Here is a 114476-nt window from a genome sequence, read left to right on the forward strand (position 1 = left end):
CCACCATTCATTCATCGCATGCGTCGCTTGTGCGCTCATACCTCCGATGTATGCTGCATAACCGTCACCAGCTTGTTGTGTATAATGATCATCACGATCTCCCATGAAAATAACTGGTTTTTCTTTATCTACGCTACGCGCAGCTTGGACAACGTTATATACGTTTGTCGCAACCGATGTACGACGAGCTAAAATCCCATCAATGACACCTTCTAAAAATCCGAAATTTTCATAAGGACCATGAATTGTTAACACTGTTTCAAATGGACTAATTTTATCGCCATCTTTTAAAGAGTTAATTTCAAGTTCCTCAGGATTTTTAGCGAATGTTTGTAGCAATGCAATTACTTCATCCGTTCCGCAAAGAACTGCATTTTCCTTTTGGAAAAATTGCATCGTTACAACACTTTTCGGGCGAAATTCTTCGATGATTTCTCTAGTCTTTAAAAAGTAAACGGCAGAGAACCAACCTTCTCCAACACGTTCGTCAAATTTAAATGTTTTATTTGTTAGTCTATTTATTTCACCTTTTAATTTTAATTCAATTTCTTTCATGTCGCTTTACTCCCTACTTTACTATCCAACATTTTCTCTTAGTATACAGCAAAACCGTTTACTATACATTTGTTTCCTGCATAGCGGCAAATTCATCCTCAGAAATAAGGACATCTCTCGGTTTCGTTCCTCTACCTTCAGAAATAATTCCTTGCGATTCCATCTCTTCAATGAGACGTGCCGCGCGATTATAACCGATGCGGAATTTTCGCTGTACAGAAGATGTGGACGCTCCCCCTTGTTCTACAACAAATTGACATGCATCAAGGAACAATTCGTCTTCCGACTCAGCTTGTTCTGTTTTCGCTAATAAATCCTCTTGCTTAAATAAGTAATTCGGCTTCATTTGCTTTTTCACATGATCAACTGTTTTTTCAATCTCATCATCCGATACGTATACACCTTGTACACGAACTGGTTTAGATGTACCGTTCCCTAAGAATAACATATCACCACGGCCAAGTAATTTCTCCGCGCCCCCAATATCAATAATCGTACGCGAATCAACTTGAGATGATACAGTAAACGCAATACGCGTTGGAATGTTTGACTTAATTAAACCTGTAATAACATCTACAGATGGACGCTGCGTCGCTACTAATAAATGAATACCACAAGCACGTGCTTTTTGCGCAATACGACAAATCGCTTCCTCAACATCACCAGGTGCTACCATCATTAAATCGGCTAACTCGTCAATGACAATAACGATATAAGGTAATGTCTCTCCTGGAATTTCTCGCTCACTTACAATCGTATTGTAGCGAGTTAAATCACGAGCACCTGCGTGTGCAAACAATTCATAACGGCGTTCCATTTCCTCAACTGCCCATTTTAATGCAGCTGTCGCTGCTTTTACATCCGTAATAACAGGTGCTACAAGATGCGGAACAGAATTGTATGGTGCAAGCTCAACCATCTTCGGATCAATTAACATTAACTTCACTTCATGTGGTTTCGCTTTATATAAAATACTCGTTAAAATGGCGTTAATACACACACTTTTACCTGAACCCGTTGCACCCGCAATAAGTCCGTGCGGCATTTTTCGAATATCCGTTACAATTGGGTCCCCTGAAATATCAAGTCCAAGCGCAACAGTAAGCGGTGATTCACTCTTTGTGAATACAGGACTTCTTAAAATTTCGCGAAGAAATACTGGCTTGCTTTCTTTATTTGGAACTTCAATTCCAATTGCACTCTTCCCTGGAATCGGCGCTTCAATACGAATATCTTTCGCAGCTAAACTTAACTTAATATCATCACTTAAGTTTGTAATTTTATTTACTTTCACACCTGGGTCTGGCTGTACTTCAAAACGAGTTACCGCTGGCCCTTGCGATACATTAATAACATGTGCGCCAACGTGAAAATTATTAAACGTTGTATCTAATAATTCTTTCTGCTCCTCTAACCATTCTGTATTATCTAACGCTGATTGCTGTGGAATCGACAACAGCGCTAATGGTGGAACAGTATATGTCGGTGGTGTATGCAATACATTTCGCATATCGTTCTCTCTTTGATTTACAACATATGCTTTCTCTTGTACTTCCGTACTTGAAATTGGCTTTTGTACTTGCTCTACCACTACTTGCTGCATTGGTTGCTCTTCCACTTGTGGTTCTGCTACTACTTGCTGCACTGGGCGTTCTTCCACTTGTGGTTCTGCTACTTGCTGCACTGGGCGCTCTTCCACTTGTGGTTCTACTACCACCTGCTGCACTGGGCGCTCTTCCACTTGTGGTTCTACTACCACCTGCTGCACTGGACGTTCTTCCACTTGTGGTTCTACTACCACCTGCTGCATTGGGTTTTCTTCCACTTGTGGTTCTGCTACTACTTGCTGCACTGGGCGTTCTTCCACTTGTGGTTCTGCTACCTCTTGTTGTACTGGCTTATTCTCTACTCGTACATTAGCAGAAGGCTGCATTGCATTTGCTCTAGCTGCATGTCTTTCCATTAATCGTGTTCTATCTTGTTTCAACATAACAACATTAAATGGTACATGGCGCTTTTTCTCACGTTTTGGTTCTTCTTTTTGTACAACTGGTTGCTCTTCTGCGATTGGTGTTTCTTCTACAACTCGTTGCTCTTCTACGACTGGCGCTTCTTCTACAACTCGTTGCTCTTCTGCGACCTGTGCTTCTTCTACAACTCGTCTATTTTCCTCTGTTTCTGCAATTAAAACATTCGCAAAGCTTTGAACATCTTTCTTCGTTTGTTCATCAGCCTCAGCAACATGTATGAATTCACTCTTTTGTTCAATTGCTTCATCTTCTTGCTGAATTTCCTCAAGTGCTACAAATGTCTCTACTACAGGCGCTTTTGTTTCTGCAATCACTTCTGTTTCTTCTGCTTCCGCAATTACTTCCACTTCTTCTAGCTCTTTCGCTTCCGCAATTACTTCCACTTCTTCTGACTCTTTCGCTTCCGCAATTACTTCCACTTCTTCTGACTCTTTCGCTTCCGCAATTACTTCCACTTCTTCTGACTCTTCTGTTTCTGCAATTACTTCCACTTCTTCTGACTCTTTCGCTTCCGCAATTACTTCCACTTCTTCTGACTCTTTCGCTTCCGCAATTACTTCCACTTCTTCTGACTCTTCTGTTTCTACAATCACTTCTACTTCTTCTGGCTCTTTCGTTTCTGCAATTACTTCCACTTCTTCTGACTCTTTCGCTTCCGCAATTACTTCCACTTCTTCTGACCCTTCTGCTTCCACTTCTTCTGACCCTTCTGCTTCCACTTCTTCAGGTGCCTCTGTTTCCATAACTACTTCTTCAAGCTCTTCCGTTTCTGCAATTACTTCTACTTTTGACACTTCTTCTGGTATTTCCACAATGATTGTTTCTTCAAGTTTTTCTTCTGCTTTGACAATCACTGATTCTTCTGGAGCTTGCTTTTCTACTTCAATAGTAGGTTGTTTTATTTCTGTGTTACGTTTAATTTCTTCTGATAATATTGTATCCTCGTGCTCTACTTTAGAAGCTACTAATTCTTCTTGTAGATTGTTTTCGTTTAACACCACTACATCTTTTTCTAGCTTAGCACTTTCCATCTGCTCAGCTACTGTTTTATGAAGTAATTCATCCGCTGAAACTTCCTGCGGTGTACTCATTTCTTGAATCACTTCTTTTTCTTCTACTAAAGGCACTTGGCGTTCAATTTCATAACCGTTTTTCTCTAGCCATTGATCAACTACTGACTTTTCTTCCTTTTTATTCTCTTCATATTGTTGCTCTCCTTGCTGGTTAGCAGCTCTATGACTAGAAGAAGTTGGTGCTTGTCCTTCTGAGAAATCAGATAATTTATATCCTTTTTTCTCTAACCATGCATCAACGACTGATTTACCCTCTACAGATATTTCAAGGTCTTCTCTTTCCTTTACTTCCTCCTGCTTTTCTTCCTTTTTCTCTACTGAAGGACGATTATATCCATAAATTGGCGAAATCATTTCTGTTGGACGAAATGGTCTACGGTTACTCTCTTGCGAAGGTGCAGATGCCTTTTTAACGACAGACTCCCGCACCGGTTCATATTGCACTTCCGGCTCTTCATATGTAGAAACTACCTTTTCCACATACGGTCGTCTGCTTCTTTCCACCTTTATTCCTCTTTGGGCAGTAGGTTCTTCATATGTTACTCCTTGAATAGGTTGTTCTTCGAAGCGATTTACTTCGCTTTCATCCTCTTCATCGAACCCATTATCCGGTACTAAAGGAAAACGGCATTTACCTGCATTCCTACTTGCCATTTGTGCTTCTCTTGCTTCAGTGTAGTGGTTTACACGAGGAATTTTCGGCTGACTTTCAATTTGCTTTGGTACTTCTTTATTCATCGCTGTTTGTTCTTCCTCTTTGTTAAACAGCTTTTTCATCCAATCTAACATGCTTACCACTCTTTCTACTAAATAGTAACATCCTTTATTGTATCAGCATTCGGCAAAAAGTGCAGGTAAAATTAAGCATGTCATATTTATCCACAATATTCTAATTTACGAGTGTTTCATATGAAAAAACGCAGCCTTTCATGTAAGACTGCGCTTAAGCTTTACTCTTCCGATATGCATCTATACTATCCGTTACACTTTGCAATAAAGAATTTACATACTGCGGGTCAGATAATTTTTTATCTTCTTCATGGTTTGACATAAACCCAAGTTCTAATAACACACCAGGAACCTTTGCCCAATTAAATCCAGAAAGATCATCCCGAAATTTAATTCCATTTACTTTTACTTGCTGGTTCTCCCTCATTTTATTTACAATCATTTGAGAGATTTGAAGACTTTCCGCATAAATCTCTTTCGTATACGGACTTCCTTCTGCCGGCGTCAATACAGCAAACCCACTTTCGTTTGGATTTTCAGAACCATCTGCATGAAGACGTAAAAATAAATTCGCCTTATGATTATTTGCGAATGTCGCCCGTTCTTTATTACTTATATCAACGTCTTGTGATGTTCTCGTCATTAATACTTGTATCCCTTTTGCTTCAAGCTTTTCTTTTAATAAAAAAGCCATTTCTAATACAAGTACAGCCTCTCTCTTTTTCGTCACAACACCTGTTGTACCGTCTGTCACTTTATATTTTTGCGTTGTTGCCCCTGGTCCAATTGGCTCTAAATTTAAATTCGCTTTTTGTTGATGTCCTGGATCAATAACGACGAGAAACTTCTCTTGTTTTTCATTACTCCCTACTTTTTGTTCATTATTTTGCACTGGTTGCTCAGTTGGCTGTACTGGCGTAGTTTCTTCTTTCTTTTCCTCAGATGATACTTCCTCTTGCTTATGTTCTACTTGCTCATTCGTTTGAATTGCTTGCAATTCTTCGTTTATTTCTTGTTCTTGCTGTTTTTCTACCGGTGCGTCTTCTTTGGTATCTTTGTTTTTCTCTTGTATAGAAGATGTAGTTTCTTTTTTCGGCTGCTCTTGTGAACAACCGGCCATATATATTCCAATGAATGCAATCATGCTCATTATTTTTATATACTTCATACTTCTCTCCCATCACTTTGCACCAGATTCAAAGTTTTTCTTATAATTGCCCTATAATCTCATCCATATTTCCAATATAAACTGGCTGCCATTTTTCTGTACCACGTTCTGCAGTATAAACCGGATAAGCGTCATCATCTATATTTACGAAAACTGGATCGCCCATATCCGTTTCATATCCAATTGTAATCCATCCTTCTTGCCACTTTCCGTTTTCTTCACTTATTAATGAATTTTTATGTTTATCGTATCGGTAACCGATTTGTCCTTTTTCTAATTCACTTTCACTAAACACATATATTTCATAAGTACCTAGCTCAATATCTTGCTGTTTTGAAGTTTCAATTCGTTTTAGAAGTTCTGCGATTTTTATTTGTTGTTTCATACGTCTATCCCCTTCTATTTTTCTAAATTTTAACTAGTTTGTTTATAAAATACAATATAGATTTTAAGAAAAAAGGTGACATCCTTATAATATGAATGATTTTTTGAATATATCTGTCAAAACTCTCAATATATCAACAATTTTTCAAATATATCTATCGTAACTCTACATATATCAACGATTTTTCAAATATATCTATCGTAACTCTACATATATCAACGATTTTTCAAATATATCTATCGTAACTCTACATATATCAACGATTTTTCAAATATATCTATCGTAACTCTACATATATCAACGATTTTTCAAATATATCTATCGTAACTCTACATATATCAACGATTCGACACGGAATATCGACTTACCAACAAAAAATGACAAAACAAAAAGAGAGGCTGCCCAAAAGGACAACCTCTCTTTTCTTATATCAATTAAAATTTAAACTCTTGTCCAACTTCAAAGCTATCTTCTAATACAAGAATACCTTTTTCTTGTGGAGCATCTGGAAGCTCTAATTCACGTGCAGAGCAGATCATTCCAGAAGAAGGAACACCGCGAAGTTCTGCTGGTTTAATTAACATACCACTTGGCATTACAGCACCAATTTTTGCAACGACAACTTTTTGTCCTGCATCAACGTTTGGTGCACCACATACGATTTGTAATGTTTCTGTACCGATTTCTACTTTACAGATGTTTAGCTTGTCAGCATTTGGATGCTTTTCTTTTTCAGCTACATAGCCTACAACAAATTTCGGAGAAAGATCTGCTTCTACTGTTTCTTCAAAGCCATTCTTCGCTAAAATTTCGTTGATTTTCTCTACAAGCTCTTTCGTTAATGTAAGGTTGCCTGTTTCTTTTACTTCTAAGTAAGAAGATGCATTAAAGATGTTGAATCCTGCTGTTACATTGCTTTCACGATCATATACGCGTGCAACATCTCCTTTGCGATCAAAAGTACGGTTCTCTAAAGTAATATCTTGTAAGGCAACAATTAAAGTGTCACCAATTCCTTCAAGGTTGTAAAAAACGTTCACTTCGTTCATCCTTTCTCTTTTCCATCTGTCTTCTTCCGATTTTTCGCTAAAATAAAGATTGGTTCAAATTCTCCATCTTCATATACGAATGAAAGTGATGTAATCGGAACATGCCCTTCGGCAAAAAATTTCATTGTCATTTGTGCAATAATATCATAACCGATTTCGTTGACGATATCAGCAATAATTAATACATCTTGGTGAGGAACAGCAACAACCATGTCACCAGAAATCTTTTCACGCATCGATTGTAGTAACGATTCGTTTAAAATACGAGTCGCGTCATACCCATCATTTGTGTTTAAAAAGTAGAATGTATTACCCGCTACTGTGTCTTGTTTAAATTCATAACCTAATGAGCGTGCGTTGAATAATGCCATTTCACGCACTTGCTGTTCTGTAAGTTCTAATTTTTGTAATAGACGCTCATCAATTAGTCGATACGTTTTATTCGAATCTAGCGCGTAGTAAATACGTGTTTCCGCCGTATGATCCGTCATAATAAACGGATTTCCTTCTTCTGCTTGTTTCGGGAAAGAAGTAGAGCGAATAACAGGTAAAATTTTCGCTCCGCTATTTTCTTCTTTATGCATCGCAATTAGCGCTTCTTGTACGTAATAAGCAACTTCTTCAATTGCCTTTTCCTTGTTCACTTCCCATTTTGCCACAACTCCTGGAAGCGATACGTTAATACCTTTTTTGGAGTCTGTTTGTTCAATACGTAAAACTTCTTTCTCACTATCATACTGAAAGTCCCATTCTGGGCGAGATAATTTCTTTATTAACTCATCTTTCATCTTTTTACTTGTCATCTTCATCTCTTTTTTCCTCCCTTCCAAAAAAATAACCTCCCCCGCGAAGGTAGAGGTTGTTTTACAATTCAATTGGCAAATTGCCTTATTTTAAACCTTCAATGAACTCTTCGATTTGTTCTTGTGTTTTACGATCTTTGTTTACATAGCGACCAGTTTCTTCACCTTTATTGTACGCTACAAAGCTCGGAATGCCAAATACGTCTAATTTTACACATAGATCAATAAACTCATCACGATCTACATAGTAAAATGAGAAATCACTATATTTCTCTTCTACTTCTGGCATAAATGGATCTACAAAGCGGCAGTCTGGGCACCATTCTGCTGAGAACATAAAGACTACATTCTCTTCATTTTTTAACTGTTGGAATTGCTCCATGCTTTCTAATGACTTCATCTATATTTCCTCCTCTAACGGGTGCATTTTTCATGTTATAATCTTTCTTTTATACTACCATACATCGCGCACGGTGCAAGGTTTATGCTTGCTTTTTGTCATACTTATATTGCCCAACTAACAACTTAACAACGTGTACAAATAATTCCGTGCGGTCGACATAATCATCTGTAAAAATACCGATAGCACCTTCGTGACTACGAATATCTTTTCGCTGCACAAACTCTTCCATCACTTCGCTTAATTCCTTACCATCTTCAAGAGGTGCTAAAAAATCGTCTGGTAACGTAATACGCGCTCCTCCGGCCACAAATACTTTCCCATCCATTGTTGCTAGCGCGCCCCAGTTACACATAAATAAACCGTGCTCCGTTTTCATTACGCCGCCTTCTAGCCCAATACCAATTGGAGCTTCTCCTTCCTCTAGCGCTCGCTTCGCTCTATTAATCGCTCCTTGCATCGTCTCTTCATCTGAGAAAGGCTGAGCTGATACTCCTGACGGAACAGAAAGAGATGTAATTTCAGCATCTTTCCAAACCTTCTCCACAGCGCCAACCTTCGTTTTATTCTTTGATCCTACTACTACTTTCATTTCGTTCACCTCTATAAAAATTCATCATTCTATTCTAATATCCCTATCAGATACGAATTAAGCATCAACCACTACCACATATCACCAAGTCATCTATTCAGCCTAAAAAAGAAGGTTTTTTCTAGCAACATTACCGTCTTCAAAAACAAAAACAGCCTTCCTCTCACTTCCTACTTGGGGTCTTCATACATCATTCGAACACCAATTAAGCACTGACCATTCCCACTCATGGATGGGTCATCTATTCAAGCTAAAAAAGAAGGGTTTTCTAACAATATTACCGTCTTCAAAAACAAAAACAGCCTTCCTCTCTTTTCCTATCTAGGGTCTTAATACACCATTCGAGCACCAATTAGGCACTGACCGCTCCCACTCATGGATGGGTCATCTATTCAAGCTAAAAAAAGAAAGGCTCTTCAGCCCTTCTTCCTCTCTACGCGTTATTCTTAATTGTCTCTAACGTCGTTTTATCTGTTGCTCTTACAAGCTTCGTAATTAACTCTTTTGCTGCCGCATAGTCATCAACATGTAAAATAGAAGCATGTGTATGAATGTAGCGTGCACAAACACCAATTACTGCTGATGGGATACCTGAGTTACTTGTATGTACACGGCCCGCATCTGTACCACCTTGTGAAATAAAGTATTGGTACGGAATGTTGTGTGTTTCTGCTGTATCTAAAATGAATTCGCGCATTCCTCTATGTGTTACCATCGTGCGATCGTAAATACGAAGAAGGGCACCTTTTCCTAATTGACCGAACTGCGTTTTGTCACCAGATGCATCGTTTGCTGGACTTGCATCAAGCGCATAGAAAATGTCTGGTTGAATCATATTTGCAGCGGTTTGCGCTCCGCGAAGACCTACTTCTTCTTGTACAGTAGCACCAGAATATAATGTATTTGGTAATGTTTCGTCTTTTAATTCTTTTAACAATTCGATTGCAAGACCACATCCGTAACGGTTGTCCCAAGCTTTCGCCATAATTTTCTTCTCATTTGCCATCGGTGTAAACGGGCAGATCGGCACGATTTGTTGTCCTGGTTTTACACCAATTTCAATCGCATCTTCATAACTATCTGCACCTATATCAATTAACATATTTTTTATATCCATCGGTTTTGCACGTTGCGCGTCACTTAATAAATGAGGAGGAATAGAACCAACAACCCCAATAACAGGACCATTCTTCGTCATAACTTGTACACGCTGTGCTAATAAAACTTGGCTCCACCAGCCGCCTAACGTTTGAAAACGAAGCATTCCGTTTTTCGTAATTTGCGTAACCATGAAACCTACTTCATCCATATGACCTGCTACAAGAACACGCGGGCCAGTTTCGTCCCCTTTTTTCAGACCAAATACGCTACCTAAACCGTCTTGTACAATTTCATCCGCATATTTGCTTAATTCTTGTTTCATAAAACGGCGTACATCATGTTCGAAACCTGATGCACCTTGTAATTCTGTTAACGTACGAAATAATTGCAATGTCTCTTTATTCACGAAGTCCCCTTCTTTCAAACCTTAGTAGAATACCTCTTTTATTGTAACGAAATTTTCGAAATGTTTCTAGTTTCTTCTTTTTTAGCTGTATTTGCTTTATAATTATTATCGGTACACTATTTTTATTTTATAGAATTGAGGTGAATATATGAGCTGGAAAGGTTTAGTAGCAGGTCTTGGCGTTGGGTTCGCAGCTGGTTATCTCGTTGCAAACAAAGTACAAGAACAATCCCATATTTCTTCAGAAAAAGCATTGAAAATGGTGAAACAAGCATTAAGTCATAAAGGTGAAATTACTGGCTCTTGGGTACATATGGTTCCAGAGACATTTGAAAAATATGATGTCGCATATGAAGTTTATCGCGGCGGTCTTACAACTATGTTAGATGATATACAAGAACGATTTGAATTTTTAGTTGATGCTAAAACAGGTACTGTTTTAGAGGTTATAGCAGCATAAAACGGAGGGTTCCCATTAGGTGAACCTCTTATTTTTTTGAAATTGCGGGTATTGATTAAAATTATATCAGCGATTTTTTAAATATATCGACTTACCGACAAAACCCGACAATAAAAAAGAAGCTGCTCCAATAAATATGATGGAACAACCTCCTATTTTTATGCTTCTATACTCGTTTTCCGTTCTATTTTTTCTACGATATGACCTTCCTCATTCCACTTCACAGCGCGATAATATGCGTCATGGTAAAACGTAAACCATGCCTCTTTTTCAGCACCATACTTCATCCATTTTTGTTTATTTTCAATCGAGGTCATCGGATAATCATCGTATGCCATTACCCATAATACATTTTGATGCGCGTGCGTCGGCAAGAGATCTGCTAAATGTAGCATCGTTTCCCCTTGACTCTCCAAAATGATGACTGCATGTCCATCACTATGCCCACCCGTATGTGCCATCTTGATTTCATCTGTAATTTCTATTTCTTGCTGGAACGTAACAACTTGATCTACAATTGGCTCCCAATTTTCCTTCCAATATGTATTACGTGATCTAATGTTTGGATTCCTCATTTCATTCCATTCTGTTTCACTTACGTAAACTTTCGCATTTGGAAATGCCGGTACAAGGTGATCATCTTCCCATTTTGTTAGACCAGATGCATGATCAAAATGAAGATGTGTCATCAAGACGTAGTCGATATCTTCAGGCTTTAATCCTAATTTTTCTAATGATTCATAAACCGATGATTCTTCTGTTACACCTTGATTGCGTTTCATCTTCTCATTTAACTTACCGTTTCCTATCCCGGAATCAATGAGCATATTTCCATCTTTTGTTTGCAAAAGTAACGGATCTGTTCGTAAATAAATATGATTTGTATCATTATGTTTATATTTACGTGACCAAAGTACTTTCGGCACGACTCCAAACATTGCTCCTCCATCTAAATGTGTATTCCCGCCTTTTAACCACGTTACTTTTATATCTCCAATTTGTAACTGTTCCATTACACATCCCCCTTTTTAATTAATTTTAACATAAAATTCTGATTATTTTAGGTGTAAAAAAACCTACGCATTACTGCATAGGCTCTGTACGATATTTTGCTTCAACTCGGTAAATACGATGACCTTTACTAGAGAATTTCTCTTCGTATTCAGTCATGATGTTACCTTCAAAGTCGCTGTTATGAAGATCTAAGCTTAAGTACGTTAGTAACATACCATACTCAGCCATACTCATAAGAGAATATTCAAATAAACCTTGGTTATCTGTTTTGAAATGAATTTCTCCGCCTTCTACTAACACTTCTTCGTAATTACGTAAAAATGTTTTATACGTTAAACGACGCTTCGTATGACGTTTCTTTGGCCATGGATCTGAGAAGTTTAAATAAACGCGATCAATTTCACCTTTCGCAAAGAAAACTGTTAAATCTTCAGCATCTTTATTAATTAACTTTAAGTTTGGTAATTCTTCTTCAATTAATTTATCAAGTGCATCTACAACAACACTTGTGAATTTTTCAATTCCAATATAATTAATATGTGGATTCGCTTTCGCCATATCATACATGAAGCGGCCACGACCTGTACCTACTTCAATGTGAATTGGTTGTTCGTTTCCAAATACTTCTTTCCAGCTACCAGCGCGCTCCTCTGGGTTTCCGATTACGATATGTGAATATTCATTAATTCGATCCATTGCATACGGTTTATGTCTTAAACGCATAGATGTTTCCCTCTCTTTACATAGCTATTTTAAAGGAATAATTCCTTCTTTCTTTTCTAATCAATCTACCAAACAAAAAACCAAGTACGTACGAGCACTCGGTCCGTTTCTTTCAAGTATAAGATGTACCATTTTGATAAAAACTACATACAGCATTAAACATTCCATGACGAAACAGCTTTTTCTCTTACATTTGAAGAGAAAAACAATCGAAAGGATGATCCGTTCATGCCAATTAATCAACAACATCAATTAGAAGTGCTGAAAGATATTTTAGTCAACCACCAAAGTGATTGCTGCGGGACAGTTTCAGAATGCGAGCAATTAGAGCGCCTCATTCAATCGTTACTCGCAAACGATAATATAAGTAGTGACGCTAAAACAATGCTAAACGATGTATATTCTTATAGTCAATCGGGTAAATCTTCCTCTAATTTGGACAACCATATTTCCAATAATCAAGAACAACTTACTCAGTGGATTGCTGGAATGGACAATTTTTCTTAAGTATCATTCTGAAGCAAGTAGTTGCTGTAAATATTGATGCCAATATTCAGCTTCTGCTTGCTGTTTTTTTGTTGTATGCCATTGAATAGACAAAATCGTTTGTGCTATCACATACCATCTCATACGCCTAAGCAGCGATTCATCCATTTCAATATCATAGTAACCGAGCCACTCACTCCATTCCTGGCGCGGAATGTACCAATATAATAACATACCGAGGTCTAGAGCTGGGTCAGCAATTACAGCTCCATCCCAATCAATTAAAAACAATTCATCTTCATCCGACAATAGCCAGTTGTTATGATTTACATCACAATGGCATACAACGAATTCATTGTATTCAATAGCTTTTAATGAATCCATTAAATATTGAAGGCCTTGCTGAATTGTTTCATCATCCCTTATATCTCCTCTTAAAACGAGTTGCAGTTGTTGTAATAACTCTTGTGCGTGAAGCGGCTGCTTCCCAAGTCTTTGAATCATCTGTACAAGCGCTTTAGAGGAGTGTATTTTCTTCAAAAGTTTCGCAACACGTTCTAGTTTCATATCCTCTGGCTCTAGCTTCTGTCCCGGAAGCCATTTTTGAGCAGAAATTACATCACCATTCGTTACCCTTCTTGTCCAAAGTAATTTTGGAACAATTCCTTCTGCTGACAATACCGCTAAAAAGGGCGATGTATTCCGCTTTAAAAATAACTTCTGTTGTCCGTTTTGCGCAATATATGCATCGCCCGTTACTCCACCAGCCGGTACAAGACTCCACTCTTTTCCTAATAATTGTTCCAACCATTCCATATTCATTACCCGTTAACAAATCCTTATCTTTTATAGTTATGAAAAGAAAAACCGCAACATTTCTACACATGTTGTGGATTCATATATTTTACTGTAAATGAAAAGAAAAATTAGCCTAAGCCAAAAATCCTCTATTTTATTTTACAAAACCTGTCATAGAATGACAACTTATCAAAATCGTCACCTTTGTCAATTCTACATTTATTACATTCTCATCGTCAAGTAGCGATTTGTCACATTATCGTCAATATATACGTGCTAATTGGAGCGAGCTTAAGTTCCTTTCCTCTAAATGAAGAAATTGGCTCTATTTTCGCTTCGTTTTCGTTTACTAACACATGCCACGTTGCTTCATTCGGAAGTTGCACAGTTTTAGCTTCTAAACCGCTATTAAATAAGACGATAATCTCTTTCCATGGCCCAAACGTTTCTGCATGCTCTAGGTGATATGCAAGTACTTCTGTAGATGTTTGTAAAAAAGTCATATGTTTTTTTATAAGATCTGCGCTTTGTAATCGGAATGCCCCATGCTCTTTACGAATCGCAATTAAACCTTTTATATAGTTAACGGTCTCTATCTCTTTCTCTTTTTGATCCCAATCTAATTGATTGATCTCATCATTTGCATTATAACTATTTTCATTTCCTTTCTTCGTACGATAAAACTCTTGCCCTGCGTGTAAGAAAGGGATGCCTTGTGAAAGAATAACCATTGCGCTCGCTAACAGGTGACGTTTTTTCAAAATCGTTTCTGATTCTTCATTACTGCGCACTAGTTTATCCCACATCGTCATATTATCATGACATTCTACATAGTTAATGCTTTGCGCTGGCTCTAGAAACAGCCCTGTTTCTTTCATACTTAAAAGACTTCCTGCTGCAATATACTGCAAATGATTACAGTCTACATGCCCACCAAATGCAAAACCACGCTTATTTATATGAAATGTACTCCCTTTTATCCCATCACGAAATTGATCATTAAACTGCGCGATATGTGGCATTTTCTTCGCATTATTTAACGTTGCTTTTTCCTCACGAGGAAGCGGTGTTTGCAAATCCCATCCTTCTCCTAATAACAAAGCATCTCGTTTTATGTTTCGCACTTCTTTTTCTATCATATTCATCGTATCAACATCTAAAATTCCCATTAAGTCGAATCGGAATCCATCGACATTGTATTCAGTAAGCCAATATAAAATAGACTCTACAATGAATTTCCTCATCATTTTCCGTTCAGACGCTATATCATTTCCGACTCCCGTCCCATTAGAAGGCATACCATCTTCACCATGACGAAAATAGTATCCTGGAACAAGCTTTTCAAATGATGATAGCTCTCTTTCATAAACATGATTATAGACAACATCTATAATCACCCTAATACCTTGTTCATGAAATGTTTCAATTAGTTGTTTGCACTCAACTATCCTGTTATACGGATCAGAGGGGTTTGTAGCATAATATCCTGTTGGTGCATTGTAATATAATGGATTATATCCCCAATTATAGGCGGACGAAGGATTCGCCTCATCTACACCACCGAAACAATATAAAGGTAATAGTTCAACATGTGTAACACCTAAATCTTTTATATGAGACAACCCTGTTAATGTCCCATTCCGTGCTGTTGTTCCCTCTTCCATCAATCCTTTATATGTTCCCTTTTGAATTACTCCACTATTTGGATGTATAGTCGCATCACGAATATGCAGTTCATACAATATGGCATCTGTCATTGATTGTAATGTTGGTAATCCCTCTCGTCTTGTTACATTCGTTTTTTCTAAATTGATAACAACACCATGTTTTCCATTTACCGTCACCGACTTTGCATAAGGATCCACAGCTTCGTTCCATATTAAATTAATACAAACAAGAAATGTATAGCGTGCTCCGTCTAAATCACCTTGTAATGTTTGAATCCAAACTCCGTTTTCTCCCCTGTACATTTCATGATCGGTATATTCTTTATCGCTCTTATAAATTCTTACTTTCGCAAGCCTTGCAGTTGGGGCCCATACTTTAAATGTCGTTTCTTCTTTTTGATAAACAGCACCTAAATCTGTACCTTCGTAATAATACTTTTCATCGAAACTTTTTGTTCGAATAACAGCACCTATTTGTAAATCAGTTTCTTCATTCCGTTCATCTCGTACTGTATAATACTTCCCCACATCTAGCGGCTCTTCTATAAAGCACTCATACTTCGTTGCATCTGGAAGCGCAATCGTATGAGCAATCGGTAAATCTTTCACATTACTTCCTTCTTGCAAACGAAATGTCCGACTTGTTCCATACGCATGTGGGAGCAAAATTGTAATTTTATTCATTTCATCTAAATAGGCATCAAATGGACGTTTTACTTTCAACATAAAAAAATCACCATCATTCTCAAAGTTAAAATAAAGTGAAACTTTAATGAGCGAGAAAATTTCTCCATCCTCACTTATTATTAGCCTTCACCAATTAGGCGAGATAAAATGAGCTGCAAATGATAAGGCTTTTCTTATCAACAAGACTCTATACAGTAACTCCATTCTTCTCTATAGTATATTCACCTGCATAAAAAACGTTTTCAACATTCTATTTTTGTAATTTTATTTCAGCAATCGATTTATACTTCGGGGTTTCTTTCACGTGGGATTCGTATAAAGTAATTGTATCTGCTTGAAATGATATTTCAGGCACTTCTTTTATACTTTCTAAACGAAACTTTTCTTCTCCTATCCATTTACGAGCAACGGTAATATGCGGGTGATATGGGCGTGTTTCTAGAGAAAATCCATTTTCTTCACAAATGGCATGTATTTGCTTTTGCAACTGAAACAAATCGTGATTCTCACTTACCTTCGCCCAAAAAATACGAGGCTGATCTTCCCTACCAAACGTTGAAAAACCTTGTAATGTGAACGATAGTTCTTTTGTTTCTGCAATTGTTTTTAATCCATTCTTTATTCCCTCTAATTGTTCCCCCGTTGCACTCCCTAAAAATGAAAGGGTAATATGATAGTCTTCTTTATGTACCCATGAACGAAATTGTAATTCCTCTTGCATATCCTCTTTATAGTTAGACAGCATTTCTTTTATATGATTCGGTAACGTAATTGCGACAAAATAATGCAGTTCCATGTACATCTTCTCCTTCTTTTCTATTGTTGCTTTTCTTTCTTATCTCATTCAGGTAAAAAGAAGCCGCTCTCCAAAATAGAGAGCGGACATTATTTATATATCCATTACTTCGCTAATTCATGAATTGCTTGCGCGTAAATTGCTGTTGCTTTCAATAAGTCTTCAATTTCGATATACTCATCTTTTTGATGTGCAAGTTCTTCTTTTCCAGGGAATAGCGGGCCAAATGCCACACCAGCTTTTAATGAACGAGCATAAGTACCGCCGCCGATTGCTAATAGTTCTGCTTTTTCACCTGTTTGTTCTTCATACACACGTTGTAACGTACGGATTAATACGTGATCTTTATCGACGTGATGTGGGCGAGAATTAGAATAGTCAGCCACTTCAAAACCATGCGTACCAACATATTCTTTCAACTTCACAATTGTTTCTTCAAAGTTAGTTGTAACTGGGTAACGTACGTTTAGCCCTAAGTTACCACCGTTTTCTTTCGTATAAGAAATGCGACCGACATTCACTGTTAACGGACCGCTAATTTCATCTTTGTAAGCAATAGTAGCTTTTTCACCAAAAATATCACCAGTAAATGTTTCTGTTGCAAATGTCGCAAATGCAGTTGCTTTTCCATCAAGTGAAACTGTAGTTAAGAAGTTTGCTAATAATAAACCTGCATTTTCTCCTTTTTCAGGAGTAGATCCGTGCGCTGAAATTCCTTCTATTTGCAACGTCACTGTATTTCCTTCTATAGTCGATTTCCCTATTTTTTTAGCAGTTTGTAAATACTCTTCATATGCTACTGTAAGTGCATTTACATCTTCTCCTGTGATAACTGCTTCTGCAAAATCAGGAACCATATTTAAACGGCGCCCTGAATCAAATGAAACAAGTTCATATGTACCTTTTTTCTCTTCACTACCATTTTGCACAACTTGTATATCAGAAATTCCTTTTTCTGCATTAATAATTGGAAAGTCTGCATCCGGTGCAAAACCAATTGTTGGCATTTCTTCATTTTTAAAGTAGTGATCTACACATTTCCAATTGCTTTCCTCATCTGTTCCTATAATCATACGAACACGTTTTGAAAGAGGTAAGCCTAATTCTTTCACAATTTTCATTGCATAATATGCTGCCATCGTTGGGCCTTTATCGTCAATTGCACCACGTGCAAAAATCTTTCCATCGCGAATATTCGCACTATATGCGGGAGTCGTCCAGCCATCTCCTTCTGGTACAACGTCAACGTGACAAAGAATACCTACTAATTCTTCTCCTTGTCCCATTTCAAGATGACCTGCATATCCTTCTAAATTTTTAGAAGCAAAACCTTCAGCTTCTCCTTTATGTAACATGAAAGATAGAGCTTTTTCTACACCTTCACCGAATGGTGCGCCCTCTTTCGCAGATTCTTCTTCCCATACACTTTTAATTTGTAAAAATTGTTGTGTATCACGAATTAAATCATCTTTTCGTTTTGCAACTTCTTCTGTCCAATTAATCGCTGACATCACGCATCCATCCTTCACTATATTGTTTCTTTCATCATAACAAACAGAAATCTCTTATGCCATACACGAAAACTAAATACCGAACAATTGTAATATTTCAGATATTTCTTATTAGTTTTTCTTTTGTTTTTCCAAAAAAATTTGCAGGAATTTGGCGTTTTACGTAGAATTTTATGTGTTAGTTGACTGACCATATATACAATGTCAACTACCAATATTTTTCTATATGAATATTTGTTAAATTTCTGTAAAATTTAAGTAGATTAAAGCATGAATTTTATCATGTAGAGTACAATGGTAGTAACGACCTTCTTTCCTGAATGGGGTCAAAAAAACTAGTAGAGGAGTGGTTTTCTCTTGAAACCTACAACTACTCGTATGCTAACACGCATTAAATCAATTTATATGTACATCAATGAAAACGGAACGGTAACGACGAAAGACCTTGTAGATGAGTTCGGGATCACACCGCGAACGATACAACGTGATCTAAATGTGTTGCAGTTTAATGAACTCGTGTATAGCCCTTGCCGCGGTAAGTGGACAACAACAGGAAAGAAAGTGAGAATGACCTCATAACGAAAAATAATTGTATGGTAAATAAATACATACCCCTTTCTAATAATTAGAAAGGGGTCTTTTCTGCGCCTATAAAGGTACTACTTTTCAGTATCTACTTGATATGTTTTTAACATTTCTACTTCTTCATCTGTTAGCTCTCGGTATTGTCCAAGTTCTAGTTCTTCATCTAATACTAACGGACCCATCTCTGTTCTCTTTAGGTAGACTACTTTTTTTCCTACCGCTTCAAACATACGCTTCACTTGATGGAATTTCCCTTCCGTAATCACAAGCTCAATTTCAGAAATATCATCGCTTTTCAATATTGTAAGTGCACCTGGCTTTGTTTCATAGCCATCGTCTAAAATAACACCTTTAGCAAATTCTTTTACATCCTCTTCTGTTACTACTCCTGCAACGTGTGCATAATATTTTTTCGGCACATGCTTTTTCGGAGATAATAATTGATGTGATAACTTCCCATCATTTGTTATCAATAAGAAGCCTTCCGTATCGATATCAAGTCGTCCAACTGGGAACGGATCAAAGATTGCATCTTCTAATTCTAATAAATCTATTACTGTTTCATGATTGTCATCTTCCGTCGCTGAAATAACACCTTGTGGTTTATGCATCATTAAGTAAACAAATTCTTTGTATTCCACAACTTCACCGTGAATCATAACTTCTTGCTCTTCTACATTTACATGAACTTTCGCATCTTTTACTGGCGTTCCATCAATTTTCACAACGCCATCTTTCAATAATTTCTTTACTTCTTTTCTACTTCCATATCCCATATTTGCTAATAATTTATCTAATCTCACGTTTTTCACCTTCTTTATTTATCATAGAAAAGGGGACGTAATTACGCCCCTCTTGATTTCAACTTTATTTTAAATCTACTACCAAGTTTACGTTGAATTTTATCTAATGCTTCTCCACCAAATACTCTTTCAAGTACTCCTGTGCGAATTGCTAACAATCCGTAAACAAGACCGCCAATACCTGCACAAATCGCAACTGTTATAAGAGCACCAATACGGCCATCAGGCGAAATCATGAAGGATAGAATCCATTGTGATAGTTTTACAGCAACGACCATTATAAGTGTCAGTACTGCAATTTGGAATGTTCTTTTATATACAACACCGAATGAATAGTGTGCGTATTTTTTAATTTGTTGATTTGTGTACCAAACAGAAGCTAAGAAACCAACTGCTGTCGCTAGAATTGCTCCTACTGTACCGAAATAACGAATAAAGATTACGTTACATACAAATTTCAAAATAACGCCCATTATAAGCGCAATAATCGCATGCTTCTGCTGGTTAATACCTTGCAGGATTGCTGCTGTTACTGTAAATAAAGCGAATAACAACGCAACTGGTGCATACCACATTAATACTTGTCCACCTAGTGGATCTGAATCGTAAAACGCAGTATAAATTGGATATGCAAGTGAAGAAATACCGACAACTGCTGGCAATGTTAAAAACATATTTGCCTGGAATGTTTGTGTAATTTGTAATTTCAAATAGCGGTATTGTTTTTCAGTAAATGATTTTGTGATTGCTGGTACAAGCGTTAAACTAAACGCTGTTGCAAGTGATACAGGAATCATAATTAACTTATGCGTCCACATTGTGAAAATACCGAGAGCTCGCTCTGCGATATCACCTTGACCAATCGCCTGCATAATTGAGTTAAATGTCAATGTATCAATTTGTTGATATAAAGGAATTGTTAACCCAATTACAACGTAAGGAATCGCATATGCAAATAACTCTTTAAACAATTGAACGGTGCTTACTGTTGATTCTGGTACAGTTTGTTCAATTAAATATTGATCCAAATATTTTTTACGTTTTAGCCAGTACCAAATTAACACACCGAGTGCTCCAACCGCTGAAACGAACGCAGCAAATGTCGCTACTCCAACTGCTGTTGCAACTGTACCGCCAAGTACTTTAATAACGATAAAACTACCTGCTAATAAAAAGACGATACGAATAATTTGTTCAATAATTTGTGAAACGGTAGTTGGTCCCATAGACTGGTGACCTTGGAAATAACCACGAATTAAACTCGCTGCTGGTACAACAATAAGCGCGAAACTTACAAGACGAATGATCGTCGTAACTTCTCCTACATTATTGTGTATACTTTGTTTACCAAGCATCGCTTCTGCAAACAATGGCGCCGTCATGTACAGTACTAGGAACGAAAGAACTCCTGTTACTATCATCATAACCATTCCCGAGCGGAACATTCTCCGGCTCGTTTTATAATCGCCAAGCGCATTATATTTGGAAACAAATTTTGAAACAGCAAGTGGCACACCTGCCGTTGCGATACTTAAAAAGATCGTATATGGAATGTATCCATATGTATAGAGCGTTCCGCCTTCTGTTCCTACTAATGCATGAAACGGAAAGACGTAAATCATGCCTAAGAACTTTACTAAAAATGTCCCTAGCGTAACAATAAGCGTTCCGCGCAGAAATTTCGAATCGGACATACAAAAATCCTCCTACATCTACATAAAGTGAAACTATAATTAGTTGGAGACTTCTCTCCTACTCCTTATTAGTTGAACCATTCGAGCATTTACAGGCTAACAGACTCCCTATTTACTTCTCCTAAATCTTGAGGTTTTAGTCTTATCGCCTACAAATGGCAGGATAGTGCTAAACTCTAACTTTTGTATTGTACCACAATTCTCTCATTAAGCAGTACTTCACTCTATTTTTCTTTTAAGGGAAAACATGCTATTCTTTTAGGCAGGAAATGTAGAAAATGAGGTCGATATATTATGCATTATGATGTTATTGTCATCGGCGGCGGTCCTTCTGGGCTAATGGCTGCAATTGGTGCTGCAGAAGAAGGCGCAAATGTCTTACTTCTTGATAAAGGAAATAAACTTGGGCGTAAACTTGCAATTTCTGGTGGCGGACGCTGTAACGTAACGAACCGTCTACCACTTGATGAAATTGTTAAACATATACCAGGAAACGGTCGCTTCTTATACAGCGCTTTTTCTATTTTTAATAATGAAGATATTATTACATTCTTCGAAAATCTCGGTGTTAAATTGAAAGAAGAAGACCACGGTCGCATGTTCCCTGTGTCAAACAAAGCACAATCTGTTGTAGACGCACTTTTAACACGATTAAAAGACTTAGGTGTAAAAATTCGTACAAATACGCCTGTTGAAACGATTGAATATGAAAATGGTCAAACAAAAGCAGTTATACTGCAAACAGGCGAAGTGTTAGAAACAAATCACGTCGTTATCGCTGTTGGCGGAAAATCAGTTCCTCAAACTGGATCTACTGGAGACGGATATGCTTGGGCTGAAAAAGCGGGTCATACAATCACAGAATTATTCCCAACAGAAGTACCTATCCTTTCAAACGAGCCGTTTATACGTGACCGCTCATTACAAGGTCTTGCTTTACGTGATATAAACTTAAGTGTATTAAACCCGAAAGGAAAAGCTATCATTTCTCACAAAATGGACATGCTCTTCACTCATTTCGGCCTATCTGGACCTGCTGCTCTTCGCTGTAGCCAATTCGTCGTGAAAGCACTGAAAAAGTTTAAAACGAATACAATACAAATGAGTATTGATGCATTGCCAGAGGAAAATAGTGAGCAACTATTTCAGCGCATGCTGAAACAAATGAAAGAAGATCCGAAAAAAGGAATTAAAAACGTTTTAAAAGGTTATGTCCCTGAACGTTACTTCCTATTCTTATTAGAAAAAAATGAAATTGACGGCAGCGAACAAGCTGGACAAGTTTCTCACGAAAAGATTCGTGCACTTGTGAAAGACTTTAAAGAGTTTACTGTGAATGTAAATGGTACGCAGTCAATTGAAAAAGCATTCGTTACTGGCGGCGGTGTATCCGTGAAAGAAATTAATCCGAAAGAAATGTCTTCTAAATTTACGAACGGCTTATATTTCTGCGGAGAAGTTCTTGATATTCATGGTTATACTGGTGGCTATAATATTACATCAGCCCTTGTTACTGGTAGAATTGCCGGAACGACAGCTGGAGAAAACGCGAAAATGCAGTATTAAAAAAAGAAACAGGGATTCCTGTTTCTTTTTTTATAGGCACATGAAATTATATGAGCGATTCCACAAATATATCAGCGATTCCGCAACTTATATCGGCTATTTTCCAAATTTATCAGCGATTCTGCAACTTATATCGACTTACCGACAAGAAACGACAAATATAGGCTCCACTTAACTTCCCATTGCTTTTTTGTTGCTTTATATACCTTAGTACCTTTATATTTTATATTGTTGAATATTTAAAAAAGGGTAAGGGGAAAACAAATGAGAAAAAAAGTCATGATGTCTTTAATGTTAATGACGTTTCTTTCTGCGGTAGAAGGAACGATTGTTAGTACAGCAATCCCTCGTATAACGAGTGATTTGTCAGGCGTCGAACTTGTTAGTTGGGTATATGCAATTTATATGCTTGCAACAGCTGTTTCGACTCCAATATACGGAAAGCTCGCTGATTTATTTGGCCGTAAAAAAGTTTTACTGATCGGAGCTACAATCTTTTTAGTCGGTTCTGCACTTTGCGGAGTCGTTACATCGATGGAACAATTAATCTTCTTCCGCGCGCTTCAAGGTATCGGTGCTGGTGCTGTTATGCCAATCACAATGACGATTATTGGAGACTTATATAGCGAAGCGAAAGACCGCGCGAAAGCACAAGGTTGGATGAGTGCCGTTTGGGGTGTATCCGGTGTTATCGGACCGTTAGTAGGTGGATTTTTAGTTGATTCCCTTTCTTGGCGTTATATTTTCTTCCTAAACGTTCCATTCGGAATTATCGCTTGCTTAATGATTGCAATTTACTACAAAGAATCTATTAAACCTGCTAAGCATCATATCGATTATCTTGGTGCAACAGTCTTCTCATTAAGTACAATCGCTCTACTATATGCATTATTAACAGGTAGCAGTAAGCAAAACTGGGGAGACATGACAATTATCGGCCTATTAATCTTTGCCGCTATTTCATTTATTATTTTCTTATTCATCGAGAAGAAATCTCCGGAACCATTAATTCCGCTAGCACTTTTCTCTAACCGTACATTATCTACGATAAATATATTAACTCTTATTGCTGGCGCAATGATTATTAGTATTACAATGTACCTTCCAATTTGGAGCCAAGGTGTATTAGGGAAAAACGCTACAGAAGCTGGACTTATTTTAATGCCAATTCCTGTTATGTGGACATTTGGCGCTATTTTCTCTGGTAACTTAGTAGGCAAATTAAAAACGAAACAAATCATTTTACTTGGAGCTAGCATTTTATCAGTCGCTACGTTCTTATTATTTACACTATCAACAAATTCACCATCGTTCCTTATTTATGTAGCAGTCGGATTATTCGGCTTAGGAATGGGGCTTGTGACACCGATTTACATGGTAACAATTCAAGCAGCTGTACCAGCTCATACACGCGGAACAGCTGTTGGTTTAAACACATTTATTAATACATTTAGTCAAACGTTAGGTGCTGCAATATTCGGTACAATCTTCAATACGATGATTCACGCACGTGGTATTAAAAACCTTGATCTTGTATCTGGCGGACACGGCGGTACTACAGCAAACGTAGTAACCGAATCGCAATCTGCATTAGCATCAAGCGTACACGTCATTTATATGAGCACTTTCGTATTAGCAGTATTTACATTAATTATCGCTTGGCTCTTATTAAAGCCAGCTACACAAACAAGTGAGCAACAATAAAAGGATGACCATTTTGGTCATCCTTTTTATTCTTCATTCTCCACAATATGTTTCAGCATGGATAATTTATTATCCCAAAAACGTTCATAATACGAGAGCCATTGTTGTAATTCTTCTAATGGTTCTGGATGCAAACGATATATCTTCTCTCTTCCGCTTTTTCTTCCACTTACTAAATTCGCTTCTGAAAGAATATGAAGGTGCTTTACAACCGCAGTACGACTCATCGGAAAATGATCCGTTATTTTGGAAATCGGTAACTCTTTGTCACTTAATAACCGTATTACTTCTCGGCGGGTTGGATCAGCAATTGCTTGAAATACATCATATTTCGCTGCTGACGAGGACACTTAGCCTTCGACAACCTTTTTCAGTTTTTCATTTACAATCGCTACCCAACCACCGCTCATTCTATCGCGAATAATAGAGCTCTTCGCATTTGCTTTCGGAAGAATTTCATCAGGATGTTTCCAGCCGCCGTGAATTAACGTAAATTCTGTTTTGTTATCTCCTAAGTCTTTCAAATCAAATGAAACAACCCAGCCATCTGTATCCCATGAGAAAGATAAATGGTTTGGTTCATCAATTTCTAATACTTTACATGGTGATGGCCCAAATGGTGATTGCACATGAAATTCATGTCCTACCTCTAATACAAAATCATTTGGCATAAACCATGACGCAATCCCTTCTGCAGTTGATACTACACTCCATACCTTTTGAATAGACGCGTTAAAAACGATTGTTTGTTTAATATCATTTAATGTATCTTGTTGTTCCATTTTCATTCTCCTTTACTCGGCGTTACAACATAACACCTTTTGGTTATACTTTGATAATATAACACCTTTTAGTTTCATGTCAACGCTAATTCTTTTACTGTTGAGAAATTCTCAACATTTTTTCAACAGGACAAACACCCTCTTAGCATTTCCTCATAATATACTCACAAAGGCAATACAAAATAAAAACTTCTCTCAACATGAAACTCCATCATTCATATTGAAAGAAGCGCCTTACTTATATCATGCGTACTTCGTCTCTCCTCCTTCCCTCAAGGGACAATACGCGAGATATGACAAATCAGAAGGAATATGCCCACCATTTGAGTAGGTAGTTATTTCTCTTCTCCTCAACATTTCCTTAGGAGCGAAATGACTACCGACTCACTTTTTTCAAACAAAATAAAAAGGGGTTGAACGCTATGTTCTATTGCATTAACTGCTCTGATATTCACCATGAAAAACATCCAAATGATAAAGTATTCAAAAACGGTTTTTATATTGATCCATTTTTAGGTGATCGTTATCACCTTGGTATGTGTAAAGATGCCCAAAACCATGAAACAGGGGAGCCTCTTTTAACGACAAAGAAATTAGGCACAACCCAATCTATTATGAACGTATTACCGACACATGTTGTCCCAACATAAAACATAAAAAAGAGCTGGGTGAGCCAGCTCTTTTTTATGCTTTATAAACGATCATTGCTGAAAAACAATAAATTTGGTTTTCATCGTCGTTAATAGAAACACCAACTTGATACTTAATATCTACAAAGTTGCTATCATCAATCTTTTTCAAAAACACATTCACAGCGTCTTCTAAGTCTTTTTCGTGACTTTCATCAAATACTTTCACACGAATCATGTTAACACCGTCCTAGATCGCAGCCCTCGGCCGCTTGATTATTGCCACGGTGCGTATCTATGATGCGATAAAACTTTCCATTCTCATATATATATCCGTCTTCTAACACATATTCTTTATCTTCAGTATAGACATAAAACTTACCTATCATAAATTTACTCGTATATAATTCCAAATAATTTTGTCTAAATTTAGCTACAACTTTATTTGTAATATCAATTTTTATTGTGCGCCCCACCTTCTCTCCCTCCTTTGCAAAGAACGGATTTAGGTATATTGTATTAGCGCTTTTACATTTTATGCTTAAAAATAAGTGGATATGCCTTCTTTCTTCACCTGTACTATTTTTCTAAAAAAATCACGATAAATAAGGTCCAAAAAAAACATAAAAAAGCACTTTATCTTATTGACTCGAATATAAATATTATGTTATTATATAAAATTTGACATTTTTACATACGTATGCTATCATTAAAAGTGGTTATCACATATGGAGGTGGATGATTTGTTTCAAATTGGTGATAAAATCGTTTATCCAATGCACGGTGCAGGAATCATCGAAGCAATTGAAGAGAAAGAAATATTAGGTACTTCACGTCAATATTGTGTGATACGCATCATTAGTAAAGATATGCAAGTAATGCTTCCGATGGATCAATTAAAAAAATCAGGTATTCGTTATATCGTTGATCGAGGTACGTTAGATGATATACTTCTTGAATTTCAAAACGGGGAGTCAGACCCATCACTCTCATGGAAACAAAGATATACAATGAATATGGAAAAAATGAAAAACGGCAATTTACAAGATAGCGCAGAAGTTGTTCGGGATTTACTTCGCCGCAATAAAGAGCGAACTTTAAATGCGAGTGAAAAACAAATGCTAGATAACGCCCGAAAAATGATGATCAGTGAAGTTGCACTCGTACAAAATGTTTCTGAACATCAAGCAACAGAATTTCTTCAAGATACAATTAATCACTAAATTTAAAATAGCTGGCCGCTATTTTTTTTTGTAAAAAAAGGACGAAGAGTTTTATCTCTTCGTCCTTTTTTATTACCCACGCCCAGCTTGAAACGATGGATATAACGTCATTCCACCATCTGCAAATAGCGTAATGCCCGTTACATAACTCGCCTCTGAAGAAGCGAGCCAAGTTGCTACTGCTGCAATTTCTTCAGGGTTTCCAATATAGCCCATCGGTATCATACTTTCTACGTCAGCACGTTTTTTAGGATCAGCAAACTTTTCTGCATTAATCGGCGTATTAATTGCACCTGGTCCAATATTATTTACTCGAATACCTTTTGGCGCATATTCTAGCGCTAACGTTTCTGTCATCAGTTTAATACCACCCTTACTCGCTGCATAGTGCACAAATAGTGGCCACGGAATTTTCTCATGAACACTAGACATATTAATGACAGAACCTTTAATATCATGTTCTACAAAATATTTAATCGCTTCACGACTTCCTAAAAAAGCACCTGTTAAATTTGTATTAATTACCCTATTCCAATCTTCAAGCGGCATTTCATGCGACGGTACCGCGTTTTCTATCCCTGCATTATTAATCATAACGTCAAGCGTACCAAACTCTTTCACAGCAGATTGAATGAGATTCACAACATCTGATTCGACGGTTACATCACCTTTTACAGCAATCGCTTCGCCGCCTACCTTTTTAATTTCTTCTAACACATCATTCGCTTCTGATTCTCGTGAGCGATAATTAATAACCACTTTCGCTTTTTCCTTAGCAAACCTCACTCCCATCGCTCTTCCAAGACCAGTTGCTGATCCTGTAATAACGACAACTTTCCCTGCTAAATCACTATACATTTCCATACCTCCTTTAACTTTTGGCTATACCTAACATAATTCCGGCTGCGATAATAAAAACGATACCGACAACGATACCCGTTAATTGACGTTTCGTTTTCTTTTCCCCTAATATAAGGATCCCACCAAGCGTGGAAATAATAATTCCCATTTGCGATAGCGAGAAACTTGTTGCGACTCCAACACGCGGCTGCGAAATGAATAAAAACATATTTCCAGCTGCCCAAATTAATCCTGGAATAATATTTCGGATTGCATATTTATTAAATGGATGATGTTTAAAGGTAAGCAAAATCCCACCTAACACCATACCAACTGCTTGTGGCAACAAAGCTGACCAACCATCTACGTTAAATAGTCTAATCACTACTACGTAAACTAAATAGCCGACTGTTGAAATTAATAAAATTACGATACCTCTTTTAAAGTTTGCTGCTTGCTCTGCATTCTTTTCTTCTTCACTTTGAAGCGATGTTAAAATAACACCGATAATAATACAAACGAGCGCTAAAATCCCAAGGACGACCGATATTGTCGTGGACCATTCATGAAATACGATAACGCCAAATAAAGTCGTCGCGACTAATTGAAGTCCTGTTGAAATTGGCATCGTCCTCGAAACACCCATTAAATCAATACTTTTCAATTGATTTGCCTGACCAAGCGCCCAAAATAAACCTGACACAACTCCAACTCCGATAACGGTAGGTGTTAATACTGGCTTCATAAAAATATAAACAACAATTGAGAAAATAAGTGCTCCAAACGTTGTTCCGAGCGTTTGACTATACGGTCCCCCGCCCAGTTTTACGTTAAATAGCACAATACTTCCCCAAAATATAGCTGGTAAAATCGCTAAAAATATATCCATCACTCATTACCTTTCTTTACTAAATGCATAGGTTATCACTCTAAGTCATTAGAGTGAGCTTTTATTTTTTCTTTTTCCCTTTGACAAACTTTTTCTGCAATAGCGTCAGAAACATTCTTTTCTCGCTCCACTTTCTTTATCTTTACGTGATCTAAATGGTCTTCCAAAGTAAGCGTAACTTTATCGTTCGGGGGATTATGCGCTCCTTGAAATGTAAGAAATTGTAGCTTCACTTCATACCTAGGAACAAATTCATCTTTCTTGCCGAGACGCTTTATATTTATAACTGAAGCACATTCATATTGATCTTCTGTCACTTGTCTAATAACTGAATAGTACCTATTTGATAATGCACTCTCTAAAAGCTGTTCTCTTGATTCTTTCGCGAAAGAATCACTTGGAGAAGAGAAAAAAGACGCACATAGCATTGTCATAACTACACATATTTTTTTCATAATTCCCTCCTTGTTCTATAGATTAGTGTTCTCAAAACTGCCATAAAAAAACGACTTTCCCTATATAGGAAAGTCGTTTTAATGAATCCAATATTAACCACCGCTCACTGGTGGGATTAGTGCAACAACATCACCAGATTGGACCCTGTCATCTTCATTTGCATATTCTTCATTAATCGCAACCATAATTGGCTCTGAAACTGGTACATTATATTCGTTCGCAACAACATCTTTTAACTGTGCAACCGTAATATTTTCTTTCTCTATTTGTAATTCACTTGTCCCTGCTTCTTCTTGCAAGTGCGCAAATAACAATACTCGAATCATACTTATAGCTCCTTCCCAGGCTCTCCCGCCGGATATGGTGTTTTTTCTAATTGATCACCAATCCATGAGTCACCATCTTCCCAAAACTCCTTTTTCCAAATCGGAACAATTTGTTTTATGCGTTCCATAATATATTCGTTCGCTTCATAAGCCGCTTTACGGTGTGGTGTTGAAACAGCAACAACAACCGCTATATCAGAAATTTGCAACGTACCGATGCGATGTGTAATCGCAACGTGTGTACCTGGCCATTTCTCTTTCACTTCTAATCCGATTTTCTCTAGCATCTTTTCTGCCATCGTTTTATAAGCGACATATTCTAAGTATAATGTACGACGCCCTTTCGTAAACTCTCTAACCGTTCCAATAAATGTTGTAACAGCACCGCATTCACGTCGAATTACTTTCTTCGTTACCTCTTCAATCGAGATTTCTGTATCAATTACTTCATAATATGTATTTGTCATTTCGCACTCCTAACCGTTTGTAAAAACCAGTCTATGTACAACTCTTCTTCTGTTATATGAAATACTTTATATTCTTCTCGTATATTTACTGGGACATCATACCACGTAATAACCGCCACTATATTTTCTACTTTATGTAAAAGCTCAGCATCTTCCGCAGAACGAAGTAACACTACTTTCGGGTAGTTCTCTTTTTTATAGCCCTCTATTAAAATTGTATCCACTTTAAAAAACTCATATAAGCAAATAATTTCTTGCAAGGACCATTTCTTTCTTAGTGAAGAAAGTGAAAGTAATCCAGCACCTTCTACACTACTTACGACAGCACCAGCTTTACGGTGTCTTTCGCTATCTTTTTGCGCTACTTCTGGAAAACCTCCGTGCCCGTGATGTTTAATTGTAGCAACTTTCATTTCGCTTTCGGCTAATGCATGCACAATTTTCTCTACAAGTGTCGTTTTTCCGCTATTTTGATACCCTACTATTTGTAAGATTGAAGGGGCTTCGCCCATGGCCACTCACATCCCTCAGAGTGCTCTAACAATAATACGGATACTTTCATTCCGGTCTCAAATCCTCTCGTTCCTCCGGGTAACACGATAAAAGCATTCGCATCTGCAAGTGAAGATACCGCACTCGATTTATCTAAACCAACCGGCATCGCTTGTAACGCCCCATCCACAATTGTTACGTTCGCTCTTACGAAACGAGTAAATGGATTTGGCTTCGGAAAATCTTTTTGTAAAATAGCATCCGCTCTATATACGTGAGGTTCCTTCGCATACAAATACGTTTTTATAATTGGATGCACAAATAATTCAAAGCCTACATAACAAGCAGACGGATTTCCTGATAAACCAAAGAGTAACTTTCCATCAACTTCAGCTACTGTCGTTACACTTCCGGGCCTCATGGCTATCTTATTAAAGAGTACATTTGCCTGTAATCTTTCATAAATAGCTGGTAAGTAGTCATAATCTCCTACTGATACACCGCCTGTTGTAATTAAAATGTCGACCTCATCCATCGCTGATTGAACAGCTGTAAAACATGCATCTAACTCATCCGCGAGTTGACCATAATAACGAACTTTCCCGCCAGCTTTCATAATTTGAGCTGCGATCATATACGAGTTACTATTTCTAATTTTCCCCGGTTCTAACGGCTCATGTACTTCTAATAATTCACTTCCTGTCGTTACAATACCGACAACAGGCTGTTTTACAACTTTCACCGTGCTATATCCAAACGTTGCTAGTAAGGCCGCAACACCTGGATTAATTGCAACACCTTTCTTAACGAGAACTTGATTTTGTTTTATATCTTCTCCTTTAAACGACACATTGTCACCGTTATTAAAAGGGCGTTTTAACTTCATATATGTTTTCCCGTTCTTCTCAAACCCTTCTGTCAGCTCTAGCATTACGACTGCATTGCAATCTTCTGGAATAGCTGCTCCTGTCATAATGCGAATTGCTTCAAAAGCTCCTACTTCCTCTAAAAAAACGGAACCCGCCCCGATTTCTCCTATTACTTCAAATTCAACTGGATTCTCTTGAGTTGCTTCTTTCGTATCTTCTGCTCGAATGGCGAAACCATCGTAAGGGGAACGATCAAAATGAGGAACGTCATGATCTGAGACAACATCTTCCCCGAGAATTCTCCCGTAACTTTCCGTAATAGAAATTTCTTCTACTTCACCATGCTTCGCATATTTCATTACCCGTTCTACTGCCTCAGCAACTTGAATTGGAATTCGTTTTTCTACCATCGTTTCTCACCTCATATTTGCAATTTTTTTTATCTCGATTAAACTTTATATATTCAATAGAAATTACTTCAAGGAGGAATTCCATGTCTTCATTTACACATTTCAATGACCAAGGACGCGCAAAAATGGTTGATATAAGCGAAAAAAAAGCAACCGTTCGAACAGCAATTGCGTGCTCTAGCATTGTCGTTACGAAAGAAATTTACGATAAAATCTCTCACAATGAAATTGGGAAAGGTGACGTATTAGCAGTTGCGCAAATCGCAGGCATTATGGCCGCGAAACGTACTTCTGATATTATCCCAATGTGCCACCCTTTATTATTAAAAGGTGTTGACGTTTCTTTCGATTGGAAACAATCAGAAGAACAATATCGTTTACTCATTGAAGTAAAAGTTAAAACAGAAGGTAGCACCGGTGTTGAAATGGAAGCTTTAACAGCTGCTTCCGCTACCGCTCTTACTGTGTATGATATGTGTAAAGCTGTCGATAAAGGTATGATTATCGGTGAAACGTACTTACTTGAAAAAACAGGTGGAAAAAGTGGAGATTATACGAGAAATTCATAATCCTCTCTCCGTTGAGCCTAAAGGGTTTCCTTTAGGTTCAACCTATATATCTTGCATATAAACTTTTCGCTACATTCATATCATTCGTCCCATGAATGAACGCCCTGCCATCTGTAAATAAAACAAAACGATATTCTTCTACCGGAAATGATAATAAATAAGGTGTCGCCTTTATCTCTACGCTTCTTTGTAAGCGTTTTTTAATTTCTTCTAAATTAAAATTCTTCCGCACACCCGGGCGAATTTGTACTGTATTCCGCCCACATAACACTTCTGTTTTCGTTTGTCCTTCAAATGTTAAACTCGGATATGTACGTAACCTTCCGCAAGATAAACAAGTATCTTTTTTCTGCCTATTCACTTTAAATGCCATCTGTTGATTATTCCAAAGATCAAACGATAACATCGTTTCACGAAGCGCACCAAAGTCTTCTACTAATATTTTCAGCGCTTCCGTAATTTGATGCGCAACTACTAATTGTACTGCCGGTTGTATAATACCAGCTGTGTCACATGTTGCACCGCTCGCTGGATGCTCCATTAAACAGCGAAAACACGGTGTTTTCCCTGGTAAAATTGTATACGTTACTCCGTAGCTTCCGACACACCCACCATATATCCACGGAATATTATACTTTTGTGAAATATCATTAATAAGAAGACGCGTTTCAAAATTATCTGTCGCATCTAATATTAAATCTACATCATTCACTAATTCTTCCATTTCTTGCACCGTTACATCCGTCACAACCGGATTTATTTCCACCTCAGAATTAATCGCTTTTAAATGTTCTGCAGCCGCTATCGCCTTCGGTTTATACTGCTTTGCATCTTCTTCTGTATATAGTTGTTGTCTTTGTAAATTACTCCATTCTACATAATCACGATCAGCAATCGTTACTTTTCCAACACCTGCTCTAACAATCGCTTCTGCATTTGCCGCACCGAGAGCACCAGCACCAATAATAAGCACATGCTTCTCTCTTATTTTTCTCTGTCCTTCTTCTCCAACACCAGAAAATAATATTTGTCTTGAATATCGCTCCTGCATGCGATAGCCCCCTTTCTTATCCTCCTATATAAGACATTTCGATTTTCGGACGATTTTTTGCACTTTCTTCTGTTCGTTCATCCGAATACCTATCTTTTCTATTCATCCATACATCTTGTATAACACTTAATAACTCCTCATCCGAAAGATTTCCTCTAAGAAGTTCTCTTACATCCAAACCCTCTGTCGCAAATAAGCACGTATAAAACTTTCCATCTGCCGAAATTCTCGCCCTCGTACAAGAGACACAAAATGACTCAGAAACAGATGTAATAAAACCAACTTCAACATTTGTTCCAACGTACCGATATCGCTTCGCAACTTCACCAAAGTAATGCGCTTCAGCTGGCTCAAGTGGATCCATCTTATGAATCATCTCAATCAATTCTCGTTTTGTAACGACTTGATCAAAATTCCACCCATTTGTACTACCAACATCCATAAACTCAATAAACCGAAGCGTGATTCCTTGCTCTTTAAAATACGCAGCCATCGGAAGTACTTGATGATCGTTCATCCCTTTTTTCACAACCATATTTACCTTTACTTCCAGCCCCGCCTCTTTAGCTGCTATAATTCCCTTAATTACCGGTTTCGTATTAATATTTCGACCATTAATATTCTTAAATATGTCGTCATCTATTGCATCTAAACTAACATTCACTCTATGTAATCCAGCTTCTTTTAATGCCTTCGCTTGTTTCGTTAAATGTACGGCATTTGTCGTTAACCCTATATCTATTAGCCCATCAATTTTCACAAGACGTGCAATAAGTTTTGTTAAATCTTTACGAAGTAGTGGCTCACCGCCAGTAATTCTAATTTTTCGTACACCAATGTTAACAAATAATTTTGCCAAACGCTCAATTTCATCAAAAGTTAGTAAAAACTCATCTTTCAAAAAAGCATAATCTGACCCAAATATTTCCGCTGGCATACAATATGTACATCTAAAATTGCAACGATCAATGACAGATATACGTAAATCTTGAAGTGGGCGTCCAAAAAAATCTTTAACCATCTCCTGCATCGCCACCCTCCCTTTCTGCCAAATTTCTTTCTTTTCATTCTATTATAATATATTTTCGAACTGCGATGTTTTTGCTCAAGAGAATAATGTGAAACTTTAAATAATTAGAGGGGATCCACTCCCCTGGTTAACGAGGTTTACTTACAAATACAAAGATAAAAAAACCTTGAAACATAAAAGTTTCAAGGTTTTCTGCTTATTAACTTAATCTAATAATAGTTAGGGTAGCCCCTGGCGTTGCTGTAGATAATGTAGCTACTGCAACTACTCCAAATAACTGTAAGCTAACAGCGGCTCCAGCAGGCAAGTTAGCGATTATTGTTGCACTAAATGAACCAGTAGCCACTGTCGGGGCATTTATCGTTCCCGCAAGCGGACTGCCATTTACAGTTATACGAGAACTTACAAGTAAACCTGCCGTTAAATTAATTGTATAGGCTATATAATAGTTTCCTGCATTCGCAACTGTAAATACAGTATTTCCACCACTAACGGTTATTCCTGGTCCAATATTTTGATTGTTCGGTAACGGTACGTTCGTACCCCCTAATAAAACGGAAATAGCGGTTCCTGATGTATTATTCGCAAACGCATACGTTGCAGTTGTACTAACTCCAGTCGCCCCGGTCGCTCCAGTGGCTCCAGCTCCGGTTGGACCTGTATCTCCAGTTGGACCTTGTGAACCGGTTGCTCCTGTAGCCCCCGTTGGACCTTGGATTCCTTGCGGGCCTTGAATTCCTTGGGGACCTTGAATCCCTTGTGGACCTGTCGCTCCGGTTGCTCCTGTAGCTCCCGTTGGACCTTGAATTCCTTGCGGGCCTTGAATTCCTTGTGGGCCTTGAATTCCTTGTGGACCTGTCGCTCCGGTTGCTCCTGTAACTCCCGTTGGACCTTGAATTCCTTGCGGGCCTTGAATTCCTTGGGGACCTTGAATCCCTTGGGGACCTGTCGCTCCAGTTGCTCCTGTAGCTCCCGTTGGACCTTGAATTCCTTGCGGGCCTTGAATTCCTTGGGGGCCTTGTGGGCCGGTCGGACCTATCTCTCCTTGCGGACCTTGGATTCCCTGTGGGCCTTGTGCCCCGGTTGCCCCTGTCGCTCCTTGGATTCCTTGAGGACCTTGTGGACCTTGAATTCCTTGGGAGCCGGTTGGACCTATGTCGCCTTGTGGGCCTTGAATTCCTTGGGGACCTTGTGCTCCGGTTGCCCCCGTTACTCCTTGGATTCCTTGGGGACCTTGAATACCCTGTGGACCGGTTGGACCTATCTCTCCTTGAACACCTTGGATTCCTTGCGGGCCCTGTAAACCCGTCACTCCGGTTGCTCCCGTTGCTCCTGTTGCTCCTGTCACTCCAGTTGAGCCTGTCGCCCCGGTATCTCCTGTTACTCCTGTCGCACCTGTTGCTCCTGTCGGGCCAGGTGGTCCACCTGATGGACCTGTCACTCCTGCCGGACCTGATGGCCCCGTTGGGCCGGTCGGTCCTGCTGGTCCTCCTGACGGGCCAGTCACCCCTGTTGGACCGGTTACTCCTGTTGGACCGGTAGTTCCTTCTCCCGTCGCTCCGGCTGCCCCCGTATCTCCTGTTGCTCCCGTCGGACCTTGCACTCCTTGAATTCCTTGTGGTCCTTGCACTCCTTGTGCACCTGTTGCTCCTTGAATCCCTTGTATTCCCTGCACTCCTTGTGCGCCCATCGGACCTGTTGGACCAATCGCCCCTTGTATTCCTTGCACTCCTTGGGGCCCCTCTGGACCGGTTGCTCCTATTTCCCCTTGTATCCCTTGAATTCCAGTTGCTCCTTGTGCTCCAGTTGCTCCCGTTATCCCTTGCACACCTTGTATTCCCTGTATTCCTTGTGGACCTTGTGGGCCGGTTGCTCCTTGCACTCCTTGAATGCCTTGTATTCCCTGAGGACCCTCTGGACCCGTTGCTCCAACTGGCCCTTGAACACCTTGTATTCCTTGCGGGCCCTGCAGTCCCTCTGGGCCTTCTGGGCCGGTTGGACCTATCTCTCCTTGTATCCCTTGGATTCCAGTTGGACCTTGTGACCCAGTCGGACCTATGTCACCTTGCGGACCTTGGATTCCCTGTGGGCCTTGTGCTCCTGTTCCCCCTGTCGCTCCTTGGATTCCTTGAGAACCTTGTGGGCCTTGAATTCCTTGTGGGCCAGTTGGACCTATGTCGCCTTGTGGGCCTTGAATCCCTTGCGGACCTTGATCTCCTGTGGCCCCCGTTACTCCTTGAATTCCTTGGGGACCTTGAACACCTTGTGGCCCTGTTGGACCTATCTCTCCCTGCACACCTTGGATTCCTTGCGGACCCTGTAAACCCGTCACTCCGGTTGCTCCCGTTTCTCCTGTCGCTCCTGTCACTCCAGTTGAGCCTGTCGCCCCAGTATCTCCTGTTACTCCTGTCGCACCTGTTGCTCCTGTCGGGCCAGGTGGTCCACCAGATGGACCAGTTACTCCCGCCGGACCTGATGGCCCCGTTGGGCCGGTCGGTCCTGCTGGTCCTCCAGACGGGCCTGTTACCCCTGTTGGACCAGTTACTCCTGTTGGGCCTGTAGTGCCTTCCCCTGTCGCCCCAGTTGCTCCCATATCTCCTGTTGCCCCCGTCGGACCTTGGATTCCTTGAATTCCTTGTGGACCTTGCACTCCTTGTGCACCCGTCGCTCCTTGAATTCCTTGTACTCCTTGCACTCCTTGTGGCCCCATCGGACCGGTTGGACCAATCGCCCCTTGAGCACCTTGCACTCCTTGTGGCCCCTCTGGACCCGTTGCTCCTATTTCCCCTTGTATCCCTTGAATTCCAGTTGCTCCTTGTACTCCTGTTGCTCCCGTTATCCCTTGCACACCTTGTATTCCCTGAATTCCTTGTGGGCCTTGTGGGCCTGTTGCTCCTACCGGTCCTTGAATGCCTTGTATCCCCTGTGGACCCTCTGGACCCGTCGCTCCAACTGGCCCTGGCACACCTTGTATTCCTTGCGGGCCCTGCAGTCCCTCTGGGCCTTCTGGACCTGTTGGTCCTATATCACCCATCGGACCTTGTATCCCTTGAACTCCCTGTGGCCCTGTTTCTCCTGATGGCCCTGGTACTCCTTGTATACCTTGTGGACCTTGATCTCCTGTGGCCCCTGTTACCCCTTGTGGCCCTATAACCCCCTGTATACCTTGTGGACCTTGATCTCCTGTTGCTCCCGTTGCCCCTTGAATACCTTGAACTCCTTGTATTCCTTGTTCACCAGTTACTCCCGTCGGACCAGGAATACCTTGAATACCCTGCGAACCTTCTGGACCTGTTGGCCCAATTGGTCCTTGAATCCCTTGGATTCCTTGCAAGCCCTGTGCTCCCGTACTTCCAGTCGGACCTGTACTTCCCGTTGCTCCTGTTACCCCTGTACTTCCTGTAGCCCCAGTATTCCCCGTTGCTCCAGTCGCACCTGTACTTCCACTCGGTCCACCACCTGGACCTGTCGCACCAGTCGGCCCCGTCGGACCAGGAGGTCCTCCAGATGGTCCAGTTATTCCAGTTGGACCTGTTATTCCAGTCGGGCCTGTTATCCCCTGACCAGTTGCTCCAGTCGCTCCGGTTGCACCTGTATTTCCACTCGGTCCTGGTGTTCCTTGTATCCCTTGTGCTCCTTGTATTCCTTGTGGACCAGTTGCACCCGGTAACCCTTGGACGCCTTGAATTCCTTGAGATCCCTCAGGTCCCGTCGCTCCAATTGGCCCCTGTAATCCCTGTATCCCTTGTATACCTTGTGCCCCAGTCGCTCCCGTTGGACCAATCGGACCTTGTAGCCCTTGCACACCCCCCGGTCCTGTCGCTCCAGTTTCTCCTTGTGGTCCTCTCAATCCTTGTGGCCCCTGCTGTCCTTCTGGTCCAGTTGCACCTATTGGACCAACTGATCCTTGTATCCCTTGCACACCTTGAGGTCCTGTCGGGCCCCTCTCCCCCATCGGACCTTGTAATCCTCTTGGTCCTTGAGGTCCTGTTGGGCCTTGTGGACCGGTTGGACCAGTAATCCCTATACCTGTAAATCCAGTTGGAACAGGGGGGAAAGTAGGCCCAATAAGTTCTGGTGGAATTCTAAAATTAGAGCTTAACGAATTTTGCTTCCGATTATTATCACGATTCTTCACACTTTCACCACCTACAAACCGTCTTTTTCATAATAAATAAGCCTCTTCTTAATCTATTTACAAAAATAATTTCCAAGACTATTTTTATTTTAAATAATAAAAACTCCCTTAATTCCTTAAGGGAGTCCTGCAATTGAATCCATATTATCTGTATTAGGGACAGCTTGTGCTATACCCGATGTATTTACACTTTGCCCCATATTTGTTCCTGTTACAGTACCAGCAGGAGTGCCTCTTGTATATGTTGTCGTCACCGAATCACCTGGCTGTAAACAAAGCTTCGTCTCCGTCCCTATTACTGTAACAACATCAATCCAAGTGCACCCCATTGAACCACTATATGATTTCGAAGCAGTAAATGAAGTATCACTCAAATTATCACCGGTAAATATATTCCCAGTGTTATTCACAATAACAAATTCTTTTATATGAGCAGGCATAATTACACTCTACCTTTCCTCTATGAACCTAATGTACGTGTACTTGTTGCTAACGGCGGAAGAAACACTGATGTTCTAATGACTGCTTCTGGCTGTCTTTTCCCATTTAAAAAAATAGCCGCACTCGACCCTCCAGCACCTGCATATACTTTTGCTACAGCTAAAGGCGAGATATCATAACAGTCGCCGACATTAACAGCTCCTGTATTATTCATAATTTTTACTTTACGCAAATTAATCCCCATTTACCCCTCCTCCTTTTTATACTGTATGCAAAAGAAAAAAACTTGAAACAGACTCGTTTCAAGTTTTTAACTATTAACTATTTCGTTTCACCTTCATATTGAAGCATACCGCCAACCATATTCACTGTTTTAAATCCTTGCTCATTTAAATAATGACATACATTTTCACTGCGCATTCCTGAACGACAAATAAAGATATATTCATTCTCTTTATTAAAGAAATCTACTTTATGTGGGATATCGCCCATTTTAATATGTACAGCTTCTGGAATCTTTCCTGCCGCTACTTCTTCATCTTCTCTTACGTCTACTAAAAATAACGTTTCTCCATTTTCTAAACGCTCTTGTACCTCTTCTGTAGTAATTGTTTTAACTTCTGTCATATGTAGTTCCTCCTTATATACAATAAAACCTTTAGTTTCTTTTTCACAAACATTCTCTACCAATTTTAGCACGCAAAAGAAAGAACGCAAAGAATCGAAAAACTATTTCTCAATTTTCTCGCAAAACTTATTCTTTACAAACATAACTCTTGCATTGTATCCTCAATATACTTGTCTTATGAAAGGAGCCAATGAAAATGACACTTTCCCTTTTCATAATGGGCATCATTTTCTTAATCGCTGCAATTATTACTCTTAGTATGAAAAATACTAAAAAAATAAAATCACCCCAAGAAATGTCATTCTTATTTCTATTGCTTAGTATCGCATTCTTCGGTATAGCAATTGCCACATATATTTTCCGTCTACAAATCATGTAAAAAAAGGTGCCTACTACAAACATTGCACCTTTTCCCCATCATTTGTCTTCTAAACAAAACTAGATACTTTCCGATTTAAAAATTCATAAACTTTCTTTTCAAATAAATGAATATCAAATGCTCCCGCCATATGCCCATTTATACTTTCTATCTCATACACTTCCGCATACTTCCCTTGTTTTTGCAAAATATCTACCATTTTATAGTTGTAACGAGACGGCTGAAGCAAATCTTGTTTACATGGAATCATAAGTACATTCGCTTCTATGTTAGAAAGAGATTCTTCTAATGAAGAAAAACCATGTGCAATATCATGCAATAAAACTGCCTTTGCAGTATACATCCATGAATTTGCATCTACTAACTCTATACTTCTATATGTCGCTTTATTTATCTCTTTTTCAAATGATGTTAGTGTAGAAAACTTTTCATAAGGTTCTATCTCTATACTATTACGAGGAAATGCCATTTCATAAAAATGCTCATCAAACGCGTTCATAAACATCATTCTATTTGCTAAATGAAGCCCCTTTATCGGCTGCTCTTCTCCATATTTTCCACCTTTCCAACTTGGATCCAGTTGAATTGCTTCAATCGCATTTTGCGCTACGTTTACTGACGTAATAATTGGATTTTGTGGGTTCGTAATAACGCCAATCATCCGCTCTACCATATGTGGATAGTGAACCGCCCATTGTTGTGCAATCATTCCCCCTGCCGACGGTCCAATTACAGCGTGTAACCTTGAAATTCCCATACCTTTTATTAACTCATATTGCATACGAGCTACATCAAGAAATGTAAAAACCGGAAAATCCATAGCATATTCTTCTCCAGTTTCTGGATTAATCGATTTCGGTCCTGTTGTAATCACATATGGATTTCTCACCTGCACATTACAAAGATTATCTGTACATATAACAAAATACTTATTTGTATCAATTGCTTTTCCAGGTCCAATGAGCCCATCCCACCAACCAGACTCCTCATCATGCACTGTATATTTTCCTGCCGCATGACTTGTTGCACTAAAATAATGACAAACCAAAATCACATTTGACCTTTCTCTATTTAACGTACCATATGTCTCGTATCCCATTTGAACAGGAATTTCCCTGCCATTTTCAAACGTAAACCCTTTTAAAACAAACTTCTCCTTTTTTACAATTTGCACAGATTCTCCCTCTTCCCGTTATAGTATGAACTGCTTACTAAAGATTTTTTTCCATGCAAACTAATCTCCTTCTTCTTTTCATAAATAAATGAATAATATACAAAATTAGCCACAAAATAGCACTATATTACAAGATTAAAGAGGGTATACACATGATTTGGAATTGGTTACGTAAGAAAAAAAAATCAAATAAACCAGAAGCAAACGAAACAGATAATCAGGAGCAGCATTCTAACAATGAAGTGGATGATAACAAAGAACAGACTAGAAGTATGAAACATAATAAAGGTAAAAATCACGAACAAAAAGATTCTTCTCAGGATAAGCAACAAAGTACTAAACAAAAAGATTCTTCTCAGGATAAGCAACAAAGTACTAAACAAGAGGATTCCTCTCAGGATAAGCAACAAAGTACTAAACAAGAGGATTCCTCTCAGGATAAGCAACAAAGTACTAAACAAAAAGATTCTTCTCAGGATAAGCAACAAAGCGCTAAACAAGATGAACCTTCTCAGGATAAGCAACAAAACTCTAAACAGGATGATTCCTCTCAAGATAAGCAACAAAGTGCTAAACAAGAGGATTCCTCTCAGGATAAGCAACAAAACTCTAAACAAGATGACTCTTCTCAGGATAAGCAACAAAACTCTAAGCAGGATGATTCCTCTCAAGATAAGCAACAAAGTACTAAACAAGAGGATTCCTCTCAAGATAAACAACAAGGTGCTAAACAAGGTGATTCGTCTCAAGATAAACAACAAAACGCTAAGCAAGATGAACCTTCTCAAAGTAAGCAACAAAACTCTAAAGGTAATAGTATTTATGATTTTACGAAACCAGAAAAAGACCGTATCCATTCTTTACAAAATTTAATAGAGAAGCTGAAAAAATCTAGTGATTTTGTGAATTATCATACATCCGACGATGAAACGATGCCTTATTGGATTTCTTACTATCGTCCTTCGCTTGATGGAGAGAAATTACAAAAATATTTAATGCCTACTCTTTTGGAACGACCTAATGCTTCACTAGAAGAGCTGAAAGAACATATTCCAATGAGCGGCATTACAATTACGAACGACTTACAAAAAATTGAGGATATGGTTTTAAAGGGGCATGCGATTATTCAATTGAATCAGCAAGATCAAAAATGTATGCTTGCAAACATTGCAATTGATAATTATCGTGCACCAACCCCTCCTTTAAACGAATCAACTGTTATTGGTCCGCAAGAAGGTTTCGTAGAGGATATTGATACAAACATTAATTTAGTTCGAAAACGTCTTCCTGTTTTAGATTTACAAACAAAAGAAATGATTATTGGCGAGTTTTCAAAAACAAAAGTTGTCATGATGTATTTAGACAACCTTGCTGAAAAAGATAATGTAGATTTTCTAGAAGAGTCATTACGCGCTCTTGAATATGATCAAATTAATGATAGTGCTTATTTACAAGAATTAATGGGTGAAAAATCGATTTTCCCTCTCTATATCAATACAGAACGTACTGATAGAGTTACAAAAGCACTAATTGATGGAAAAATCGCTATTTTCGTTGATGGTTCTCCAAGTGTTTTACTAACACCTGTATCCTATTTCGATTTTTTCATTTCACCAGAAGACTATAACGTCTCCTGGATGTACGCTACATTTTCAAGGATTTTAAGATTAATTGCCGTTCTATTTTCAATTTGCGCTACACCGTTATACGTTGCAGTTTTAAATTATCATTATGAACTTATTCCAAGTGATTTACTTGAAACTTTGATTTTATCAAGGGCACAAGTACCATTCCCACCTTTAATTGAAGCGCTCTTTTTAGAACTTGCAATTGATTTATTAAGAGAAGCCGGCGCAAGGTTACCGATGAAAGTTGGGCAAACACTCGGTATTGTAGGCGGTATCGTAATCGGGCAAGCATCTGTACAAGCTGGGTTAACGAGTAACATTTTATTAATTATCGTTGCACTATCGGCACTCGCTTCCTTTATTACACCTATTTATAAAATGGGGAACGCTGTTCGATTACTACGCTTTCCTTTTCTTATGTTTGCAGAAATAGGCGGATTGTTCGGGATTTCTCTTGGATTTATCTTTTTATTTACTCATCTCTTTAGACTTACTTCCTTACGTAAGCCGTACGCTTTGTTTTATCCGACAAGGCAACAATCAGTTAAAGATTCTTGGATTCGTTTTCCATTAACAATGATTGATACGAGAGATGTGCAAGCAAGACCACAACATGTAAAAAAAGCAGCGAAAGGAATTTCAACAAAACATAGATCAGATTTTGATGATTGAGAAATGAGGTGCATTGATGAGTAAAGTTCAAGAAAAATATCAAATATCTCCTATCTTTGTTTTCTTCTTAATTCACGGTGCACAGTTTGGTGCTGGAGTTCTCGGATTCGCTCGAATCATCGCAAAGGCCGCTGGATACGACGGATGGATGGGAGTTATAATCACAGGAATTTTCATCCATATTCTTATATGGATGATGTATGTCTTATTAAAAGAAACAAATGGGAATTTAGTTGATTTACATCGGCAAACATTTGGAAAATGGCTAGGAAATGGCATTAGCATCATCTTTATGGCTTATTTTTTAATCGTTAGTATTTCGGTCATCCGAACATATGTTGAAATTATTCAAGTATGGATGTTTCCTACCGCTTCCACCTTTATGTTAACACTCTTTTTATGCTTAGTTAGCTATTACATTATCTCTTCTGGATTTCGTGTAATTACCGGTATTTGCGTCATCTCTGTTGGTGGTACATTAGGATACTTATTTCTAAGCTTATTCGTTTTGAAATATTCACATTGGGATAATTTACTACCTATATTCACACATTCTTTTTCAGACATTTTAAAATCCGCTCAACTGTCAATCTACAGTATGACCGGTTTTGAAATTTACCTCATGGTGTATCCATTTGTGAAAAAGCCTATGCAATCTCATAAATACGCTCAGTTTGGAGCACTATTTTCAAATCTTCTATATTTATTTAGCACCCTTTTAGCCTTTGCATTTTTTAGTGAAAAACAATTGTTAAAAACGATATGGGCCCAACTTTCTATGACCCAAGTCATTCAATTACCATTTATAGAAAGACTCGAATATATTGCAATTTCAGGCTATGCACTCGTTATTATTTCAAGTTTCATCCTCCCTTTATGGGCGTCAATGAGAGGAACACATGAAATATTCCGTGTAAAACAAAGGGGTATTTTAATTGCTTTTATCTTTATCACTCTCATTGTTTCGCAACTTTTAACCAACAGACACGATATTAATAACTTTATTAGTAATGTATCAAAAGTTAGTTTTTGGCTCATTTATGTATACATCCCAATCCTATTTATTATTGTGTGGGTGAAAAGAAAATGGAAAAAATCAAAAGCACAAGCAAATTAATACTTATTTCTTGTATAACATTCTTCAGTCTAATTGGATGTTTACAAAAAAATATTATCGATGATGTACAACTTATTCAAGGAAGCGTTTTTGATGTCGCAAAAGATAATAAAGTAAAAGTGACATTCGTTTGTCCCATTCAGAAAAAAGGAAATAAAGTTCAAGTTTTTGAAGGCAGTGCAAATGCAGTAAAACAAGTAAAAGCAGACACATCTTTAGAGTCTTCTCAACCATTTGCTAGCGGACAAATGCGTGTCGCTCTATATACAATAAGGCTTGCCAAAACAGGAATGTCTACTTCATTCGATACATTACTTCGAGATGTGAATATAGGGAACGCTTTATATGCTGCTTTATTAGATGGGAATGGTACTGAACTTTTAAAGGGCAAATATTCGACTTCATACAACGTTGCAATTTATATAAAAAAATTGCTAGAACATAACATGGAGACCGGACCTTTACCAGCGGATAATCTACATATAGGAGCATTTCGCTATTATCAAGAAGGAAAAGACTACTATATTCCCATTCTAAAGAAGCATGGTGATAAAATAAAAATTACCGGAATTGGCCTTTTTAAAAAAGATAAATATATCGGTAAAATTGCGGAAAAAGATATGTTCATATTTAAAGGACTATTAGAGAAACATAAATTAGATTCACATGAATTTAAAACAGATTCTGCGTACGTAATGATTAATAATATTCGTTCTGTTCCAACTTACGATATAAAAATTAAAAATGGAAAGCCTTCTTTTTTCATTAACGTTCGTCTTGATGCACGTATTCAAGAACTATCAAAACAAATTAACTTAGAAAATAACAAGAACACAAAAAACATTGAAAAAGATGTCCAAAAACAATTAGATAAACAAGCTGCTAAGTTAATTAAGCAACTTAAATCTTTAGGCGTCGACCCTCTCGGGCTAGGTGCAAAGTATAAGCAACATTATCGCCCATTCAAATTAGAAGAATGGAGACAAATGTATAAAGATGTTCCGGTTCATATAAAATACACCGTAAATATTACAAATTCTGGTGTCATTGAATGAGAAATGATTGAACTCCTCTCTCCAGCATGATACAACGGAGAGAGGAGTTTTTTTATTATCAAATAGAGAGAGAAGATATTTATGGGGGAGCTTATGTCTAAAAAATTAGTAAAGCCTATTTTAAATGGTATTTTATTTCTCGGCGTCTTTTTATTTGCTCATACATACTTAAAAAATGTTTCCTTCACACGTTACTTGCTTGTCGTTATACCAATGTTACTGGTCGGTATTTTTGGCATCGATCTTATTTCATCCCTTTTAATAAAAAAAGAAGAATAACGAGCGAACATCTTATTTCGATAAGATGTTCTTTTCATTTCATAATCACCTTATGTTACAATAAACTTCGGCATAACGTAAGAAAGGATGAAACAACATGACAAACGAAAAAGGTTTAGATAAAGGATACGAACTTGTTGCGAAAATGCATGAAGTATTCGGACATCCTGTGACAAATACTCCAACAAAATTAACAGAAGAGCGTGCAAAAATCCGTGCAAGTTTTATGCAGGAAGAACTAGAAGAATTTCTAGAGGCAACGACTGTTGAAGATCAATACGATGCACTGATTGACCTTATTTACTTTGCATTCGGAACGTTTGCAGAAATGGGCGTACGTCCAGATAAAGGATTCGAAATTGTAAACAACGCCAACATGGCAAAACTATTCCCTGATGGGAAGCCTCGATTCCGTGAAGGCGACGGTAAGATTCTAAAGCCAGAAGGCTGGCAAGCACCGGAACCACAACTTCGTGCTGAAATTGAACGTCAGCGTCAAGAAGCTGAAAAAAACTGCTAGGATTTCCTAGCAGTTTTTTATTATGTCTTTTTTTCTGGCAATCATTAATGACCCACGTGTCCCGCATGTCCTGCAGCTCCACTAATGCTAGCCGCTCCTGCTGCTGCCCCCGCTCCTCCTGCTCCAATTCCACCTGTCCAAGGAGAAGATTGTTGTTGATACTGTTGGTATTGTTGGTGTTGTTGGTGTTGTTGGTGTTGTTGGTGTTGTTGGTGTTGTTGGCCTTGGTAACCTTGATGACCATGTTGACCTTGGTGACCGTGGTGGCCTTGATGGCCGTGGTGATGTACTTGTTGTTGATGATGTCCATGATGACCTTGGTGACCTTGGTGGTGATGGTGGCCATGATGACCATGGTGTCCTTGGTGGCCGTGGTGGCCATGGTGACCATGGTGATCTTGATGAATTTGATAAAGAACAGCCTGCGGATGTATATGATGGTGGCCGTGGTGATGTACTTGTTGTTGATGATGTCCATGATGGCCATGATGACCGTGGTGACCTTGGTGGTGATGGTGGCCATGATGGCCATGGTGTCCTTGGTGGTGATGGTGGCCATGATGGCCATGGTGTCCTTGGTGGTGATGATGTCCATGATGACCGTCGTGGTGGCCATGTTGACCGTAAAAACCTTGTGGATAACCACCTACTCCTCCAACGAAAGATGGGAATGTAGTTGGTACGCCTACTGGTACTCCTCCCGCTGCTCCGCCTACAAATGTTGGGATTCCTGTTTGCACTCCAGCTACTGATGATGGAAATCCTCCTGTTGATGTTGGAATTCCAGTTTGCGCTCCAGCTACTGATGTGGAAAATCCTCCAGGTGTTCCACCCATCCAGCTCGGAATTCCGCCATATCCTTGTTGTCCGCCTCCCATTAACATCATTTGTTCATAACTATCCGATCCACCTCCGAAAAAGCCATGTGGTGCATTATTGTCCATCCCTTTCATTCCTTTCACCTCTTCTACTCAATTTAGCCTACCTTTTTTATCATATTTCCTATAGAAAAATAGGTGTTTGTCTGTATTGGAATTCCGCTCTTTTATTTGTACGTATTGGAATAATTGAAAACTTAGACTAGGGTGATCCAGAGATTATTTTCTACACAAAAAAGCTCAGAGTATACATACTCTGAGCTTTTATTTAGAATAAATTAATTTGCAACAACATTAACAAGTTTTCCAGGAACAACAATTACTTTACGAACTGTTTTCCCTTCAATTTGGTCTTGAATTGCTTCAAGTGCAAGTTGTTCCATTTCTTCTTTTGATGCGTCTTTACTCATTGTTAGTTTTGCACGAACTTTACCCATAACTTGAACAACAATTTCAACTTCATCTTCTACAAGTTTAGACTCATCAAATGTTGGCCAGCTTGCATATGTGATTGTTTCATTGTATCCAAGTTTGCTCCATAGCTCTTCCCCGATATGAGGTGCAACTGGTGCAATCATTTTTACGAAACCTTCTACATATTCTCTCGGAAGTGTTTCAGCTTTGTATGCATCGTTGATGAATACCATCATTTGAGAAATCGCTGTGTTGAAGCGAAGCTCTGCATAGTCTTCTGTTACTTTCTTCACTGTTTGATGGTAAGCTTTTTCAAGCTCTTTATTTGGTGCGTCAGTAATTTTCTCACTTAATTCACCGTTATCTTGAACGAATAGACGCCATACGCGGTCTAGGAAACGACGAGCTCCGTCAAGACCATTTTCAGACCAAGCAATTGAAGCATCTAATGGTCCCATGAACATTTCGTATAGACGAAGTGTATCTGCACCGTGGCTTGCTACGATATCATCAGGATTTACAACGTTACCTTTTGATTTACTCATTTTCTCGTTGTTTTCACCTAGAATCATACCTTGGTTGAATAATTGTTGGAATGGCTCTTTCGTTGGAACTACACCGATATCGTATAATACTTTATGCCAGAAACGAGCATATAGTAAGTGAAGTACGGCATGTTCTGCACCACCGATATAAATATCAACTGGAAGCCATTGTTTTACTTTTTCAGGATCTACAAGTGCTTCGCTATTGTTTGGATCGATGTAACGTAGGTAGTACCAGCAGCTACCAGCCCATTGCGGCATTGTGTTCGTTTCACGACGACCTTTTTTACCAGTCTCAGGATCAACAACATTTACCCACTCGTCAATGTTAGCAAGTGGTGATTCACCTGTACCTGAAGGACGGATGTTTTCTGTTTTCGGAAGAACTAATGGTAATTCCTCTTCTTTCACAGCTGTCATTGTACCATCTTCCCAGTGAATTACTGGAATTGGTTCACCCCAGTAACGTTGACGGCTGAATAACCAGTCACGTAGACGGTACGTTACTTTTTGATTTCCTGCGCTCGTTGCTTCAAGCCATTCAATCATTTTTGCGATTGCTTCTTCTTTATTTAATCCATCAAGGAATGCTGAGTTTACGTGTGCACCATCACCTGTGTACACTTCTTTCGTAATATCTCCGCCTTTTACAACTTCCTTCATTGGAAGATTAAATACTGATGCGAATTCATAGTCACGCTCATCGTGAGCTGGAACTGCCATTACAGCACCTGTTCCGTAAGTTGCAAGAACATAGTCAGCGATCCAGATTGGTAATTTCTCACCGTTTACTGGGTTAACTGCGTAAGCACCAGTGAATACACCAGTTTTCTCTTTCGCAAGTTCTGTACGCTCTAGGTCACTCTTCATTTTTACAGCGTTAATGTAAGCTTCTACCGCTTCTTTTTGTTCTGCTGTTGTAATTTCTGCAACAAGTGCATGTTCTGGAGCTAGTACACAGTATGTTGCACCAAATAATGTATCAGGGCGCGTTGTGAAAACTGTGAATTTCTCGTCTGTACCATCGATGTTGAAGTGTACTTCTGCACCTTCAGAACGACCGATCCAGTTACGTTGCATATCTTTTAAGCTTTCAGGCCAATCAAGCTCATCTAGATCTTCTAATAGACGATCTCCGTAAGCTGTAATTTTTAACATCCACTGTCTCATCGGACGACGCTCAACTGGATGTCCACCACGCTCACTCTTACCGTCAATGATTTCTTCGTTTGCAAGTACTGTACCAAGTGCTGGGCACCAGTTTACAGGTACTTCATCAACGTAAGCTAAGCCTTTTTCAAATAGTTTTAGGAAGATCCATTGCGTCCACTTATAGTAGTTTGGATCTGTTGTATTTACTTCACGGTCCCAATCGTAAGAGAAACCTAATGATTTAATTTGGTTACGGAACGTATTAATATTATGCTCTGTAAATTCAGCTGGGCTGTTTCCAGTATCAAGTGCATATTGCTCTGCTGGAAGACCAAATGCATCCCATCCCATTGGATGCAGAACGTTATATCCTTGCATACGCTTCATACGAGATAAAATATCTGTCGCTGTATAACCTTCTGGATGTCCTACGTGTAAGCCTGCACCTGATGGATATGGGAACATATCTAGTGCATAAAATTTTGGTTTTTCTGTCTCATCTGGCGTACGGAATGTTTTATTCTCTTCCCAGTACCCTTGCCACTTCTTCTCAATTTCTTGATGATTAAAGCTCATGAGATACCCTCCTTGAAATTCTATTTATTTTCACCGCCCAAAATACAAAAAACCTCTCATCCCTAGAAAGGGACGAGAGGTTATAGATTCCCGCGGTACCACCCTAAATTAATGTACAAATATACATTCGCTTAGATCCGTAACGTGGATTAACGGCAATTGCTACTATTAGTTTCACAACTGCAACTCAAAGGCGAGTTCATAACGAAACGTGGATTGACTTGCACCGACCGTCAACTCTCTAAACCAGCTTCTATTACTACTACTCCTTCTCACTGTTATTACACATATAAGTTAAGTGAACTATCCTTCACCTAGTATCTCTTAAGAGCTTACTTAAAGCGAGGACTTCTCGGTTAATCGTTACTCTTAATAACTAACGAATTCATCTTAAGACAGCCGAGCTATCTCCCTTGTTCTAAAGGTTGTTTTATTTAAATATATTCTAAAACATGTTACATGTTCCGTCAAACTAAACTGCAATTTTTTCTTCAACTGTTTCTTCTACTTTTACTCGTTTATCATAAATGCTCGTTGCTATAAGCGCTACTACAAGCATTACCATGATTGCTATAAACAATACTTCCATATTGTATAAATCCACAATTGCTCCGCCAACGACCGGTCCGAACATTTTCCCTACAGTCGCCGCACTATTTACGACACCTTGATAAAATCCTAATTTATCTTTTGGTGCAAGTATATTTGCAATCGTTGGAACCGCAGGCCATACAAATAACTCACCAATTGTTAATGTTACCATCGCAACGAGGAACATCGTAAATTGCTGCGCTTGACTTAACACAATGAATGACGCCGCAAAAATGAAGATTCCAATCATAATTTGCTGTTTTAAAGAACGCTTCATCCAACGAATTAGCATACTAACAAGTGGTTGTGCACAAACAATCATCGCTCCGTTTATCGTCCATAGTAAACTATAGTGACGAAGGCTAATATTCAATTCTTGCATATGTGTTGCAATCGCTCCTTGCCACTGTACGTATGTAACCCAGCATAAAGCATATGCTACACACACGATAAGAAGTGCTTTAAATCCAGGTGTAAGTGACCACCCTTTTTTCGTTTCGACTTCTTTTTGCACTCCTGGCTCCTTCTTGTCTTCCATACCGCGGAATCCAATAAAAGCAATTAAAAAGAAAACAAAGTATAAAATAAAATTCGCTAAGAAAATATAATCAAAACGATACGATGCAACTAATCCACCACATGCTGTTCCGATCGCAATACCAACATTTTGTCCAACGTACATCGCATTAAATGCCCGTCTTCCGCCTTCTGGCCAAACCGTACCAACCATCGCATACATCGATGGGAAGACCATTCCAGAACCGAAGCCGATTAACGCTAGCCATACAACATATAACGGCCAACCGTGGAAGAACACAAGACCTAAAATCGATACAAGTGTAATCACAATCCCTACTAAAGTTGATTTATAACCGCCCCATTTATCAAATAAAACACCGCCGAGCAAGTTTCCGATTACACCAGTAAGCGAATTGATCATTAATACCATTCCGGCCACAGATAAAGATTTTCCTAGGTGATCATGCAAATAAATTGTATTAAAAGGCCATAAAAAAGAAGCACCCGTGACATTAATAATCATCCCAGCTACTAATAGCCATACTTTCCTTGGCATAGTTTCCCCTCCTATTCTATTTTTTTCGATCATATATATAACAGTAAAATTGTAGTCGTTTTTAAATAGGAAGGCAACTGATTAATAGTTGATGAAATTCAGATAATGGTTCAACGGTAAATGAAATTATATTGATTGCTTCTTGGATTATATCAGCGATTATTAAAATATATCGACTTACCGACAAAAAATGACAACAGTAACAATGTATAAAGAGGCTGCATGAACTTCATGCAGCCTCTTTATACTATCCAACTTCCTTTTCTCGCTTCGCACTTTCTTTAGCGCTCCATTTAAATATTTTATCTAATAAGGAATATATTCTCCCAGATTCTTTCGTTAACAAAGGTCCTAACGATGCTAATATTAAAACATACAAAGCTGAGAATGGTTTAATAGTTGCCATTAAGCCGCCCGCAATTCCAATATTCGCGACGATAATGGAAAATTCTCCGCGTGATACAAGTGTTAAACCGATATTCGTAGAAGCCTTATGCGATAACCCAGCTTTACGCCCCGCAACCATTCCAGCAGTAAAATTACCGATAAGAGTAATGAAAACTGCTCCTAATGCCAACCACACTGCTCCTCCAAGTGAAAATGGGTCTATACTTAAACCGAAGCTGAAAAAGAATATAGCTCCAAAGAAATCACGAAACGGAACAACGAGCTGTTCAATTCGATCACTATGCTCTGTTTCAGAAAAGACGAGCCCTAATAATAATGCTCCAATTGCCTCCGCGACATGAATCGTTTCTGAAAATCCTGCTACAAAGAATAAAATAGCGAATATTACGATAATAAAAATTTCATTGGACGAAATATCTAACATTTTATTTAAAAATCGTGTAGCTTTTCTAGCAACTACAAAGAATAGTAGCATATACCCTACTGCGATTAAAATAGATGTAAGAGCACCTACAAATGACGTTGCCCCTCCGAGTACTAATCCTGAAACGACCGATAAATATACGGCTAAAAAGATATCATCAAACATAATGATTCCTAAAATTAGCTCCGTCTCTTTATTACCAGATCTTCTTAAATCAACAATTACTTTCGCAACAATTGCACTCGATGAAATTGTTATGATCCCAGCAATAATTAATGTTTCTAATAAGGGGAAACCCATTATATATCCGTAAAGTAAACCTAATATAAAATTAAGCGATATATGAACAGTTCCCCAAAAGCAATTGACTTTCCTGATTTAATTAATTTTTTAATTGAGAATTCTAAGCCTAAATAGAATAAGAGGAATATAACGCCAACACGGCCGAGGAAGGAAATAACTTCTCCGCTTTCAATAAATCTTAAATCGATAATCCCTAAATCTGGGGCATGGGGCCCCACTAGCATACCGAGTATAATGAGAAACGGAATAATCGAGAACTTTAACTTTGCAGCGAGAATAGCTGCAAAAGCGACTAATACTAACGCAGTCCCAACTTCAAAGATTAAAGTATCCATCGATTATGAATCCCCTCCTACTGAAAGCAACTCATTAATAATTCTTTTTACTTCATGTCTTTCACCTGATAGTACGAGCATATCGCCAGCTTCAATGATAGAATCTGGGCCTGGATTAAAGAACTTCTTCATATTCTTTTTCAAAATGGCAATAATCGTTACGTTATATGTGTTTCGGACATGTAAACTACCAATTGTTTTTTGTACGACTGGTGCATTATTTTCCACCTTAAACCACTCAATTGATAATCCTTCAAAGGCCATTTCAATCGTATCTAAAGCTTGTGGTCTATATACCATTCCGCCCAATATAGCTGCAATTTGTCTCGCTTCGGAATCACGAAGAGAGACGCTTGAAATACTCTCCTCATGATCAGCATCAAAATGGTACATTTCTCTTCGGCCATCATCATGAATAACGATAACCATCTTTTCATTACCTTTTGTAATCACTTCAAACTTACATCCAATACCCGGCAGTTCACTCTCTCTAATATTCATATTTTCCGCCTCCTAATTCTTTTAGTTACGGCTTTTATAAATCGACATCAATCTCCGTTTTAAAGGTCTCATCCTTTGAAATACCTAAATACTTTAGCGTCTCTGATGGAGTCGCGTGATGAAAATGTTTTTGCAACAGCGCAATCGCTATCCCTCTTTTGTACGCATGAAATCCGAATGTTTTTCGCATTGAATTCGTTCCGATCTTACCAACAACTCCAACTGCTTCTGCAGCATTATGAATTACACGATACGCTTGTTGGCGCGTAATTGAATTTGGCGTTTTATTAGATTGAAATACGTAATTTTCTCTTTTAACGCCAATAGATTGTACGTAATCTAAAAGCGCTTCTTTTACTTTTGTATTTAAATAAATATCTTGTTTGAATTTTTCATCTTTCACAGGAAGAGTATAAAACTCTTTAACAGTCCCATCTTCATTTAATACATCTTCAAATTTCATGCTAAGTAATTCTGTAATTTTTAATCCTGTGTTAATTCCAATAACAAATAAAAGATAATCTCGCTGGGAGTGCTCTTTTAAATATTTTTTCATAGCCTCAATTTGGCTTATATCTTTTAATGCCTCTACAACTTCCATACATGTATTCTCCTCATCTTATGAACGGTAATTTTCTCATTATGTTGTCCATTTTACCTTATCATGCTATGAGATTTCCATGTGTTATCCATTATTTTCACAATATACTCAGGTGGTTCTGAAAACTTTCAATGTGGAAACTTACGATTGTATAAATACGTTGCGGTAAAAAATGTGGGGATAAAAGCTTAGCTTCTTTCTACAGATTGGATTCCTCCTTTCCTTATACAGCTACAGCTACTTCTACTTTTATATTACGTTACTTACTTACATTATATTATACATTTCAGTAACATTAAAGCGTTTTTTCTGAAAATAATAAAAACCGAGCGTTTTTGCTCGGTTTTTATTATTAATCTTCTTTCGGAAGAACAATTCCTTTATACAATTGAACTGTAATAAGGTAATAAATCGTGTAAATAACTACGAAAATTACGATTGGTACCCAAATACGGAAGTACGGATCAAGTAAAATAAATCCGAAAATATTCATACCAACTAATACGTGAGCAATACCTACAATTGCTGGGAATAGGAATACTAAGAATAACTCTTTATAAATTGATTTTGTTAATAATTCACGGCGCACCCCGATTTTACGAAGCATTTGATAACGTGTAATATCTTTTGATGCACCAGAAAGAATTTTGAACATTAAACAACTTGCCATCATTGCTAAGAAAGCAATTCCAAGGAAGAAGCCCATAAACACTGTTCCGCTCGCAACACCATAGAACATGTCGTAAGATTGATATTTACTGTTCATTCTTTCAGCTGTTACATTTTTATATTTATCTAATTGCAACTCGTCAAGTTTTTTCCATTCTTTTGTATATGTTAAGAAATCATCTGCTTTTCCGATAAATGCTATACCTTCTTTACCACTTATCCCATCGTACATTTTTTGATCTACAATTTTAATTGCATGATCTTCGTATATATAATATGGATGAATTGTGCTAAAAGCATCTACCCATTCTTCTGGAAGTTCTTTAGCGTTCGCATCTTTTTCATTCATTTCTCTAGAAACTGCACCTACTGGTAATTCCTGTGAAGCCTTCTTCGTATTTACTAAATCCTTCATCGACTTCATATTTTCCATATCTTTTACTAAAGGACGATTTTTCTCTAAATCTTCTTTTACATAGTAAACGTATTTATCATCTACTTTGTAACGATATTCGCTTTTCTCTTTAAATGTAATACCGTTTAAAATTTTCTTTTCTTCAGCTGTCGGATTATGAACTACTGAATCATAGATTACTAAACCATCAACCATTTTTATAACGTTATTTTTAAACGCCATACCACCTGAAATTGCACCAGCTCCAAGAGCAACTAACATCGCTACTGTTGCAAGTACCTTTGTTAAGCTATTAATACGGAAATTTAATTGTGCAAATGTAAAAGCGTTAAGTCCTTTTTCACTACGCTTTTTATTACTTTTTAACTTTTTAATAATAACTGGAAGAAGTGATCCAAATAACATGTAAGTACCAGCTGTTGTTGTAATTAATGCAATAAGGATTCCCATCTCTCTTAGTTTTTCCATGTAAATCATTGATGCATAGCCAATTCCTAATAAAATAACCGCAAGGAATGCAACTAAGCCTGTCATTTTTCCTTTTACCGCAACACGTTCTGTTTGTGCATCTGCATGTACAAGTTGCAATACAGAAATACGTGATAATTTAATACTGTTCATAATTGCTGATAGTACAAATAGTGCAAAGAAGAAGATACAAGTAACAGTCATAGATGGCAGATAAAATGCTTTATAGCCTTCACCAGCAAATTCTAATTGTTTCATTAATAATTGACCGATACCTTCTGCAAGTCCTACACCAACTGCAATTCCAATTGCAAGAGACGCGGCGCCTAATACAATTGTCTCAATAAACATAAGTAATGTAACTTTATGCTTTTTTGCTCCTAACATCATATACATACCAAACTCTTTTTGACGAAGAGATAGTAAGAAAGAGTTCGCATATAAAATATAGAAGAACGTTATGATTGCTAATAAAAATGAACCTGCTTGGAATACAAATCCGATTGATTTAATCACTGAATTAGATTCAAGAAATGATTCATTTAGTGCTAACGTTTGAAACATATAAAAGATTGAAATCGACATGACAAGACCAACAAGTAAGACGATGTAATCTTTTAGCTTACTCTTTAGTCCTGACATGGAAAGTTTGAATAACATGCTCTAGAACCTCCTTTCTTACGCTTTTTGTGTTCCTAAGTCCGCAAGCACATCTAAAATTTCTTTATAAAACTCTTCACGTGTACCGCCGCGGTGAATTTCTTTATATAGCTCACCATCTTGAATGAATAAAATACGCTGACAGTAACTTGCACTGTATGGATCATGTGTAACCATCATAATAGATACGCCTTGATCTTTATTTAAGTTTGTCATCGCATCAAGTAAACTCGTTGCATTTTTAGAATCAAGCGCTCCTGTTGGCTCGTCCCCTAAAATAATTGCAGGCTCATGCACTAAAGCACGCGCTGCTGCCGAACGTTGCTTTTGCCCACCAGATACTTCAGATGGGTACTTTTGAAGTATTTCTGTAATTCCTAACATATCCGCTACTTTCTCGACTTTTGGTCCAATGTTACGTGATGGAACACCTTGCAAGGAAAGTGGAAGTGCAATGTTTTCATAAATAGATAAGTTTTCTAACAAATTAAAATCTTGGAAGATAAATCCTAACTTTTGTGAACGGAAATCTGAAAGCTCACCTTGCTTCATTTTTGTAATATCCGTTCCTGCAATTTCAACAACGCCGCCCGTTGCTTTATCTAACGTTGAAATTACATTTAATAATGTCGTTTTACCAGAACCAGATGGTCCCATAATTCCAACAAACTCGCCCTCTTGAATTGAGAATGACACACCTTTTAACGCGTGTGATTGGTTCTCACCTTTTTTACCGTACACTTTTTGAACGTTTTTTACGTCTACAACTGGTTTCGTCATATATATCCTCCTACGCTTGTTTTTCCATTACCTATTTTGCGCTTTTTAGAGGCGAACTGCTATTTGTTAACATTACATTTACCTTACACTTTTGTAATATAAAGAAGGTGGGCGTGTAAGTTTGGCTTTTACTACTTTGAATATTAGTGACATATTGAATCGGTAAATGAAATTATACCGGCGATTTTTCAAATATATCGGCGCAACTACAAAAGCTGAAAATAAAAATAGGCTGCTCCACAAAAAAGGAACAGCCCACTTCTCTCTTTATTTCTTTAAAGGTGTTACCGTCCAATACGTAACAACTCGCCAAATCCATTCTAATGGACCCATTTTAAAGATTTTCATCCAAATTACACTAAACACAATTTGAATTGCATAAATTGCGATACATACATATAACGTTTGCATGTATGTCAAGTTTCCTGCAAAGTTAAATACGCTACCGGCAATTAAAATCATTGCAGTTTGTCCAATATAATTCGTTAACGCCATACGACCGTAGTATTTCAGTGGCGCTAACAATGTTTGAACTGGTTTTAATTGAAGTAATAAAATTAATGCTCCGACATAGAAAGCTGAAATGACTGGTCCAACTGTAATACCAATTTTTAGAAACTGGCTTGCAGCATCCATTGTTCCGTCTTCATTCATCAATATCATATTTACAAATGGGCCAGCAGGCACGTGTCCATATTGATACCATACAGCTGCCACACTTAAAACAAACATAATGCCTGTAAAAATAGCGACTTGCTTTATGTTTTTTGAAAGATTTTCAAATACACGATATTGTCCTGCAGCAAGACCTAATAAAATTAAACCAAGTGGTAATAGTTCTTTAACACCCATTACACTACAGGCTATTGTCAAAATAAGACCAATTACTAAGTTCACTTGTTTTTTCGCTTTATAAAACGGTAAAACGATTAATCCGCAAATTGCATATAACGTTAACGCTTCTCCAGGCTGAAACATGTAATGAATCAAACCAAAAATAAATAATGCAACTACGCGGCGGAAAAATAGAACATATCCATTTTTCCCTTTCGCAATCGCTCTTGAAATAAAGATATAGAATCCCACTCCAAATAAGAATGAGAAGATTGAGAAGAAACGCCCTTCTACAAATAAGTATAAAAATCTTTGATAGCTAGCATCCACTGTGCTAGGATCTGGAATTTTAATGTTAAGTAGTGCGAGAATATTTACTAAAATAATCCCTAGTAGTGCAAAGCCACGAATGTAATCTAACTCATCAATTCGCTTGTTTATAATATTGTTCCCCATAAAGCAACTCCTTGTATAAAACTTAATCCTTTCTTACTCTACTGGAGAAAGCTGCTCACAACTATCGACAAACCTTACAGGAATCTTACATTATTGTCATATAGCAAAATAAAACCAGGTCATATTGCGACCTGGTCTACTCTGATTGTTTCGATTTTTGAGGTTGTCCTTTTTTACTATTACGCTGTTTTACTTGAACAATCGGATCAAGTTCATTCGAAAACTCAGCGTTATGTCCATTTTGCGTTTTTTGTTCTGGGTTATTTTGATCTGAACGTTTCGCCATTACATTCACTCCTTATTAGTGCGGTGTAATAATCATTTGATGTTGCAATTGGCGAATTGCCATACGTGCTCTATTTAATTGCTCACGTTGCTCATCATTTGCATGTTGTTGCATCGTTTGTAAATCGTTATACGCTTGTTCTAATTGTAACTGCGCATCCGAATACTCCATCGTATTATAATGCTCTTGTCTCATACCTTGGTCTAATTGTTCTTTCGCATATTCCACCGCTTGTTCCGCTTGTGTAATATACGATTCAAGTGATTGACGCTCTGCCATAATTGTCCCTCCTTGCTTCAATTCCCCTTTAGTGTGTCCCTTCCATCTGAACCTTATGAGTATGTTATAATGGATTTTGTTTCATTTTGACTCGGCTTAGGAGGGAAAGTAATGAAGGTTCAAAACCCTTTTCCATATACAAACGACAATAAACGTTATCATACATGGAATTATCATTTACGAAATGAATTTGGTGAAAAAATCTTTAAAGTTTCATTAGATGCTGGCTTTGATTGCCCGAACCGTGACGGTACAGTTGCTTATGGCGGTTGTACATTTTGCAGTGCTGCTGGATCTGGTGACTTCGCTGGCGATCGCCGCGATGATGTTATAACGCAATATCATGAAATGAAAGAAAAAATGCGCTCAAAGTGGAAAGATGGAAAATGTATCGCTTATTTCCAGGCGTACACAAATACACATGCACCACTTGAAGTGTTAAAAGAAAAATTCGAACCGCTTCTAGCAGAAAAAGACGTTGTCGGTCTTTCTATTGCGACTCGTCCAGATTGTTTACCGGACGATGTCGTTGAATATTTAGCGGACTTAAATAAACGCACTTACCTTTGGGTTGAACTCGGACTACAAACCGTCCATGAACGTACTGCAAATCTTATTAATCGTGCTCACGATTATCCTTCTTACGTTGAAGGTGTAAATAAATTACGTAAGCACGGCATTAAAGTTTGTTCTCATATTATTAACGGCCTTCCACTTGAAGATTACGACATGATGATGGAAACAGCTCGTGAAGTAGCGAAGCTTGATGTACAAGGAATTAAAATCCACTTACTTCACTTATTAAAAGGAACGCCAATGGTGAAGCAATATGAAAAAGGACAACTCGAGTTCCTTTCTCTTGAGGATTACGTAAGTCTCGTTGTTGACCAACTTGAAATGATTCCAGAAGACGTAATTGTGCACCGCATCACAGGTGACGGTCCGCCTGATTTAATGATTGGTCCAATGTGGAGCTTAAATAAATGGGAAGTATTAAATTCCATTGATGCAGAATTTGTACGCCGCGGAAGCTGGCAAGGAAAATATGCAAATGAGGAGAAACAAAAATGAAATTAGAACGTGTATTATCGTTTGCTCGCACTCTCTTGCAAACAGCAGTAAAAGAAGGCGATTACGCTGTAGATGCAACTTTAGGAAACGGCCATGACACTTGCTTCCTAGCTGAAATCGTTGGAGATAACGGAAAAGTATTTGGATTTGATATTCAAAAAGAGGCAATCGAAAGCTCAACAACTCGTCTAAAAGAAAAAGAACTTTTCGAACGTACTGTTTTAGTTCACGATAGTCACGATACACTTCTATCCATATTACCAGAAGATGCAAAAGGAAAAGTAACAGGCGCGATTTTCAACTTAGGTTACCTTCCAGGCGGAGACAAGCATATCGTCACAAAACCGAACTCAACAATCTCGGCGATTGAGCAATTATTAGACGTAATGGCGCCTGAAGGTATCATCGTCCTTGTTATTTACCACGGACACCCAGAAGGACAAGTAGAACGCGACGCTGTTCTCAAATTTGCCGAAGAATTAGACCAAAAACAAGCACACGTACTGCGCTACGGCTTTATTAACCAGCAAAATAACCCGCCATTTATTGTGGCGATTGAGAAGCGATAAAGTGAAACTTTAATCAGTGGGGGCATCCCCACTGATTATTAGTTGAACCAATCGGGCATTTATGGGCAGTTTATCTCCCACCTAACCTCTTTGCTCCAGGCGAATTTTAAGGTGGGAGTTTTACTGCCCGTTAATGCGGGGTAATATATCAACGATTTTTCAATTATATCTATCGTAACTCGGGATATATCAACGATTTTTTCGATATATCTATCATAACTTACAATATATCAACGATTTCTCGGATATATCGATTGTTCGACAAAACATAACAAAAAAAGACGTGCACTCATTGCACGTCTTTTTGTCATTCTCCTATATAATGGATGTAAACATTCTTAAAGGAGACGAAATAATGATCGGAATACTAGCAGGAATGGGACCAAAATCAACTGGGCCATTCGTCGATACAGTTGTAGCAAGGTGCCAAACAATATACGGAGCAAAGTATGATATGGACTTTCCTCATATGATGATCTATTCGTGCCCAACACCGTTTTACATGGATCGCCCTATTGATCACGAAGCGATGAAAAAAGCAATTATTGAAGGAGCACAAAAACTTGAAAGTACTGGCGCAAGCTTTATCGCTATGCCGTGCAATACGGCGCATCTTTATTTTGAAGAATTACAGCGTTCGCTTTCTATCCCGATTTTAAATATAGTCGATGAAACGTTACAATCAATTCCTGAAAATACAAAAAGAGTCGCTCTTCTCGCAACAGAAGCAACTGTTCAAGCCGGTATTTATCAAGACGGGATTGCAAAACGGAATATAGAATACATTCATTATGAAAAATGGCAAACGATGATTAATCAAATTATTACGTATATTAAAAGCGGGAAAGTTGAAAAAGCTCGCAAATTATGGAGCGTGCTCGTTGTGCAGTTGAAGGATGAAGTAGATACCGTAATTATCGCATGCACCGATTTGAATGTGGTGGCGAGTGAGGATTTTGTTGATTCCTCTCAATGTCTTGCTAATGCGGTTGTTAGGATGTATCTATCAAATACAAAGAAATCTTCATAAACATAGAAAACATCCCTTTTGAAATGTGTTTTATGTTTTATGAAAATCATCCTAAAAACTTTTAACTTTCTTCACAATTCTTTCAAAGTAATCACACTTAATCTCGCTATATTAAATAAGTAGTTATTCATATAGGGAAGGTTAGGGGAATTGAAAGTATGAAAGTAAATCGTTCGCTTCATTACATTTTTTGGCGTTGGCATTTTTATGCTGGGCTTTTTATTACGCCGCTTCTTATTACGTTGTCACTGAGCGGAATTGGGTATTTATTTCGGGAGGAAGTTGAAGATTTCATCTATAAAGATTTATATTTTGGGAAGAGTGCTCAAACAGAATCTATTTCGATGTCTGATTCTATTTCCTTAACAGAGAAAAAATATCCACATTATAGCGTGGCGAAAATTAGTGAGTTTAATGGGGATTATAATACGAGACTTACAATTGCAAATGAGTATACTGGGCAACAAAAATATGTGTATTTAGACAGCAATAATCAAATTGTTGGGGATCAAAATGCAAGTGAAACGTTTGCCAATATAATGAGGGAATTACATAGTTCTCTTTTAGTTGGTGGCACTGTCGTAAACTATACTGTAGAACTCGCGGCATGCTGGACAATCTTTTTAATCGTAACCGGATTGTACATGAGTATACGACAATTCAAAAACACACCATCATCCAATAAGCGAGAAAAAGCAAAAAGACGTCATTCTATTATCGGTATTATATTTACAATTCCTCTCTTTCTGCTAGTCGCATCTGGATTGCCATGGTCAGGATTTATGGGGAACCAAATTTATAAAATCGCATCGTCAAATGAATTACTCGGATATCCAAAATTGTACATGGCTCCGCCTGAATCAAAGGTAAAAGAATTGCCGTGGGCAACAAGAAAAGAAGCTCCGCCTGAATCAAATTCAAATGAACCGAAAGCAATTTCTGTCGATGAATTACAAAAAGGAATTGAAATAAAGAAGCCATATGTTATTTCACTACCAGCTGATCCGAAAGGTGTATTCACTGTTTCGAAATCGAGCGGTTCTGGTATTACAGGTATGCATGTTGCACCAAATGAAGAGATAACAGCTTACTTTGACCAATATAGCGGGGAGCTCATTTCAAAAACGGACTATCGTGATTATGGATTACTTGCACAATGGTTCACTTACGGTATCCCGCTTCATGAAGGACATTTATTCGGATGGCCAAATAAAATATTATGCTTACTAACGACATTATCTCTACTACTTCTCATTTATTACGGAATAAAAATGTGGTTAGCAAGAAAGCCGAAAGGAAAATTAGCAGCACCTCCAAAACAAAGAGATAAGAAAAGTATATTCGTTTTCTTTATCATGATGGTAATACTAGGCGCTGTCATGCCTTTATTTGGACTATCTGTTTTAGTTATTTTTGCAATTGAACTTCTTATATATGTATTTTCAAAAATACGATCATAATGAAAAAGCATTTGTACCATCGTGTACAAATGCTTTTTATTTACTGTTCTCTTTTTTTCTACCACTTATTAAAAAAACAATATCTACTATAATAATCAATGCAATGATAATTTGAGCTACATAATCCATCGTTGTAGGACCGCCGGTTTTATTCATCATCATATACCTTCCAGTTACAAATGAAATGGAAAGTAGCACAAGTAATGTTACTTCAATATTGTCATATAGCTTTTGAAACAATCGCTTCATTTCCACCACCATCTTTACCATATTATAACAAAAAAACCACTCTACATGAGTGGTTTTCTTCATCACTGCGCTGTTTTCTTTCGGTACATCTTCCCGTTCCAATAGAAGAATCGTGAAGTGAGGCCTCCGTACTTTACAATGCGCCGTGCCATTTTGTGCATATTCTTTTGTGCTGATACTTTTTGATCTGATAAATAAATACCAAGTAATCCTCGGCTTATAAGGCGATGAAACTTCGCATGAGGCAAATCACCAATGCTCTTCTCCGCTTCTTCTACAAAGTGTTTCATCCGATCTAATATCGCTTGCTCGTTTTCATAATAACTACAGAAATTCAAATCTCCGCCTATACGGTCTTCTTCTTGATCAATGAAATAATCAAGTAAGATATGAAGTCCTTGTACGTAAGGGAAGTACCCTTGTCTAATTTTCGCAATATCTTCATCATGTAATTCATCATGAAATGCATATGCTACAAGACAGAAAATTCCAAGTGTAGAACCGGCACATGCTGAAAATTCAAACCAACTCATCTCAGGTAAGTTTTCTTTATGTGCTTCAAACCAATTTTTCAGGCGCGGCTCTCTTTCTTCTAATTTCACGTGTTTATGAATTTGCAAATCACAATAATAACAAGCAAGTTCATGAAGAACAGGAGCAATTTTGTCATAGTGCTTCGTTTTCTTTAAAACATCTTGGCATGTTTCAACAAGTTCATCTAAATAACCACCATCATCTTGATCATCACGATAACGATAATAATTACCGCCACCTTCTACTTCAGGTGATAATGCCATTAACATCGATTCATGCAGTGCGGCAAAATCATTTGGATCAAGTGATGTACTGCGATCACATAAATTATCTAAATAGTCGCTGATCGTTTGATACGCTACGATAAAACGAATACATTCTTCTCGGTGTTCATTTGCTAGCAGAGCTAAAATGCCACCGCCCTCACAATGAAACGTTTTATGCTCAATACTTGCGATTGCCTGACTATGAAGCTCATCATTCGGAATATGGTAGGCACGCTCTTTCCACATCGCTAGCTCATGGTGTACAACCGGAAACACATCACGGTATACTTTCGCCATGAGCGTTATGGGATTACTCGGTACGTTCACTTCTTCCTTCATCTCCTCTATTAAATGTACAAATAATGATTTATTTGTTTGTTTTTACTATATTATTGACATGCATTTCAGTAAATGACTGAATATAACTCAAAATTTCATCACGCTCATACTCATTTAATAACTCGTGATAACAATTCGGCCATTCTTTAAAAGCCTTATCACTTATTTTAACATTATCAAACCAAGTGCGGACACGTGTTTTATCTACAAGTTTATCCTCACAAGCTTGCATTAGCAAGAGCGGAACATCTGGAAAATCATCTATTTTTTTATGAGCAATTTCGATAGACTTAATCAATTCACTATACCAACGTACTGATACTTTGCGCAAGAACAAAGAATCATTCTCCATTGCATCTCTCACCTCGTGGTTACGTGTTGACATTTCCACCGTAAGATTCGTTGCAAATTGCAATTTTGGAGCCACAACATTTAATATTTTTGAAGCAAATTGAAGCGGAGCAGAGGGTCCAGTCACTACCCCTAAACAAGGCGAACTCAAAATAATACCCTCTACATCTTCTCTCTTCGTTTCTTGCATCATACGAATGACAATAAGACCACCCATACTATGACCGAATAGAAAAATAGGTAACCTATACTTTCTTGCTTCTTTCACCCATAGTTTAACTTCCTCTATGTATTCATCAAATGAATCAATATGTCCTCTATTTCTTGAAGTCGTTCCATGTGACGGAAGATCCCCCATCACGACGTGGTAGCCGATATGATTCCACATTTCCGCAACGGCTTCGTAACGTCCGTGATATTCCATTGCGCCGTGCACAATAACAATGACAGCCTTTGCTTCCTCCGCTTCATAATTCCACATACGGCTCTCCTCCATTTCACTCTTTCTCATAATTTGATACACTAAAACTAGTCTCTAGGAAAGGAAGACTTTACATGATATATCCTTACAAAGAAAAAAAACCGAAAATTGCGAGTAGTGCTTTTATCGCTGACTATGTTACGATTACAGGCGATGTTTACGTTGGCGAGGAATCAAGTATTTGGTTTAATACAGTCATCCGTGGTGATGTGTCACCAACGATCATTGGAGACCGAGTAAATGTACAAGACCAATGTACACTCCACCAAAGCCCTCAGTATCCTCTTATCTTAGAAGATGATGTTACAGTTGGGCATCAAGTTATTTTACATAGTTGTCATATTAAAAAAGATGCTTTAATTGGAATGGGATCCATTATATTAGATGGTGCTGAAATTGGCGAAGGAGCTTTTATCGGCGCTGGAAGCCTCGTTTCACAAGGAAAGAAAATTCCACCAAACACGTTAGCTTTCGGTCGTCCCGCGAAAGTCATTCGTGAATTAACAGCAGAAGACCGTAAAGATATGGAGCGTATTCGCACGCAATACGTTGAAAAAGGTCAATATTATAAATCATTACAGAAGTAAATTTCCGCTGCCATAAGATTGGCAGCTTTTTTTATATAAAAACTAACTTTTTCTTTACAAAACATTATTACTCCCTCAACAAAATCTTATTAAAATAAAAGCTAATATCTCCATATATATGTAAACGAGGGAGGAGAATTTTCATGAAGGTCAGTGGATTATATAAAATAGAATGTTACATTTTCAAAGGAATTAATCGCTACTTTGATCAAAAAACATTAAATATCTTTTTCAGCAATATTACTCATATCGGTGGCGCGACTTTCTCCATCGCACTCACACTTTTCTTTTTAATTTTTGCAAAAGGTACTTTACATCAGGCAGCAATTGCAACTGCTATTTCTTTAGCAATTAGCCATATTCCTGTACAAATATTAAAAAGATGGTATCCACGAAAACGTCCTTATTTAACAATTCAGGATGCAAAATATCCAGTCCATCCATTAAAAGACCACTCTTTCCCGTCTGGTCATACAACAGCCGTTTTCTCTGTCTTCATTCCATTTATTTGCTATAATCCAAGCTTACTTGCTTTCCTATTACCGTTAGCATTATGCGTCGGTATTTCACGTATTTATTTAGGACTTCACTATCCGTCAGATGTATTCGTCGGTATGTGCCTTGGCACTTGCTCTGGCATCATCTCTTTTTATCAATTCATCCCACTTTTCACATAAAGGAGTGATATGATGAGAGTCGCCATTTTTACCGATACTTTTACGCCACAAGTTAACGGGGTTGCGAAAACGTTAGAGCGATTAACACGATATTTTCAGAAAGAACAGATCGCCTATTCTGTTTTCGCCCCTCAGCATACAGCTGAAGATAATTTTGTAGCGAATGTGAATAAGATGAGAAGTATCCCGTTAACAATATTATATCCAGAATGTCGTTTTTCTTTTCCTACTCCGCGTATTAAACGGGAACTACTTTCCTTTAAACCTGACATTATTCACATTGCCACACCTTTCAACATGGGACTTTGTGGATTGTATTATGCAAAAAAGTTAAACATCCCAGTTGTCGGTTCTTATCATACTGATTTCGATGCCTATTTACGTTATTACAAAATCGAATTCCTCTCCAATATGCTTTGGAACTATTTAAAATGGTTTCATAGTCATATGCAAAAAAATTTTGTACCTTCCTTTGAAACATTACATCAATTAAAAAATAAAGGCTTTCAGACCCTCTCTATATGGGGACGTGGTGTAGATTGCACACTCTTTCATCCAGCTTACAATACAGACCTATTCCGAAAAAAATATAATATTACAGCGAAGTATGTCCTTTCCTATGTTGGACGAATTGCTCCTGAAAAAGATATTGATACGCTGCAACACCTTATCATTAAAACAGCACATACTCGAAACGATATTCATTGGCTCATCGCAGGAGACGGTCCTCTAGCAACAAGTTTACGTGAAGCTGTTCCGAAAACAAATATCACTTTTACTGGCTATTTACAAGGCGGGGATTTAGCTGAAGCATATGCTTGTTCTAACATAATGGTGTTTCCATCAGCTACTGAAACATTCGGAAATGTCGTACTTGAATCACTCGCATGCGGTACACCTGTTATTGGTGCAAATAGTGGCGGGGTTAAAAATATTATTACAGATGGAAAAACGGGAGTTCTTTGTCCGCCTAAAAATGAAGATGCATTTCTATCATCCATTTATTTTTTATTACAAAATGAAGAAAAACTTGAGCAGATGGGAATAGCAGCTTCCTCTTTTGCGAAATCAAAGAGCTGGGATGAGATCTTTCGTGGCTTGCTTAACCAATATGAAGAAGTCCTTCAGCATAACGCATCAGAGTTGCTTGCTTAAATAGAAAAACTCCCTTCAAAAAAACGAAGGGAGTTTATTACATGGTCATAAATTTTAGTTTAATAAATGATACATAAGGTTAAGCATTGTTTTATTTCTATATTAATTATATCAAAAATAAACATAACTAAACAGACTTGTAATAAAAACCCATAAAAATTAATATATGGTTATACAGTATTTTAACTGTATAATGATTTTAAGAATTCCCCTTAAAATCAACTTACTCACATACCTTTATACAGCAATTGTTCCCCAATTCTGTATATCAAAAAAACCTTTCATTCATTTGAAAGGTCTTTTTGAGCCTGCACATATTCTTCTTTCGTATTTACATTTATAAACCAATCCGCATTCGCTTGTACATCTTCTCCAGAAACATACTTCACATTACATTGTGATAAAAGCTGCCCCATACTTCTTTTTTCTTCCTGAAGTAAAGCATAAATCTTTTCTTTCACGCGGTTATGATACGCCGCAAGTAGCGGTTGTTTTCTTCCATTAATAATAGGTACAACCGCATCATATTCATTGTTCGTTTGCTCTAGTAAAATGGTAAACCATTCATGCGACACGTTTGGTGCATCGCAAGGCATAATAGCGTACCAATCTGCTTCTATGTATTCCATTCCTGATACAATGCCGGCCAGCGGTCCATTCCCTTTATAGTGCGGAATGTCTTCTATAACAGGTACTTGTACGAATTGCTCTACTCGCTCTTTTATATCAGTATGGCTAATTACTACAATGTCTTGCAAAGTATTTCCCATCACTTTCACAATATGCTCAACAAAAGTAGTTCCCTTCCAAATTGCTAACGCTTTCGGCTCACCGAATCTACTCGACATACCACCTGCTAATACAATTCCAGCATACTTACTCATTGGCGATGCAGCTCAAATGTAATATGACCTAATTCCGGTAAAATTAATTTATTCATCGCAAGGCGAACCGCTCCGCTAGACCCTGGCATCGAGAAGACTACTTTGCGCCCAATTGTACCACCAATCGCTCTACTTAACATTGCGCTGCTTCCGATATCTTCTAAATAACTAATCATACGGAACAGCTCACCAAATCCAACAATTTCTTTATCTAATAACGCTGATACTGCTTCAATTGTGACATCGCGTTTCGTAATACCAGTACCGCCATTTGTTAATACAACATCTACATCTTCCTTATGATAACCAGCTAACACTGCTTGCTGAATACTTTCTTTATCATCTTTTACAATTTCATAAGAAGTTACTTTATGTCCCGCTTCTTTTAACAATTCATGTAATAGTTGTCCGCTCTTATCTGTTTCTTCCGTACGTGTATCGGAAATCGTCACGATCTTGCAACGCACTTCTTTTGGAGCTTGTTTTTTATGTTCAGTTACACTCATTTTTTATCTTTCCTTTCTTAAAGACTTTTCTTCATTTTATCATACATACCTTTACACAATTATGTATGAAGCCAATCATGCGCCATGATACAATATAAGTATACTAACCCACAAAAAGGAAAGTGCCCTTTCTTATACTCCTAGACTACATATCTTTAGCTACTCTTTATATTTTCTACATAATAGAATTCAATTTTAAAACTTGTACTAAAAAATAAATTGGAGGTCTACATAGTATGGAACTTTATAAAAAATTAACAACAACATTTATCCTCTTATTCATCGCTTCAATCACTGTCGGCTTTTCCTTAAAAGGCGCAATTCCATACGCTACATTAGTAAGCATTATATTCGCGACACTATTTTTACTAAGTAGTGCCTTTTGCGCAGGTAAAGCACGTCAAATGAAAGGTTGATTACATATGTTCCAGAAGAAATCAATCCTTTGTAAATCATGTGAAAAGGAAATACAAAAGGAGGACTTACATTGTTTGAATCAAACCGTATCCAGTTACGAAAGTTTTCCGAAGATGATATTCTAACATATTATAAATGGCATAATGATATAGACGTTATGAGTTCAACTACGCTCACTCTTGATAAATATTCCCTTCAAGACACAGAAAAACTTTGCCAGCAATTTATTCATTCTTCGGACTCTAAGAGCTATATCATTGAAGAAAAATCTACGCATCTTTCAATTGGTATTACTTCTTTAATTCATATTGATTCGTATAACCGAAACGCTGAATGTATTATTGATATTGGTAACAAGGATTACTGGGGGCAAGGTTATGGGAAGGAAGCTTTCACCTTATTATTGGATTATGCATTTTTAGAATTAAATTTACATCGCCTTTCTTTACGAGTATTTTCTTTTAACGATAGAGCAATTAAATTATATAAATCACTCGGTTTTCAACATGAAGGAACTTGTAAAGAAGCTATATTCCGCAATGGCAATTGGCATGACATTGAACTCTTCGCTTTATTCCAACGTAATTATAAATAAAAAAAGCTTTGCGCTCACCGCGCAAAGCTTTTTTTCATATATTATAGACCAGCTTGCTCTTTTAAAGCTGCTGCTTTGTCTGTACGTTCCCATGATAGATCTACATCAGTACGTCCGAAGTGGCCGTAAGCTGCTGTTTGTTTGTAAATTGGGCGACGTAAGTCTAGCATTTTAATAATACCAGCTGGGCGAAGATCGAAGTTGTTACGAACTAGCTCTACTAGTACGTCTTCAGATACTTTACCAGTGCCGAATGTATCAACTGAAATTGATACTGGTTGTGCTACACCGATTGCGTATGCAAGTTGTACTTCTGCTTTTTCAGCAAGACCAGCTGCTACGATGTTTTTCGCAACATAACGAGCTGCATATGCTGCAGAACGGTCAACTTTCGTTGCATCTTTACCAGAGAATGCACCGCCACCGTGGCGAGCGTATCCACCGTAAGTATCAACGATGATTTTACGTCCTGTTAAACCAGCATCACCTTGTGGTCCACCAATTACGAAGCGGCCAGTTGGATTAATGAAGAATTTCGTTTCTCCATCCATTAATTCTGCTGGTACTACAGCTTTAATTACGTGCTCTTTTAAGTCGCGATCGATTTCTTCCCATGTAACATCTGGGTGATGTTGTGTAGAAATTACGATAGTATCAACACGTACTGGTTTACCATTTTCATCATACTCAACTGTAACTTGCGTTTTTCCATCCGGACGTAAGTATGATAATGTATCATCTTTACGTACTTCAGTTAAACGGCGAGCTAATTTGTGAGCAAGCGAGATTGGAAGTGGCATTAACTCTTGTGTTTCATTACATGCGAAACCAAACATTAAACCTTGGTCTCCTGCACCAATTGCCTCAATCTCAGCGTCAGTCATTTGACCTTCGCGTGCTTCTAGCGCTTGGTCAACACCCATAGCGATGTCAGCAGATTGCTCATCGATAGATGTTAAAACTGCACAAGTTTCTGCATCGAATCCGTATTTTGCGCGTGTGTAACCAATGCCTTGAATTGTTTCACGAACGATTTTTGGAATATCTACGTAAGTAGAAGTCGTAATTTCCCCCGCTACCAATACTAAACCAGTTGTTACAGTTGTTTCACAAGCTACACGTGCATTTGCGTCTTTTGATAAGATCGCATCTAAAATTGAATCAGAAATTTGGTCACAAATTTTATCTGGATGTCCTTCAGTTACAGACTCAGATGTGAACAGATGACGTTTTTTTGTCATGTGGTAAACCTCCCTACAGTAATTGTATATATTGTACGGAACTCATCCTTAATTTGCCACAAACTGCGACATACATTTATTCTCCCACACAAGCATACAGAAAAACCTTTCCTACTTTACATAGAGGAAAGGTTTAATTTGCTACTTGCATACTGCTTTTTGCCCTTCGCTCTTATCGTTCGAGACCTGTAGCCTCGCACAGGTTTTAGCACCTATTCACCTGTATTTACCACTACAAGTGAGGTTGCTGGGCTTCATCGGGCCTGTCCCTCCGCCAGCTCGGGATAAGAGAGTATCCGTCCCAACCTATACTAAAGAAATGATATTCATTTGTCAATTAATATTCACATTTTCCTGAAAGTTTTTCTCAATACGCCTGAAATGAAATATTAATAGGGAAATAATGCATTCACACAAACAAAAAGAAATAAATAGTATACATTATTTATATAATTGTGTTATACTCTTGTTGGGGATTACGAGAAATATTTCATTAAATGAAAAGGATGGTATATAAATATGAGTACTGTGAATGTCCAAATTGGTTTACACGAATTATTGAACGGAAGCAATGCACAGATTCAACTAAGTGTTCCGCAATTAGTGGAAAAAGTATTAATGCGAAATGAAGGGAAATTAACTTCTACTGGTGCCGTTTCTGCTTCAACTGGAAAATATACAGGACGTTCTCCTAAAGATAAATTTATTGTGAAAGAAGCATCGGTTGCTGACAAAATTGCTTGGGGAGCTGTGAACCAACCGATTTCTGAAGAACATTTTAATAAATTATATACTAAAGTTTTAGAATACTTAAAAGAAAAAGAAGAGTTATTCGTCTTCAAAGGATTTGCAGGCGCTGACCGCAATTACCGCCTACCAATTCAAGTTATTAACGAATATGCATGGCACAATTTATTTGTACATCAATTATTCATTCGTCCAACTGAAGAAGAATTAACAACTCATGAATCAGAGTTCACAATTGTTTCTGCACCGAATTTCAAAGCTGATCCAGCTGTTGACGGTACAAACTCTGAAGCATTCATTATGGTTTCATTCGAAAAACGTATCGTACTAATTGGTGGTACAGAATACGCTGGAGAAATGAAAAAATCAATCTTCTCTATTATGAACTTCTTATTACCTGAACAAGATATTCTTTCTATGCATTGCTCTGCAAACGTAGGTGAAGAAGGCGACGTAGCACTATTCTTCGGTTTATCTGGAACAGGTAAAACAACATTATCTGCTGATCCAAACCGTAAACTAATCGGTGATGATGAGCACGGTTGGTCTGATAACGGTGTATTCAATATTGAAGGCGGTTGCTACGCGAAATGTGTAAACCTTTCTCACGAGAAAGAACCACAAATTTTCGATGCAATCACATTTGGATCTGTTTTAGAAAACGTTATCATTAATGACCAAACACGTATCGCCGACTACAACGATACTACTTTAACAGAAAATACTCGTGCTGCATACCCTATGCATGCGATCGACAATATCGTACTGCCAAGTGTTGCTGGACACCCAAATACAATTATTTTCTTAACTGCTGATGCATCTGGCGTATTGCCTCCAATCAGTAAGTTATCAAAAGAGCAAGCTATGTATCATTTCTTAAGTGGTTACACTAGTAAACTAGCAGGAACAGAGCGCGGCGTTACTTCTCCGCAAGCTACATTCTCAACTTGCTTCGGTTCACCATTCTTACCACTTGATGCATCTCGCTATGCTGAAATGCTTGGTGAAAAAATCGAGAAACACGATGCGAAAGTATTCTTAGTAAACACTGGCTGGACTGGTGGCGAATACGGCGTTGGTAAACGTATGAACTTAGGTTACACTCGTGCAATGATTCAAGCTGCATTAAACGGTGAACTTGCAAAAACTGAAACAGCTAAACATGATATCTTCGGTCTTGAAGTTCCACTTCACGTACCAGGTGTACCTGACGAAGTGTTAATGCCTGAACAAACTTGGGCTGATAAAGCTGCTTACAAAGCAAAAGCAATCGAACTTGCAAATGAATTCAAAGCTAACTTCAAAAAGTTCGACAGCGTATCTGAAGACATTATTAACTTAGGCGGTCCAATCGCTTAAATTAAAACTTTCTGTTGGAATAACCCTTTACTCATATGAATAAGTGTCGTGTAACCGTAAAGTTTCGCGTACTCACCGACAAAACCCAATGCGGCTTAACGGTTACACACACTTACATAAAAAAGAAGCTTACGTGAAAACGTAAGCTTCTTTCTATATCTTATATAAAGTGAAACGCTAATCTCTTCATCTGTGACCTAGATTATAAAATTACAGCTTCGAATATATACATTATATCCCTACTCACTACATCTCTCGGGTTTCACATCGTATGGGGCTAAAAAAGGCCCTGACCGCTTCTATTCGTGACTGGATCATCTATTCCATCTAAAAAGAAGTCTTTTATCTTTTTAGCTCTTTGTTAGTTCTTTCTCATCTTTCATGCTATAGTAACCTAAGTTCACAACGATTAAAAAATAACCGCCCATAATCCCTACTGCAAATGCCCACATCACCATATGGTGCTCAATTTCGTACATAATAATAGCGCCCAAAATAGCAGCCGCAAAACGATTAAACATACCAAGCGTCGGTGCTTTCGTTTTCTTTACGATACTATCTCCAAGCTTCTCAATTCTTCTCCCTAAAAGCCAAACGCAATACATACTTACGATAAGTCCAATTCCTGCACCTAAAAAATGTGCTGAAAACGGTGTTAACATCCAACCTAGTAACAAAATACCTAGTATATAATACGATTGGATTTTAAATGATCTTAGTGACATACTAATCATGCTGTACCTCTCTTCATTCGTTCTTATCTATCCACCAAAAAATTTCTTTCAAATTCATATTCCTTACATTCATTTCATTCAAATTAAAAACAACATAAACAGTATGTTTATGTTGTTTAAATGTTTTTAGAAAATAATATTATACAAGATTTCAAACATCATATTCTCATATTTTGTGACGGTTTTTCAAACTTTTTTCGTCCATTTATGAAAAAAATGATATCAATCTATGAACATACGGATATGATGTAATAAGCACACAAATAAAGGGGGCGTCTAATGATTTATTTTTTAATGGCTCTCATTCACCTCATTATCCCTGCACTTATTGGACTTTCATTGTATTGGTACACGAAAAATCATAGCATTTTTTACGCTGTCCTCGGTGTTCTTCTTCCAGGTATTATTCTTATTACACTCTTCCGTATTCCATTTTTAAACTTAATTCCACTTATTACTGCTATCTTGTTTCTCATCTTCTTACCAAAAATAAAAAAATAGGAAAGCAGATCATAGGTGATCTGTTTTCCTATTTTGATATAGGTTCCTCTGCAATAGAATGAACTTTTACTTTCTCCGATTTCACAAACCATAGACCGACAAAAATGATAATTCCACCGATGATTTGTTGAAACGATACATATTCATTTGCCCAGACAGCTGCAAATAGAACCGCTACAAGCGGCGTTATATACATATATACCATCGTATGTGACGCCCCAATTTTTTGAACACCAACATACCACATTACTAGACCAAATACTGTTACAAAGAAAATAGAATATAGTAAAGCAAATAGTGTCATTCCGTGAGTAATGTGAAATGGCATGACAAACACATGTGGACCACTTAACAATAATAGCGGAATCGCACCCACTAATGCAGACCATGCAGTAACACGTAATGCTGAATATTTTTTAATTAATGGTCCTGCTAAAACAGGATAAAGCCCCCAGCATATTGATGTAATAAGTCCAATTCCATTGCCATAAAAAGAACTAGTAAGTGAATGTCCTGCTACTAAAACTAAGGCTGCACCAACAAAGGCAGTCATAGAACCGATTAACTTTCGAGAAGAAAACTTTTCTCGTTTCAAGAAAATCGCAAATGCAGTTGTAAAAATAGGTGAAATAGAAATGAGTAAAGAGGCATTTGTAGCGGATGTATATTTGACAGTTTCCATAAATAACGTTTGATACAGTACAATACCTACAACGCTAACGATAATTAATCTAGGTATATCCGTTCGCTCCATATAAACCGACTTTTCAATACAAAAGGTAAGGAGTAACAGAAGCGGTGCCGCCGCCATCATACGAAGTGCAGTAAACTCAATTGCTGTAAATTCTAAAAGTCCATACTTCGCAATTGTATAGTTAATCCCCCAAATAATAACAACACTTAAAATTAATAACTCAATTCCCCATCTCCTCATGCGTATCCCCTCCGCAAAGAAGATTATACAGAAAATTCAATCACATGTACATTTCATTATGTGAAAAAATCTTTTTATTATATGAAACGTTTTGGTAAATGAAATTATATCGGCGCAACTCCATTTATATCGGCGATTTCCCAAATATATCAGCGCAACTCCATTTATATCAGCGATTTTTTCAATATATCGACTTATCGACAATAATAGCGACTTATAAAATAAAAAAAGTGAGTCCAAAATACATTTTGGACTCACCTTTACTATACTCGAACGTGTAATTTCATATTTGGATTATAAAACTGGCTTGGGCTCTTCAACTGAAAAGTTCCTCCACCTTCATGCCAATCAACCGTTAACTTATCGTCCATAAATACAAGCTTTGTACGATCAGCGATAAAATTCATTGTGCTTGATTCAATATCCACATCGCGCTCATCTTTCTCTGCTACAGCTACTAAATCGATGATTCCGCTCATAACACAACCGCAACCTTCATTATCATAAAATAACTTTATATATTTCGCTTCACTTGGAATCGTATCCATAATCTTTTTATATGCTGCTTCTGTTACAGTAACGTACATATGTTAATCTTCATCCTCTCTTCTCTTATCATTCATATATTGTATCATCATTTTTCTTAAAAGTTATATACAGAAAATTAAGACTAATATACAATGTATGTGATAAAGTTTCAGCAATCGAGCTTTTATGAGTAGTTCATGCAGGAGAAAGGATGTTTACTATCTGTGTTCAAACTACAACGATATCCCATGTTATTAGGTGTATTTAGTAGTTTCTTCATTTCTAGCGGAATGCTATTACAGCATGTACTTCCCTATTCTCCTTCTATTAGCTGGATTCTAGGTTTTATTTGTTTCCTATCCGCTTCTTATTTTGCTACGAAGAATCCAAACAACTCATAAAGCAAGAATCATCTTAAGGAGGATTATAAAACATGCCAGCCTTAAAAAAAATAGAGCAATCACTCGATCACTTATTCCAAATTGAAAAATACGGAAAAGATAGTGCCTTTAGTCGATTTATCCCAGCCGTATATGATCCTATCAAATTTCCTTGGCAACAATTTTTCGAAGCAAATTTTGTAGATTTATTTAACGGCCTTATGATGCACGGATCTGAAAATGTAAACAAAGTATTTTTAGCTGTATTCCCTACAGATGACGTTCTTGAAACATTCATTTCACAATCCACACCCGGTGATTTACTCTTTATGCATCATCCCCTTGTAATGGAGTGCGGTGATCCGCTTGGAAGATCAGGCCGCGGTTTCTTACCAATTCCTGAAAAATATTTGCAAGGAATAAAAGAAAAACAACTTTCTATATATACATGTCATGTACCAATGGATTTTCATCAAACACATGGAACGAGTATTTCAATTGCAAAAGCATTAAACGCTACTGTAGTGGACGACTTTGCATATGGAGGTCCAGAACAAGAACCAGTTGGCCTTATTTGTGAAATAGATGAAACATCAACAGAAGCACTCCAAAAACATCTAAAACAACTCTTCCAGATTCCTTACACAGACTTCGAAGGTAAACGACATGATTCCATCAAAAAAATCGCAATTATCGCTGGATGTGGCGATGTCGTATCTTTAATGAAGGAAGCAGAAGAAAAAGGTGCTGAAGCATATATTACAGGAGAAATCCATTGCCATATCGATAATGATTACGGCAGACATAAATACTCGCTCATTATGGATTATGTAAAAGAAACGAATATGTCTCTGATTGGTGTGTCACACTCTGCCTCTGAATATTTAGTGAAAGAGACATTGATGTATGATTGGTTTAAAGAGAATTTTGATGTGGATGTTATTTTACTTCCTCAGGAAAAATGGTGGCTCTAACACTACTTAATTCTCCTCCCGCTATCTTTTGAAATCTAGACACAAAAGACGATCTGCCACACAAAATTATAGAATTCATAATATATATATTAGTTCTATTTTAAAAACTAGATTTTGAAAATATAGAAAGGAGAACATATATGTACCCACGTAATTTTTTTAGTTGCGATGGCAGACGCAACAGCGGTTCTAACGGAAATACTGGACCCACGGGGAACACCGGACCCACGGGGAACACCGGACCTACGGGGAACACCGGACCTACGGGGAACACCGGACCCACGGGGAACACTGGACCCACGGGGAACACTGGACCCACGGGGAACACTGGACCCACGGGGAACACCGGACCTACGGGTAATGCTGGACCTTCCGGAGCTGGTTTCCAAAGTACTACCACCTTTAGTCTAGCAGCGGCTCCCAACTATAAAAAAGGACAAGTTGTCACTTATACGGGCAGTGGCTATGTTGTAAAAAAAGATGCACCTCAAGGGTTTCCTAATATATCTCCAGATTATATCGTATTAGTAGAAAGTGGACCTACCGGTAGTACCGGGCCTACCGGCATCACTGGGCCTACGGGGAACACTGGACCTACGGGATCTGCCGATAGTGCTTCAGCAAAAAGTATTGTTTTTCAAGGAACAAATGCTGGTTTTCAACGTATAGCGGGTTCTCCTGGAATTGACTCCAATGTTATTCCATATGTCACTGCTGGAGCCGGTAGTATTGTCGGCTTTTCTGCGTCTATAAATATAAATAATTTACCTGCTGCTATTTATACGATTAATATTTGCAGAAATGTCCCAACAAACCTCACAACCCCTTCTTCTAGCTACATCCTATCTACTATTACCTTAACTACTACTGACAAAATTACCGGAACTATGGTATTTTCCATTAAACCAACGGATAGCGGAGCAGGACAAATTCAAGTATTTAATCCTACTCCGGCAGTAGGTCCCGCTACTGTAACTTGGACTAGTATTACAACTGGAAACCCAGTTGCAAGAGGAGATGCTATATCCCTTTATATTACCCCTGGAATTACTGCAAGTGCTGTATATTCTATTTTTCTAATTACTGATATATAGCAATTCATTTCATAAAAAAAGACCCGAAATTCGGGTCAACAAATAGAAATATAAATGAACTACAACAAATAACAGACAAAGCCATTATATATTTTTCATAGTAAAACATCCATTATTTTCTTTTTACACTATCAATATATTATTTTTCGTTATCGTCCTCTTTTTTAGAACGTCTACCTAAGAAGAACACAAAAACATCACTTCCAAATAAGTGATGTTTTTTGTAGTTAATGCAGTGGTAACATAACTTCAACCGTCGTTCCAACCCCAACTTCACTTTCAAAACTTATTTTACCGTTGTGGTCTTTAATAATTTTTTCTGTAACTACTAAACCTAGACCAGTTCCTGTTTCTTTCGTTGTATAAAAGGCTTCATTTAACTTTGGAATTTTATCTTTCGGAATGCCGCATCCCTCATCTTTCACTTGAACGATGATTCCATCTTTTACAGTAACTTTAATCGTAATTGTTCCGCCAACTGACATTGCTTCAATTGCATTTTTGATTAAATTAAAAAAGACCTGTTTTAATCGTTTTTCATCACATGTAATTGATGGTAAGTCTTTACTGTAAATACCTTGTATGTAAACTCCTTGTTTTAACGCTGGCTTTTCCATAACTCGAATAACATAAGAAATAATTTCTTGTATGTTATGAGTTTCTGATTCTAGTGATTTAGATTTCTCAAATCCACTAAGTTCTGTAGCAATTATATGAATCCGATCTACTTCTTGTTTCATAATATCACTATAAATTTTATCCTCTGGATGCTTGTCTGCTTGTTTATTCACAAGTTTTTTTAAGTTTGCTAAAGGTCTTCTAATCTTATAACCAATAACCGTTGCCATCTTTCCAACAGCTGCTAGTTTTTCTGTCTGTTTTATTTCTTTGTCCATCATCTCAAGCGTACGAACGTAAGACTGAACCCTTAAAAATATAATCCAACATATGATAGTAAATACGCTATATAATGCCATTGGGATTAAAACGAGAGAAGATTGAATAATGATTCCTGTAAGAGCATACTTTCCGATAAGTATCGCTGGAACTAACCAGAAATATCTTTTATTCACAAAGATTGGTGCAAACAAAATAAAAAATCCTTCTACTATATTTCCACCGTCAAATTCTGCATCGCTACCATAATAAATCATAATGTTATGGATACAATCTAATACATTATAGCCAATTAGAATAATATACTTTACCGCAAAAGCATTCTTCCATTTCATAAAGTATATTCCAATGCAAAACAATACCACCATCAAAAAGTAAAGCCATAAACCTAAACCATCTTCAAACTCTCCTACACCTTCTTGCTCTCCACCGATTAACGGTACGATAAATTCATAGGCAAGATCATATACGAAAAATATAATAAAAAATAAACTTAAAAATGCTTTCAGCGCCTTTATTTCTTCATTTTTAAATATATAGCCTTTATTCATATGGTAACTCCTAGCTTTTCTTCCACTTGGATTTCAGTATTTCCACACTTCCTTGGGAGAATGATGTCTATTCTCGTTCCAGTATCTTTTTCACTTGAAATATGCAACTCACCAAGGTGCTCGGCGACAATTCGATTCGCTACCGTCAGTCCCAGACCAATTTTATCTTGTTTCGTTGTATAAAAGGCCTCTGTAACACGGGGTAAGTTTTCTTGCTTAATACCATGACCATTATCGATCACACTGATCATTACATATTCTTTCCCTTTATTTTCTAATTGTAAATGTAATATACCACCTTGTCCCATTGCCTCTAAAGCATTTTTTATCGTATATAAAAAGACTCCTCTTATTTTTCGTTCATCACATTCAACTTCTATTGTTTTTTCTTCCACATTAGAAATAAACTGAATGTTTAATTCATCTATTTTTTCACGAAGACTTGTTATTACTTGTAATACAATTTTTCCTACATCATGTTTCTTATAAATAGAAGGTTTGCATGTAGCAACTTCCATTAACTCACTTATCATATTATTCATATTTTCTATTTCAAAAATCATACGTTTATAAATAGGATCCTCTTCATGCTTCTCTCGTTGTAATTGCGTAAATCCTTTTAATGAAGCAAGTGGATTTTTAATTTCATGTCCAACCGTCGCTGCCATTTTTCCGATTACTGCTAATTTCTGTGATTCACTAGCAATCGCAATACTTTCCTTTACAGCTGAAAGATATTGTAAAAATCGGTTTAAAATGATATATGCAGCTATTAACATAAGTGTATACATAATAAGGAACATAAATGCTTTTACTTCCTCTAATACAAATAAATAAATTAAATATTTTCCTACAATAGAGGAAAGTAAAAACACATAGAATTTTTTATTTAAAAATATAGGTACAAAGAAAATGAGAATAATTTCTATTATATTTGTCGCATCAAACGCCGCCTTATTATAAAAAACATACGAAAATATATTAGCGAGTTCTATCCCTATGTATGCAAATATCCATGCATATTTAACAAGGTTTGCCTTCTCTTTTTTCATTAAATATATATTCACGCACAGTATTGCTACTCCGCAAATAACTTGCCATATTATGTTGTATCCCTTATCCATTATTGATTTATCTTCTAATACGATTGCATAGAAAATTTGATATACAATAACAATGACATATAACACCCATAAAAGGATTTTTGCATTTCTTTCTTCTTCTTTATATGATAGAAAACTTTCTTTCACTTCAACACCCCTTCAAAATAATATCTCGAAGAATACCATTTATTATAATAAATGATTTTCATAGACAAACAAAGATAAATCGAACATTTGAGGAAAATCATGCCAACTATGCAATATCTTCATGCTATATACAAGCATAAAAAACATAAAGAATAATACGTATATTATCGGAGGTGTTTTTTATGGATGGCAAAAAAAATAAAAAGACCGAACAACTCCAATCTTTCATGCGTGAAAATGAAGGAAAGGAGATGACAACAAATACAGGTATTAAAATTTCAAACGATGAAAACTCTTTAACTGCCAGTGATCGTTTCAGAACGATTAGACATAGTGCAGGGAACGCCAAATGGACAGTGGGAAGTAAATGATACTTTCTTAACAGGCTCACCACTCTTTTATGATGGATTACTTCTTATCGGCGGAAAGATGGATGATCATTTTCTTAACAACGCAAGTTCATTTGTCGTAGAATCATATAATCACTTTAAGCCGATTGGCTCCTTCCAAAACGGCTCTTCTATTATTCAATCTTTAAATATCGAAGGAAAGCCTGGTGTTTTAATAGAACAAGACTCTACGCGACTAGCAAATGAATTTATTAAAGCTATGACAAAACAACGCTTTTGGGATCGAGTATATTCATAAAATAGGGGGACATTTATGTTTGTTACTGTCGAGAAAGATGTGCATATTTTTGTGCAAGACGTTAACCCTGGTCCAGGTAGTAAGACTGTTTTCTTCGTTCACGGATGGCCTTTAAATCATCAAATGTACCAATATCAACTCAATGTTTTACCTGAGCATGGCTTTCGCTGTATCGCCATGGATATACGAGGGAATGGGCAATCTGATAAGCCATGGACTGGTTACACGTATGATCGATTAGCCGATGATATCGCAATTGTTCTGGAAGCACTTCAAGTAGAGAACGCTACATTAGTCGGTTTCTCAGTTGGTGGTGCTCTTTCTATTCGCTATATGTCTCGCTATAATGGGCGCCGCATTTCTAAGCTCGCATTAATTGACGCTGTCTCCCCCTCTTTCGTTAAAAATCAAGAGTCCCCTTACGGTGTACCGAAAGAACAAGCAGATGCTCTCATTAATCAAATGTATGCTAATTTACCAAAATTTTTAAATGATGTATCTTTATCCTTTTTTAATAGAAACTTAGGGGCTGCAACCCTTGAATGGTTTTCTTATCTCGGTATGCAGTCCGCTTCTTATGCCCTTATAAAAATTTTACAAGCAGCTGCAAATGAAGATGTAACGAAAGATTTAAATAAAATTAACGTCCCAACAAAAATCTTCCACGGCGTTCACGACCAACTAATTCCTTACAAAAGTGCTGAGCTTACGCAACAACGAATTAAAAATTCTCAGTTACATGCTCTTACAAATAGTGGTCATGGTTCACCAATCGATCAAGCGGATGAATTAAATAAAGAACTGATAAAATTTTTACATGCATAACAACTGCAATACAAGAACGAAAGTTAATATAATCGATTTTTCACAAAACATAAAATTCACATACTTCTCACAAATACACAAATAAAACGATTACATTTTCATATATACTAAATGTACAGGTAATACTCCCTAAACCCAGCTTGTCTGGTTACCCCGTTAAATACTATGAAAAAAGAACTTGTATCGTTATACAAGTTCTTTTTGTTTCTTTTATTTAAAGAGGATATCTTTACTATATTGATTTCCGACGAGTAAATCATATTGGAGCATTTTATATTGCTCTAACATTTCTTTTTGTTTCTTTGTTAAATCATTGATTACTTCTCCATTTTTATCAACTTTTAATTCATCTCTAAGCACTGGTATTTCCTTGTAAAATTCCGATAAAAATTGATAAAATAAGGATTTATTTAATCCTGCATAATCAAAAATAAGATTAGAAAAATGAATTGGGCTTACTAAACCTAAATTATCATTTGGCATATCAAAGTTTGCATACATTAATAGCGGTGTTTGCGCCATGGCTAAACGTTCATTCGGTGTTTTTTCATTCGTTATATACCCATTTTCTTTATAAAAAGATTTATTTGTTCCTAATGATGGAAGATGATCTCCAAAGAATACTAATAATGTAGGTCTATCAAAATTATCTAGTTGCTCTATTAAATATTGAAGAGCCTCATCTGAACGTCTTAATCCTTCTGTATACGTCTCTAATTCTCCCTTTGAGTCTTCATTTTCTAGACTGCTAATTTCGATTAGGTTTTCACCAAATCGGCCCTCTGTAAATGGAAAATGATTTTGCATCGTAACTGCATGAATAAATGTAGGTTGTTTTTGTTTCTCTAACTCAGCAATTATCTCTTTACTCATCGCTAAATCACTAATATAATCTCCATCAATATCCACATTTTCCATCGTGTCCTCTGCATTAAACTTATCAAACCCTAACACCTTATATACATCATCACGTTTAAAGAATGTGCGACCAAATGAATGAATTGCACTTGTATAATAACCTTCTTTTTTCAACGCCGTAGGGATTGATGGAATTTCTTTCTTATTTGTAATAACCTGCTGATATGGTATAGAACCTGGCTTTAACAAACTCATTGAATAACTTGTTAATGCCTCAAATTCAACGTTCGCCGTATTTCCCCCAAATGTAGGAGAAATAGTTTGTCCACCAGGAAAGTTTTCTATATAATGATGTAAATTTGGTACAGGATCTTCACTAAAAGAAAGGTTAGTTACTTTCGTCGGATCCCAAAACGATTCACTCATTACAAAAATAATATTCGGTTTCTCTTTTTTCTTTTGGCTCCCTATATTTCCACTATATTGTTTTTTTATATTGTTTGCTATTTGAAGCATATTTTCTTTAGAATAATTTTTTGGTTTTTCCATAACTGTTGTATCTAAATTGCTAATAAACCCAAGTACAAAACCATTTGAAGCATAGTTCTCATTTTGATTCCACAAAACAAAATCTACACCTGATTTTTGAAATACTTTATTCATAAATGTATTCGCAAAATTACCGTACGCATATAGAACAAAAATAGATCCCACTACTAATAAGGCTCTTATTCCTAGATGAATCTTTACATTTTGAATATACCTTCTCATATATATCCCTGCTACAATACAAGCTACGATACTTAAGATAATGACAAAAATATAACTCCAACTAAAATAGTCCATCACCATCGGTATAACAGATTGCATATGCGTAATTTGTGTAAAATCAGAAGGATATAACGGATCACCTCTGAAAATAAGCTTCAAATAATTCACAATACATAAAATGACTAACGTACAGCTCGTTAAAACCATACTTAGAAAAACCTTACCTATTAAATTATATACAAGAATATATATTGCATAAATTACTACAAAACTTAATATAAACTGCATATTATAAAAGTAAATCCAATTCATTGCCTCTATGAAACTCATATTAACTTGCATGACAATATAAAATAACGCTACTGTATGGGCTAGCAAAAATAATATAAAATGCACTCGTAGGGATGCTCTAAGTATAGACATCTCTTTTTTATTGAAATGCGTAATATAAAACGTTATGCCCCATATGAAAATCATCATAACACTTAAAACAAGCTTTTGATTTAAATGATCTTTCATCATGTCTAAATTGAAAACCTTTAAAATCATAAACAGCATAGTTATTACTAATAAAGTCACCATACTACTTATAATGCTAGAAATTAATATATTTCTTTTTGGAAGATGAAAAAGTGTAGAACCATACTTCAATTCATTCCCTCTTTTCTATGTATTAATTTCACCTCGCATCGAAAAAACTATTTGTATTAAAATAACATATATCCTATATTTCGTCTGCAAACTTGCTTCTACTATAAATATATTTCCTTAATACTTCCTTAATCAATAGTTAAATTGTGGCATACAAATTACTCATTCTTGAAAAGCTTAATTTTAGCACTCCACTTTATGATATAATAACTATTTTTTAGAAATCCTTAATGCTATTAAAGATTCCACATGAAAATACGAAAGAATTAATAAACAAGCGTTGTACGTTTTTAACCACTATTAATATAACGAAAAGAACCTGCCACAAGACAGGTTCTTTTCGTTATTTTATGATAAAAGAGAAAATGATTAGCATGTGTATTATATAAAGGGAAGCAGCCATATTTTCCATACGATACATACGAGTACTATAATTACAAAATCAAAAGAATCTAATCTCGGACCTTTTTTCATATTCATATGTAGCCACTTTATTTTTGTATATTTATGGATGTTTTTCTTTGCAAATCGGTAAATAAGCATTTGCATGATAAAAAATCCGGCCACAAAAATAAATAATAAGATGAGAAATCCAATCACAAAATTCCTCCTATTTTTGTAGCGTTTTTTCTACTATCCGATTTTTCAAAACCCACTCTTCAAACTGGGCACTTCCAAATTCCCAACTAAGATCGCGAGCATGTACAGAAAAAACGTAATAACCGGCATATTCATCCATAAACCTACCTAACTCTACATCGTCTTTCTGAATACCGTATACTCCAAAATTAAAATACACATCCCATACGTCTTCATTCTTTCTCTTATAAGCAATCGATTCCATATCACATTCTGTCCCGAAATAATCAAGATGTAAATGTACGCTATCATCGTATTCGTACTCCATTTTATCACCCCTTATATTTGTACTTCTTTACCACCAAAAAAATTCCTGCTATCTACACTCACATATGGGCGATTACCTACATATCATGCTTGTAGAGTGACTTCTAGGAGGTGTTATATAGTGAAAAAATTAATCGCGATTTTTTGCATCATGTTACTAGCTGTTTTTACTTTTGCTGCTTGTAGTAGTAAAAAAGAAGGTACGAAAGAACAAACTCAAAACATTCGCGTCGGCGAAGTTACCCATTCTCTCTTCTATGCCCCATTATATGTTGGGATTGAAAAAGGATTTTTTAAAGATGAAGGACTAAATATTGACCTACAAACAACAGCTGGTGGCGATAAAACGATGACCGCCCTATTATCTGGCGGAATTGATATTGCTCTCGTCGGTTCTGAAACGTCTATTTACGTTCATCAACAAGGAGCGAAAGACCCTGTCATTAACTTTGCACAGCTTACACAAACAGATGGGACATTTTTAGTTTCACGTAAAAAACTAGACTCTTTTAATTGGAATGACGTAAAAGGTGTTACATTTTTAGGACAGCGTAAAGGCGGCATGCCGCAAATGGTTGGAGAATACGTTTTAAAGAAAAATGGCATTGACCCTCATAAAGATACAAACTTAATTCAAAATATCGAGTTTGCTAATATTGCAAATGCCTTCGCATCTGGTACTGGAGAGTTTGTACAACTCTTTGAACCGACTGCAAGTATACTTGAGAAAGAAGGTAAAGGTTATATCGTCGCTTCATTCGGAAATGAATCTGGTACTGTTCCTTATACAACGTTCATGGCAAAAGAAAGTTTCTTAAAGAAAGATAAAGCTGCTGCCGAAAAGTTCACACGTGCTCTCTATAAAGCACAGCAATGGGTTGATACACATAGTCCAGAAGAGATTGCTGATACTGTTTCCCCGCTATTTAAAGACACTTCAAAAGACATTACAGTAAAAGTAATTGAACGGTATAAAAAGCAACATTCTTATGCGACAAATCCACTATTAGATGCAGAAGAATGGAAACAGCTTCAAACTATTATGAAAGACGCTGGTGAATTACAAAAAGAAGTCCCACATGAAGCGCTCGTCAATACAAAAATTGCCGAAAGCGTTATTAAGAAATAGAGGCGAAGTGTATGAGTTTTTTGCAAATACGTAACGTTTCTCACTGTTTTTTTGCAAAAGAGAATGCCAAACTTATTCTTGAAGATATGAGCTTACAAGTGGAAGAAGGCGAATTTATTTCTATACTCGGTCCAAGTGGTTGCGGTAAAACAACGCTCCTCTCAATCATTGCTGGACTACTTGATCCAATTGACGGTATCGTCTTTTTAGATGGTGAACCGATTACAACGAAAACATCATCTATGGGATATATGTTGCAGCAAGATTACTTATTCCCGTGGAAAACGATTGAAGAAAATATTATGCTTGGACTTCATATTCGAAGGATTTATGATGAACAAATGAAAGAACATACTTTAAACCTTTTAAAGCAAGTCGGTCTACATGGTGTAGAAGAACAATATCCTCGTGAACTATCCGGCGGTATGCGTCAACGTGCCGCTCTCGTTCGAACGTTAGCAACTGATCCGAAAATTTTATTACTAGATGAACCATTCTCCGCACTCGATTATCAAACGAAATTAAAACTAGAAGAACTCGTTTTCAACTTACTAAATAAATATAAGAAAACATCACTACTTGTTACTCACGATATTGAAGAGGCGATTGCGATGAGTGATCGTATTTATTTACTTCAAGCGAATCCTGGAAAAATCGCGAAAATCTTTATCGTCCCGGAAAGTATCCGTTCTTTATCACCGTTAGAAGCACGCCATCACTACGATTTCCCAGCCCTCTTTCAAGATATATGGAAGGAGCTGGAACGACTTGGATAATATAAAACAACTACATGAACAATTTCGAAAGAAAGAACGCAGGCGTGCTTGGATTGCTCGCTCATTACAGCTTTTACTACTTATTCTTTTCTTTGCACTATGGGAAATAGCTAGCAAAAAAGAATGGATTGATCCTTTACTCTTTAGCTCTCCTTCGAGTATTTGGGATCTCTTCTTAACGAAATGGATCGACGGTTCACTTTGGGTCCACATATGGACGACATTGCTGGAAACAGGAGTAGGCTTCATTCTCGGAACGGTACTCGGTGCTATTATTGCCACGTTTCTTTGGTGGATGCCACTTCTAGCCCGCGTACTTGATCCTTACCTCGTCGTCCTAAATGCAATGCCAAAAGTTGCACTCGGTCCAATCATCATCGTTATTTTCGGTCCAAACATTTCATCTTCTATCGCAATGGGAGTAATCATTTCCATCATCATTACCATTCTCGTTATTTACAGTGCATTTCAAGAAGTCGATTCTAACTATATAAAAGTGATGGACACATTTGGCGCAAATAAATGGCAATGTTATAAGCAAGTCGTTCTCCCTGCATCCTTTCCAGCAATTATCTCAACGTTAAAAGTAAATGTTGGTTTATCCTGGGTTGGTGTTATTTTCGGAGAACTTCTCGTTTCCAAACAAGGACTTGGCTACTTAATTAGCTACGGATTCCAAGTCTTTAACTTCACACTCGTCTTACTTAGCGTACTACTCACATGTGTTCTTGCAACTCTTATGTATGTATTTGTTGAGGCATTTGAAAAAATTCTAATTGGAAAAAGAAAAAGAAGCTGACTCAAAACAGTGCGCTATAGTCAGCTTCTTTCTTTTACCTTTTATCACACATTTTCGTTTCATTTGTAATGTTTCCATCCGCAACCGTAACTGTATGGAAACAGTCTTTCACACGTACTGTAACGACATTATCTTTTCGATCTATCACATGATAATCATTAAACTTTTCATTCAAAGCACTACGAATTTGCTCCCCTTCAAAAATCGGAAAACCGTGAGACATTACCCAAATGAGACCAGCAACAGCAAGAATCGTTTTCATACGTTTCATTACCTCCTCGAGAGTAAACTTATAGTCCCTACAACACGCGCATTATAATTGTGTCTAAATTGTGACATTTTTATACTAATTCTCTTTTGTGCCTCCAGTTCCTTCTTCTTTTTGATAAAAATACAGAATTTTCAATTTTATCAACATAAGAAAAAACGCAAAGAATTAAAAATTCTTCACGCTTTTCTTTAACGAAACTATATCGAAAGCCTAACTCACATTAGTCTCCACTTTGTTGTTCTATCGTTTTCGAAACATCATATAATCCTGACAGCACTTCCGCTCTCATTTTTACAAGCTCAGGGAACTGATAGAAGAAAGCAATTTTCTTATATTTTAACTCTGTTCCTTCTTTCACTTTTTTTGAATCTTGTAAAATGAACGCTGTAAATGTATCTGCGATATCTTCCGTTACATTTGTTGTTCCATATAGCGATACAAAATCATCATGCTTTTCTTTATAAAATTCAATTTGTGCCTCTTCACTTTCTTCTACTTTCTTTTCTGTCCACTCTTGCTCAATTGGTTTCCAAAATTCATTATAAAATTGGTTAATATACGAACTTTTTCTCACACATCCATTTTTCACGAACACCGTTTTACATTTATTTCGATATGATGAAATGTCTTTCTCTTCATCAAACGCCTCTAAATACTTTCTATCCACTGGTACTTGTTTATGTCCAATCGTTAATACGTGAGCCGTTTCATGAATTAATGTTTTCATCACTTCATCTATATTCACCCCAGAATCAAGCACGTCTAAACTAAGCACCCAATCTCTCGGGTCATCTATACTTGGCATGACATGGGCAACAACGCCATCATAACCATCCGTTATTAGACCAAATCCTGTTATATTCTCACGATATTTCACTGGGACGAGAGTGCGATACATGTCCCATAAGGTTTCATGATACTCTCTATCTTGTCGCTGACTTAACAAATCATCTTTTGCTACTTCGTCATCTGCAAAAACTTTATTCAATCTCTTACGATCCAATTTCTCAAAATAAGGATCTACAATTTCATCACCATCGATATAATAAGAAGCTAAAAAGAAATAATTGTCATCCTTTTCTTTTTTCTGTTCCGCCTCTTTCATATTCACACTTTCATACTCTTCTATGTCATAATCTTCTACTTTTTCAAGTTCTGAAAGTCCCTCTATCTTTTTATATACTTTTTGTAATGTTTTATCTCCTATTTGCGTACACTCTTCTTCTGTTTTACAAATTTCTTTTTCTTTCGTAACCTCGATAGCACTATCGCATCCTGCAACTAAACTGCTTGCTATAATACAACACACTAACTTGCCATACAGTTTCTTCATACAATCCCCCATTATTCCATTCTACAAAATATCATAATCATTTTTTTGCGAATATGCGATAATTAATTATAAAAACTCCAAGGAGGCTTCTCATGATTCGTGCAATCTTATTCGACTTAGATGGAACACTATTAGATCGGCGCCAATCTTTAGAACAATTTATTTATGAGCAATATAATCGCTTCTCCTCACATTTGATGAGTATAGAGAAATCAGAGTATTGTTCTCGATTTCTTGAACTCGATAATAATGGCTATACGTGGAAGGATAAAGTATATGCTACTCTCCTTTCCGAATACAACATTACTACTTTAACGCAAGAGCAACTACTACACGACTATATTACAAACTTCCAACATCATTGTATTCCTTTCAAAAACACGCATGAACTACTTCAACAGTTAAAACAGCGAAACATTAAAATTGGTATTATCACAAACGGTTTTACTGAATTTCAGATGAGCAACCTTCGAGCACTACATATACATACGTATACAAACACCATTCTCGTTTCAGAAGCTGAAGGAATTAAAAAACCTCATCCTGAAATTTTCGAACGTGCTTTGCAAAAACTAGATGTGAAGGCAGAAGAATGTCTTTATGTTGGAGATCATCCAGAAAACGATGTGCTTGGTTCTGAACAAGTAGGGATTCTTGGTGTTTGGAAAAAAGATTCGTTTTGGGGTGATTTTAAGCATTCACGTATCGTAGATGATTTGTTGGAGGTACTTTCGTTTTTAGAGGTGGAGGTGGAGATAAAAATACAATAATAGTAATTAAATTATATCAACAATTTTCACAATATATTGATTTACCGACAAAAAATAATAAGAGGAGGCAGTTGTTCAAAAACGCCTCCTCTTATTATTCATATACTGTAAACTGCGGTTTACTCGGATGATCTTTTACTAGCGCATCATCTGGAAACTTTGAAACTTTTTGATATAAGGCAATGTCGCCGATACACCCTGCTGTTAGTAGAATTCCTAAAAATGAGAGTGGCTCCAGATTCATAGCTAATCCCAATACAATTGGCAAAATTCCAGTTGGTAAAAACGGAAGCATTAACACTTTCTTCATTTGCTTTACTGTAACCGCCTGTTTAGAATGAGCATATGCAACACCTAATTTCCAATTAACGCCCCATTTTAGTTCACTCCACGGAACACCTCCGATATAGCGAAAGCCAATTAAATGTATCGCTTCATGAATACAAACGAGAACAATCATTGCGATAATAAAAAGAAACATCGTTAATAATGTAACTTCGACTTGAACCCCACCTGAAAGAAATATATGCAAATAACCAATTCCAAACGACAAAGCAATTATTATAAAAAATAAAGAAAAGTTTAATTTAACCATCGAAACAGTAACAGTCGTTTCTTTTCTTTTATCCATCTTCCCCCTCCTAAAATGTAAATATATCTTTACAAAATTGTATAATATCCCCAAAATAATGTAAAGATATGTTTACATTTATTCTTACATATAAAAAAAGAAACCGGCTACTTTACTTCGTAAAACAGCCGATTTCTTCTATATGTTTCATCGTACGCGCTAATACGTCATCGCGCATTATAAAGCTAAATTTTCTATTCGTTTTAATGTTGTCAGGAATGTCTTTTAATAAAACAGACCCTTTCGTTTCTTCGTAATGCGTATGTTCTTCTACCGCACTAATTGTTGCAAAATAAATGTTTTTAATGATTATTTTGTCTTTTCCAGATACTTTGTATTGTCCTAAGTAAGTTAAATCAGAAACTATGCCGCCGGTTTCTTCATGAACCTCTCGAACTGCCGCTTCTTCCGGTGTTTCCCCTAGTTCTACTTTACCACCTGGAAATTCAAGACCGCGACGTAAATGATGCGTTAATAACCATTGATCCCCGTACCGGCATACAACCCAAACATGCTTTGGCTCAGGAGAAAATGGATAACGTTCAAACGATAATTGTACAGTGTTGTGGTAATAATCTTTAAATTTGTACATGCCATTACTCCCCTATTGATGGTTACAAGTTTTTCCTACCACAAATTGTAGCATATTCTCGCTTTTCTGCATAATATTATCCAATTACAATCCATTGATTATTCCCATTTGTGCGACTAATTCTTTCGTCTCATGATTTCCTAAATCGTAAATCATTTTATATGCTTTTTGTAGTTGTTCATCATATCGGTCATTATTTGAATCGTGATGATACTCAACAAATGGAACGTGGGAGCGTACAAATGACCCTAAATCTTCTACATATGCTTGATCAAAGTGCTCTCTTAATTCCGTAATTTCCTCATCATTTGCGGAAATCTCAAAATTATACGTATCCGCCGTCTTCACTTGTGAAATTTGACCGTTTCCTATTGATATATAATATGTTTTTTTCGTCTCCATGTAACACCCTTCTTTCATCCTTTTATTTTCTATTGTTTTCATCAATTACAAAATTATGTAAAATAAAGAAAAGGAGGGATTTTATGTTCAAAATATTAATTATCGGTATTATCATCGTCCTAATCATCCTCGTACTCTCCATCATGACAATTAATAAAGGCTATGCTTATAAACATTCCGTCGATAAACTAGAAGACAATCCTTATACAAAAAAGAATAAGGAGAATTCCTAATATGCTTCGTATACTTCGCATCATAGTAGCACTCACTGTGATTGTTATGTCGGCAATTGGATTATATACAGGTCAAAATAATTTTTTACCTCTTTCACAATTTCTATTAGGGGCTTTAATGTTTCTCATCGCATTTGAACAAATAAAGAAAAAGGAATCAGCAACTGGATTTATTTGTATTATTGCCGGTGCTTTCATTTGGATTGTTCTCATCATTAGTTATATCAAATAAAAGGAGGTACATGCATGCTAAAAGGAGTACGGATTACTTTATCACTTATTGCTTTATCTATAGCAATCTATGGATTTTTTACTAGTAATAGAGAAATAATGCCGTATATGTTTATCTCTTTAGGAGTTATGGCCCTCACCATAAGTTTAGAGGAAATATTAAAACAGCAAACAGGAGGTAGTGTGCTCGCTCTACTAGCAGGAGCCGCTGCTTTATTTATTGGTTTCACAGAAATATTCTAGTAAATGGTCTAAAGGGGGCTATACGATGCTAACTCTAACTATATTACGGATTTTTTTAGCATTTTTCATGCTTCTCTTACTCACTCTAAGCACTTATGTCCATTTTACCGATAATTTTTCACTTCTCCCATACGTACAATTTATTCTCAGTTGTTCCTTTATTCTTCTAGGAATTAATGAGTATCCCGTATTTTTTCGTTTCTAGTCTCATATTCTTCTTTTTAATATCAAACTCTTTCGCTACATGTAGAATAAAATTTCGATCAATTTAGCATTTATAATTATTTTCTCTCAGTAACTATTTCTTTCTACTTAAGGGGGATTCCATGTTAAAAAACATTCAAATCATAATCGCCACTATCGCTCTTTCTCTCGCCCTATTTAGCTTCTTTGCAAACTTCACTATTCTTTTACCTTACGTGTTTATCCTTTTAAGTATTATGTTTATCCTTTTTGGAATTGATGAAATGAAGAAACGGGAAAAAGCAAAGGCATTTGTTTATTTTCTCGGTTCTGCCTTTGTTTTATATGTTGGAGTATCTAATATATTTTCATAAAAAAGAAGAGTATGTTCGCTCTTAGTACAATAAAAAAACTGCCCTTTCACAGGCAGTTTTCCTTTTTATCCAAACACTTTCTCAAGTTCATCTTTATCTTGGCTTAACCAGAAGTTCATTAAGCGTTGTGCTCCTTCTAAGTCGTGAAGCTTCGCTTGACCACATTGTGTTTCATTTGCAGCTGGAATTTCTGTAATTTGAACCGCATCTTTTAATGTTAGTTCTAATAAATCAATGATTTCTCGTACTGTCGGTGTTCCGCTTACTACAAGATAATATCCTGTTTGGCAGCCCATCGGTGAAATATCGATAATATCAAAATGCGGATAACGATCAATATATTTACGTAAATTAAATGCTAATAAATGCTCTAACGTATGAATAACATCTGGTTTCATTGCTTGTTTATTCGGTTGGCAGAAACGAATATCAAATTTATTTACAATACCGTCACTACCTACATTGTGAACTCCGCAATGTCTTACATAAGGTGCCTTTACAATCGTATGATCTAATTCAAAGCTTTCTACTGATGGCATACAACATCTCTCCCGCTTTTAATTTAATTCCGTTATATCCAATATGATATAACGGAAATGCACATTAGTAAAGTATTATGTACAGTCGTGCTATAATACTTTAAGAATATGCTGAAAAGGAGACCGTTATGAAACAGATTTTTATTGGGATTATACGCTTTTATCAAAAATTCATTTCTCCGATGACACCACCAACATGCCGTTTTTATCCGACTTGTTCTCATTACGGATTAGAGGCGTTTCAAAAACATGGTGCACTCAAAGGTTTTTGGCTTACTTGTAAGCGTATATTAAAATGTCACCCTTTCCACCCGGGAGGATTTGATCCTGTCCCAGATAAAAAGGATGACAAAGTAAATTCTTAATTGTCGTAACCATTCACAACTAAATCTAATTTTCCTGTTTCAGGATCGATAACAAGACCGTGAACAGGTACTTCTTCTGGAAGTAACGGATGGTTGCGAAGTATCGATACGCTATGTTCTACACTTTCTTCTACACTAGAGAACCCTTGTAGGAATCTTTCTAAATCGATTCCAGAATAACGGAGTGTATCTAATTTCTCATTTGTTATACCGCGCTCTTTCATCTTCTCAATTGTACTGCTTGCCTGAATTTTTGCCATACCGCAATCGTGGTGACCAACTACACAAACTTCATCAGCACCAAGTTCATATACAGCAACTAAAATACTACGCATAATACTTCCGAATGGATGTGAGATAACAGCTCCTGCTACCTTAATAATTTTCACATCACCGTTACGCATATTCATTGCTTTTGGTAATAATTCAACAAGACGAGTATCCATACAAGAGATAATTACCATTTTTTTATTCGGGAATTTTCCTGTTTCATACTCTTCGTATTTTTTCTCTTCAACAAATTTCTCATTGTACTGCAAAATCTCTTCTAATGACTTCATAGTAAAGGACCCTCTTTTCTCTCGTTTACACTACATAAATAGTGTACCAAAATATGAAAAACTCAAAAAGGATATCGCTTTATAGTAAAAATAAGATATTTTCAGATAATCGACATAATTCTTTCAAAATATACACACAGCTTTGTAACAAGTTTCACATACTTTAAACGTATTTTCACTATAAACTGATTGTAGATAATGTAAAAAAGGAGTGAATATTTATTATGTCCGACGTTCTGTTACTGAGTCGTTTTCAATTTGCAATTACTATTTTTTATCACTTTTTATTTGTACCTTTGACAATCGGACTTGTTATTTTGGTGGCATGTATGGAAACTCAATACGCCCGCACATTGAATCCAACATACCGCAAAATGGCAAATTTCTGGGGTAAATTATTTACAATTAACTTCGTAATGGGGATTATAACCGGGATTACAATGGAATTCCAATTTGGAACAAACTGGTCTGAGTACTCCAAATATATGGGAGACATTTTCGGATCACCTCTCGCAATCGAAGCACTTGTTGCCTTCTTCTTAGAATCTACTTTCATGGGAATATGGTTATTCGGTAAAGACAAAATTTCACCAAAGTTCCGTGCCTTCTGCATGTGGATGGTTGCACTTGGAACAAATATTTCCGCCCTTTGGATTATTACAGCAAACGGCTTTATGCAAAACCCTGTTGGCTACGTAGTACGTAACGGCCGCGCTGAATTAAATGATTTCTGGGCACTCGTTACGAATCCATACGCTTGGAATATGTTCTTCCATACTGTAGTTGGTTGTTATATTGTTGGTGCTTTCTTCGTTATGGCAATTAGTGCCTATCACTTATTACGTAAAAATGAAGTTGAATTCTTCAAAAAATCATTTAAGTTCGGCTTAATGTTAGGCTTATTCGCCGCAACAATTACACCGTTTATGGGACATCAATCTGGTGTATCAGCAGCTAAATATCAACCCGCAAAAGGAGCTGCGATGGAAGCAGTTTGGGAAACTGGAAAAGGACAAGGCTTCTCAATTGTTCAAATTCCTGATGTAAAAAATGAGAAGAACTTTGAATTCCTTACGATTCCAAAACTCGGAAGCTTCTTCTACACAAATTCATTTGATGGCGAAATTGTTGGTTTAAAAGATATTCCGAAAGATGAACGTCCAAATGTTAACCTCGTGTATTATAGCTTCCGCTTAATGGTTGCACTCGGTATGTTCTTTATGGCATTAACTTGGTATGGCTTCTATTTAAACCGAAAAGGAAAACTAGAAAACTCAAAACGTTATTTAAAAATTACAATATGGTCTGTCTTACTTCCTTATATTGCGATTAACGCAGGATGGATTGTCGCTGAAGTAGGTCGCCAACCATGGACAGTATATAAACTAATGCGTACAGCAGAATCTGTATCGCCTATATCTGTCCCGCAAATTTGGTTCTCATTAATTAGTTTAATTTTATTCTACACTTTACTTTTAATCGCAGACGTATACTTAATGCTGAAGTTCGCGAAAAAAGGACCTGCCGCATTAGAAGAACCTGCTACTGAGGGAGGTGTGGCTCATGTCTCATGATATGCTTGCAATCATCTGGTTCGGTTTATGGGGCGTGATTTGGACAGTTTACTTCATTCTTGACGGGTATGCACTTGGTAACGGAATGATTTTTCCTTTCGTTACGAAAGATCGACAAGAACGAAATCAATTACAAGAAGCAATTGGCCCGTTCTGGGGCGGTAATGAAGTATGGTTAATTACAGCTGGTGGCGCAACATTTGCTGCCTTCCCAGTCACATATGCTAATATGTTTAGTTATTTATATACACCGTTATTCTTAGTATTACTTGCACTATTTGCTCGTGCCGCTGGACTGGAATTCATGCATAAAGATGATTCACCAATTTGGCAAAAAACTTGTAAATGGGCATTTGCAATTGGCAGTTTCTTAATCGCCTTTTTATTCGGTGTTACATTTGCTAACTTGTATTACGGACTACAAATCGGAAAAAATGGCTATGAAGGAAATTTACTTAGCTTACTAAACCATTACGGTATATTAGGTGGTCTTTTCTTCACTGCTATATTTGTCGTATCCGGTGCCCTTTGGGTCATGATTAAAACGACTGGTGAAGTATCCGACCGTGCTTATAAAATCGCAAGACCGTTTTCAATGGCAGCTGCTATCATTTTAGCTATTTTCTATGTAGCGACTGCTAATCGAACAAACTTATTCCAAAACTTTACGGAATATCCGGTACTATTCATTCTTCCAGTACTTGCAATGCTAATGAGTGTACTCGCACTAATTATGGTGTACAAACATAAAATTGGCCTTGCATTCACATTCGTTTGCCTAACAATCGCAATGTTTATGACAACTGGCTTTGCAGGTATGTTCCCAAGAATGTTACCATCTCGTATTAACGATGCATACAGTACAACGTTATACAACGCAGCTGGTAGTCAATTAAACTTAAAAATTATGTTCTTCGTTGCAATGGTCATGGTACCAATCGTTATTGGATATCAGCTTTGGAGCTACAGTATATTTAAAAATAAAATTCATAAAGACTCTGCTAAAGGGTATCACTAAGGTAAAAAAAGACACTTCATTTGAAGTGTCTTTTTTATACGTATGATTTTCGATAAGATGTTATATTTCTAATCTAACAACTATACTACAGAAGAATCATTAACAGCTCACAGCTAGATTGTATCATAGGGCAACTTCATCATTTTATGCAATTTTACATACTGTACTATAAAGTAAACTGTATCCCCTGATCATTCGCATCATTATCCCATACATCAGCTGTACTAATCCCGCTAAACGTTTGTACTTTCATTCCTGTATTTGATGATCCCGATCCATTATAAGCCTTCGTCTTTTCAATCGGCTGTACGTTATATTTGTCACCTACATTAATTGTTCCATTGCAGTTTTCAATAATAACACCTTCCACAACTGCCGGCATTTTGTCACCCACTTTCATTTCTTTACTTTTATTTTATGAAAATCGCCTAGAAAAATAGCATGTTTCAATAAGAAAAAGCACTCAATTTGAGTGCTTTTTCTTTAAGCATAAAGACAAGTTTGGAGACAGTTGACTTCTTCAAAATTTTATTAGGGGTAATATTTTGAAAAAGAAAGCCTTTCATATGTAGGTTAGCACCACTGGAATATATAGTAAATTGATAATATTTATACGGAAGATTGCTAATGTTTAGTATAGATAGTTTACACTATGCTAACAGTGTAAACTATCTATACTAATAAAAAAAGGTGCCTTCAAAAAAGACACCTTTCAAAAACAGACACTATAAAACAGAATTATTTATTGTTATACGATTGTTAGATACAAAAAGTAGAGGGAAATGTTTGTATGAAATTCTGCTTTATAAAGTCTGTCTACAACTTATATTGTAATCCTCTTCATTTGAAAAAAAATATAATATGCACAATTGCATACAAAAAGAAAAAGCACTCTACTGAGTGCCTTTTCAACCATTTTACTTTTAATATATCGCTTTGAATATATTGTAACATACGTATCTATATATTTTATTGAGAAAATTCAAAATCCTTTTTCTTTCATTTTCACTTATAAAATCATGTAATATAAAAGGTATGTCAAATTCTTATACAAGTTGAGGTGTACTATATTTATGATGTATTTCGGAATTATTCCTCTTATATTATTTATTATTTTTCTTATCTCATATTTAAAAGATCCGCGAAAAATAATAAACGGCTTTTTATTTAATGCCTTTATCTGTTTTTTCCTTCTTTTTTGTGTGATTGTATCATTGAACTCAGATAGTGATGTCCTACGCTACATTATATTTTTACCTTTTTTAGCACTTCTCATTATGCTTCCTTTCGGTATTGTTGCTTTAATGTTTGGGCTATTTCTTAATGCTAGAATTTTAATGAAGCGAGAAGGACGACGGTTCACTAACTGTTTAACACTCCTTGCTGCTTTAGGGATGTTATTCTTTATGTTACTCCCTATTATAAATCCAGCAAGTTTGGTTTCATCGCATTTAGAGCCTATTTTTGCAGCTATTTCTCTTATAAGCATATATTTCTTTATACACTTATCTAACTTCTTAAGTGCATATTTTTTATACCAATTCAACAGACCAAGACGTAATCAAGATTTCATCATCGTTCTTGGTAGCGGCTTAATTAATGATAAAGTACCACCTTTACTTGCAAGCCGCATTAATAAAGCGATTGACTTCTATTGGAAACAAGCCGCTGTTAATACACCACCAACAATTATTTTTTCTGGTGGACAAGGTCCAGATGAAGGTCTTCCAGAAGCGGAAGCGATGCAAAGTTACGCTGTTGAAAAAGGAATTCCTCTTGAACATACAGTCCAGGAAAATCGCTCTGTAAACACATATCAAAATATGCTGTTCTCTAAAGAAATTATGGATTCTTTAAAACCAGAAGGTAAATATAAAAGTATTTTTACAACGAATAATTTCCACCTTTTCCGTGCTGGTATATATGCAAGACAAGCCGGTCTTAATAGCCAAGGAATCGGATCAAAAACTGCATTTTATTACTGGCCTAACGCAATGATCCGTGAATATGTTGCGATTGTCGTAATGGGACGCAAGCGCCATATGAAAATATGTGGAACTATTTTAGGTTTCGCTTTATTCGTATCAGTACTTAGTTTTATATTTTCTTAATAGCATCCCATCCTTTGAAAGGATGGGATTTCTTATACTGATTTCAAAAATATTTTAAAGATAATATGGTGATAATATTCCCTGCATACATCCATTAAAGGAGAATTTTTTCAAATTAAATGTTAAAATAAAATTTAGGTGTGAATTACGTAACAAATAAGAAACTAGTTTGAAACGAGGAAATTACATGGAGAAAATTATCAAAAACAAGCCCAATAAGCTAAGAATTGCTTCAAAAGCTTTGATGATTATTATTGGGGCATTTATCACAGCGTACGGATTAGAAGCAGTATTAATTCCAAATAACGTATCAGACGGTGGTGTAACTGGTTTAAGTATCGTTAGTTCAAGATTATTTGGATTGCCATTAGGAGCTCTAATCGCAGTTATTAACATTCCTTTCGTTTGGTTAGGGTATAAGCAAATCGGTAAAAGCTTTGCGATTTATTCTATTATCGGAATTGCTTCATTAGCAGTAGGTACCGTTGTCATGCACGGAATACCAGCTATTATTGAAGGCGATACATTATTAGTTACAGTTGTTGGTGGTATTATCATCGGTTTTGGTATGGGACTAGCATTACGTAACGGTGGGGCATTAGATGGAATCGATATGCTTGCTGTATTGCTTTCTCGTAAGTTACCATTTGGAACGAGTGACCTTATTTTATTCTTAAACATGTTCGTATTTATTTTCGTATCAACGGTATTCGGCCTGCAAGGAGCTATCCTTTCGGCAATTGCTTACTTTATCGCTTCGAAAGTGATTCATATCGTTGAAGTTGGTTTAAGTGGTTCAAAAGCATTTAAAATTATTACAAAAGAGCCTGAATTAATGGTAGAAACAATTCGCGATCGTTTAGGCCGAAGTGCAACATATAACGAAGTATACGGTGGTTATTCAAGAGAGAAGTTTAAAGAAATTTCATGTGTAATTAACCGTTTAGAAGAAAGTAAAATGAAAGAACTTATTAATGAAATCGATCCACACGCCTTTATTACAGTTTATGACGTAGCAGAAGTAAAAGGCGGTAACTTTAAGAAACGTGATATTCATTAATCGTTATGAAAAAGAGGGTGTGCCAAAATTTTGGCACACCCTCTTTTTATTATTAAGTTGCTATCGTTGTCAGTTTTTGTCGGTAAGTCGATATATTTCAATAATCGCTGATATATTTTTACTTCCTCCCTTATGCCTAAATCGTACCACATGAGAGGAATTAATTCCCATAATAAAAAAAGACCAAAAAGCAAATTCCACTTTTCGGTCTCTACACTATCTTCTCTTCGTAATTTTTCCTGAACCACCGACCCTCGTTTTCGGAGGAGATGTATTCCTTGGCGGCGTTTTAATAGATGATTTTGGCTTCACATCTGATCCGCTTGAACCGCCTGGTGTTTTTGTAATTTTACCCTTGCTTCCAGTAGAAGGTGGGGGCGTCGTATTACTTCCTTTTTCAGTAATACTTCCCTTATCACCTACTGATGGTTTCGAATCTACATTATCGCCTCGCTTAATGATAGACCCTTTCCCTTCCTTCGTAATTGGAGGTGGGGTTTTCTTTTCTTCTTTTGTAGGTGGTCTCTCTGGAATAACTGGTTTATGATTTTGTCTATCGTTATATCCTCGATAATCACCGTATGATGATTTTCGTGAACCGAATATATCGTTTAATATGCTACCCATAATATATCCTTGCAAGAAGGACGGTTGGTAATTTTGACGGACAAATTCTTTATTACTTATTTCAATTAACGTATCAGATGGTTTCTCTTTATCCTTTTGCAGGTTATAAATCTTATCAGAATAAACGAGGAACATTTGATTTTCGTCTTCTTTAGATGCTTGCTGCGGTTCTCTTTCATTAATGAGTTCCTTTGCGACTTCAGGAACTGACCGATTGGCGGCCCTATACACGTAAGATTCTTGTTTACCTTCCTTGGCAACAGATTCAAGTGGATAACGGTCTTGAATCGACTTTGTCTGCCCGCCTTGACAACCTGATAAGGCATAACCAGCAACAACAAGTAATATAACGATAGCAAGTATAGGGATCACAAACGATTTAATCATGGTAAACAATCGGTTTGACATGATTACGCCCCCTTACGTTGCTCTTATAATTTGTACATCAGCAGGAATGATTGCTTCTCCCTCATACATCATCGTGCGACCATTTTGCCATTCAATACGCAATAATTTTCGATTATCTGATTGGAATTCCCATATATACTGTTCTTCTGAAGCTGAGAACGGAGTTTTTCCCATCACAACAACACGTCCGTTATATTGTTCTTCCATATGGTACTCGGTATCATCCATTTCAATTGTCGTCGGAATTTCATCAATTGAATCTAAGCGACCATCAATTGGAGTATATAATTTGTAATACGTATTTTCTCGGTCTTCAATTTTTAAATAACGAATATCTTTCCCGTCTTGTAGTGTTAAAACAATTTCTTTACGAGAATGCATACTCGTTTTCCCAATTAATTCATACATAACTAATGAAACTTCAATCATATCGCCAGGAGCTAACGTTAAAAGACTCTTTTCCGGCTTCGGTGGCTCTGGGCTTTTCATTATATTTTTAATTCGTTTAAATAAACTCATGATCTACCCCTCCTTTTCTCTTTATAAACACGCACCTAAAATTAGTGCACCAACAATATGTAATGATCCGGCTAACATCGCATGTGCAACGCTACCTTCTTTCGTACCCTCTTCTAAATCAAGACCAGACATTTTCTTTAATACGAATTCGATAAACATTTCTACCACTAATAAAATAACGAAAGAAACTGCTGATGCAAGAAGTGCTTGCCATAAATCATTTGCTTTCGTTATTGATTGGGATAAAATGTACCCTTGTGCAAATAATTTCATAATAAAACGAGTTGTTACAGCTGTATTTCCATTTTTTATTTCTTTTAAGTCATTGTATTTTGTAAAAATTGAATCAACCCACATAATTGCAAATAAAAGTACTGCACTCGCTCCAGTCCATACAAGCATGGCAACTACATTCATCCATGTCATTGCAAAACCTCCTCTAAAAAGTAATAGAAAACCGACATGAATTTGTTTAGACATGTCGGTTCATTTGTCTTTATTCTATATTATTTCTCATACTGCTTCATAATACGAGCTAATTCATCGTCAACAGCAGAATTTTTGTTTAAGCTTGCGAATTCATCATCTAATGATTTTTCTTTCTTATAAACTTCACCGCTTGCTTCCGCTTCAGCCTCTAATTGAAGGGCTTTCTCTTCCATACGGCTTAAACCAGCTTTTGCTGAGTTTGAATCAAATCCAGACATCGCCTGATTAATATTCTTTTGTGCTTTCGCCGCATTTACACGCGCTACAAGTGTTTCACGTTTATTTTTCAGCTCATTTAATTGCTTACGCATTTCTTCTAGCTTTAGGCGCAGGTTATCAGCAGCAGCTTTATTTTGCTCGTAGCTTGCTTTATACTCATTCATTTTTTGCTCTGCATTTTGTTTTTCTTCTAATGCACGACGCGCAAGATCTAAGTTATTAGCTTGAACAGCCGTATGAGCCTGCTCTTCACGTTTTTTCACAAGTGCTTCTTGCTCTTCAAATAATATTTTGAATTTCTTCTCAAGTGCGATTTGAGCTGCTACACTTTTCTCAGCCTCTTGTACATCGGCTTGCATATCGCGTAAATATTGATCAGTCATCTTAACTGGATCTTCCGCTTTTTCAATTAACGAATACACATTTGACATTGTTAAATCTCTTAATCGTTTAAATACAGACATCTAAATTCCTCCTATGATATACCTCATATTTCAAATTCACTACTTGGAAAACTGAAAAATCTCCCTTTACAGTAAAGAATATTCATTTTACAGCCTATGTGTTTATTATAACAAAACTAATATGTCCTTACATGTTATTTCCAAAATACATCCATTATAATATGACATTTTATACACAATATTGCATTTACAATATATTATAATTATATCTATTTGGAGTTAACTTACTTTTGTGCAATTTCACTAAATTACATAAGTGTAATGTTACTGTAAGCTAACTCGATAGTTGCATTCCAATATTTCTTATACACTAATATCAGAAGCAACAAACAAGCTTCTTCACATGTAAGCACTAATACAAAAATTGTATTTACTATAAAACATATAAAAGGAGAAATCATCATGAAAAAATTAGTAGGAATCGGATTAGCAGCAGCAATTTCACTTGGAGCATTATCAGGTTGTTCTTTATTAGGAGAGAAAGCGAACGGCTTTGTACTGTACGGATCAGAAGAACAAGTTCAGCAAATTACAGATAAAAACAAAAAAGAAGTGAAAGAAAAAGACTTCTATAAAATGAAAATGACAACATTAGATGGTAAAAAAGTTCTTGTAATGGATAAGAAAACTGGTGAAGAACTAGTGAAAAAAGAGTTACTTAGCAAAGTTGATGAAAAAGACAACACGAAACCACTTGATAAATTACCAGCTGTAACAACAGAACAAGGTGTATTATTTGCAAAAGAAAAAGTAGAAAATGCTGCACTTGATGGGGCAAAATTAAAATATGAAGGCAACACAATTATCGGAAGTGGTCGTGCATATACAGATATGTATGCGATTGTCGATGACGCAACTTACAGCAATGTAAAAGGTGATGAAAAATCTGTAGGTGTATTAAAATTTGATAAAGACCCAAGTAAAGAATTCCCTGGTTACAAAGGCGTAGAAGCTTCTCAACTTGTAAAAATTAAAAAGTAAAACAAAAAAGCTTTGCGAAATTCGCAAAGCTTTTTTCTATTTATTATGAGCAATTTGCTCCATATCCGGGCTACAAGTTTGCGACTGACATGACTTATTTAAAGAACATGCCGCGCATTTTCCTTTTTTACTTCTCTTTACAAAATTAACTAACGTATATGCTGCATAACCAAAAATGATAGCTCCAATTATAATATTGACCATCATCACAATACATCTCCTTCTAGAATCCGAGTAAGGATCCAACTTGGTATATAATGAGCGTTAATACATAAGCAACTACGAGTGGATAAACGACTGAGAAAATCGTCCACTTCGCTGATCCTGTTTCACGTTTAATAACAGCTACCGTCGCTAAACACGGAACATATAATAAAATAAAGAACATAAATGCATAAGCTGATAATGCTGTATAATGTGCTCCCATTACATTTCCAAGCACATCTTCTTTAACTGCATAAATAATTGCCATTGTAGAAACGACAACTTCCTTCGCTAAAAATCCTGTTAAAAGGGATGCTGCAGCTTGCCACGTTCCGAAGCCGAGCGGTGCAAATAATGGTGCGATAAATCCACCAATCATCGCTAAGTAGCTATCTCCCATATCAACGCCGAATCCTGATGGACCTGCATAGTTTAATAACCAAATAACAACCGAACCACCAAAGATGAATGTACCAGCTTTACGAACAAATCCCTTTCCTTTCTCCCACGTGCTTAGCCATAATGTTTTTGCTTGTGGCACACGGTAAGGCGGTAATTCAATTACGAAAATAGACTTTTCCGCTTTCAAAATTGTAAGAGACATAATTTTTGTAACTAATAACGCAAGAACAATCCCTGCAACATATAAAGAAAATACAACAGTCGCCTGACTATGCGGGAAAAATACGCCCGCAAATAATGCATATACAGGTAATCGTGCTGAACAAGACATAAATGGTGTTACTAAAATGGTAAGTAAACGTTCTTTTTCCTGTTCAATCGTTCTCGCAGCCATGATACCTGGAACGTTACATCCAAAACCGATAATCATCGGAATAAAAGCTTTTCCGTTTAAGCCGAAAAACTCCATAATTCTATCCATAACAACTGCAATTCGCGCCATATACCCTGAGTCTTCTAATAATGAAATAAAAAAGAATAGTGCAAAGATTTGTGGTACGAATACTAATACAGCACCAACACCGGCAATAATACCTTCTGTAACTAGTGCTTGAATAAAATCAGAAGCTCCAATACTTGTAAGTCCAGCCGTCACCCAATCCGTAAGCTGGCCACCAAAAAACTCATCTAACATATCCGATAAAGGTGTACCAATCCACGTAAACGTAACCTGAAAAATAAAAAACATAACTGCTAAAAAGATTGGAAGTCCTAAAATTTTATGTGTAATTAATCTATCAATTTTTTCTGAAAAAGGAATTTTTCCTTCTTTCTCATGCTTCATAACATTTGTTTTTAACTTTTCAATATACGCTTCACGAGTTTTGTAAATGTGCTCTTCTAACGTACAATCAAGTCTTCCTTCTAAGCGAGATCGAATGGCTATGAGTTCCTTATAAATTGGTAATGCTTTCATTTCTTTTTCTACTACTTCGTTATTGCTTAAAAATTGAAGTGCTAACCATCTCGGATGCTCGTAATTCGCTGTCTCTAAAAGAGCAATTACTTCTCCAATTCCTTCATCCATTTGTACACCATATGAAATAAGGAATGGCTTTTTCTCTTTTTTGTCATTTTCTTTAAGAGTCGTAAGCAGTTCTTCACAGCCTTTTCCACTTCTTGCAACAACAGGAACGACTGTTACACCTAATAGCTCTGATAATCGTTTTACATCAATGACAATTCCTCTTTGCTTCGCCACATCAACCATGTTTAAACCAATTGAGACTGGCTTACCAAATTCAAGTAACTGCAACGTTAAATGCATATTTCTTTCAAACTGCGAGGAATCTACGATATTTAACATATGATTAAATTCTTCTGTTAATAGAAAGTTTGTTACAACACCTTCATCACGTGAAACTGGATTTAAATCATAAACACCTGGTAAATCAATTAATGTTCCTTGTCTATCTTTTAATTTACCAACCTTTTTTTCTACTGTTACACCGCTCCAGTTTCCTACGTATTCATAAGAACCAGTAAGTGCATTAAATAATGATGTCTTCCCTGTATTCGGATTCCCTAGCAAAGCTACCTTATTCACGCTAATTCCACCTTTATCATTTTCGCGTCACAATGACGAATACTAATTAACTGTCCACGACACTCCAATGTACAAGGACCTTTGAACATCGCTTTCTGTTTCAGGCGAAGTTCGCTTCCTTCAGCAAGACCGAAAGCAGCTAGTCTACGCTTTAATAGCTGATCTAAAGACTGAATACTTTTTACTAACACTTTCTCTCCAATTTTAATATCTACTAAGCTCATAACCTTCCCCCTCAGAAGAGAATGATAATTATTTTCAAAAAAATTATACCACACCCAATTTCTCTTGTACTATACCCTTTTGCTTCATATTTATTAACATTTCGCTACAATTCTATTTCAATTATTGTCATACTGTATTCGTTTGCCATTCTCATCCATTTCGCTTACAATAAACAATAACAAATAAAGAATTTCGTTATCACTGGGGGAGCCATGCCGCTGAGAGGGAACACTTCGTTCCGACCCTTCGAACCTGTTAGTTAATGCTAACGCAGGGATTGTGCAAACGTCCGAAATACATACCTCATTTTTATTTACGTATTTCGTATCCTCCTATGATATCTATTCTTTTTTGTACAACTTGGATTTAGGGGGAGACAACATGCGTAACACCAATTTACAAGCGATGATCGAATCTGCTATTCTTGCAGCCTTCGCCATGATTATCGATATTTTACCATTATCACTTAAACTTCCAACAGGCGGTTCTATCTCATTCGCTATGATTCCTATTTTTATTATTGCTTACCGCTGGGGCTTTAAATCAGCTTTCTTAGGCGGTTTAGTTTGGGGACTATTACAAATTGTCGTGGGAGATGCTTATATTTTAACACCTGTTCAAGCATTCATTGAGTACTTCATTGCCTTTGCTTTTATCGGATTTGCTGGCTTATTCTATCGTCCAATTCAAAAAGCACTTTTAACATCCAATGAAAATAGCTTAGAACAATCAAATTTAGGTAACCGTAAAGACAAACCTTCATCAAAACAAAATCAGGGTAAGAAAGTCCTTGCTTATATTATCCTTGCTACATTTATCGGTAGCTTTGCTCGCTATTTCTGCCACTTTATTGCCGGCATTATTTTCTGGGGACAATATGCGCCGAAAGGTCAATCGGCTGTGTTATATTCATTAATCGTAAATGGAAGTACAATGCTTGGTTCTTTTATTTTATGTACCGTTTTACTTATATTTTTATTTATCACTTCACCACGCTTATTCAAGAGCATCAGTGCTTATCAAATGAATACACAAAAAAAGGGCGCTTAATGAGCGCTCTTTTTTCATATCGTAATATCAATTAAAAATACAATAAATGCGCAAAAGAAAATAAATACCATTATACTTAGCCAATTGCTATGCACGGTTCATCGACTCCTTACATAACCTCATTTTCTAAACAAATTATACTGATTAAAAATAAAGATTAGGTAAAGATAATATGAAAATAAATTAAAAAAGCATAGATCATATTGTCTACGCTTTTTTCGGTAAATAGAAATAAAATAATACACCATCTTCTGTATTTTCTGCCCCATATTCAGCATCATGTAGTTCTAAAATATTCTTTGAAATAGCAAGCCCAAGCCCCGTCCCACCTTGTGAACGCTGACGAGCTGTATCCACGCGATAAAAACGATCCCAAATTTTATCTAATTGCTCTTCTTCAATATGAGTACCTTTATTTTCAATGCACACTTTTATACGATTCTTCTCATCTATTGTAGAAATAATAATATCCTCTTTATTTGGTGTATATCGTATAGCATTCGTAATGAAGTTCACGATGACTTGTTCAATCCGGCCTTGATTTGCAATCACTTCAAATGAACTTATATTTTTATGAATATGAAGTTCTTTTTTCTCTATTTCCACAGATAGATGTTCACATATACCTTCAATTACTGTATCAATATAAAACGAAGCTTTTTTCATTTTATATGTACCAGATTCAAATTTAGCTAACTCAAGCATATCCAAAATTAACGTATCCATTTTGTCTACTTCTCTCTCCATTGCCTGAAAATAATACTCTTTTTTATGTTCAGCTACCCCGTCTTTTAAAATAGAAATACAGCTTTTCATAATACTTAGCGGTGTTTTTAATTCATGTGAAACACCAGAAATGAATTCTTTTCGCGTCTTTTCTAACTTTCTTTCCTTTTCAATATCTTCTTCTAACTGTCCAATATGCGAATGGAGTTTATTTGATAGCACATTAATATTTTTCGATAAATCTCCAATTTCATCTTTCGAAGTAATCGGTATTTTTTCTGTGAAGTCTAAATGCGCTATTTTCTTTGTTGTATCATTTATTTTCAATAATGGCTTTGCAATTTGTTTTGAGTAATAGAACGAAGCTAAAAAAATAAGAACGACTACAAATGCAATGATATAGATATAATAATCTTGCACCATTTGTACAGCTTCATCTACCGGCTGTAAAGAAGCCATCGCATAAATATATGTTACCGATCCGTCTTTTTCTTTTATTGGTTTCATTAATAATTTATATTTTATATCATTCTTTTCGTAGTCCATTGTCTTTGTTGAATACTCTATTTGATTACTCTCTTTTAGTAACACATCCGTTTGAAATTCTTTTATACTATCCAAAAATAAAGTGTTTTTATAAATTGGATTTACGGGGCCTTTTACATCTGGAAACTGTACTTTCGTAACACGCCCTCCTATGTAAACATCTGGTTCTTGAGCAACTTGCTCCCGAACAGCCGGCTTCTTTTCCTTACCAACTTGTTCCACAGCTGCTTTCTTTTTCTCCTCATTTAATTTACTCATTTTCTCATTAAATGCTTTTTCTAACGGTTTATTAGATCCGCTTAAATTCTGCTTAGATAAAGAAAAAGAGAATGGAATAAAACTATCTTCTTTTCTCACTCCAGAAAAATAAATTTCTTGCCCTAAAAAATGCTCCGATAATTTATTATCAATCTCCTCTATATTGACGAGATTGCCTAAAGGAATTTTAAATATTTGTTGTCCAAAGCTCTTTTGTTGCCTACGATCTATCGTTACCTCAAAATAAAAATCATCTGCATGTTTTAAATTCCCGTTCTTATCTAATGTCGTAATCCACGTATTATTTTCTCTTAAAAAGTCTTGCTCTAGTTTCTGAATTTCTTCTGTATTTCCTGCATGATTTAAATAGTTCTTCTCAAAGGAATTTAAATTCACTTTAATATCTTCCACTTTTCGATTCGCATAATATTGTTTAAAAAATATCGTTTGTCCAATAAATATCGTCGCTAAAATTAACATGCATAATGCTGTTGTAAGAGTAAATAATTTTAGTACAATTCCATTCCTCATACATTGCCCTCAAATTTATAACCTGTGCGTACTACAGTTGTAATATACTTTGCTTTCTCTCCTAATTTATTTCTTAAATTACGAATATGGCTATTCACCGTTCGATCATCGCCAGCAAATTCATATCCCCAAATTCTTGAAATGAGTTGCTCTCGCGTTAAAACGATTCCTTGATTTTTCATGAAATACACCAATATTTCAAACTCCGTATGCGTTAAACTAACATCTGCCTCATCAACAGTAACAGTACGCGACGGAAAATGGACATGGATGCCATGAATCGATAACGTATCATCTTCGTTCTCTAAAGGTTTCTTCGATGCTTTTCTACTTTCTAATAATCGTTTCGCTCTTGCTAATAAAATTGGCGGACTATACGGCTTCGTCACATAGTCATCTGCCCCAAGTTCAAAACCGAGTAACGTATCGTCTTCATCTACGCGCGCCGTCAGCATAATAATAGGCACCTCGGACGTCTTTCGAATTCTTCGGCAAACAGACCATCCATCGAGTTCTGGCAACATAATATCTAAAATAACTAAATCAACCTCTTCTTCTTCAAATACAACTAAAGCCTCTTTCCCGTCCCTCGCTTCAAACACTACATATTGCTCACTTAAAAAATAATCTTTTAATATTTCACGTAATATGTCTTCATCTTCAACAATTAAAATATTTTTTGACATAATTTATATATCCCCCTCCCGCTTTCAGAAACTATAATTTCACTTTGAATAACTGCCAGTTAACTTCGCCTCGATAATATATCTATCTGGTGCATTCCCTATATAATTAAATGGGTAACAAGTTGTCAGTGTTAATATCGGTTCTTCTTTTTTTATAATAACAGTACGATCATCCGCATGAGTAATCCATGTCTTTTGAATTTCATATGTGTACGTTTTATTATCATACTCTAAAACAAGGGTATCCTTTTCTTTCAACTCTCCTAAATCTGTAAATACAGTATCTCGATGTCCACTTAGTACAGTATGTCCCCCTCCAGATGGAGTTGTCGTTAAATCACTAACGAACATACCCACTCCTTTTTTCAAAGTCGTATCATCCGCTCCCCAATATATAGAAAACTTCTTCTTTATTTTTGGTATGTTTAACATCGCTACCTTTTCTCCTTCTTTATGTTCTGTTTGAGAAGAAGGCACTTGAGAAGTTACAGGTGTTTCACGAGAAAGTTGAGTATCTTGTATATTTTTAAGACTCTTTATTTCTTCTGCAGTTAATTGCCCGGCAGAGCTTCTTCCTTTATACCATTCCACAGCATAATAGGATCCCATGAATAGCCCTATAGCCATCAATATGATACCGATATAATTGAGTAACTTCATTCTTCATTCCTCCATGCCAAAAATGGTAGGAGTAACCTACCATTTTTAATATATGAAATTATCCCATTCTTTATAGGAAAATATTTTATTTACGCTTTAATCTTATTGCGACGATTCAAACCAAATAATGTACCTACCGCTACAAGACATGCACTTAATCCCATCATTGCTACATTATTTGATGCTGTATTTGGTAATTTTTCACCTTGTACAACTGGCTTTGCTACTTCTTTTTTAGCTACTTCATTCTTTTGCTCGGCTTTTATCGCTGCTTCTTTTTTTGCCATATCGTTTTTTAACTGTTCTTGCGCTATTCTCTTTTTCTCTTCTTCACTTTTTTTCTCAGCTTTTATTGCTTCCTCTTTTTTAGCCATATCACTTTTTTCTTGTACTTGCGCTGCTTGCTTTTTCTCCTCATCACTCTTTTGCTGTTCCTTAATTGCTTCTTCTTTTTTAGCTTTATCTTGTTGCACTTGCGCTTCTTCCTTTGTTACTGTTCCAGTATCTGCACTCGCTACTGAAGAATATCCTACTGTTAAAAGTGCCATTGCACAAATTGGTAATAGTCTCTTTTTCATTTTCATTCTCTCCTTATATTTTATTCACATCAACTCGCACCGGATGTATTACTAGAATAAGCAAGAGATATAAATATAAGATGCAGATGAAATATATTTCATTTAAAGATTTCATTGTAGAAAAAGAAAAAAACATCGCAATATGTACGATGTTTTTTTCGGGTGTGTGTCTCAATTATTTACATGTTACTTTCGCGTGATTTGGAAGTAGAACGGGCTGGAGCGATAACTAATTGTCTCGGCTCAGTTTTCTTGAAGTGATTTTTGACGTTACACTTACGACGTTGAACAACCCACGCTTTAATAGGGTTTGTTAAAATAATCTTTTGCTCTTCGTTAGGGGCCTCTTCTTCAAACCTACAACTCTCGCTCCATTTATTCCATTTCATTGTAAATTTAGAAGAAGAATGATCATCTTCACGATCAAACAAGTGCAAAAAATCCATTTTTCCATCTAGCATTACGGTGTTACTAGTCGCTAAAAAAGAAAAGGTCGTCCAACGTTTCTCCATGCCCTCCTACTCCTTTTTCACATATAGAGTGCCTAAAACTTAATTTACCTAAAATATGCTTGCCTTTTACCTTACACCCATAGTTTATCCAAAATGCTATTATGCAACTATCGATTTGCCTTACAACTACCTTACATTTTTGTAAGAAACAAAAAAACCTTCACTCTATATAATGAAGGTTTCTTACTTTTTATCTATATGATCTCTCATATCATCAAGTCCAGCTTCTTTTAGCTGCGACATCATACCGTGCGAAATTGCTCCTAACACTAAAGTCATTCCAATTAATGAAATACGAATCGCAGGTACATCAATTACGTAAGCCAACAGGCCAAGAACAATTGTTAAAAGTAATGCTTTTATAAATGTTACACTTGTGTACTGTTTCTTCTTCATCATATTCACCCTTTATGGAAGCGTTTTCTCAATATACTTAGTATATCATATCATCAGATGATTTTGTCGTTGTCTTTGTAAAAAATTACTATCTTCTTTGACTTTTTCTATTCTATCCTTTACAGTCGAAATGTTCGCAAGTTTTACACTGTAGGAGGATTACAATGAATATTGAAATAAAAGACACTTTAATTTCTGAAGAACAATTACAAGCAAAAGTGAAAGAATTAGCACTTCAAATCGAACGTGACTTTGAAGGAGAAGAAATCGTAGTTATCGCCGTATTAAAAGGTTCATTCGTATTTGCTGCTGATTTAATTCGTCACATCAAAAACGATGTAACAATTGACTTCATTTCTGCATCTAGTTACGGAAATCAAACAGAAACGACAGGAAAAGTGAAACTACTAAAAGATATCGACGTAAACATTACTGGAAAAAACGTAATTGTTGTAGAAGATATTATCGATTCTGGTTTAACACTTCATTTCTTAAAAGACCACTTCTTTATGCATAAACCAAAGGCACTTAAGTTCTGTACGCTACTTGATAAACCAGAACGCCGTAAAGTGGACTTAACAGCTGAATATGTTGGCTTCCAAATTCCAGACGAATTCATCGTTGGATACGGTATCGACTGTGCTGAGAAATATCGTAACTTACCATTTATCGCTTC

General features: G+C 36.8%; 126 protein-coding genes, 2 pseudogenes, 2 riboswitches and 1 other annotated feature (2 of these 131 running past the window's edge). Of the genes and pseudogenes, 47 read left to right on the plus strand and 81 right to left on the minus strand.

Annotation, left to right across the window (positions count from 1 at the left end):
• From C3Y97_RS23705 to C3Y97_RS23745, 9 genes are all read right to left on the minus strand, one after another.
• Positions 1-555, minus strand: the 5' portion of a protein-coding gene (locus tag C3Y97_RS23705; protein ID WP_000658370.1) for a nicotinate phosphoribosyltransferase. 564 nt of this gene lie to the left of the window's left edge; only the first 555 of its 1119 coding nucleotides appear in the window; the start codon lies at positions 553-555; its stop codon lies beyond the left edge, outside the window.
• A gap of 61 nt (positions 556-616) precedes the next feature.
• Positions 617-4447 (minus strand): DNA translocase FtsK, encoded by a 3831-nt coding sequence (locus tag C3Y97_RS23710; protein ID WP_136363673.1) that lies wholly within the window; start codon positions 4445-4447, stop codon positions 617-619.
• A gap of 154 nt (positions 4448-4601) precedes the next feature.
• On the minus strand, positions 4602-5555 hold the full coding sequence (locus C3Y97_RS23715; protein ID WP_071740566.1) for an N-acetylmuramoyl-L-alanine amidase: 954 nt from the start codon (positions 5553-5555) through the stop codon (positions 4602-4604).
• Positions 5556-5595: 40 nt separating this feature from the next.
• Positions 5596-5940, minus strand: coding sequence for a hypothetical protein (locus tag C3Y97_RS23720; protein WP_000813166.1), 345 nt, complete (start codon positions 5938-5940; stop codon positions 5596-5598).
• A 434-nt stretch (positions 5941-6374) separates the two neighbouring features.
• Entirely contained in the window at positions 6375-6989 is a 615-nt protein-coding gene (gene ytpR / locus C3Y97_RS23725) for a YtpR family tRNA-binding protein (protein ID WP_001006770.1), read from the minus strand.
• On the minus strand, positions 6986-7798 hold the full coding sequence (locus C3Y97_RS23730; RefSeq protein ID WP_002180003.1) for a DUF1444 domain-containing protein: 813 nt from the start codon (positions 7796-7798) through the stop codon (positions 6986-6988). Before C3Y97_RS23730 ends, ytpR begins: the two co-directional genes overlap by 4 nt.
• 79 nt (positions 7799-7877) lie before the next feature.
• Positions 7878-8192, minus strand: a complete 315-nt coding sequence (locus tag C3Y97_RS23735; RefSeq protein ID WP_000838193.1) for a thioredoxin family protein — start codon at positions 8190-8192, stop codon at positions 7878-7880.
• An 82-nt stretch (positions 8193-8274) separates the two neighbouring features.
• Positions 8275-8784 (minus strand): DUF84 family protein, encoded by a 510-nt coding sequence (locus tag C3Y97_RS23740; RefSeq protein ID WP_000869940.1) that lies wholly within the window; start codon positions 8782-8784, stop codon positions 8275-8277.
• Between the two features lie 433 nt (positions 8785-9217).
• Entirely contained in the window at positions 9218-10291 is a 1074-nt protein-coding gene (locus C3Y97_RS23745; protein ID WP_001031515.1) for a M42 family metallopeptidase, read from the minus strand.
• A gap of 148 nt (positions 10292-10439) precedes the next feature.
• Here C3Y97_RS23745 and C3Y97_RS23750 point away from each other — a divergent pair, with 148 nt between their 5' ends.
• Positions 10440-10751 carry a PepSY domain-containing protein gene (locus tag C3Y97_RS23750; RefSeq protein WP_000118541.1) on the plus strand — a complete coding sequence of 104 codons (312 nt, stop codon included), beginning with the start codon at positions 10440-10442 and terminating at the stop codon, positions 10749-10751.
• A gap of 158 nt (positions 10752-10909) precedes the next feature.
• On the opposite strand, the gene C3Y97_RS23755 is transcribed toward C3Y97_RS23750, so the two are convergent.
• Together C3Y97_RS23755 and trmB are read right to left on the minus strand one after the other, a co-directional pair.
• Positions 10910-11764 carry a YtnP family quorum-quenching lactonase gene (locus C3Y97_RS23755; RefSeq protein WP_000436849.1) on the minus strand — a complete coding sequence of 285 codons (855 nt, stop codon included), beginning with the start codon at positions 11762-11764 and terminating at the stop codon, positions 10910-10912.
• A 70-nt stretch (positions 11765-11834) separates the two neighbouring features.
• Positions 11835-12488, minus strand: coding sequence for a tRNA (guanosine(46)-N7)-methyltransferase TrmB (gene trmB, locus C3Y97_RS23760; RefSeq protein ID WP_001239385.1), 654 nt, complete (start codon positions 12486-12488; stop codon positions 11835-11837).
• A gap of 228 nt (positions 12489-12716) precedes the next feature.
• Here trmB and C3Y97_RS23765 point away from each other — a divergent pair, with 228 nt between their 5' ends.
• Positions 12717-12995: a YtzH-like family protein gene (locus C3Y97_RS23765; RefSeq protein WP_001122235.1), complete on the plus strand. Its 279-nt coding sequence runs from the start codon at positions 12717-12719 to the stop codon at positions 12993-12995.
• Between the two features lie 3 nt (positions 12996-12998).
• On the opposite strand, the gene C3Y97_RS23770 is transcribed toward C3Y97_RS23765, so the two are convergent.
• From C3Y97_RS23770 to pepV, 4 genes are all read right to left on the minus strand, one after another.
• Complete coding sequence (locus C3Y97_RS23770) at positions 12999-13796, minus strand: phosphotransferase family protein (RefSeq protein WP_001986674.1); 798 nt, start codon at positions 13794-13796, stop codon at positions 12999-13001.
• 227 nt (positions 13797-14023) lie between these two features.
• Complete coding sequence (pulA, locus tag C3Y97_RS23775; protein WP_136363674.1) at positions 14024-16165, minus strand: type I pullulanase; 2142 nt, start codon at positions 16163-16165, stop codon at positions 14024-14026.
• Between the two features lie 211 nt (positions 16166-16376).
• Entirely contained in the window at positions 16377-16922 is a 546-nt protein-coding gene (gene thpR / locus C3Y97_RS23780; RefSeq protein ID WP_000418986.1) for an RNA 2',3'-cyclic phosphodiesterase, read from the minus strand.
• Positions 16923-17026: 104 nt separating this feature from the next.
• On the minus strand, positions 17027-18433 hold the full coding sequence (gene pepV / locus C3Y97_RS23785) for a dipeptidase PepV (RefSeq protein WP_017656274.1): 1407 nt from the start codon (positions 18431-18433) through the stop codon (positions 17027-17029).
• Between the two features lie 357 nt (positions 18434-18790).
• Here pepV and C3Y97_RS23790 point away from each other — a divergent pair, with 357 nt between their 5' ends.
• The gene (locus C3Y97_RS23790; RefSeq protein WP_000805512.1) at positions 18791-19012 is read left to right on the plus strand and encodes a DeoR family transcriptional regulator; all 222 of its coding nucleotides are present in this window, start codon (positions 18791-18793) and stop codon (positions 19010-19012) included.
• Positions 19013-19092: 80 nt separating this feature from the next.
• On the opposite strand, the gene C3Y97_RS23795 is transcribed toward C3Y97_RS23790, so the two are convergent.
• Positions 19093-19821, minus strand: coding sequence for a pseudouridine synthase (locus C3Y97_RS23795; protein ID WP_001234947.1), 729 nt, complete (start codon positions 19819-19821; stop codon positions 19093-19095).
• Positions 19822-19862: 41 nt separating this feature from the next.
• Complete coding sequence (locus C3Y97_RS23800; RefSeq protein ID WP_001284028.1) at positions 19863-21515, minus strand: putative polysaccharide biosynthesis protein; 1653 nt, start codon at positions 21513-21515, stop codon at positions 19863-19865.
• Positions 21516-21809: 294 nt separating this feature from the next.
• On the opposite strand from C3Y97_RS23800, the gene C3Y97_RS23805 reads away from it, so the two are divergent.
• A complete protein-coding gene (locus C3Y97_RS23805; protein ID WP_000558859.1) occupies positions 21810-23081 on the plus strand; it encodes a BaiN/RdsA family NAD(P)/FAD-dependent oxidoreductase in 1272 nt (423 codons plus the stop codon).
• A 264-nt stretch (positions 23082-23345) separates the two neighbouring features.
• A complete protein-coding gene (locus tag C3Y97_RS23810; protein ID WP_001228021.1) occupies positions 23346-24785 on the plus strand; it encodes an MDR family MFS transporter in 1440 nt (479 codons plus the stop codon).
• Positions 24786-24811: 26 nt separating this feature from the next.
• Here the strand turns inward: C3Y97_RS23810 and C3Y97_RS23815 are convergent, their stop codons facing one another.
• Positions 24812-25135 (minus strand): ArsR/SmtB family transcription factor, encoded by a 324-nt coding sequence (locus C3Y97_RS23815; protein ID WP_000098837.1) that lies wholly within the window; start codon positions 25133-25135, stop codon positions 24812-24814.
• Positions 25136-25567: an SRPBCC family protein gene (locus C3Y97_RS23820; RefSeq protein ID WP_000437627.1), complete on the minus strand. Its 432-nt coding sequence runs from the start codon at positions 25565-25567 to the stop codon at positions 25136-25138.
• Between the two features lie 422 nt (positions 25568-25989).
• Here C3Y97_RS23820 and C3Y97_RS23825 point away from each other — a divergent pair, with 422 nt between their 5' ends.
• On the plus strand, positions 25990-26217 hold the full coding sequence (locus tag C3Y97_RS23825) for a DUF3973 domain-containing protein (protein ID WP_000498989.1): 228 nt from the start codon (positions 25990-25992) through the stop codon (positions 26215-26217).
• 34 nt (positions 26218-26251) lie between these two features.
• Here C3Y97_RS23825 and C3Y97_RS23830 read toward each other — a convergent pair whose 3' ends face one another.
• On the minus strand, positions 26252-26434 hold the full coding sequence (locus C3Y97_RS23830; protein WP_000621751.1) for a sporulation protein Cse60: 183 nt from the start codon (positions 26432-26434) through the stop codon (positions 26252-26254).
• Between the two features lies 1 nt (position 26435).
• On the minus strand, positions 26436-26672 hold the full coding sequence (locus tag C3Y97_RS23835; protein ID WP_000533806.1) for a DUF2553 family protein: 237 nt from the start codon (positions 26670-26672) through the stop codon (positions 26436-26438).
• A gap of 252 nt (positions 26673-26924) precedes the next feature.
• On the opposite strand from C3Y97_RS23835, the gene C3Y97_RS23840 reads away from it, so the two are divergent.
• Positions 26925-27419, plus strand: coding sequence for a CarD family transcriptional regulator (locus tag C3Y97_RS23840; RefSeq protein ID WP_000451443.1), 495 nt, complete (start codon positions 26925-26927; stop codon positions 27417-27419).
• Positions 27420-27491: 72 nt separating this feature from the next.
• Here the strand turns inward: C3Y97_RS23840 and C3Y97_RS23845 are convergent, their stop codons facing one another.
• The 7 genes from C3Y97_RS23845 to moeA all read right to left on the minus strand — a co-directional run bounded on the left by C3Y97_RS23845 (position 27492) and on the right by moeA (position 32168).
• Complete coding sequence (locus tag C3Y97_RS23845; protein WP_000286674.1) at positions 27492-28277, minus strand: glucose 1-dehydrogenase; 786 nt, start codon at positions 28275-28277, stop codon at positions 27492-27494.
• Positions 28278-28290: 13 nt separating this feature from the next.
• Positions 28291-29148, minus strand: a complete 858-nt coding sequence (glcU, locus tag C3Y97_RS23850; RefSeq protein WP_000350861.1) for a glucose uptake protein GlcU — start codon at positions 29146-29148, stop codon at positions 28291-28293.
• Between the two features lie 35 nt (positions 29149-29183).
• Positions 29184-29603, minus strand: coding sequence for a DUF3888 domain-containing protein (locus C3Y97_RS23855; protein WP_000717685.1), 420 nt, complete (start codon positions 29601-29603; stop codon positions 29184-29186).
• A 93-nt stretch (positions 29604-29696) separates the two neighbouring features.
• A complete protein-coding gene (gene moaD, locus C3Y97_RS23860; RefSeq protein WP_000621778.1) occupies positions 29697-29930 on the minus strand; it encodes a molybdopterin converting factor subunit 1 in 234 nt (77 codons plus the stop codon).
• Between the two features lie 2 nt (positions 29931-29932).
• Entirely contained in the window at positions 29933-30397 is a 465-nt protein-coding gene (moaE, locus tag C3Y97_RS23865) for a molybdopterin synthase catalytic subunit MoaE (protein ID WP_000185942.1), read from the minus strand.
• Positions 30394-30909, minus strand: a complete 516-nt coding sequence (mobB, locus tag C3Y97_RS23870) for a molybdopterin-guanine dinucleotide biosynthesis protein B (RefSeq protein ID WP_000503323.1) — start codon at positions 30907-30909, stop codon at positions 30394-30396. The genes moaE and mobB overlap by 4 nt, the downstream gene beginning before the upstream one ends.
• Entirely contained in the window at positions 30879-32168 is a 1290-nt protein-coding gene (gene moeA, locus C3Y97_RS23875; protein ID WP_000229690.1) for a molybdopterin molybdotransferase MoeA, read from the minus strand. The genes mobB and moeA overlap by 31 nt, the downstream gene beginning before the upstream one ends.
• Positions 32169-32251: 83 nt before the next feature.
• Between moeA and moaC the strand changes: the two genes are divergently transcribed.
• Positions 32252-32737, plus strand: a complete 486-nt coding sequence (gene moaC, locus C3Y97_RS23880) for a cyclic pyranopterin monophosphate synthase MoaC (RefSeq protein ID WP_000094159.1) — start codon at positions 32252-32254, stop codon at positions 32735-32737.
• A gap of 37 nt (positions 32738-32774) precedes the next feature.
• On the opposite strand, the gene C3Y97_RS23885 is transcribed toward moaC, so the two are convergent.
• From C3Y97_RS23885 to C3Y97_RS23915, 6 genes are all read right to left on the minus strand, one after another.
• Positions 32775-33788, minus strand: coding sequence for a molybdopterin-synthase adenylyltransferase MoeB (locus C3Y97_RS23885; RefSeq protein WP_001158098.1), 1014 nt, complete (start codon positions 33786-33788; stop codon positions 32775-32777).
• Positions 33789-33804: 16 nt separating this feature from the next.
• Complete coding sequence (moaA, locus tag C3Y97_RS23890; RefSeq protein WP_001157119.1) at positions 33805-34818, minus strand: GTP 3',8-cyclase MoaA; 1014 nt, start codon at positions 34816-34818, stop codon at positions 33805-33807.
• Positions 34819-35017: 199 nt separating this feature from the next.
• A complete protein-coding gene (locus tag C3Y97_RS23900; RefSeq protein ID WP_136363675.1) occupies positions 35018-38956 on the minus strand; it encodes a BclA-related collagen-like exosporium protein in 3939 nt (1312 codons plus the stop codon).
• Positions 38957-39072: 116 nt separating this feature from the next.
• On the minus strand, positions 39073-39396 hold the full coding sequence (locus C3Y97_RS23905) for a hypothetical protein (protein WP_001110855.1): 324 nt from the start codon (positions 39394-39396) through the stop codon (positions 39073-39075).
• Positions 39397-39416: 20 nt separating this feature from the next.
• Entirely contained in the window at positions 39417-39641 is a 225-nt protein-coding gene (locus C3Y97_RS23910; RefSeq protein WP_000512468.1) for a spore germination protein, read from the minus strand.
• Positions 39642-39718: 77 nt separating this feature from the next.
• Entirely contained in the window at positions 39719-40024 is a 306-nt protein-coding gene (locus C3Y97_RS23915; protein WP_000141207.1) for a rhodanese-like domain-containing protein, read from the minus strand.
• A 197-nt stretch (positions 40025-40221) separates the two neighbouring features.
• Here C3Y97_RS23915 and C3Y97_RS23920 point away from each other — a divergent pair, with 197 nt between their 5' ends.
• Positions 40222-40404 carry a hypothetical protein gene (locus C3Y97_RS23920; protein ID WP_000175905.1) on the plus strand — a complete coding sequence of 61 codons (183 nt, stop codon included), beginning with the start codon at positions 40222-40224 and terminating at the stop codon, positions 40402-40404.
• 49 nt (positions 40405-40453) lie between these two features.
• On the opposite strand, the gene C3Y97_RS23925 is transcribed toward C3Y97_RS23920, so the two are convergent.
• Entirely contained in the window at positions 40454-41578 is a 1125-nt protein-coding gene (locus tag C3Y97_RS23925) for a homoserine O-acetyltransferase family protein (RefSeq protein ID WP_001167639.1), read from the minus strand.
• Between the two features lie 152 nt (positions 41579-41730).
• On the opposite strand from C3Y97_RS23925, the gene C3Y97_RS23930 reads away from it, so the two are divergent.
• The 5 genes from C3Y97_RS23930 (at position 41731) to C3Y97_RS23950 (ending at position 46849) form a co-directional block, all read left to right on the plus strand.
• Entirely contained in the window at positions 41731-43878 is a 2148-nt protein-coding gene (locus tag C3Y97_RS23930; RefSeq protein WP_136363676.1) for a spore germination protein, read from the plus strand.
• Positions 43879-43894: 16 nt separating this feature from the next.
• Positions 43895-44995, plus strand: a complete 1101-nt coding sequence (locus tag C3Y97_RS23935; RefSeq protein WP_000049053.1) for a spore germination protein — start codon at positions 43895-43897, stop codon at positions 44993-44995.
• Positions 44965-46050 carry a spore germination protein GerHC gene (gene gerHC / locus C3Y97_RS23940; protein WP_000411389.1) on the plus strand — a complete coding sequence of 362 codons (1086 nt, stop codon included), beginning with the start codon at positions 44965-44967 and terminating at the stop codon, positions 46048-46050. Before C3Y97_RS23935 ends, gerHC begins: the two co-directional genes overlap by 31 nt.
• A gap of 93 nt (positions 46051-46143) precedes the next feature.
• Entirely contained in the window at positions 46144-46329 is a 186-nt protein-coding gene (locus tag C3Y97_RS23945) for a hypothetical protein (protein WP_000038781.1), read from the plus strand.
• A gap of 97 nt (positions 46330-46426) precedes the next feature.
• Positions 46427-46849: a pyrophosphohydrolase domain-containing protein gene (locus C3Y97_RS23950; protein ID WP_000180554.1), complete on the plus strand. Its 423-nt coding sequence runs from the start codon at positions 46427-46429 to the stop codon at positions 46847-46849.
• Between the two features lie 44 nt (positions 46850-46893).
• On the opposite strand, the gene C3Y97_RS23955 is transcribed toward C3Y97_RS23950, so the two are convergent.
• The 11 genes and pseudogenes from C3Y97_RS23955 to C3Y97_RS24010 form a co-directional block, all read right to left on the minus strand.
• Positions 46894-47802: a hypothetical protein gene (locus C3Y97_RS23955; protein WP_000677611.1), complete on the minus strand. Its 909-nt coding sequence runs from the start codon at positions 47800-47802 to the stop codon at positions 46894-46896.
• 203 nt (positions 47803-48005) lie between these two features.
• Positions 48006-50414, minus strand: coding sequence for a leucine--tRNA ligase (leuS, locus tag C3Y97_RS23960; protein ID WP_000009461.1), 2409 nt, complete (start codon positions 50412-50414; stop codon positions 48006-48008).
• 65 nt (positions 50415-50479) lie between these two features.
• Positions 50480-50699 (minus strand) — a binding site (T-box leader).
• A 187-nt stretch (positions 50700-50886) separates the two neighbouring features.
• Positions 50887-52080 carry an MDR family MFS transporter gene (locus C3Y97_RS23965; protein WP_001137561.1) on the minus strand — a complete coding sequence of 398 codons (1194 nt, stop codon included), beginning with the start codon at positions 52078-52080 and terminating at the stop codon, positions 50887-50889.
• Between the two features lie 247 nt (positions 52081-52327).
• Positions 52328-53550: pseudogene (locus tag C3Y97_RS23970) on the minus strand (cation:proton antiporter).
• A gap of 3 nt (positions 53551-53553) precedes the next feature.
• Positions 53554-54051: a cation:proton antiporter regulatory subunit gene (locus C3Y97_RS23975; RefSeq protein ID WP_001026053.1), complete on the minus strand. Its 498-nt coding sequence runs from the start codon at positions 54049-54051 to the stop codon at positions 53554-53556.
• 34 nt (positions 54052-54085) lie between these two features.
• Positions 54086-54652, minus strand: a complete 567-nt coding sequence (locus tag C3Y97_RS23980) for a tyrosine-type recombinase/integrase (RefSeq protein ID WP_000454210.1) — start codon at positions 54650-54652, stop codon at positions 54086-54088.
• A gap of 352 nt (positions 54653-55004) precedes the next feature.
• Positions 55005-56864 (minus strand): FtsX-like permease family protein, encoded by a 1860-nt coding sequence (locus C3Y97_RS23990; protein WP_000897761.1) that lies wholly within the window; start codon positions 56862-56864, stop codon positions 55005-55007.
• An 18-nt stretch (positions 56865-56882) separates the two neighbouring features.
• A complete protein-coding gene (locus C3Y97_RS23995; RefSeq protein ID WP_000165844.1) occupies positions 56883-57644 on the minus strand; it encodes an ABC transporter ATP-binding protein in 762 nt (253 codons plus the stop codon).
• A gap of 267 nt (positions 57645-57911) precedes the next feature.
• The gene (locus tag C3Y97_RS24000; protein WP_098212825.1) at positions 57912-58934 is read right to left on the minus strand and encodes a DUF418 domain-containing protein; all 1023 of its coding nucleotides are present in this window, start codon (positions 58932-58934) and stop codon (positions 57912-57914) included.
• A 136-nt stretch (positions 58935-59070) separates the two neighbouring features.
• A complete protein-coding gene (locus tag C3Y97_RS24005; RefSeq protein WP_001129340.1) occupies positions 59071-59220 on the minus strand; it encodes a hypothetical protein in 150 nt (49 codons plus the stop codon).
• 15 nt (positions 59221-59235) lie between these two features.
• Positions 59236-59499: a YtzC family protein gene (locus C3Y97_RS24010; RefSeq protein WP_000840869.1), complete on the minus strand. Its 264-nt coding sequence runs from the start codon at positions 59497-59499 to the stop codon at positions 59236-59238.
• 111 nt (positions 59500-59610) lie between these two features.
• On the opposite strand from C3Y97_RS24010, the gene mnmL reads away from it, so the two are divergent.
• The 4 genes from mnmL to C3Y97_RS24035 all read left to right on the plus strand — a co-directional run bounded on the left by mnmL (position 59611) and on the right by C3Y97_RS24035 (position 63629).
• Positions 59611-60570 carry a tRNA modification radical SAM protein MnmL/YtqA gene (mnmL, locus tag C3Y97_RS24015; RefSeq protein ID WP_000868031.1) on the plus strand — a complete coding sequence of 320 codons (960 nt, stop codon included), beginning with the start codon at positions 59611-59613 and terminating at the stop codon, positions 60568-60570.
• Complete coding sequence (gene mnmM / locus C3Y97_RS24020) at positions 60567-61139, plus strand: tRNA 5-(aminomethyl)-2-thiouridylate-methyltransferase MnmM (RefSeq protein WP_098212824.1); 573 nt, start codon at positions 60567-60569, stop codon at positions 61137-61139. The genes mnmL and mnmM overlap by 4 nt, the downstream gene beginning before the upstream one ends.
• Positions 61140-61494: 355 nt before the next feature.
• A complete protein-coding gene (locus C3Y97_RS24025; protein WP_136363677.1) occupies positions 61495-62169 on the plus strand; it encodes an aspartate/glutamate racemase family protein in 675 nt (224 codons plus the stop codon).
• A 158-nt stretch (positions 62170-62327) separates the two neighbouring features.
• Entirely contained in the window at positions 62328-63629 is a 1302-nt protein-coding gene (locus tag C3Y97_RS24035; protein WP_136363678.1) for a PepSY-associated TM helix domain-containing protein, read from the plus strand.
• A gap of 36 nt (positions 63630-63665) precedes the next feature.
• Here the strand turns inward: C3Y97_RS24035 and C3Y97_RS24040 are convergent, their stop codons facing one another.
• From C3Y97_RS24040 to C3Y97_RS24050, 3 genes are read right to left on the minus strand one after another with little or no spacing between them, the layout of a single operon-like run.
• Positions 63666-63899 carry a hypothetical protein gene (locus tag C3Y97_RS24040; protein ID WP_127064239.1) on the minus strand — a complete coding sequence of 78 codons (234 nt, stop codon included), beginning with the start codon at positions 63897-63899 and terminating at the stop codon, positions 63666-63668.
• Between the two features lie 41 nt (positions 63900-63940).
• Entirely contained in the window at positions 63941-65005 is a 1065-nt protein-coding gene (locus C3Y97_RS24045) for a tetraprenyl-beta-curcumene synthase family protein (RefSeq protein ID WP_001102461.1), read from the minus strand.
• 40 nt (positions 65006-65045) lie between these two features.
• Positions 65046-65849: an alpha/beta hydrolase gene (locus tag C3Y97_RS24050; protein ID WP_000267421.1), complete on the minus strand. Its 804-nt coding sequence runs from the start codon at positions 65847-65849 to the stop codon at positions 65046-65048.
• A 74-nt stretch (positions 65850-65923) separates the two neighbouring features.
• Between C3Y97_RS24050 and C3Y97_RS24055 the strand changes: the two genes are divergently transcribed.
• The 3 genes from C3Y97_RS24055 (at position 65924) to C3Y97_RS24065 (ending at position 68268) form a co-directional block, all read left to right on the plus strand.
• On the plus strand, positions 65924-66436 hold the full coding sequence (locus C3Y97_RS24055; RefSeq protein ID WP_000640188.1) for a gamma carbonic anhydrase: 513 nt from the start codon (positions 65924-65926) through the stop codon (positions 66434-66436).
• A gap of 143 nt (positions 66437-66579) precedes the next feature.
• Positions 66580-67113, plus strand: coding sequence for a phosphatase PAP2 family protein (locus C3Y97_RS24060; RefSeq protein WP_000868582.1), 534 nt, complete (start codon positions 66580-66582; stop codon positions 67111-67113).
• A 12-nt stretch (positions 67114-67125) separates the two neighbouring features.
• The gene (locus C3Y97_RS24065; protein WP_016125909.1) at positions 67126-68268 is read left to right on the plus strand and encodes a glycosyltransferase family 4 protein; all 1143 of its coding nucleotides are present in this window, start codon (positions 67126-67128) and stop codon (positions 68266-68268) included.
• 281 nt (positions 68269-68549) lie between these two features.
• Here the strand turns inward: C3Y97_RS24065 and C3Y97_RS24070 are convergent, their stop codons facing one another.
• Both C3Y97_RS24070 and C3Y97_RS24075 read right to left on the minus strand, forming a co-directional pair.
• Entirely contained in the window at positions 68550-69152 is a 603-nt protein-coding gene (locus C3Y97_RS24070; protein WP_000049596.1) for a molybdenum cofactor guanylyltransferase, read from the minus strand.
• Positions 69149-69658, minus strand: a complete 510-nt coding sequence (locus tag C3Y97_RS24075) for a MogA/MoaB family molybdenum cofactor biosynthesis protein (RefSeq protein ID WP_000117124.1) — start codon at positions 69656-69658, stop codon at positions 69149-69151. The genes C3Y97_RS24070 and C3Y97_RS24075 overlap by 4 nt, the downstream gene beginning before the upstream one ends.
• A 236-nt stretch (positions 69659-69894) precedes the next feature.
• On the opposite strand from C3Y97_RS24075, the gene C3Y97_RS24080 reads away from it, so the two are divergent.
• Complete coding sequence (locus C3Y97_RS24080) at positions 69895-70074, plus strand: hypothetical protein (protein WP_000424797.1); 180 nt, start codon at positions 69895-69897, stop codon at positions 70072-70074.
• Positions 70075-70145: 71 nt separating this feature from the next.
• Positions 70146-70670 (plus strand): GNAT family N-acetyltransferase, encoded by a 525-nt coding sequence (locus C3Y97_RS24085; RefSeq protein WP_000464126.1) that lies wholly within the window; start codon positions 70146-70148, stop codon positions 70668-70670.
• 41 nt (positions 70671-70711) lie between these two features.
• Here C3Y97_RS24085 and metK read toward each other — a convergent pair whose 3' ends face one another.
• On the minus strand, positions 70712-71911 hold the full coding sequence (gene metK / locus C3Y97_RS24090) for a methionine adenosyltransferase (RefSeq protein WP_000163123.1): 1200 nt from the start codon (positions 71909-71911) through the stop codon (positions 70712-70714).
• A gap of 169 nt (positions 71912-72080) precedes the next feature.
• Positions 72081-72202, minus strand: a riboswitch (SAM riboswitch).
• Between the two features lie 228 nt (positions 72203-72430).
• On the opposite strand from metK, the gene pckA reads away from it, so the two are divergent.
• On the plus strand, positions 72431-74017 hold the full coding sequence (gene pckA, locus C3Y97_RS24095) for a phosphoenolpyruvate carboxykinase (ATP) (protein ID WP_000108802.1): 1587 nt from the start codon (positions 72431-72433) through the stop codon (positions 74015-74017).
• Positions 74018-74367: 350 nt separating this feature from the next.
• On the opposite strand, the gene C3Y97_RS24100 is transcribed toward pckA, so the two are convergent.
• Entirely contained in the window at positions 74368-74751 is a 384-nt protein-coding gene (locus C3Y97_RS24100) for an ATP synthase subunit I (protein WP_000624926.1), read from the minus strand.
• Positions 74752-75030: 279 nt separating this feature from the next.
• On the opposite strand from C3Y97_RS24100, the gene C3Y97_RS24105 reads away from it, so the two are divergent.
• Entirely contained in the window at positions 75031-75252 is a 222-nt protein-coding gene (locus C3Y97_RS24105; protein WP_000639042.1) for a hypothetical protein, read from the plus strand.
• 28 nt (positions 75253-75280) lie between these two features.
• Here the strand turns inward: C3Y97_RS24105 and C3Y97_RS24110 are convergent, their stop codons facing one another.
• Together C3Y97_RS24110 and C3Y97_RS24120 are read right to left on the minus strand one after the other, a co-directional pair.
• The gene (locus C3Y97_RS24110) at positions 75281-76186 is read right to left on the minus strand and encodes a DMT family transporter (protein WP_016125908.1); all 906 of its coding nucleotides are present in this window, start codon (positions 76184-76186) and stop codon (positions 75281-75283) included.
• Between the two features lie 263 nt (positions 76187-76449).
• The gene (locus C3Y97_RS24120; RefSeq protein WP_000289570.1) at positions 76450-76773 is read right to left on the minus strand and encodes an iron-sulfur cluster biosynthesis family protein; all 324 of its coding nucleotides are present in this window, start codon (positions 76771-76773) and stop codon (positions 76450-76452) included.
• A 165-nt stretch (positions 76774-76938) separates the two neighbouring features.
• Here C3Y97_RS24120 and C3Y97_RS24125 point away from each other — a divergent pair, with 165 nt between their 5' ends.
• From C3Y97_RS24125 to C3Y97_RS24135, 3 genes are all read left to right on the plus strand, one after another.
• On the plus strand, positions 76939-77115 hold the full coding sequence (locus C3Y97_RS24125) for a hypothetical protein (protein ID WP_168732375.1): 177 nt from the start codon (positions 76939-76941) through the stop codon (positions 77113-77115).
• A gap of 32 nt (positions 77116-77147) precedes the next feature.
• On the plus strand, positions 77148-78068 hold the full coding sequence (locus C3Y97_RS24130) for a Nif3-like dinuclear metal center hexameric protein (RefSeq protein ID WP_001111125.1): 921 nt from the start codon (positions 77148-77150) through the stop codon (positions 78066-78068).
• A 140-nt stretch (positions 78069-78208) separates the two neighbouring features.
• Positions 78209-79162, plus strand: a complete 954-nt coding sequence (locus C3Y97_RS24135; RefSeq protein WP_136363680.1) for a collagen-like domain-containing protein — start codon at positions 78209-78211, stop codon at positions 79160-79162.
• A gap of 227 nt (positions 79163-79389) precedes the next feature.
• Here C3Y97_RS24135 and C3Y97_RS24140 read toward each other — a convergent pair whose 3' ends face one another.
• Both C3Y97_RS24140 and C3Y97_RS24145 read right to left on the minus strand, forming a co-directional pair.
• Positions 79390-80610: an ATP-binding protein gene (locus tag C3Y97_RS24140; RefSeq protein WP_001032628.1), complete on the minus strand. Its 1221-nt coding sequence runs from the start codon at positions 80608-80610 to the stop codon at positions 79390-79392.
• Positions 80607-81860 carry an ATP-binding protein gene (locus C3Y97_RS24145; RefSeq protein WP_000664890.1) on the minus strand — a complete coding sequence of 418 codons (1254 nt, stop codon included), beginning with the start codon at positions 81858-81860 and terminating at the stop codon, positions 80607-80609. The genes C3Y97_RS24140 and C3Y97_RS24145 overlap by 4 nt, the downstream gene beginning before the upstream one ends.
• A gap of 182 nt (positions 81861-82042) precedes the next feature.
• On the opposite strand from C3Y97_RS24145, the gene C3Y97_RS24150 reads away from it, so the two are divergent.
• The 3 genes and pseudogenes from C3Y97_RS24150 to C3Y97_RS24160 all read left to right on the plus strand — a co-directional run bounded on the left by C3Y97_RS24150 (position 82043) and on the right by C3Y97_RS24160 (position 83333).
• Entirely contained in the window at positions 82043-82231 is a 189-nt protein-coding gene (locus tag C3Y97_RS24150; protein WP_000348759.1) for a hypothetical protein, read from the plus strand.
• Positions 82164-82508: pseudogene (locus tag C3Y97_RS24155) on the plus strand (catalase); the annotation flags it as partial. The gene C3Y97_RS24150 and the pseudogene C3Y97_RS24155, both read left to right, overlap by 68 nt.
• 15 nt (positions 82509-82523) lie before the next feature.
• The gene (locus C3Y97_RS24160) at positions 82524-83333 is read left to right on the plus strand and encodes an alpha/beta fold hydrolase (RefSeq protein WP_000498278.1); all 810 of its coding nucleotides are present in this window, start codon (positions 82524-82526) and stop codon (positions 83331-83333) included.
• Between the two features lie 210 nt (positions 83334-83543).
• On the opposite strand, the gene C3Y97_RS24165 is transcribed toward C3Y97_RS24160, so the two are convergent.
• From C3Y97_RS24165 to C3Y97_RS24175, 3 genes are all read right to left on the minus strand, one after another.
• On the minus strand, positions 83544-85613 hold the full coding sequence (locus tag C3Y97_RS24165) for an LTA synthase family protein (RefSeq protein WP_136363681.1): 2070 nt from the start codon (positions 85611-85613) through the stop codon (positions 83544-83546).
• A 381-nt stretch (positions 85614-85994) separates the two neighbouring features.
• Positions 85995-86213 (minus strand): hypothetical protein, encoded by a 219-nt coding sequence (locus C3Y97_RS24170; RefSeq protein ID WP_136363682.1) that lies wholly within the window; start codon positions 86211-86213, stop codon positions 85995-85997.
• 10 nt (positions 86214-86223) lie between these two features.
• The gene (locus C3Y97_RS24175) at positions 86224-86520 is read right to left on the minus strand and encodes a DUF3986 family protein (protein WP_000455580.1); all 297 of its coding nucleotides are present in this window, start codon (positions 86518-86520) and stop codon (positions 86224-86226) included.
• Positions 86521-86640: 120 nt separating this feature from the next.
• Here C3Y97_RS24175 and C3Y97_RS24180 point away from each other — a divergent pair, with 120 nt between their 5' ends.
• Genes C3Y97_RS24180 through C3Y97_RS24190 form a run of 3 tightly spaced genes read left to right on the plus strand, consistent with a single transcriptional unit; the run spans position 86641 to position 89223 of the window.
• On the plus strand, positions 86641-87648 hold the full coding sequence (locus C3Y97_RS24180; RefSeq protein WP_053563500.1) for an ABC transporter substrate-binding protein: 1008 nt from the start codon (positions 86641-86643) through the stop codon (positions 87646-87648).
• A gap of 11 nt (positions 87649-87659) precedes the next feature.
• Positions 87660-88424: an ABC transporter ATP-binding protein gene (locus C3Y97_RS24185; protein ID WP_071740511.1), complete on the plus strand. Its 765-nt coding sequence runs from the start codon at positions 87660-87662 to the stop codon at positions 88422-88424.
• Entirely contained in the window at positions 88417-89223 is an 807-nt protein-coding gene (locus tag C3Y97_RS24190) for an ABC transporter permease (RefSeq protein WP_000368771.1), read from the plus strand. Before C3Y97_RS24185 ends, C3Y97_RS24190 begins: the two co-directional genes overlap by 8 nt.
• A gap of 34 nt (positions 89224-89257) precedes the next feature.
• Here C3Y97_RS24190 and C3Y97_RS24195 read toward each other — a convergent pair whose 3' ends face one another.
• Both C3Y97_RS24195 and C3Y97_RS24200 read right to left on the minus strand, forming a co-directional pair.
• Positions 89258-89485: a hypothetical protein gene (locus C3Y97_RS24195; protein WP_000849112.1), complete on the minus strand. Its 228-nt coding sequence runs from the start codon at positions 89483-89485 to the stop codon at positions 89258-89260.
• A 229-nt stretch (positions 89486-89714) separates the two neighbouring features.
• Positions 89715-90827, minus strand: coding sequence for a hypothetical protein (locus C3Y97_RS24200; protein WP_071740510.1), 1113 nt, complete (start codon positions 90825-90827; stop codon positions 89715-89717).
• 92 nt (positions 90828-90919) lie between these two features.
• On the opposite strand from C3Y97_RS24200, the gene C3Y97_RS24205 reads away from it, so the two are divergent.
• Positions 90920-91597, plus strand: coding sequence for an HAD family hydrolase (locus C3Y97_RS24205; RefSeq protein WP_136363683.1), 678 nt, complete (start codon positions 90920-90922; stop codon positions 91595-91597).
• Between the two features lie 94 nt (positions 91598-91691).
• Here the strand turns inward: C3Y97_RS24205 and C3Y97_RS24210 are convergent, their stop codons facing one another.
• The 3 genes from C3Y97_RS24210 to C3Y97_RS24220 form a co-directional block, all read right to left on the minus strand.
• A complete protein-coding gene (locus tag C3Y97_RS24210) occupies positions 91692-92228 on the minus strand; it encodes a DUF3267 domain-containing protein (RefSeq protein WP_000361287.1) in 537 nt (178 codons plus the stop codon).
• Positions 92229-92340: 112 nt separating this feature from the next.
• A complete protein-coding gene (gene mutTA / locus C3Y97_RS24215; RefSeq protein WP_000276385.1) occupies positions 92341-92820 on the minus strand; it encodes an antimutator 8-oxo-(dGTP/GTP)ase in 480 nt (159 codons plus the stop codon).
• An 84-nt stretch (positions 92821-92904) separates the two neighbouring features.
• Positions 92905-93222 (minus strand): hypothetical protein, encoded by a 318-nt coding sequence (locus C3Y97_RS24220; protein ID WP_000448409.1) that lies wholly within the window; start codon positions 93220-93222, stop codon positions 92905-92907.
• Positions 93223-93305: 83 nt separating this feature from the next.
• Here C3Y97_RS24220 and ytzI point away from each other — a divergent pair, with 83 nt between their 5' ends.
• From ytzI to C3Y97_RS24240, 4 genes are all read left to right on the plus strand, one after another.
• Positions 93306-93455: a YtzI protein gene (gene ytzI / locus C3Y97_RS24225; RefSeq protein ID WP_000472791.1), complete on the plus strand. Its 150-nt coding sequence runs from the start codon at positions 93306-93308 to the stop codon at positions 93453-93455.
• A 1-nt stretch (position 93456) separates the two neighbouring features.
• The gene (locus C3Y97_RS24230; RefSeq protein ID WP_071740508.1) at positions 93457-93687 is read left to right on the plus strand and encodes a DUF3953 domain-containing protein; all 231 of its coding nucleotides are present in this window, start codon (positions 93457-93459) and stop codon (positions 93685-93687) included.
• 14 nt (positions 93688-93701) lie between these two features.
• Positions 93702-93929 carry a DUF3953 domain-containing protein gene (locus tag C3Y97_RS24235; RefSeq protein ID WP_071740507.1) on the plus strand — a complete coding sequence of 76 codons (228 nt, stop codon included), beginning with the start codon at positions 93702-93704 and terminating at the stop codon, positions 93927-93929.
• Between the two features lie 326 nt (positions 93930-94255).
• On the plus strand, positions 94256-94486 hold the full coding sequence (locus C3Y97_RS24240) for a YczI family protein (protein ID WP_000916668.1): 231 nt from the start codon (positions 94256-94258) through the stop codon (positions 94484-94486).
• 65 nt (positions 94487-94551) lie between these two features.
• On the opposite strand, the gene luxS is transcribed toward C3Y97_RS24240, so the two are convergent.
• On the minus strand, positions 94552-95025 hold the full coding sequence (gene luxS, locus C3Y97_RS24245; RefSeq protein ID WP_001141371.1) for an S-ribosylhomocysteine lyase LuxS: 474 nt from the start codon (positions 95023-95025) through the stop codon (positions 94552-94554).
• A gap of 128 nt (positions 95026-95153) precedes the next feature.
• Here luxS and yidD point away from each other — a divergent pair, with 128 nt between their 5' ends.
• Positions 95154-95390, plus strand: coding sequence for a membrane protein insertion efficiency factor YidD (gene yidD / locus C3Y97_RS24250; protein WP_000809334.1), 237 nt, complete (start codon positions 95154-95156; stop codon positions 95388-95390).
• On the opposite strand, the gene C3Y97_RS24255 is transcribed toward yidD, so the two are convergent.
• The gene (locus C3Y97_RS24255; protein WP_000838169.1) at positions 95387-95950 is read right to left on the minus strand and encodes a beta-class carbonic anhydrase; all 564 of its coding nucleotides are present in this window, start codon (positions 95948-95950) and stop codon (positions 95387-95389) included. The genes yidD and C3Y97_RS24255 overlap by 4 nt on opposite strands.
• A gap of 224 nt (positions 95951-96174) precedes the next feature.
• On the opposite strand from C3Y97_RS24255, the gene cydA reads away from it, so the two are divergent.
• Complete coding sequence (gene cydA, locus C3Y97_RS24260; protein WP_001286188.1) at positions 96175-97524, plus strand: cytochrome ubiquinol oxidase subunit I; 1350 nt, start codon at positions 96175-96177, stop codon at positions 97522-97524.
• A complete protein-coding gene (cydB, locus tag C3Y97_RS24265) occupies positions 97514-98542 on the plus strand; it encodes a cytochrome d ubiquinol oxidase subunit II (protein ID WP_000017662.1) in 1029 nt (342 codons plus the stop codon). The genes cydA and cydB overlap by 11 nt, the downstream gene beginning before the upstream one ends.
• 166 nt (positions 98543-98708) lie before the next feature.
• Here the strand turns inward: cydB and C3Y97_RS24270 are convergent, their stop codons facing one another.
• On the minus strand, positions 98709-98942 hold the full coding sequence (locus C3Y97_RS24270) for a spore germination protein (protein WP_002001299.1): 234 nt from the start codon (positions 98940-98942) through the stop codon (positions 98709-98711).
• Between the two features lie 673 nt (positions 98943-99615).
• On the opposite strand from C3Y97_RS24270, the gene C3Y97_RS24275 reads away from it, so the two are divergent.
• Both C3Y97_RS24275 and C3Y97_RS24280 read left to right on the plus strand, forming a co-directional pair.
• Positions 99616-100653, plus strand: coding sequence for a YdcF family protein (locus C3Y97_RS24275; protein ID WP_000990094.1), 1038 nt, complete (start codon positions 99616-99618; stop codon positions 100651-100653).
• Positions 100654-100840: 187 nt separating this feature from the next.
• The gene (locus C3Y97_RS24280) at positions 100841-101713 is read left to right on the plus strand and encodes a YitT family protein (RefSeq protein WP_000411246.1); all 873 of its coding nucleotides are present in this window, start codon (positions 100841-100843) and stop codon (positions 101711-101713) included.
• Positions 101714-101929: 216 nt separating this feature from the next.
• On the opposite strand, the gene C3Y97_RS24285 is transcribed toward C3Y97_RS24280, so the two are convergent.
• From C3Y97_RS24285 to C3Y97_RS24300, 4 genes are all read right to left on the minus strand, one after another.
• Positions 101930-102748, minus strand: coding sequence for a DUF4247 domain-containing protein (locus C3Y97_RS24285; protein WP_000071199.1), 819 nt, complete (start codon positions 102746-102748; stop codon positions 101930-101932).
• A gap of 12 nt (positions 102749-102760) precedes the next feature.
• On the minus strand, positions 102761-103267 hold the full coding sequence (locus tag C3Y97_RS24290) for a DUF4178 domain-containing protein (protein WP_000051745.1): 507 nt from the start codon (positions 103265-103267) through the stop codon (positions 102761-102763).
• A 21-nt stretch (positions 103268-103288) separates the two neighbouring features.
• Positions 103289-103693, minus strand: coding sequence for a DUF350 domain-containing protein (locus C3Y97_RS24295; RefSeq protein WP_000220087.1), 405 nt, complete (start codon positions 103691-103693; stop codon positions 103289-103291).
• An 80-nt stretch (positions 103694-103773) separates the two neighbouring features.
• Positions 103774-104439 (minus strand): PspA/IM30 family protein, encoded by a 666-nt coding sequence (locus C3Y97_RS24300; protein ID WP_000110290.1) that lies wholly within the window; start codon positions 104437-104439, stop codon positions 103774-103776.
• A 402-nt stretch (positions 104440-104841) separates the two neighbouring features.
• Here C3Y97_RS24300 and C3Y97_RS24305 point away from each other — a divergent pair, with 402 nt between their 5' ends.
• Complete coding sequence (locus C3Y97_RS24305; protein ID WP_000737501.1) at positions 104842-105420, plus strand: lipoprotein BA_5634 family protein; 579 nt, start codon at positions 104842-104844, stop codon at positions 105418-105420.
• A 36-nt stretch (positions 105421-105456) separates the two neighbouring features.
• Here the strand turns inward: C3Y97_RS24305 and C3Y97_RS24310 are convergent, their stop codons facing one another.
• From C3Y97_RS24310 to C3Y97_RS24320, 3 genes are read right to left on the minus strand one after another with little or no spacing between them, the layout of a single operon-like run.
• A complete protein-coding gene (locus tag C3Y97_RS24310; protein WP_000989598.1) occupies positions 105457-105627 on the minus strand; it encodes a FeoB-associated Cys-rich membrane protein in 171 nt (56 codons plus the stop codon).
• A gap of 16 nt (positions 105628-105643) precedes the next feature.
• Complete coding sequence (gene feoB / locus C3Y97_RS24315; RefSeq protein WP_001044840.1) at positions 105644-107632, minus strand: ferrous iron transport protein B; 1989 nt, start codon at positions 107630-107632, stop codon at positions 105644-105646.
• On the minus strand, positions 107629-107856 hold the full coding sequence (locus C3Y97_RS24320) for a FeoA family protein (RefSeq protein WP_000060512.1): 228 nt from the start codon (positions 107854-107856) through the stop codon (positions 107629-107631). The genes feoB and C3Y97_RS24320 overlap by 4 nt, the downstream gene beginning before the upstream one ends.
• A gap of 194 nt (positions 107857-108050) precedes the next feature.
• Positions 108051-108152, plus strand: a riboswitch (TPP riboswitch).
• 86 nt (positions 108153-108238) lie between these two features.
• Here C3Y97_RS24320 and thiT point away from each other — a divergent pair.
• The gene (thiT, locus tag C3Y97_RS24325) at positions 108239-108907 is read left to right on the plus strand and encodes an energy-coupled thiamine transporter ThiT (protein WP_001246588.1); all 669 of its coding nucleotides are present in this window, start codon (positions 108239-108241) and stop codon (positions 108905-108907) included.
• A 207-nt stretch (positions 108908-109114) separates the two neighbouring features.
• Here thiT and C3Y97_RS24330 read toward each other — a convergent pair whose 3' ends face one another.
• The 6 genes from C3Y97_RS24330 to C3Y97_RS24355 all read right to left on the minus strand — a co-directional run bounded on the left by C3Y97_RS24330 (position 109115) and on the right by C3Y97_RS24355 (position 113803).
• The gene (locus C3Y97_RS24330; RefSeq protein ID WP_098212820.1) at positions 109115-110968 is read right to left on the minus strand and encodes a sensor histidine kinase; all 1854 of its coding nucleotides are present in this window, start codon (positions 110966-110968) and stop codon (positions 109115-109117) included.
• Entirely contained in the window at positions 110965-111654 is a 690-nt protein-coding gene (locus C3Y97_RS24335; protein ID WP_000041848.1) for a response regulator transcription factor, read from the minus strand. The genes C3Y97_RS24330 and C3Y97_RS24335 overlap by 4 nt, the downstream gene beginning before the upstream one ends.
• A gap of 39 nt (positions 111655-111693) precedes the next feature.
• The gene (locus C3Y97_RS24340; protein WP_000771595.1) at positions 111694-112314 is read right to left on the minus strand and encodes a class D sortase; all 621 of its coding nucleotides are present in this window, start codon (positions 112312-112314) and stop codon (positions 111694-111696) included.
• 89 nt (positions 112315-112403) lie between these two features.
• Positions 112404-112892, minus strand: a complete 489-nt coding sequence (locus C3Y97_RS24345; protein WP_000746708.1) for an LPXTG cell wall anchor domain-containing protein — start codon at positions 112890-112892, stop codon at positions 112404-112406.
• A gap of 179 nt (positions 112893-113071) precedes the next feature.
• Complete coding sequence (locus tag C3Y97_RS24350) at positions 113072-113404, minus strand: hypothetical protein (RefSeq protein WP_000415613.1); 333 nt, start codon at positions 113402-113404, stop codon at positions 113072-113074.
• Between the two features lie 183 nt (positions 113405-113587).
• Positions 113588-113803 (minus strand): hypothetical protein, encoded by a 216-nt coding sequence (locus C3Y97_RS24355; protein WP_002001286.1) that lies wholly within the window; start codon positions 113801-113803, stop codon positions 113588-113590.
• Positions 113804-113964: 161 nt separating this feature from the next.
• Between C3Y97_RS24355 and hpt the strand changes: the two genes are divergently transcribed.
• Positions 113965-114476, plus strand: partial view of a hypoxanthine phosphoribosyltransferase gene (gene hpt, locus C3Y97_RS24360; protein WP_001019295.1) — the 5' portion only. It continues 16 nt past the right edge of the window; the window shows 512 of its 528 coding nt (coding positions 1-512); the start codon lies at positions 113965-113967; the stop codon falls past the right edge of the window.

The organism is Bacillus sp. DU-106, from assembly GCF_004799705.1.
Classification (GTDB): Bacteria; Bacillota; Bacilli; order Bacillales; family Bacillaceae_G; genus Bacillus_A; species Bacillus_A cereus.

What these genes read in the sequence shown, in the direction of transcription:
- C3Y97_RS23710 (WP_136363673.1), bottom strand. Translation starts at nt 4,447, where the DNA reads ATGTTAGATTGGATGAAAAAGCTGTTTAACAAAGAGGAAGAACAAACA.
- C3Y97_RS23715 (WP_071740566.1), bottom strand. Translation starts at nt 5,555, where the DNA reads ATGAAGTATATAAAAATAATGAGCATGATTGCATTCATTGGAATATAT.
- C3Y97_RS23720 (WP_000813166.1), bottom strand. Translation starts at nt 5,940, where the DNA reads ATGAAACAACAAATAAAAATCGCAGAACTTCTAAAACGAATTGAAACT.
- ytpR (WP_001006770.1), bottom strand. Translation starts at nt 6,989, where the DNA reads ATGAACGAAGTGAACGTTTTTTACAACCTTGAAGGAATTGGTGACACT.
- C3Y97_RS23730 (WP_002180003.1), bottom strand. Translation starts at nt 7,798, where the DNA reads ATGAAGATGACAAGTAAAAAGATGAAAGATGAGTTAATAAAGAAATTA.
- C3Y97_RS23735 (WP_000838193.1), bottom strand. Translation starts at nt 8,192, where the DNA reads ATGAAGTCATTAGAAAGCATGGAGCAATTCCAACAGTTAAAAAATGAA.
- C3Y97_RS23740 (WP_000869940.1), bottom strand. Translation starts at nt 8,784, where the DNA reads ATGAAAGTAGTAGTAGGATCAAAGAATAAAACGAAGGTTGGCGCTGTG.
- C3Y97_RS23750 (WP_000118541.1), top strand. Translation starts at nt 10,440, where the DNA reads ATGAGCTGGAAAGGTTTAGTAGCAGGTCTTGGCGTTGGGTTCGCAGCT.
- C3Y97_RS23755 (WP_000436849.1), bottom strand. Translation starts at nt 11,764, where the DNA reads ATGGAACAGTTACAAATTGGAGATATAAAAGTAACGTGGTTAAAAGGC.
- trmB (WP_001239385.1), bottom strand. Translation starts at nt 12,488, where the DNA reads ATGCGTTTAAGACATAAACCGTATGCAATGGATCGAATTAATGAATAT.
- C3Y97_RS23765 (WP_001122235.1), top strand. Translation starts at nt 12,717, where the DNA reads ATGCCAATTAATCAACAACATCAATTAGAAGTGCTGAAAGATATTTTA.
- C3Y97_RS23770 (WP_001986674.1), bottom strand. Translation starts at nt 13,796, where the DNA reads ATGAATATGGAATGGTTGGAACAATTATTAGGAAAAGAGTGGAGTCTT.
- pulA (WP_136363674.1), bottom strand. Translation starts at nt 16,165, where the DNA reads ATGTTGAAAGTAAAACGTCCATTTGATGCCTATTTAGATGAAATGAAT.
- thpR (WP_000418986.1), bottom strand. Translation starts at nt 16,922, where the DNA reads ATGGAACTGCATTATTTTGTCGCAATTACGTTACCGAATCATATAAAA.
- pepV (WP_017656274.1), bottom strand. Translation starts at nt 18,433, where the DNA reads ATGTCAGCGATTAATTGGACAGAAGAAGTTGCAAAACGAAAAGATGAT.
- C3Y97_RS23800 (WP_001284028.1), bottom strand. Translation starts at nt 21,515, where the DNA reads ATGTCCGATTCGAAATTTCTGCGCGGAACGCTTATTGTTACGCTAGGG.
- C3Y97_RS23805 (WP_000558859.1), top strand. Translation starts at nt 21,810, where the DNA reads ATGCATTATGATGTTATTGTCATCGGCGGCGGTCCTTCTGGGCTAATG.
- C3Y97_RS23810 (WP_001228021.1), top strand. Translation starts at nt 23,346, where the DNA reads ATGAGAAAAAAAGTCATGATGTCTTTAATGTTAATGACGTTTCTTTCT.
- C3Y97_RS23820 (WP_000437627.1), bottom strand. Translation starts at nt 25,567, where the DNA reads ATGGAACAACAAGATACATTAAATGATATTAAACAAACAATCGTTTTT.
- C3Y97_RS23825 (WP_000498989.1), top strand. Translation starts at nt 25,990, where the DNA reads ATGTTCTATTGCATTAACTGCTCTGATATTCACCATGAAAAACATCCA.
- C3Y97_RS23830 (WP_000621751.1), bottom strand. Translation starts at nt 26,434, where the DNA reads ATGATTCGTGTGAAAGTATTTGATGAAAGTCACGAAAAAGACTTAGAA.
- C3Y97_RS23840 (WP_000451443.1), top strand. Translation starts at nt 26,925, where the DNA reads ATGGAGGTGGATGATTTGTTTCAAATTGGTGATAAAATCGTTTATCCA.
- C3Y97_RS23845 (WP_000286674.1), bottom strand. Translation starts at nt 28,277, where the DNA reads ATGTATAGTGATTTAGCAGGGAAAGTTGTCGTTATTACAGGATCAGCA.
- glcU (WP_000350861.1), bottom strand. Translation starts at nt 29,148, where the DNA reads ATGGATATATTTTTAGCGATTTTACCAGCTATATTTTGGGGAAGTATT.
- C3Y97_RS23855 (WP_000717685.1), bottom strand. Translation starts at nt 29,603, where the DNA reads ATGAAAAAAATATGTGTAGTTATGACAATGCTATGTGCGTCTTTTTTC.
- moaD (WP_000621778.1), bottom strand. Translation starts at nt 29,930, where the DNA reads ATGATTCGAGTATTGTTATTTGCGCACTTGCAAGAAGAAGCAGGGACA.
- moaE (WP_000185942.1), bottom strand. Translation starts at nt 30,397, where the DNA reads ATGACAAATACATATTATGAAGTAATTGATACAGAAATCTCGATTGAA.
- mobB (WP_000503323.1), bottom strand. Translation starts at nt 30,909, where the DNA reads ATGGGCGAAGCCCCTTCAATCTTACAAATAGTAGGGTATCAAAATAGC.
- moeA (WP_000229690.1), bottom strand. Translation starts at nt 32,168, where the DNA reads ATGGTAGAAAAACGAATTCCAATTCAAGTTGCTGAGGCAGTAGAACGG.
- moaC (WP_000094159.1), top strand. Translation starts at nt 32,252, where the DNA reads ATGTCTTCATTTACACATTTCAATGACCAAGGACGCGCAAAAATGGTT.
- C3Y97_RS23885 (WP_001158098.1), bottom strand. Translation starts at nt 33,788, where the DNA reads ATGCAGGAGCGATATTCAAGACAAATATTATTTTCTGGTGTTGGAGAA.
- moaA (WP_001157119.1), bottom strand. Translation starts at nt 34,818, where the DNA reads ATGCAGGAGATGGTTAAAGATTTTTTTGGACGCCCACTTCAAGATTTA.
- C3Y97_RS23905 (WP_001110855.1), bottom strand. Translation starts at nt 39,396, where the DNA reads ATGCCTGCTCATATAAAAGAATTTGTTATTGTGAATAACACTGGGAAT.
- C3Y97_RS23910 (WP_000512468.1), bottom strand. Translation starts at nt 39,641, where the DNA reads ATGGGGATTAATTTGCGTAAAGTAAAAATTATGAATAATACAGGAGCT.
- C3Y97_RS23915 (WP_000141207.1), bottom strand. Translation starts at nt 40,024, where the DNA reads ATGACAGAAGTTAAAACAATTACTACAGAAGAGGTACAAGAGCGTTTA.
- C3Y97_RS23920 (WP_000175905.1), top strand. Translation starts at nt 40,222, where the DNA reads ATGACACTTTCCCTTTTCATAATGGGCATCATTTTCTTAATCGCTGCA.
- C3Y97_RS23930 (WP_136363676.1), top strand. Translation starts at nt 41,731, where the DNA reads ATGATTTGGAATTGGTTACGTAAGAAAAAAAAATCAAATAAACCAGAA.
- C3Y97_RS23935 (WP_000049053.1), top strand. Translation starts at nt 43,895, where the DNA reads ATGAGTAAAGTTCAAGAAAAATATCAAATATCTCCTATCTTTGTTTTC.
- gerHC (WP_000411389.1), top strand. Translation starts at nt 44,965, where the DNA reads ATGGAAAAAATCAAAAGCACAAGCAAATTAATACTTATTTCTTGTATA.
- C3Y97_RS23945 (WP_000038781.1), top strand. Translation starts at nt 46,144, where the DNA reads ATGTCTAAAAAATTAGTAAAGCCTATTTTAAATGGTATTTTATTTCTC.
- C3Y97_RS23950 (WP_000180554.1), top strand. Translation starts at nt 46,427, where the DNA reads ATGACAAACGAAAAAGGTTTAGATAAAGGATACGAACTTGTTGCGAAA.
- C3Y97_RS23955 (WP_000677611.1), bottom strand. Translation starts at nt 47,802, where the DNA reads ATGAAAGGGATGGACAATAATGCACCACATGGCTTTTTCGGAGGTGGA.
- leuS (WP_000009461.1), bottom strand. Translation starts at nt 50,414, where the DNA reads ATGAGCTTTAATCATCAAGAAATTGAGAAGAAGTGGCAAGGGTACTGG.
- C3Y97_RS23965 (WP_001137561.1), bottom strand. Translation starts at nt 52,080, where the DNA reads ATGCCAAGGAAAGTATGGCTATTAGTAGCTGGGATGATTATTAATGTC.
- C3Y97_RS23975 (WP_001026053.1), bottom strand. Translation starts at nt 54,051, where the DNA reads ATGAATATTAGAGAGAGTGAACTGCCGGGTATTGGATGTAAGTTTGAA.
- C3Y97_RS23980 (WP_000454210.1), bottom strand. Translation starts at nt 54,652, where the DNA reads ATGGAAGTTGTAGAGGCATTAAAAGATATAAGCCAAATTGAGGCTATG.
- C3Y97_RS23990 (WP_000897761.1), bottom strand. Translation starts at nt 56,864, where the DNA reads ATGTTATTCAAACTTTCCATGTCAGGACTAAAGAGTAAGCTAAAAGAT.
- C3Y97_RS23995 (WP_000165844.1), bottom strand. Translation starts at nt 57,644, where the DNA reads ATGACGAAACCAGTTGTAGACGTAAAAAACGTTCAAAAAGTGTACGGT.
- C3Y97_RS24000 (WP_098212825.1), bottom strand. Translation starts at nt 58,934, where the DNA reads ATGGGGAACAATATTATAAACAAGCGAATTGATGAGTTAGATTACATT.
- C3Y97_RS24005 (WP_001129340.1), bottom strand. Translation starts at nt 59,220, where the DNA reads ATGGCGAAACGTTCAGATCAAAATAACCCAGAACAAAAAACGCAAAAT.
- C3Y97_RS24010 (WP_000840869.1), bottom strand. Translation starts at nt 59,499, where the DNA reads ATGGCAGAGCGTCAATCACTTGAATCGTATATTACACAAGCGGAACAA.
- mnmL (WP_000868031.1), top strand. Translation starts at nt 59,611, where the DNA reads ATGAAGGTTCAAAACCCTTTTCCATATACAAACGACAATAAACGTTAT.
- mnmM (WP_098212824.1), top strand. Translation starts at nt 60,567, where the DNA reads ATGAAATTAGAACGTGTATTATCGTTTGCTCGCACTCTCTTGCAAACA.
- C3Y97_RS24025 (WP_136363677.1), top strand. Translation starts at nt 61,495, where the DNA reads ATGATCGGAATACTAGCAGGAATGGGACCAAAATCAACTGGGCCATTC.
- C3Y97_RS24035 (WP_136363678.1), top strand. Translation starts at nt 62,328, where the DNA reads ATGAAAGTAAATCGTTCGCTTCATTACATTTTTTGGCGTTGGCATTTT.
- C3Y97_RS24040 (WP_127064239.1), bottom strand. Translation starts at nt 63,899, where the DNA reads ATGGTAAAGATGGTGGTGGAAATGAAGCGATTGTTTCAAAAGCTATAT.
- C3Y97_RS24050 (WP_000267421.1), bottom strand. Translation starts at nt 65,849, where the DNA reads ATGTGGAATTATGAAGCGGAGGAAGCAAAGGCTGTCATTGTTATTGTG.
- C3Y97_RS24055 (WP_000640188.1), top strand. Translation starts at nt 65,924, where the DNA reads ATGATATATCCTTACAAAGAAAAAAAACCGAAAATTGCGAGTAGTGCT.
- C3Y97_RS24060 (WP_000868582.1), top strand. Translation starts at nt 66,580, where the DNA reads ATGAAGGTCAGTGGATTATATAAAATAGAATGTTACATTTTCAAAGGA.
- C3Y97_RS24065 (WP_016125909.1), top strand. Translation starts at nt 67,126, where the DNA reads ATGAGAGTCGCCATTTTTACCGATACTTTTACGCCACAAGTTAACGGG.
- C3Y97_RS24070 (WP_000049596.1), bottom strand. Translation starts at nt 69,152, where the DNA reads ATGAGTAAGTATGCTGGAATTGTATTAGCAGGTGGTATGTCGAGTAGA.
- C3Y97_RS24075 (WP_000117124.1), bottom strand. Translation starts at nt 69,658, where the DNA reads ATGAGTGTAACTGAACATAAAAAACAAGCTCCAAAAGAAGTGCGTTGC.
- C3Y97_RS24080 (WP_000424797.1), top strand. Translation starts at nt 69,895, where the DNA reads ATGGAACTTTATAAAAAATTAACAACAACATTTATCCTCTTATTCATC.
- metK (WP_000163123.1), bottom strand. Translation starts at nt 71,911, where the DNA reads ATGACAAAAAAACGTCATCTGTTCACATCTGAGTCTGTAACTGAAGGA.
- pckA (WP_000108802.1), top strand. Translation starts at nt 72,431, where the DNA reads ATGAGTACTGTGAATGTCCAAATTGGTTTACACGAATTATTGAACGGA.
- C3Y97_RS24100 (WP_000624926.1), bottom strand. Translation starts at nt 74,751, where the DNA reads ATGATTAGTATGTCACTAAGATCATTTAAAATCCAATCGTATTATATA.
- C3Y97_RS24105 (WP_000639042.1), top strand. Translation starts at nt 75,031, where the DNA reads ATGATTTATTTTTTAATGGCTCTCATTCACCTCATTATCCCTGCACTT.
- C3Y97_RS24110 (WP_016125908.1), bottom strand. Translation starts at nt 76,186, where the DNA reads ATGAGGAGATGGGGAATTGAGTTATTAATTTTAAGTGTTGTTATTATT.
- C3Y97_RS24120 (WP_000289570.1), bottom strand. Translation starts at nt 76,773, where the DNA reads ATGTACGTTACTGTAACAGAAGCAGCATATAAAAAGATTATGGATACG.
- C3Y97_RS24130 (WP_001111125.1), top strand. Translation starts at nt 77,148, where the DNA reads ATGCCAGCCTTAAAAAAAATAGAGCAATCACTCGATCACTTATTCCAA.
- C3Y97_RS24135 (WP_136363680.1), top strand. Translation starts at nt 78,209, where the DNA reads ATGTACCCACGTAATTTTTTTAGTTGCGATGGCAGACGCAACAGCGGT.
- C3Y97_RS24140 (WP_001032628.1), bottom strand. Translation starts at nt 80,610, where the DNA reads ATGAATAAAGGCTATATATTTAAAAATGAAGAAATAAAGGCGCTGAAA.
- C3Y97_RS24150 (WP_000348759.1), top strand. Translation starts at nt 82,043, where the DNA reads ATGGATGGCAAAAAAAATAAAAAGACCGAACAACTCCAATCTTTCATG.
- C3Y97_RS24160 (WP_000498278.1), top strand. Translation starts at nt 82,524, where the DNA reads ATGTTTGTTACTGTCGAGAAAGATGTGCATATTTTTGTGCAAGACGTT.
- C3Y97_RS24175 (WP_000455580.1), bottom strand. Translation starts at nt 86,520, where the DNA reads ATGGAGTACGAATACGATGATAGCGTACATTTACATCTTGATTATTTC.
- C3Y97_RS24185 (WP_071740511.1), top strand. Translation starts at nt 87,660, where the DNA reads ATGAGTTTTTTGCAAATACGTAACGTTTCTCACTGTTTTTTTGCAAAA.
- C3Y97_RS24195 (WP_000849112.1), bottom strand. Translation starts at nt 89,485, where the DNA reads ATGAAAACGATTCTTGCTGTTGCTGGTCTCATTTGGGTAATGTCTCAC.
- C3Y97_RS24200 (WP_071740510.1), bottom strand. Translation starts at nt 90,827, where the DNA reads ATGAAGAAACTGTATGGCAAGTTAGTGTGTTGTATTATAGCAAGCAGT.
- C3Y97_RS24205 (WP_136363683.1), top strand. Translation starts at nt 90,920, where the DNA reads ATGATTCGTGCAATCTTATTCGACTTAGATGGAACACTATTAGATCGG.
- C3Y97_RS24210 (WP_000361287.1), bottom strand. Translation starts at nt 92,228, where the DNA reads ATGGATAAAAGAAAAGAAACGACTGTTACTGTTTCGATGGTTAAATTA.
- mutTA (WP_000276385.1), bottom strand. Translation starts at nt 92,820, where the DNA reads ATGTACAAATTTAAAGATTATTACCACAACACTGTACAATTATCGTTT.
- C3Y97_RS24220 (WP_000448409.1), bottom strand. Translation starts at nt 93,222, where the DNA reads ATGGAGACGAAAAAAACATATTATATATCAATAGGAAACGGTCAAATT.
- ytzI (WP_000472791.1), top strand. Translation starts at nt 93,306, where the DNA reads ATGTTCAAAATATTAATTATCGGTATTATCATCGTCCTAATCATCCTC.
- C3Y97_RS24230 (WP_071740508.1), top strand. Translation starts at nt 93,457, where the DNA reads ATGCTTCGTATACTTCGCATCATAGTAGCACTCACTGTGATTGTTATG.
- C3Y97_RS24235 (WP_071740507.1), top strand. Translation starts at nt 93,702, where the DNA reads ATGCTAAAAGGAGTACGGATTACTTTATCACTTATTGCTTTATCTATA.
- C3Y97_RS24240 (WP_000916668.1), top strand. Translation starts at nt 94,256, where the DNA reads ATGTTAAAAAACATTCAAATCATAATCGCCACTATCGCTCTTTCTCTC.
- luxS (WP_001141371.1), bottom strand. Translation starts at nt 95,025, where the DNA reads ATGCCATCAGTAGAAAGCTTTGAATTAGATCATACGATTGTAAAGGCA.
- yidD (WP_000809334.1), top strand. Translation starts at nt 95,154, where the DNA reads ATGAAACAGATTTTTATTGGGATTATACGCTTTTATCAAAAATTCATT.
- C3Y97_RS24255 (WP_000838169.1), bottom strand. Translation starts at nt 95,950, where the DNA reads ATGAAGTCATTAGAAGAGATTTTGCAGTACAATGAGAAATTTGTTGAA.
- cydA (WP_001286188.1), top strand. Translation starts at nt 96,175, where the DNA reads ATGTCCGACGTTCTGTTACTGAGTCGTTTTCAATTTGCAATTACTATT.
- cydB (WP_000017662.1), top strand. Translation starts at nt 97,514, where the DNA reads ATGTCTCATGATATGCTTGCAATCATCTGGTTCGGTTTATGGGGCGTG.
- C3Y97_RS24270 (WP_002001299.1), bottom strand. Translation starts at nt 98,942, where the DNA reads ATGAAAGTGGGTGACAAAATGCCGGCAGTTGTGGAAGGTGTTATTATT.
- C3Y97_RS24275 (WP_000990094.1), top strand. Translation starts at nt 99,616, where the DNA reads ATGATGTATTTCGGAATTATTCCTCTTATATTATTTATTATTTTTCTT.
- C3Y97_RS24280 (WP_000411246.1), top strand. Translation starts at nt 100,841, where the DNA reads ATGGAGAAAATTATCAAAAACAAGCCCAATAAGCTAAGAATTGCTTCA.
- C3Y97_RS24285 (WP_000071199.1), bottom strand. Translation starts at nt 102,748, where the DNA reads ATGTCAAACCGATTGTTTACCATGATTAAATCGTTTGTGATCCCTATA.
- C3Y97_RS24290 (WP_000051745.1), bottom strand. Translation starts at nt 103,267, where the DNA reads ATGAGTTTATTTAAACGAATTAAAAATATAATGAAAAGCCCAGAGCCA.
- C3Y97_RS24295 (WP_000220087.1), bottom strand. Translation starts at nt 103,693, where the DNA reads ATGACATGGATGAATGTAGTTGCCATGCTTGTATGGACTGGAGCGAGT.
- C3Y97_RS24300 (WP_000110290.1), bottom strand. Translation starts at nt 104,439, where the DNA reads ATGTCTGTATTTAAACGATTAAGAGATTTAACAATGTCAAATGTGTAT.
- C3Y97_RS24305 (WP_000737501.1), top strand. Translation starts at nt 104,842, where the DNA reads ATGAAAAAATTAGTAGGAATCGGATTAGCAGCAGCAATTTCACTTGGA.
- C3Y97_RS24310 (WP_000989598.1), bottom strand. Translation starts at nt 105,627, where the DNA reads ATGATGGTCAATATTATAATTGGAGCTATCATTTTTGGTTATGCAGCA.
- C3Y97_RS24320 (WP_000060512.1), bottom strand. Translation starts at nt 107,856, where the DNA reads ATGAGCTTAGTAGATATTAAAATTGGAGAGAAAGTGTTAGTAAAAAGT.
- thiT (WP_001246588.1), top strand. Translation starts at nt 108,239, where the DNA reads ATGCGTAACACCAATTTACAAGCGATGATCGAATCTGCTATTCTTGCA.
- C3Y97_RS24330 (WP_098212820.1), bottom strand. Translation starts at nt 110,968, where the DNA reads ATGAGGAATGGAATTGTACTAAAATTATTTACTCTTACAACAGCATTA.
- C3Y97_RS24335 (WP_000041848.1), bottom strand. Translation starts at nt 111,654, where the DNA reads ATGTCAAAAAATATTTTAATTGTTGAAGATGAAGACATATTACGTGAA.
- C3Y97_RS24340 (WP_000771595.1), bottom strand. Translation starts at nt 112,314, where the DNA reads ATGAAGTTACTCAATTATATCGGTATCATATTGATGGCTATAGGGCTA.
- C3Y97_RS24345 (WP_000746708.1), bottom strand. Translation starts at nt 112,892, where the DNA reads ATGAAAAAGAGACTATTACCAATTTGTGCAATGGCACTTTTAACAGTA.
- C3Y97_RS24350 (WP_000415613.1), bottom strand. Translation starts at nt 113,404, where the DNA reads ATGGAGAAACGTTGGACGACCTTTTCTTTTTTAGCGACTAGTAACACC.
- C3Y97_RS24355 (WP_002001286.1), bottom strand. Translation starts at nt 113,803, where the DNA reads ATGATGAAGAAGAAACAGTACACAAGTGTAACATTTATAAAAGCATTA.